The 113,356-nt window shown below is 65.1% G+C and carries 102 protein-coding genes and 5 pseudogenes (1 of these 107 running past the window's edge); 42 read left to right on the top strand and 65 right to left on the bottom strand.

Annotated features, from left to right (window positions below):
* Together ACLLJI_RS09870 and ACLLJI_RS09865 are read left to right on the top strand one after the other, a co-directional pair.
* Positions 1-99, top strand: partial view of an energy-coupling factor ABC transporter ATP-binding protein gene (locus ACLLJI_RS09870; protein WP_434620898.1) — the final stretch only. It extends 597 nt beyond the left edge of the window; the window shows 99 of its 696 coding nt (coding positions 598-696); its start codon lies off the left edge, out of view; the stop codon is at positions 97-99.
* A 34-nt stretch (positions 100-133) separates the two neighbouring features.
* Positions 134-781 carry an energy-coupling factor transporter transmembrane component T family protein gene (locus ACLLJI_RS09865; protein ID WP_283560562.1) on the top strand — a complete coding sequence of 216 codons (648 nt, stop codon included), beginning with the start codon at positions 134-136 and terminating at the stop codon, positions 779-781.
* Here the strand turns inward: ACLLJI_RS09865 and ACLLJI_RS09860 are convergent.
* Both ACLLJI_RS09860 and ACLLJI_RS09855 read right to left on the bottom strand, forming a co-directional pair.
* Positions 778-1,941 (bottom strand): thiolase family protein, encoded by a 1,164-nt coding sequence (locus tag ACLLJI_RS09860; protein ID WP_434620894.1) that lies wholly within the window; start codon positions 1,939-1,941, stop codon positions 778-780. The genes ACLLJI_RS09865 and ACLLJI_RS09860 overlap by 4 nt on opposite strands.
* Before the next feature lies 1 nt (position 1,942).
* On the bottom strand, positions 1,943-3,508 hold the full coding sequence (locus tag ACLLJI_RS09855; protein ID WP_434620891.1) for a class I adenylate-forming enzyme family protein: 1,566 nt from the start codon (positions 3,506-3,508) through the stop codon (positions 1,943-1,945).
* Positions 3,509-4,591: 1,083 nt separating this feature from the next.
* Here ACLLJI_RS09855 and ACLLJI_RS09850 point away from each other — a divergent pair.
* The 3 genes from ACLLJI_RS09850 (at position 4,592) to ACLLJI_RS09840 (ending at position 5,720) form a co-directional block, all read left to right on the top strand.
* Entirely contained in the window at positions 4,592-4,963 is a 372-nt protein-coding gene (locus ACLLJI_RS09850; RefSeq protein WP_434620888.1) for a hypothetical protein, read from the top strand.
* Between the two features lie 214 nt (positions 4,964-5,177).
* A complete protein-coding gene (locus ACLLJI_RS09845; protein WP_434620885.1) occupies positions 5,178-5,465 on the top strand; it encodes a hypothetical protein in 288 nt (95 codons plus the stop codon).
* A gap of 159 nt (positions 5,466-5,624) precedes the next feature.
* A complete protein-coding gene (locus ACLLJI_RS09840) occupies positions 5,625-5,720 on the top strand; it encodes a hypothetical protein (protein ID WP_434620882.1) in 96 nt (31 codons plus the stop codon).
* 571 nt (positions 5,721-6,291) lie between these two features.
* On the opposite strand, the gene ACLLJI_RS09835 is transcribed toward ACLLJI_RS09840, so the two are convergent.
* The 8 genes from ACLLJI_RS09835 to ACLLJI_RS09800 all read right to left on the bottom strand — a co-directional run bounded on the left by ACLLJI_RS09835 (position 6,292) and on the right by ACLLJI_RS09800 (position 13,455).
* On the bottom strand, positions 6,292-6,636 hold the full coding sequence (locus ACLLJI_RS09835; RefSeq protein ID WP_283561691.1) for a metal-sulfur cluster assembly factor: 345 nt from the start codon (positions 6,634-6,636) through the stop codon (positions 6,292-6,294).
* Positions 6,637-6,670: 34 nt separating this feature from the next.
* Positions 6,671-7,435, bottom strand: a complete 765-nt coding sequence (sufC, locus tag ACLLJI_RS09830; RefSeq protein ID WP_283561692.1) for a Fe-S cluster assembly ATPase SufC — start codon at positions 7,433-7,435, stop codon at positions 6,671-6,673.
* Between the two features lie 18 nt (positions 7,436-7,453).
* A complete protein-coding gene (locus ACLLJI_RS09825) occupies positions 7,454-7,831 on the bottom strand; it encodes a non-heme iron oxygenase ferredoxin subunit (RefSeq protein WP_283561693.1) in 378 nt (125 codons plus the stop codon).
* Positions 7,831-9,177 (bottom strand): Fe-S cluster assembly protein SufD, encoded by a 1,347-nt coding sequence (gene sufD, locus ACLLJI_RS09820; protein ID WP_434620877.1) that lies wholly within the window; start codon positions 9,175-9,177, stop codon positions 7,831-7,833. The genes ACLLJI_RS09825 and sufD overlap by 1 nt, the downstream gene beginning before the upstream one ends.
* On the bottom strand, positions 9,177-10,652 hold the full coding sequence (sufB, locus tag ACLLJI_RS09815; RefSeq protein ID WP_283561695.1) for a Fe-S cluster assembly protein SufB: 1,476 nt from the start codon (positions 10,650-10,652) through the stop codon (positions 9,177-9,179). The genes sufD and sufB overlap by 1 nt, the downstream gene beginning before the upstream one ends.
* On the bottom strand, positions 10,652-11,398 hold the full coding sequence (locus tag ACLLJI_RS09810) for a helix-turn-helix transcriptional regulator (RefSeq protein ID WP_434621391.1): 747 nt from the start codon (positions 11,396-11,398) through the stop codon (positions 10,652-10,654). Before ACLLJI_RS09810 ends, sufB begins: the two co-directional genes overlap by 1 nt.
* 408 nt (positions 11,399-11,806) lie before the next feature.
* Positions 11,807-12,706: a penicillin-binding transpeptidase domain-containing protein gene (locus tag ACLLJI_RS09805; RefSeq protein ID WP_434620874.1), complete on the bottom strand. Its 900-nt coding sequence runs from the start codon at positions 12,704-12,706 to the stop codon at positions 11,807-11,809.
* A gap of 101 nt (positions 12,707-12,807) precedes the next feature.
* Positions 12,808-13,455, bottom strand: coding sequence for an NTF2-like N-terminal transpeptidase domain-containing protein (locus tag ACLLJI_RS09800; RefSeq protein WP_434620871.1), 648 nt, complete (start codon positions 13,453-13,455; stop codon positions 12,808-12,810).
* A 105-nt stretch (positions 13,456-13,560) separates the two neighbouring features.
* Here ACLLJI_RS09800 and ACLLJI_RS09795 point away from each other — a divergent pair, with 105 nt between their 5' ends.
* Genes ACLLJI_RS09795 through ACLLJI_RS09785 form a run of 3 tightly spaced genes read left to right on the top strand, consistent with a single transcriptional unit; the run spans position 13,561 to position 16,248 of the window.
* Positions 13,561-14,517, top strand: a complete 957-nt coding sequence (locus ACLLJI_RS09795) for an ABC transporter ATP-binding protein (RefSeq protein WP_434620868.1) — start codon at positions 13,561-13,563, stop codon at positions 14,515-14,517.
* On the top strand, positions 14,514-15,287 hold the full coding sequence (locus ACLLJI_RS09790; RefSeq protein WP_283561700.1) for an ABC transporter permease: 774 nt from the start codon (positions 14,514-14,516) through the stop codon (positions 15,285-15,287). The genes ACLLJI_RS09795 and ACLLJI_RS09790 overlap by 4 nt, the downstream gene beginning before the upstream one ends.
* A 4-nt stretch (positions 15,288-15,291) precedes the next feature.
* Positions 15,292-16,248, top strand: a complete 957-nt coding sequence (locus ACLLJI_RS09785) for a COX15/CtaA family protein (protein ID WP_434620864.1) — start codon at positions 15,292-15,294, stop codon at positions 16,246-16,248.
* Positions 16,249-16,511: 263 nt separating this feature from the next.
* Here ACLLJI_RS09785 and ACLLJI_RS09780 read toward each other — a convergent pair whose 3' ends face one another.
* On the bottom strand, positions 16,512-17,459 hold the full coding sequence (locus tag ACLLJI_RS09780) for a heme o synthase (protein WP_434620861.1): 948 nt from the start codon (positions 17,457-17,459) through the stop codon (positions 16,512-16,514).
* 403 nt (positions 17,460-17,862) lie between these two features.
* Between ACLLJI_RS09780 and tkt the strand changes: the two genes are divergently transcribed.
* The 6 genes from tkt to pgl are packed head-to-tail and all read left to right on the top strand — an operon-like array spanning position 17,863 to position 26,171.
* Entirely contained in the window at positions 17,863-20,052 is a 2,190-nt protein-coding gene (gene tkt / locus ACLLJI_RS09775; protein WP_434621388.1) for a transketolase, read from the top strand.
* 33 nt (positions 20,053-20,085) lie between these two features.
* Positions 20,086-21,237 carry a transaldolase gene (tal, locus tag ACLLJI_RS09770; RefSeq protein WP_434620858.1) on the top strand — a complete coding sequence of 384 codons (1,152 nt, stop codon included), beginning with the start codon at positions 20,086-20,088 and terminating at the stop codon, positions 21,235-21,237.
* 4 nt (positions 21,238-21,241) lie between these two features.
* The gene (locus ACLLJI_RS09765; protein ID WP_434620855.1) at positions 21,242-22,876 is read left to right on the top strand and encodes a glucose-6-phosphate isomerase; all 1,635 of its coding nucleotides are present in this window, start codon (positions 21,242-21,244) and stop codon (positions 22,874-22,876) included.
* Positions 22,877-22,882: 6 nt separating this feature from the next.
* Complete coding sequence (zwf, locus tag ACLLJI_RS09760; protein ID WP_434620852.1) at positions 22,883-24,427, top strand: glucose-6-phosphate dehydrogenase; 1,545 nt, start codon at positions 22,883-22,885, stop codon at positions 24,425-24,427.
* On the top strand, positions 24,424-25,362 hold the full coding sequence (locus tag ACLLJI_RS09755) for a glucose-6-phosphate dehydrogenase assembly protein OpcA (protein ID WP_434620849.1): 939 nt from the start codon (positions 24,424-24,426) through the stop codon (positions 25,360-25,362). The genes zwf and ACLLJI_RS09755 overlap by 4 nt, the downstream gene beginning before the upstream one ends.
* Entirely contained in the window at positions 25,359-26,171 is an 813-nt protein-coding gene (gene pgl, locus ACLLJI_RS09750) for a 6-phosphogluconolactonase (protein WP_434620846.1), read from the top strand. The genes ACLLJI_RS09755 and pgl overlap by 4 nt, the downstream gene beginning before the upstream one ends.
* A 65-nt stretch (positions 26,172-26,236) precedes the next feature.
* Here the strand turns inward: pgl and ACLLJI_RS09745 are convergent, their stop codons facing one another.
* From ACLLJI_RS09745 to ACLLJI_RS09675, 15 genes are all read right to left on the bottom strand, one after another.
* A complete protein-coding gene (locus ACLLJI_RS09745) occupies positions 26,237-26,599 on the bottom strand; it encodes an RNA polymerase-binding protein RbpA (protein ID WP_434620843.1) in 363 nt (120 codons plus the stop codon).
* 130 nt (positions 26,600-26,729) lie between these two features.
* Entirely contained in the window at positions 26,730-26,975 is a 246-nt protein-coding gene (secG, locus tag ACLLJI_RS09740) for a preprotein translocase subunit SecG (protein ID WP_283561709.1), read from the bottom strand.
* A gap of 102 nt (positions 26,976-27,077) precedes the next feature.
* Complete coding sequence (tpiA, locus tag ACLLJI_RS09735) at positions 27,078-27,893, bottom strand: triose-phosphate isomerase (RefSeq protein WP_434620834.1); 816 nt, start codon at positions 27,891-27,893, stop codon at positions 27,078-27,080.
* A 196-nt stretch (positions 27,894-28,089) separates the two neighbouring features.
* Positions 28,090-29,346, bottom strand: a complete 1,257-nt coding sequence (locus ACLLJI_RS09730) for a phosphoglycerate kinase (RefSeq protein ID WP_283561711.1) — start codon at positions 29,344-29,346, stop codon at positions 28,090-28,092.
* A 9-nt stretch (positions 29,347-29,355) separates the two neighbouring features.
* Positions 29,356-30,366 (bottom strand): type I glyceraldehyde-3-phosphate dehydrogenase, encoded by a 1,011-nt coding sequence (gene gap / locus ACLLJI_RS09725; protein ID WP_283561712.1) that lies wholly within the window; start codon positions 30,364-30,366, stop codon positions 29,356-29,358.
* Between the two features lie 227 nt (positions 30,367-30,593).
* Positions 30,594-31,217 carry a superoxide dismutase gene (locus ACLLJI_RS09720; RefSeq protein WP_434620829.1) on the bottom strand — a complete coding sequence of 208 codons (624 nt, stop codon included), beginning with the start codon at positions 31,215-31,217 and terminating at the stop codon, positions 30,594-30,596.
* Positions 31,218-31,464: 247 nt separating this feature from the next.
* Positions 31,465-32,445 (bottom strand): DNA-binding protein WhiA, encoded by a 981-nt coding sequence (gene whiA, locus ACLLJI_RS09715; RefSeq protein WP_283561714.1) that lies wholly within the window; start codon positions 32,443-32,445, stop codon positions 31,465-31,467.
* Between the two features lie 62 nt (positions 32,446-32,507).
* On the bottom strand, positions 32,508-33,518 hold the full coding sequence (locus ACLLJI_RS09710; protein WP_283561715.1) for a gluconeogenesis factor YvcK family protein: 1,011 nt from the start codon (positions 33,516-33,518) through the stop codon (positions 32,508-32,510).
* Entirely contained in the window at positions 33,518-34,441 is a 924-nt protein-coding gene (gene rapZ / locus ACLLJI_RS09705) for an RNase adapter RapZ (protein ID WP_283561716.1), read from the bottom strand. The genes ACLLJI_RS09710 and rapZ overlap by 1 nt, the downstream gene beginning before the upstream one ends.
* 46 nt (positions 34,442-34,487) lie before the next feature.
* Positions 34,488-36,464: an excinuclease ABC subunit UvrC gene (gene uvrC, locus ACLLJI_RS09700; RefSeq protein ID WP_434620824.1), complete on the bottom strand. Its 1,977-nt coding sequence runs from the start codon at positions 36,462-36,464 to the stop codon at positions 34,488-34,490.
* A gap of 80 nt (positions 36,465-36,544) precedes the next feature.
* Positions 36,545-36,778, bottom strand: a complete 234-nt coding sequence (locus tag ACLLJI_RS09695) for an HAD hydrolase-like protein (protein WP_434620821.1) — start codon at positions 36,776-36,778, stop codon at positions 36,545-36,547.
* 303 nt (positions 36,779-37,081) lie between these two features.
* Entirely contained in the window at positions 37,082-40,027 is a 2,946-nt protein-coding gene (uvrA, locus tag ACLLJI_RS09690; protein WP_434620818.1) for an excinuclease ABC subunit UvrA, read from the bottom strand.
* Between the two features lie 100 nt (positions 40,028-40,127).
* Complete coding sequence (locus ACLLJI_RS09685; protein WP_283561719.1) at positions 40,128-40,520, bottom strand: GntR family transcriptional regulator; 393 nt, start codon at positions 40,518-40,520, stop codon at positions 40,128-40,130.
* Positions 40,517-42,436: an ABC transporter ATP-binding protein gene (locus tag ACLLJI_RS09680; RefSeq protein ID WP_434620814.1), complete on the bottom strand. Its 1,920-nt coding sequence runs from the start codon at positions 42,434-42,436 to the stop codon at positions 40,517-40,519. Before ACLLJI_RS09680 ends, ACLLJI_RS09685 begins: the two co-directional genes overlap by 4 nt.
* Positions 42,433-44,175 carry an ABC transporter ATP-binding protein gene (locus ACLLJI_RS09675; protein ID WP_434620811.1) on the bottom strand — a complete coding sequence of 581 codons (1,743 nt, stop codon included), beginning with the start codon at positions 44,173-44,175 and terminating at the stop codon, positions 42,433-42,435. The genes ACLLJI_RS09680 and ACLLJI_RS09675 overlap by 4 nt, the downstream gene beginning before the upstream one ends.
* 174 nt (positions 44,176-44,349) lie before the next feature.
* Between ACLLJI_RS09675 and ACLLJI_RS09670 the strand changes: the two genes are divergently transcribed.
* On the top strand, positions 44,350-45,036 hold the full coding sequence (locus ACLLJI_RS09670) for an MBL fold metallo-hydrolase (protein WP_434620808.1): 687 nt from the start codon (positions 44,350-44,352) through the stop codon (positions 45,034-45,036).
* A 67-nt stretch (positions 45,037-45,103) separates the two neighbouring features.
* Here ACLLJI_RS09670 and ACLLJI_RS09665 read toward each other — a convergent pair whose 3' ends face one another.
* From ACLLJI_RS09665 to ACLLJI_RS09645, 5 genes and pseudogenes are all read right to left on the bottom strand, one after another.
* A complete protein-coding gene (locus ACLLJI_RS09665) occupies positions 45,104-46,240 on the bottom strand; it encodes a glycoside hydrolase family 26 protein (protein WP_434620805.1) in 1,137 nt (378 codons plus the stop codon).
* Positions 46,241-46,433: 193 nt separating this feature from the next.
* Positions 46,434-46,652 (bottom strand): annotated as a pseudogene (locus ACLLJI_RS09660) (ISAzo13-like element transposase-related protein); the annotation flags it as partial.
* Between the two features lie 247 nt (positions 46,653-46,899).
* Positions 46,900-48,483: a DUF222 domain-containing protein gene (locus ACLLJI_RS09655; protein ID WP_434620802.1), complete on the bottom strand. Its 1,584-nt coding sequence runs from the start codon at positions 48,481-48,483 to the stop codon at positions 46,900-46,902.
* 125 nt (positions 48,484-48,608) lie between these two features.
* The gene (locus ACLLJI_RS09650) at positions 48,609-49,307 is read right to left on the bottom strand and encodes a PIG-L deacetylase family protein (RefSeq protein ID WP_434620799.1); all 699 of its coding nucleotides are present in this window, start codon (positions 49,305-49,307) and stop codon (positions 48,609-48,611) included.
* A 49-nt stretch (positions 49,308-49,356) separates the two neighbouring features.
* On the bottom strand, positions 49,357-50,202 hold the full coding sequence (locus ACLLJI_RS09645) for a trans-aconitate 2-methyltransferase (protein ID WP_434620796.1): 846 nt from the start codon (positions 50,200-50,202) through the stop codon (positions 49,357-49,359).
* 44 nt (positions 50,203-50,246) lie between these two features.
* Here ACLLJI_RS09645 and ACLLJI_RS09640 point away from each other — a divergent pair, with 44 nt between their 5' ends.
* Positions 50,247-52,778: a DEAD/DEAH box helicase gene (locus ACLLJI_RS09640; RefSeq protein ID WP_434620793.1), complete on the top strand. Its 2,532-nt coding sequence runs from the start codon at positions 50,247-50,249 to the stop codon at positions 52,776-52,778.
* A gap of 35 nt (positions 52,779-52,813) precedes the next feature.
* Here ACLLJI_RS09640 and ACLLJI_RS09635 read toward each other — a convergent pair whose 3' ends face one another.
* The 3 genes from ACLLJI_RS09635 to ACLLJI_RS09625 form a co-directional block, all read right to left on the bottom strand.
* Positions 52,814-54,271 (bottom strand): benzaldehyde dehydrogenase, encoded by a 1,458-nt coding sequence (locus ACLLJI_RS09635; protein ID WP_434620790.1) that lies wholly within the window; start codon positions 54,269-54,271, stop codon positions 52,814-52,816.
* A gap of 67 nt (positions 54,272-54,338) precedes the next feature.
* Positions 54,339-54,764 carry a thiamine pyrophosphate-dependent enzyme gene (locus ACLLJI_RS09630; protein ID WP_434620787.1) on the bottom strand — a complete coding sequence of 142 codons (426 nt, stop codon included), beginning with the start codon at positions 54,762-54,764 and terminating at the stop codon, positions 54,339-54,341.
* A gap of 40 nt (positions 54,765-54,804) precedes the next feature.
* On the bottom strand, positions 54,805-55,932 hold the full coding sequence (locus ACLLJI_RS09625) for a thiamine pyrophosphate-binding protein (RefSeq protein ID WP_434620784.1): 1,128 nt from the start codon (positions 55,930-55,932) through the stop codon (positions 54,805-54,807).
* A gap of 116 nt (positions 55,933-56,048) precedes the next feature.
* Here ACLLJI_RS09625 and ACLLJI_RS09620 point away from each other — a divergent pair, with 116 nt between their 5' ends.
* Genes ACLLJI_RS09620 through ACLLJI_RS09610 form a run of 3 tightly spaced genes read left to right on the top strand, consistent with a single transcriptional unit; the run spans position 56,049 to position 58,163 of the window.
* A complete protein-coding gene (locus tag ACLLJI_RS09620) occupies positions 56,049-56,282 on the top strand; it encodes a helix-turn-helix domain-containing protein (protein ID WP_434620781.1) in 234 nt (77 codons plus the stop codon).
* Positions 56,221-56,814: a GNAT family N-acetyltransferase gene (locus ACLLJI_RS09615; RefSeq protein WP_434620778.1), complete on the top strand. Its 594-nt coding sequence runs from the start codon at positions 56,221-56,223 to the stop codon at positions 56,812-56,814. Before ACLLJI_RS09620 ends, ACLLJI_RS09615 begins: the two co-directional genes overlap by 62 nt.
* Entirely contained in the window at positions 56,811-58,163 is a 1,353-nt protein-coding gene (locus ACLLJI_RS09610; protein ID WP_434620775.1) for an alpha/beta fold hydrolase, read from the top strand. Before ACLLJI_RS09615 ends, ACLLJI_RS09610 begins: the two co-directional genes overlap by 4 nt.
* On the opposite strand, the gene uvrB is transcribed toward ACLLJI_RS09610, so the two are convergent.
* A complete protein-coding gene (gene uvrB, locus ACLLJI_RS09605; protein ID WP_434620772.1) occupies positions 58,160-60,247 on the bottom strand; it encodes an excinuclease ABC subunit UvrB in 2,088 nt (695 codons plus the stop codon). The two genes, ACLLJI_RS09610 and uvrB, sit on opposite strands and share 4 nt — an antisense overlap.
* Positions 60,248-60,401: 154 nt before the next feature.
* On the opposite strand from uvrB, the gene ACLLJI_RS09600 reads away from it, so the two are divergent.
* A complete protein-coding gene (locus ACLLJI_RS09600; protein WP_283559226.1) occupies positions 60,402-60,917 on the top strand; it encodes a DUF4190 domain-containing protein in 516 nt (171 codons plus the stop codon).
* 83 nt (positions 60,918-61,000) lie between these two features.
* Here the strand turns inward: ACLLJI_RS09600 and coaE are convergent, their stop codons facing one another.
* Entirely contained in the window at positions 61,001-62,233 is a 1,233-nt protein-coding gene (coaE, locus tag ACLLJI_RS09595) for a dephospho-CoA kinase (protein WP_434620768.1), read from the bottom strand.
* Positions 62,234-62,255: 22 nt separating this feature from the next.
* Here coaE and ACLLJI_RS09590 point away from each other — a divergent pair, with 22 nt between their 5' ends.
* Positions 62,256-62,978, top strand: coding sequence for an IMPACT family protein (locus ACLLJI_RS09590; RefSeq protein WP_434620765.1), 723 nt, complete (start codon positions 62,256-62,258; stop codon positions 62,976-62,978).
* Between the two features lie 233 nt (positions 62,979-63,211).
* On the opposite strand, the gene rpsA is transcribed toward ACLLJI_RS09590, so the two are convergent.
* The 3 genes and pseudogenes from rpsA to ACLLJI_RS09575 all read right to left on the bottom strand — a co-directional run.
* The gene (gene rpsA, locus ACLLJI_RS09585) at positions 63,212-64,687 is read right to left on the bottom strand and encodes a 30S ribosomal protein S1 (protein WP_283559224.1); all 1,476 of its coding nucleotides are present in this window, start codon (positions 64,685-64,687) and stop codon (positions 63,212-63,214) included.
* Between the two features lie 282 nt (positions 64,688-64,969).
* Complete coding sequence (locus ACLLJI_RS09580; RefSeq protein ID WP_434620762.1) at positions 64,970-66,337, bottom strand: GNAT family N-acetyltransferase; 1,368 nt, start codon at positions 66,335-66,337, stop codon at positions 64,970-64,972.
* Positions 66,338-66,445: 108 nt separating this feature from the next.
* Positions 66,446-66,714: pseudogene (locus ACLLJI_RS09575) on the bottom strand (FBP domain-containing protein); the annotation flags it as partial.
* Between ACLLJI_RS09575 and ACLLJI_RS09570 the strand changes: the two are divergent.
* Positions 66,628-66,951: a hypothetical protein gene (locus ACLLJI_RS09570; RefSeq protein ID WP_434621807.1), complete on the top strand. Its 324-nt coding sequence runs from the start codon at positions 66,628-66,630 to the stop codon at positions 66,949-66,951. The pseudogene ACLLJI_RS09575 and the gene ACLLJI_RS09570 sit on opposite strands and share 87 nt — an antisense overlap.
* A 12-nt stretch (positions 66,952-66,963) precedes the next feature.
* Here ACLLJI_RS09570 and polA read toward each other — a convergent pair whose 3' ends face one another.
* Positions 66,964-69,594: a DNA polymerase I gene (gene polA, locus ACLLJI_RS09565; protein ID WP_434621385.1), complete on the bottom strand. Its 2,631-nt coding sequence runs from the start codon at positions 69,592-69,594 to the stop codon at positions 66,964-66,966.
* Between the two features lie 142 nt (positions 69,595-69,736).
* On the opposite strand from polA, the gene ACLLJI_RS09560 reads away from it, so the two are divergent.
* A complete protein-coding gene (locus tag ACLLJI_RS09560) occupies positions 69,737-70,222 on the top strand; it encodes a hotdog fold thioesterase (RefSeq protein WP_434620759.1) in 486 nt (161 codons plus the stop codon).
* Between the two features lie 42 nt (positions 70,223-70,264).
* On the opposite strand, the gene ACLLJI_RS09555 is transcribed toward ACLLJI_RS09560, so the two are convergent.
* The 4 genes and pseudogenes from ACLLJI_RS09555 to ACLLJI_RS09540 all read right to left on the bottom strand — a co-directional run.
* A complete protein-coding gene (locus ACLLJI_RS09555; RefSeq protein ID WP_283559220.1) occupies positions 70,265-70,486 on the bottom strand; it encodes a hypothetical protein in 222 nt (73 codons plus the stop codon).
* Positions 70,483-71,892, bottom strand: a complete 1,410-nt coding sequence (locus ACLLJI_RS09550; RefSeq protein ID WP_434621382.1) for an inorganic phosphate transporter — start codon at positions 71,890-71,892, stop codon at positions 70,483-70,485. Before ACLLJI_RS09550 ends, ACLLJI_RS09555 begins: the two co-directional genes overlap by 4 nt.
* Positions 71,893-72,104: 212 nt before the next feature.
* Positions 72,105-72,605, bottom strand: a complete 501-nt coding sequence (locus ACLLJI_RS09545; protein WP_283559219.1) for a hypothetical protein — start codon at positions 72,603-72,605, stop codon at positions 72,105-72,107.
* A gap of 111 nt (positions 72,606-72,716) precedes the next feature.
* Positions 72,717-73,239, bottom strand: a pseudogene (locus ACLLJI_RS09540) (cation diffusion facilitator family transporter); the annotation flags it as partial.
* A 132-nt stretch (positions 73,240-73,371) separates the two neighbouring features.
* Here ACLLJI_RS09540 and ACLLJI_RS09535 point away from each other — a divergent pair.
* Complete coding sequence (locus ACLLJI_RS09535; RefSeq protein ID WP_434620755.1) at positions 73,372-74,121, top strand: TMEM175 family protein; 750 nt, start codon at positions 73,372-73,374, stop codon at positions 74,119-74,121.
* A 605-nt stretch (positions 74,122-74,726) separates the two neighbouring features.
* On the opposite strand, the gene ACLLJI_RS09530 is transcribed toward ACLLJI_RS09535, so the two are convergent.
* The 3 genes from ACLLJI_RS09530 to ACLLJI_RS09520 form a co-directional block, all read right to left on the bottom strand.
* The gene (locus ACLLJI_RS09530) at positions 74,727-75,980 is read right to left on the bottom strand and encodes a pyridoxal phosphate-dependent aminotransferase (RefSeq protein ID WP_434620752.1); all 1,254 of its coding nucleotides are present in this window, start codon (positions 75,978-75,980) and stop codon (positions 74,727-74,729) included.
* Positions 75,981-76,123: 143 nt separating this feature from the next.
* Entirely contained in the window at positions 76,124-77,014 is an 891-nt protein-coding gene (locus tag ACLLJI_RS09525) for a hypothetical protein (protein ID WP_434620749.1), read from the bottom strand.
* Positions 77,004-78,332, bottom strand: a complete 1,329-nt coding sequence (locus ACLLJI_RS09520) for an MFS transporter (RefSeq protein WP_434620746.1) — start codon at positions 78,330-78,332, stop codon at positions 77,004-77,006. The genes ACLLJI_RS09525 and ACLLJI_RS09520 overlap by 11 nt, the downstream gene beginning before the upstream one ends.
* Before the next feature lie 277 nt (positions 78,333-78,609).
* Between ACLLJI_RS09520 and ACLLJI_RS09515 the strand changes: the two genes are divergently transcribed.
* Complete coding sequence (locus ACLLJI_RS09515; protein ID WP_434620743.1) at positions 78,610-79,176, top strand: hypothetical protein; 567 nt, start codon at positions 78,610-78,612, stop codon at positions 79,174-79,176.
* A gap of 211 nt (positions 79,177-79,387) precedes the next feature.
* Positions 79,388-80,164 carry an SDR family oxidoreductase gene (locus ACLLJI_RS09510; protein ID WP_434620740.1) on the top strand — a complete coding sequence of 259 codons (777 nt, stop codon included), beginning with the start codon at positions 79,388-79,390 and terminating at the stop codon, positions 80,162-80,164.
* Positions 80,165-80,231: 67 nt separating this feature from the next.
* Here ACLLJI_RS09510 and ACLLJI_RS09505 read toward each other — a convergent pair whose 3' ends face one another.
* Positions 80,232-80,450 (bottom strand): hypothetical protein, encoded by a 219-nt coding sequence (locus ACLLJI_RS09505; protein ID WP_434620737.1) that lies wholly within the window; start codon positions 80,448-80,450, stop codon positions 80,232-80,234.
* A gap of 246 nt (positions 80,451-80,696) precedes the next feature.
* Between ACLLJI_RS09505 and ACLLJI_RS09500 the strand changes: the two genes are divergently transcribed.
* Positions 80,697-81,950: a phospholipase D-like domain-containing protein gene (locus ACLLJI_RS09500; protein ID WP_434620734.1), complete on the top strand. Its 1,254-nt coding sequence runs from the start codon at positions 80,697-80,699 to the stop codon at positions 81,948-81,950.
* 82 nt (positions 81,951-82,032) lie between these two features.
* Here the strand turns inward: ACLLJI_RS09500 and ACLLJI_RS09495 are convergent, their stop codons facing one another.
* From ACLLJI_RS09495 to ACLLJI_RS09480, 4 genes and pseudogenes are all read right to left on the bottom strand, one after another.
* Positions 82,033-82,386, bottom strand: coding sequence for a hypothetical protein (locus ACLLJI_RS09495; RefSeq protein ID WP_283559209.1), 354 nt, complete (start codon positions 82,384-82,386; stop codon positions 82,033-82,035).
* A 486-nt stretch (positions 82,387-82,872) separates the two neighbouring features.
* Entirely contained in the window at positions 82,873-83,058 is a 186-nt protein-coding gene (locus tag ACLLJI_RS09490) for a hypothetical protein (protein ID WP_434620730.1), read from the bottom strand.
* 60 nt (positions 83,059-83,118) lie between these two features.
* Positions 83,119-84,872: pseudogene (locus ACLLJI_RS09485) on the bottom strand (pyruvate dehydrogenase).
* A 389-nt stretch (positions 84,873-85,261) separates the two neighbouring features.
* Complete coding sequence (locus tag ACLLJI_RS09480; protein ID WP_434620727.1) at positions 85,262-86,248, bottom strand: glycosyltransferase family 9 protein; 987 nt, start codon at positions 86,246-86,248, stop codon at positions 85,262-85,264.
* 217 nt (positions 86,249-86,465) lie between these two features.
* Here ACLLJI_RS09480 and ACLLJI_RS09475 point away from each other — a divergent pair, with 217 nt between their 5' ends.
* The 7 genes from ACLLJI_RS09475 to ACLLJI_RS09445 are packed head-to-tail and all read left to right on the top strand — an operon-like array spanning position 86,466 to position 93,390.
* Positions 86,466-87,158, top strand: coding sequence for a D-glycero-alpha-D-manno-heptose-1,7-bisphosphate 7-phosphatase (locus ACLLJI_RS09475; RefSeq protein ID WP_434620724.1), 693 nt, complete (start codon positions 86,466-86,468; stop codon positions 87,156-87,158).
* Positions 87,155-88,237, top strand: coding sequence for a glycosyltransferase family 9 protein (locus ACLLJI_RS09470; protein ID WP_434620721.1), 1,083 nt, complete (start codon positions 87,155-87,157; stop codon positions 88,235-88,237). Before ACLLJI_RS09475 ends, ACLLJI_RS09470 begins: the two co-directional genes overlap by 4 nt.
* Positions 88,234-89,244 carry a glycosyltransferase gene (locus ACLLJI_RS09465; protein ID WP_434620718.1) on the top strand — a complete coding sequence of 337 codons (1,011 nt, stop codon included), beginning with the start codon at positions 88,234-88,236 and terminating at the stop codon, positions 89,242-89,244. The genes ACLLJI_RS09470 and ACLLJI_RS09465 overlap by 4 nt, the downstream gene beginning before the upstream one ends.
* Positions 89,241-90,548 (top strand): glycosyltransferase, encoded by a 1,308-nt coding sequence (locus ACLLJI_RS09460; protein WP_434620715.1) that lies wholly within the window; start codon positions 89,241-89,243, stop codon positions 90,546-90,548. The genes ACLLJI_RS09465 and ACLLJI_RS09460 overlap by 4 nt, the downstream gene beginning before the upstream one ends.
* Positions 90,545-91,288: a D-sedoheptulose-7-phosphate isomerase gene (locus ACLLJI_RS09455; protein ID WP_434620712.1), complete on the top strand. Its 744-nt coding sequence runs from the start codon at positions 90,545-90,547 to the stop codon at positions 91,286-91,288. Before ACLLJI_RS09460 ends, ACLLJI_RS09455 begins: the two co-directional genes overlap by 4 nt.
* A complete protein-coding gene (locus ACLLJI_RS09450) occupies positions 91,285-92,655 on the top strand; it encodes a PfkB family carbohydrate kinase (protein ID WP_434620709.1) in 1,371 nt (456 codons plus the stop codon). Before ACLLJI_RS09455 ends, ACLLJI_RS09450 begins: the two co-directional genes overlap by 4 nt.
* A gap of 33 nt (positions 92,656-92,688) precedes the next feature.
* On the top strand, positions 92,689-93,390 hold the full coding sequence (locus ACLLJI_RS09445) for an SDR family oxidoreductase (protein WP_434620706.1): 702 nt from the start codon (positions 92,689-92,691) through the stop codon (positions 93,388-93,390).
* Here ACLLJI_RS09445 and ACLLJI_RS09440 read toward each other — a convergent pair.
* Positions 93,278-94,540, bottom strand: a complete 1,263-nt coding sequence (locus ACLLJI_RS09440; RefSeq protein ID WP_434620703.1) for a glycosyltransferase family 9 protein — start codon at positions 94,538-94,540, stop codon at positions 93,278-93,280. The two genes, ACLLJI_RS09445 and ACLLJI_RS09440, sit on opposite strands and share 113 nt — an antisense overlap.
* A gap of 180 nt (positions 94,541-94,720) precedes the next feature.
* On the opposite strand from ACLLJI_RS09440, the gene ACLLJI_RS09435 reads away from it, so the two are divergent.
* Together ACLLJI_RS09435 and rfaE2 are read left to right on the top strand one after the other, a co-directional pair.
* Complete coding sequence (locus tag ACLLJI_RS09435; protein ID WP_434620700.1) at positions 94,721-96,178, top strand: aldehyde dehydrogenase family protein; 1,458 nt, start codon at positions 94,721-94,723, stop codon at positions 96,176-96,178.
* Positions 96,175-97,698, top strand: coding sequence for a D-glycero-beta-D-manno-heptose 1-phosphate adenylyltransferase (rfaE2, locus tag ACLLJI_RS09430; RefSeq protein WP_434620697.1), 1,524 nt, complete (start codon positions 96,175-96,177; stop codon positions 97,696-97,698). Before ACLLJI_RS09435 ends, rfaE2 begins: the two co-directional genes overlap by 4 nt.
* Here the strand turns inward: rfaE2 and ACLLJI_RS09425 are convergent, their stop codons facing one another.
* The 4 genes from ACLLJI_RS09425 to ACLLJI_RS09410 all read right to left on the bottom strand — a co-directional run bounded on the left by ACLLJI_RS09425 (position 97,699) and on the right by ACLLJI_RS09410 (position 100,478).
* The gene (locus ACLLJI_RS09425; RefSeq protein WP_434620694.1) at positions 97,699-98,298 is read right to left on the bottom strand and encodes a class I SAM-dependent methyltransferase; all 600 of its coding nucleotides are present in this window, start codon (positions 98,296-98,298) and stop codon (positions 97,699-97,701) included.
* Positions 98,299-98,408: 110 nt separating this feature from the next.
* Entirely contained in the window at positions 98,409-98,621 is a 213-nt protein-coding gene (locus tag ACLLJI_RS09420; protein ID WP_434620691.1) for a hypothetical protein, read from the bottom strand.
* 78 nt (positions 98,622-98,699) lie between these two features.
* Complete coding sequence (locus ACLLJI_RS09415) at positions 98,700-98,924, bottom strand: hypothetical protein (protein ID WP_434620688.1); 225 nt, start codon at positions 98,922-98,924, stop codon at positions 98,700-98,702.
* 72 nt (positions 98,925-98,996) lie between these two features.
* Positions 98,997-100,478 (bottom strand): MFS transporter, encoded by a 1,482-nt coding sequence (locus ACLLJI_RS09410; protein WP_434620685.1) that lies wholly within the window; start codon positions 100,476-100,478, stop codon positions 98,997-98,999.
* Between the two features lie 199 nt (positions 100,479-100,677).
* Between ACLLJI_RS09410 and ACLLJI_RS09405 the strand changes: the two genes are divergently transcribed.
* Complete coding sequence (locus tag ACLLJI_RS09405) at positions 100,678-100,863, top strand: DUF1508 domain-containing protein (protein ID WP_434620682.1); 186 nt, start codon at positions 100,678-100,680, stop codon at positions 100,861-100,863.
* 63 nt (positions 100,864-100,926) lie between these two features.
* Positions 100,927-102,264 carry an NAD(P)/FAD-dependent oxidoreductase gene (locus tag ACLLJI_RS09400; RefSeq protein WP_434620679.1) on the top strand — a complete coding sequence of 446 codons (1,338 nt, stop codon included), beginning with the start codon at positions 100,927-100,929 and terminating at the stop codon, positions 102,262-102,264.
* Positions 102,265-102,289: 25 nt separating this feature from the next.
* Here the strand turns inward: ACLLJI_RS09400 and ACLLJI_RS09395 are convergent, their stop codons facing one another.
* The 3 genes from ACLLJI_RS09395 to ACLLJI_RS09385 all read right to left on the bottom strand — a co-directional run bounded on the left by ACLLJI_RS09395 (position 102,290) and on the right by ACLLJI_RS09385 (position 105,852).
* Entirely contained in the window at positions 102,290-104,734 is a 2,445-nt protein-coding gene (locus tag ACLLJI_RS09395) for a Tex family protein (protein WP_434620676.1), read from the bottom strand.
* 167 nt (positions 104,735-104,901) lie between these two features.
* On the bottom strand, positions 104,902-105,246 hold the full coding sequence (locus ACLLJI_RS09390; protein ID WP_434620673.1) for an NADPH-dependent FMN reductase: 345 nt from the start codon (positions 105,244-105,246) through the stop codon (positions 104,902-104,904).
* 51 nt (positions 105,247-105,297) lie between these two features.
* A complete protein-coding gene (locus ACLLJI_RS09385; protein ID WP_434620671.1) occupies positions 105,298-105,852 on the bottom strand; it encodes an NUDIX domain-containing protein in 555 nt (184 codons plus the stop codon).
* Between the two features lie 196 nt (positions 105,853-106,048).
* Here ACLLJI_RS09385 and ACLLJI_RS09380 point away from each other — a divergent pair, with 196 nt between their 5' ends.
* Positions 106,049-106,498 (top strand): DUF1003 domain-containing protein, encoded by a 450-nt coding sequence (locus ACLLJI_RS09380; protein ID WP_434620668.1) that lies wholly within the window; start codon positions 106,049-106,051, stop codon positions 106,496-106,498.
* Positions 106,499-106,577: 79 nt separating this feature from the next.
* Here the strand turns inward: ACLLJI_RS09380 and ACLLJI_RS09375 are convergent, their stop codons facing one another.
* The 4 genes from ACLLJI_RS09375 to ACLLJI_RS09360 form a co-directional block, all read right to left on the bottom strand.
* A complete protein-coding gene (locus tag ACLLJI_RS09375; protein ID WP_434620665.1) occupies positions 106,578-107,048 on the bottom strand; it encodes a GbsR/MarR family transcriptional regulator in 471 nt (156 codons plus the stop codon).
* 26 nt (positions 107,049-107,074) lie between these two features.
* On the bottom strand, positions 107,075-108,739 hold the full coding sequence (locus ACLLJI_RS09370; RefSeq protein ID WP_434620662.1) for an ABC transporter permease: 1,665 nt from the start codon (positions 108,737-108,739) through the stop codon (positions 107,075-107,077).
* Positions 108,736-109,671 (bottom strand): ABC transporter ATP-binding protein, encoded by a 936-nt coding sequence (locus tag ACLLJI_RS09365; protein ID WP_434620659.1) that lies wholly within the window; start codon positions 109,669-109,671, stop codon positions 108,736-108,738. The genes ACLLJI_RS09370 and ACLLJI_RS09365 overlap by 4 nt, the downstream gene beginning before the upstream one ends.
* 164 nt (positions 109,672-109,835) lie before the next feature.
* Positions 109,836-110,492 (bottom strand): endonuclease, encoded by a 657-nt coding sequence (locus tag ACLLJI_RS09360; protein WP_434620656.1) that lies wholly within the window; start codon positions 110,490-110,492, stop codon positions 109,836-109,838.
* Between the two features lie 685 nt (positions 110,493-111,177).
* Between ACLLJI_RS09360 and ACLLJI_RS09355 the strand changes: the two genes are divergently transcribed.
* The 3 genes and pseudogenes from ACLLJI_RS09355 to ACLLJI_RS09345 all read left to right on the top strand — a co-directional run.
* A complete protein-coding gene (locus ACLLJI_RS09355; RefSeq protein WP_434620653.1) occupies positions 111,178-111,708 on the top strand; it encodes a hypothetical protein in 531 nt (176 codons plus the stop codon).
* Positions 111,705-111,995 (top strand): hypothetical protein, encoded by a 291-nt coding sequence (locus tag ACLLJI_RS09350; RefSeq protein ID WP_434620650.1) that lies wholly within the window; start codon positions 111,705-111,707, stop codon positions 111,993-111,995. The genes ACLLJI_RS09355 and ACLLJI_RS09350 overlap by 4 nt, the downstream gene beginning before the upstream one ends.
* A gap of 327 nt (positions 111,996-112,322) precedes the next feature.
* Positions 112,323-112,502: pseudogene (locus tag ACLLJI_RS09345) on the top strand (LuxR C-terminal-related transcriptional regulator); the annotation flags it as partial.
* A gap of 125 nt (positions 112,503-112,627) precedes the next feature.
* Here the strand turns inward: ACLLJI_RS09345 and ACLLJI_RS09340 are convergent.
* Positions 112,628-113,200, bottom strand: a complete 573-nt coding sequence (locus tag ACLLJI_RS09340) for a TetR/AcrR family transcriptional regulator (protein WP_434621379.1) — start codon at positions 113,198-113,200, stop codon at positions 112,628-112,630.
* Positions 113,201-113,356: the final 156 nt, after the last annotated feature.

Here is a 113,356-nt window from a genome sequence, read left to right as displayed (position 1 = left end):
CAGGACTGCACCCGGGCATTGGTGGTCGACGACGGCGCAATTGTCTTTGACGGGCCCGCCGCCGACGCTGTGGCCCGGTACCGCAGGATGTACAACTGATGCCGATGGTGCCCCGCAGAAGGTCAGTGCACTGATGCGCGGTCATGCCCATCTGATCGCCGGCTACGTCCCCGGAACGTCATGGCTGCACCGGTCCCCGCTGTGGCTTAAGGCCGTCCTGCTCCTGATCGTCACCGTGCTCTGCTTTGCCACGGGGGATGTCTACGTCACGACGGCGGTCCTGGCCGCCGTCGTCGTGCTGCATTTTGTGGCCGGGCTGCCGCCGGGACGGCTCTGGCGGCCAGTGCGGTTGATGCTGGTCTTTTTGCTGCTGATCGGTGCCTACCAGTACTGGCAGTCGGGGCCGCTGACTGCCTGGCGCGTCGTTGCAGGTATCCTCGCCGCCGTGCTGGCCTCAAATGCGCTGACCGCAACGACAACGGTGGCCGCGCTGCTGGACGGATTGGTGAAGGCCGTACGGCCACTGCGCCGGTTCGGGGCCGATCCGGAACGATTCGCCCTGACGGTGTCCCTGATGCTGCGAAGTATTCCATTCATCATCGGCGCCTTCGATGACGTCCGTGACGCCGCCCGGGCGCGCGGGCTGGAGCGGAACCTGCGGGCCCGCACACTGCCGGTGCTGATCGGGACCGTCGCCTATGCCCGGGCGACGGGCGAGGCTCTGGCCGCGCGCGGTCTGGGCGACGCGGAAGACCGGCGCGTCGGCGGTGCAGGGGATTAGAGCGTTTCCCAGCGGAAGAGGGCTGAGATGCCCATTCCGCCTGCGATGCTGATCATGGCCAGGGCCAACTCGCCCTCCGGCCCGTGGCTCCCTGCCCGGCGCCGGGCCTGGGTGAAGAGCCTGGTCACGGACACCGCGCCCGATGCACCATAGGGATGACCCAGCGCCAGCGCCCCGCCCCCGGCGTTGATTCTGCCGGGGTCCAGTTCCAGCCGGTCCAGCACGGCGAGCACCTGCGAGGCGAACGCCTCATTGAACTCGATCAGCGGCACCGCATCGAGACTGCTGCCGCTCCGGCGCAACAGTTCCCGGGTGGAAGACTCCGCCCCGGCCCCCAGATAGGCCGGTTCGTTGCCGGTGACGGCACTATCCAGAAATACGAGCCCGGCCTGCGCCCCAAGCTCCCGTGCCCGGGCCCGGCTGGTCACGAGCACGGCGGCGGCACCGTCACTGAAAGGGCAGGAGTTTCCCGCAGTGACCGTCCCGCCGGGTACAAAGGCGGCCGGGAAGCGGGCCAGCATGGCCGCGGTCAGCGTCCGGCGCGGCCCCTGGTCCGCCGCGAGCTGGCTGAACGGCACCAGCTCGGCGGTAAACTCCCCTGCGTCCTGCGCCGCCAGTGCGAGCCGGTGGCTGCGCAGGGCATACTCGTCCTGGCGTTCCCGGCTGATCCCGTACCGGCCGGCCACGTTCTCGGCCGCCACGCCGACATCCGTGTCCCCCAGCCACGGTGGCGCGAACTGCGCCCGGTCGAAGAACTCCAGGGACCCGTCCGGCAGTCGGTGGGCACGTGCCGGCGCAGTGCTGATGCTCTCCACACCACCGGCCAGGTACGCCCGACCGGCCCCCGCGGCCACTAGCCTGGACGCCAGCACCACCGCCTCCAGCCCGGAGCCGCACTGCCGGTCCACGGTCAGACCGGGCACGTCCACGGGCAGGCCCGCGGTCAGGGCGGCGAGTCGGGCAACGTTGCCGCCGCCGCCGGTGGCGTTGCCGATGATGACGTCGGCCACACCGTTGCCCGGCAGCCGGCCGTCGGCCAACAGCGCCTGGAGCACCGGCGCCAACAAATCATGTGCCGGGACGTCCCGGTAGGCGCCACCCGCGCGTCCGATGGGTGTGCGGCGGGCGGCAATCACCACCGGCTGGTTATCTCCGCGCATATCAGTGCAGCCGCCGGACACGCGGGTCCCCCGCCACGATCCAGGCCGCGAGTATGCTGCGGCTGACTTTCCCGCCGGCGGTCAACGGCAGCTCGGTGAGGACAAAGTATCCGGAAGGCCGCTTGTACCCCACCAGTGCGGACTCCGCGGCGCGGCGCAAGGCGCCCGCGGTTCGAGCGTCAGCAGTTTTGGGGTCTGCTGGGGCGTCTGCACCGGCGCCACCGGGGCCCAGGACCGCCGCGACGATCCGGTGCCCCCGGTAACCGTCAGGCACCCCGGTGACGACGACGGTCGCGACCGCTGGCGACGACTGCAGCGCCAACTCGACCTCCTGCGGGTAGACATTGTGCCCGGACGTGACCATCATGTCTGAGCGCCGGCCAAGATAGTGCAAGGTTCCATCGGCGTCCAGAAAACCCTGGTCATGCACCGTGCACCATCGGCCGTCGCGGTGGAAGGCGCGGCCGTCGTCGCCCCACAGATATCCGCCGCTGACCAGCTCACTGTGCACATAGATATTTCCCGGCGAGCCCGCCAACTGCTCCTTGCCGGCGTCGTCCCGGATGCTCAGCCGGACGCCGGGAAAGGCGCGCCCGACTGCGGTAGGGGGCAGGCCGCCGTCGTCGGCGCTGTAGCTGTCGCCGGCGCTGTAGCTGTCCCTGGGGCTGTAGCTGGCCCGGCCACCGTCGCTGTAGCTGTCGCCGGCCCGGCCACCGCCGCGGGGGCTGTAGCTGTCCCGGCCGTTTTCGTTGTCCTCGTCCCGGGGCAGCAGCACCGCTGCGACGAAACCAAGCTCCGATGCGCCGAAATATTCATAGATAGCGGCCTTCGGTGCCCAGACCCGTGCGGCCGCCACGGTAACGGCGTCGAGCTTGGCCCCCGCGCTGATGATGCACGTAATACCTGACGCGGAGGTCCCCGCGGCGTTGGCGCGCTCCGCAATCATCCGCAGCATGGCGGGCACCACCACCAGGCGGGTGATGCTGTGCTCCCGGATGGCCTGGAATACCCCCGCTAGGTTGAAGGATGGCAGTGTGAAGAAGGGGGCGCCCGCATAGAGGCACTCCGAGAGGGCATAAAGATTCAGACTTGCCGAGAGCGGGCCCGGGGCGAGTGTCGCGTCCTGCCGGGTGAGCCGAAAGTACTCGGTGCTGCGCTCGAAGGACAGCTGCCAGGACCGGCGGCTGCGGATGAACCCCTTGGGCGTTCCGCTGGTTCCGGACGTGAGCCCGATCAGGAAGCCTGAGTCACCGGGCCCGTCGGCCAGATCATTGCCACCGGTGCTTCCGGCCGTTCCCATCAGCTGATGCACCGCCGAGCGCTGGGTTTCCGGCCAGCGGGGGTCCAGCACAGCGCAGCGTCGTTCCCCCGCGACCGCGGCCGCGAAACGTGCCACGAGGTCGAGGGAATTGGCGAGGCACAGCGCCGTCGTCCCCGCGGTGCCGGGCACCAGCGCCGCCGCTTGAGCGGCCAATTCGGCGTAGCTGAGGCGCTCAGTGCCCACGCCGACGGCGGTCAGGTCCGGTTGCTCCCGGGCCCAGCGTCGGAACTGATTGAGAAAAGGCATCGGGTTCAATCTTAGGTGATGGTGCGGTAGGCGTCCGTGTCAATGCCGGCGGTCGAGTGGCTGCGACCGGCTCCGCCCGGCCTCCAGACGATCAGCCGGCGAGCCCCACCGTCACGGGGTCTGAGGAGGATCGGTACGGAAATTCACGTTAGGGCGCATCGGTGCGGATTCCGGCGTTGGACGGTGAAATTTTTCGGATCTAGGGGTGGCTTACTGGTAGTGACCGCTATTCAAGTGGTCTGTATTCGTCCGATGTCTGGGTTCCGGTTGCGGAGCTATCTTCTGCCAGGGCTTCTATCTGCACGGCGATGCACTCATCACCGCCGGCGTGGCGGGCGGCAGCCAGTGTTGGCTCGTTGCCATCACCGGTACTCTCACCCCGGTCAGTTTGATTGCCGTTGGTGCCTGTCTCATTTCCAGGGTCGGCCGCGGATTTTGGTCTCGACATGGCCGATACTCGCCTGTCACATCGTCGCAGAGAACAGGATGGGTGGAATTGGCTCGTACTTTACCCATTACTTTCGCCGAAAAACTCGCATAGGTTTCGGTTATCTCATCGGTTCGGTTTGGGGGACGAAGATGTCTTTTTCTGTTGTGCGTGAACGCAATTCCATGCCTGCACGGGGCGATCACGTCCCCTCCAAGCGAGGCCCCCGGGGTCGATTCGTTGTCAGGAAGTCGTTGACCGGGGTGCTCACCCTGGGTCTCGTCCTCTCGGCGAGTGTGGGTTTTGCCTCCCCCTCATTCGCGGCGCTCCCAACCGGTGACCCCGCATCGATAGGGGTGTGGGATCCCGGCCCGGCGCAACGAGGCTGCCGATTGGTATCAGTGATCAGGTGTCCGGGTCGGTGGATGTCGGCACCGGGAATCTGATGCTCACGGTGAGGGCTCTTTCTCTGCCGGGAATCAGCGACGATACGGGTGTGGGGATGGTGTTCAATTCCCGCGCCGCCGACGTCCTCTCCTCCGGATCATTTTCGGCGTATGAGTATTCGGGGTGGAAACTCGCTCTTGGCGGTGCGGGCTGGTTGTCGACAACCCCGGCCCGGGGTTGTTCTACACTCCGGAGACGGCTACACGGCCTTGTTCACCCCGGTGGCCGGGTCATCGACGGCGTTCACGGCCCCGGCGGGGGTGAAGGCCGACCTGGTGAAAACGTCCGCCGGGTACAAGCTGACGTCGCGGACGACGGCGCAGGTCATCATCCTGGACGCGGACGGCAAACCGACCTCGGTGGCGGACCGGAACGGGAACACCACGACTATCGCCGACACCGGCACAACCCCGACCTCGGTGCAGTCGTCGAAGGGTGTGGATGGGGCGAGGGCGGCGTCACTGACCTACGTCCCGGAAACCGGGCTGCTGAACGGGGTCACTCAGACCAGTGCCGGAACAACCCGGACCACGACTGTTAGCGGCAACTCTAAACTGTCCGCAGACGGCAATTTGGATTGACCGTTCGCGGCAGTGGTTTTGACCATTGGCTGCAAGTAGTTTTGAACAGCCGCCGGCGGCTCGTGCCGGCTGTGTGTGCTGGGATTCCCTTGTCCATCCCTCGTGTCGCTACGGGGAGAGCCCCTTCCTTCCGGGTGAAATGACGATGCCAATCGTTTCGATTTCACCCTCAAGGGGAAGGAAGGGGCTTGTTGTGAAGTCTCCAGGAGAGTTCATGGAAATTTTAGCTGCTTATGATTTGACCCCGTCATTCTGGGATGCCGCCGTCGTCTGCGGGGTTTCCCATAACACGGTCCGCTCCTATGTGAAGGCCCGCGACGAGGGCCGGCAGGCCCCGATCGCCCGCCAGCGCGGCCGCATCACCGACCCGTTCCTGCCGCAGATGAAGTCCTGGGTGCAGCAGTCCCGCGGCAAGATCCGCGGCGACGTCGTGCATGAGAAAATCGTTGCCCTCGGATACGGCGGTTCGATCCGCACCCCCGCTACGTGCTCTCCGGGTTGAAGTCCGAATACCAGGCCCAGAACACCCGTGTTCACCGGCCTTGGACTGTAGAGCCGGGCCTGTGGCTCCAATGGGACTACGGAGACGGTCACGTCGTGGACGGCGTGAAGACCGAAGGTTATCCAGATCCGCGACGTCCCCGACGAAGTACATCGTTCTTTGGCCGCGGCCGCAGCGGAACAAGGTCTATCCCTGACGAAGTACGCGCTGCTTGAACTTGAACATGCGGCCACACGAGCTCGAGTTATCCGATAATGCCGCCATCATCCGCGAAACACAGGCAAAATTCCGGGGCGGGGCCAGCAGTGATGCCATACACGCAGCGTTGCGCGAGGGCCGCGGCGAGTGAATGTTGTCGACGCCAGCGCCGTTATCGAGCTGATGCCAACAATCTCGATCGGATCGGCTCGGAGACGATGAGCTCGCAGCGCCGCATCTTATTGACAGCGAGGCGACCAACGTTCTTCGACGCCTCCTGCTTTCCGGCACGCTGACCGAAAAGCAGGGTGCGCTGGCGGGTTTTGTCGGCCTGACTTTACGAAGGTTTCCCGCAAAATTTCTGCGGCCAAGGATGTGGGAACTGCGCCATCATTTGAGCGCCTACGATGCTACGTATGTGGCACTGACTGAGATGGTCGGTGCAACCGCAATTTTTGACAACTGATGCACGACTGGCCGACGCCGCCGGTTTGAGATGGGTGGTCCGGGTTCTGTGAGATGGGTGGTCCGGGTTCTGTGACCCGGTGAGGCTTGGGCAGCAAAAAACCGCCGCCTGCCGGAACGATTAACGTCCCGCAGGCGGCGGTTTCCTGGTCCCGAAAGCCGGTCAGATGTTGAAGCCCAGGGCCCGCATTTGGTCACGGCCGTCGTCGGTGATCTTTTCCGGACCCCACGGCGGCATCCAGACCCAGTTGATCCGCCATTCGTCGACCAGGTCGCTGACGGAGTTCTCCACCTGTTCTTCGATGACATCCTGCAGCGGGCACGCCGCCGTCGTCAACGTCATATCGAGCAGCAGCGCGCCGTCGTCGGCATACCGCAGGCCGTAAAGCAGCCCCAGGTCCACCACATTGACGCCGAGCTCGGGATCGATAACGTCCTTGAGAGCCTCTTCGATGTCCTCAAGGTTCGTCTGCGCCGGATTGGCGGGAGTGGTATCGGTCTCAGTCATGATTCCTTCTCGGTTCGGATCCTCAGGAGGGGTTTCAGGCCTGCGCGGCGGCTGGGAGGAAACGATCGTAACCCTCGGCCTCGAGACGGTCGGCCAGCTCCGGCCCACCCTGCTCGGCGATGCTGCCGTCGACAAACACATGGACGAAGTCCGGCTTGATGTACCGCAGGATTCGCGTGTAGTGCGTGATCAGGAGCGTGCCCATGGTGCCGTCCTCGTTGGCGCGCATAACGCCCTCGGAGACAACCTTAAGAGCATCCACGTCGAGTCCGGAGTCCGTCTCGTCCAGGATGGCGAACTTGGGCTTGAACAGCTCCAGCTGCAGAATTTCGTGCCGCTTCTTTTCTCCGCCCGAGAAGCCTTCGTTGACGTTGCGCGAGGCGAACTCGGGCTCGATCCGCAGCTGGGCCATGGCCGCCTTTACGTCCTTGGTCCAGGTGCGCAGCCTCGGTGCTTCGCCGTCGATGGCGGTCTTGGCGGTGCGCAGGAAGTTCGTCACCGTGACGCCGGGGATCTCGACCGGGTACTGCATGGCCAGGAAAAGACCGGCCCGAGCCCGTTTGTCCACGCTCATGGCCAGGACATCTTCGCCGTCGAGCGTGATGGAACCGCTGTCAACCTTGTAGCGCGGGTGTCCTGCAATGGTCGAAGCCAAGGTGGATTTACCGGAGCCGTTCGGGCCCATGATGGCGTGCGTTTCGCCCGAATTGATGGCCAGGCTGACACCCTTGAGGATCGGCTTGTTGCCCTGCTCGGTGTCAATGCTGACGTGCAGGTCCTTGATTTCCAGAGTAGACATACTCTATTTTCTCCTTGTTTAAGCTTCGAGTTCCGGGGCCGCAACCCCGTTAAGAATGTTTTTCACGTCCACGTACACATCCGGGCCGTCCACGGTCAGGTCGAAGACCGGTACCGGCTCGTAGGCCGGTAAGGTCAGCGGCTCACCGGTGCGCAGGTCGAACGAGCTTCCATGCGCCCAGCATTCGATTGTCCGGCCCTCGACGTCGCCCTCGCTGAGGGAAATTTCCCCGTGCGAGCAGGCATCGCCGATGGCGTAAAGGTTGCCTTCGGAGTCCTTCACCACGGCCACCGCGTAACCGTCAATTTCAACGCGCAGCGCCCTCTTGAGGCCCACCTCGTCGACCGTGCAGACGAACTGACCCGCGGGCCGCTCAGCTTCCGAAGGTGCGCTCATTAGAGTGCGCCGGCCTTGAGCTCACGCTCAACCGCATCGCGGAGGCGTTCCTCAAGGGCGGGCACCTTGATCTGCTGGATGATTTCGTTAAGGAAACCGCGGACCACCAGGCGGCGGGCCACATCCTCGGGGATGCCGCGCGCCTGCAGGTAGAACAGCTGCTCGTCGTCGAACCGTCCGGTGGCGCTGGCATGGCCCGCGCCCAGAATCAGCCCCGTCTCAATCTCCAGGTTTGGCACCGAATCGGCGCGCGCGCCCTGGGTGAGAATCAGATTGCGGTTCATCTCGTAGGTGTCAGTACCTTCGGCTTCCTTGCGGATCAGGACGTCACCGACCCACACGGAGTGCGCGTTCTTGCCCTGCAGTGCACCCTTGTACGTGACGCGGGACTTGCAGTTCGGAACGGCGTGGTCCACAAAGATCCGCTGCTCGAAGTGCTGTCCGGCGTCGGCAAAATACAGACCGTACATTTCTACATCGCCGCCCGGACCGCTGAAACGCGCCGAGGGGTTGATCCGGACCAGGTCTCCGCCAAGGTTTACCACCACATGCTTAAGTTTTGCGTCACGGCCGATTTTCATCTGCTGCGAGCTGGCATGCACGGCGCCGTCGGCCCAGTCCTGAATGCTGACCACGGTCAGCTGCGCGCCGTCCTCAACCAGGATTTCCACATTTTCCGAAACCACGGCTGAGCCGCGGTGATCGAGAACGACGACGGCGGCGGAGTTGGCTTGGGCGTGCACGAAGAGATGGCTGGCTGCCGGGGCCTCCCCCACCCCCGTGAGGGTGACGGTGGTGACGTGATCCTCGGCGGTGCCCGCGAAGTCCGCCGGAACGGTGATGACAGTGGCCTCGGTGAAAGCACCCCAGGCGGCCGCGGACACACGATCATCCGGGATACCCGCGGAACCTATGCGAGCGTCGCCGCGGGCCACAGCTTCGACCGTCACGGCGTCCGGCTTCTGGATGCTCAGCCCGGGCGCGGCACCGTCAAGTGCCACCTTATCGAGACCCCGCAGCCGCTTGAGCGGGGTGAACCGCCAGTCCTCTTCACGACCGGTAATGGCCGCGAAATCAGCCGCGTTGTAAGAGGTCAGCCGGCCGGCACGTGAACTGTCCGGGATGCCGGCGCCCGCGCCATGGCTGTGCGACTTGGCGGCCGCACCGCCCAGCGGGGAGTAAACCGGGTTGATTTCGGAGAGCTGCTCGCCCTCCTCGTTCATGCCGGCTATACGCCGCACGTTGCTGGCCGCCTGGGCTTCCGCTGAGGGAGCGCCTATGCGGGCCTTTTCGGCTGATTCGGCAGTTCCTGCCACTGTTTCCTTGGTGAGTTCAGCGTTGGTCATTAACCCACGGCTCCTTCCATTTGGAGTTCGATCAGGCGGTTGAGCTCTAGGGCGTATTCCATCGGGAGCTCGCGCGCAATCGGCTCAATGAAGCCGCGCACGATCATCGCCATGGCCTCGTCCTCCGGCATGCCGCGGGACATCAGGTAGAAGAGCTGTTCTTCGCTGACCCGCGAGACCGTGGCCTCGTGCCCCATCGAGACGTCGTCTTCGCGGACGTCAACGTAGGGGTACGTGTCGGAACGCGAAATGGTGTCCACCAGCAACGCGTCGCAACGAACGGTGTTGGCGGAGTGGGTCGCGCCCTCACGGATCTGGACCAGACCGCGGTAGGCCGACCGGCCGCCACCGCGCGCAACCGACTTGGAAATGATGGAGGACTTGGTATTCGGCGCGATGTGCACCATCTTTGACCCGGTGTCCTGGTGCTGGCCCTCGCCGGCAAACGCAACCGAAAGGGTTTCACCCTTGGCGTGCTCGCCCACCAGATATACCGCCGGGTACTTCATGGTCACCTTGGAGCCAATATTGCCGTCAACCCACTCCATGGTGGCGCCCTCATGTGCAATAGCGCGCTTTGTGACCAGGTTGTACACGTTGTTCGACCAGTTCTGGATGGTGGTGTAGCGGACCCGGGCGCCCTTCTTCACGACGATTTCAACCACGGCGGAGTGCAGCGAATCCGAGGTGTAGATCGGGGCGGTACAGCCCTCGATGTAGTGAACGTAGCTGTCCTCATCCGCGATGATCAGGGTGCGCTCAAACTGACCCATGTTTTCCGTGTTGATCCGGAAGTAGGCCTGCAGCGGGATCTCCACGTGGACACCCTTGGGCACGTAGACAAAGGAACCGCCGGACCAGGCGGCGGTGTTCAGCGAGGCGAACTTGTTATCGCCCACCGGAATGATGGTGCCGAAGTACTCCCGCATGATGTCCGGGTGTTCCTTCAACGCGGTATCGGTGTCGAGGAAGATCACGCCCTGTCGTTCCAGATCTTCACGGAGCTGATGGTAGACCACCTCGGATTCATACTGGGCTGCGACGCCGGAGACCAGCCGGCTGCGTTCGGCTTCCGGGATGCCGAGCTTTTCGTAGGTGTTCCGGATGTCTTCCGGGAGGTCCTCCCACGATTTGGCCTGCGACTCGGTGGAGCGGACAAAGTATTTGATGTTATCGAAGTCAATGCCCGAGAGGTCAGCCCCCCAGGTCGGCATGGGCTTGCGGTCAAAATACTTCAGACCCTTCAGGCGCAGGTCCAGCATCCACTCCGGCTCACCCTTTTTGGCCGAGATGTCCCGGACCACGTCCTCGTCAATGCCGCGTCGGGCGTTGTCGCTGACTTCGTTCTTGTCCGACCAGCCGAACGCATAGGTGCCAATGCCCTCAAGCTCCGGGTTCTTTTCCAGGATGTGCGAAATGGTGGTGTCCTCGACAGCACTCTTTCCGCCTACGTCCTGCGCTAATTGATCCGTCATCATGGCCTTTCTTGCTGATGGTTGGATACTTCCGTTACCGGGCCGGGAGTATCGCGTTCCTTGGTGGTCCGCACCACGATCCGGCCCGTTGGTATGTGGGTTGTACAGACATGGCCGCCGCCCGCCAGAGTGGATAGCCTGCGCACATCCACTCCCAGGAGCCGGGAAAATACTTCGGTTTCCGCCTCGCAGAACTGCGGGAATTCGGCGGCGAGTTCTTGTATCGGGCAGTGTCCCTGGCAAAGCTGCTGGGCGGACAGCGCCGAAGCGCCGTGAATGGTGGCCGACGACGCCACGAAACCGTCGCCGCTGAGCGCGCCGGCCAGGGCGCGCGAGCGTTCTGCGACGTCCTGTCCAGCTGCATCCACCACCGGCAGGTACCGCTGCTCCATGCCCGCGAAGCGCGCCGCGGCGAAGTCCTTAACAGCCGCTGCGCCGCCTACGGCGGAGAGCTGCGCCAGCGCCGTGCGGGCAATTTCCAGATAATCGTCTCCGAGTTCACTCTGGCCGCGTTTGGAAAGCACGTACCGGCGCGCCGGGCGGCCCGCCCCGGTCTTCGCATGGCTCGTCAGCTTCACTTCGATGACACCGTTTTTGGACAGCATGTCCAGATGACGCCGGACAGCCGCCGGGGTCAGCCCCAGCACGGTGCCAAGCTGGACCGCGCTCACCGGCCCGCGCTCCAGTACTGCTGCCAGTACGCGGTCGCGCGTACGCTCGTCACTTTCCGGCGCGCCAGTAACCATGCGCTCCGCCGTGCCGTTCGACGTCGGACTAGCCGGTGTGCCGCGGTCCTGTTCCGGTAGCGGCTGGCCGGGGCGTGTCCTGCCTGCGTGTGTCTTGTCTGCGCCGGCCGGCATTGCCGCTGCGCGGCCTGCCTGCACGGTCGGCCGCGGGGCGAACAGCTGGATGGACGACCCTTTCATAGGCATACCTCCGCTTCCTGCTGGGTTCCGATCACACAATACACAACATAACCATGACCTAATTTAGTCCCGTTGACCAGTAAGGTAAACCTACCCCTGCCCCCATCCGATGCCGGGTGCGAGGCGCACCGGTGGCCAGAGGCTAACTTATCCCTGCCCGGACCCAATGCCCGGCGCGGGGCGTGCTGACCGCGGGCTTGGCTGCTGCCGGCCGCTCCCGTCACACGGTCAGCCCGCTGCGCCCGTCAAAAATGCCTTCAATGTCGGCCCTCCTGAGACCGACCCGTAGTCGCCATCTTCGACGAAGACGGCGACGGCAAGATCTCCCTGCGCGGCGATGATCCAGGCGTGTGTCTTCAGTGGCAGCTCTGTGCCGTATTCCGCCGTGCCCGTCTTCGCCAGTACCGGTCCGCCCGGAACGTCTGCGAGGAATCCGGCATGGCCGCTGATGACCACGGCCCGCATCATGTCGGCTGCCTTCGAAGTGGGTCCCGCCAACGTCGGTGCGTGAGCAGTCGGTGCGGGAGCAGTCGGTGCCTGAGCAGCCGGTGACGGAGCAGCCTGTGCCTTGGGAGAGGCGGTCCCGGAGCCGCCGGGCGCGGGCAGCACCAGCCGGGGCGAGACCAGTCCGCCGTGCACCACCGAAGCGGCCACAGTGGCAATGGACGGCGGAGACACCAGCACCTTGCCCTGACCGATCATGAACGCGGCGTGCTCGGTTCCGACAGCCGACGCGGGCACCGTGCCGAAGAACGCCGGTGCTCCCAACTGCTGGTCGTCAACGCTGATGCCCAACGACGCAGCGGCCGACGCAAGATCGTCCTGCGGCACGGCTGCCTGCTGGGAAATGAACGCCGTGTTGTCATAGCCGTTGCTGCCGGGGCCGCTGGCCGCCGCGACGACGCCGCCGTTAGAGGGCCGGATCGCCACGATAGCGGCGGCGCCAGCCTGGTCCGCGAGAACCGACTCCGCAAGATTCTGCAGCTTCACGTTCAGCGTCGTCACGACCGGCGTGCCCGCCTTCGGCTCGGCGCTGAAAAGAGCCTGCGGCGCCGACGTCTGCTGTGGATCGGCGCCAGTAGCAGGCCCGGGCCCGGAGCCGCCGGCCGGGGCCGGAACGCGGCTCACCGTGATCCCCGGCGTGCAGCTGAGTTGGCCGTTATACTGCTGCTGCAGACCCGATAGCCCGGTGACATCTCCGGCCTACAGCTTTCCACCGGACTTGTCGATCAGCTCAGCTGTGGCATCGCCAACGGTGCCCAGCACAGCACGGGCAAACGTGCGGCTTGGGACGAGCTCCATGGTGTCTTGATGGCGGATGTTCGCGGAATCGCCTCTATCCGAGCGTCGGTCACGGTCCGTGCGGTGTCATCGCGCAGGACCAGCGCCTCGACAAATGCCGCGCTTCCCGCGATGGTCACCTGCTGCGCATAGGTCTCCGGGTCCGCGTCCAAAGGGACCGCCAAGGCCTTCGCTGAGTCCGAGTGCGCTGACACCTCGATATGGGATTTGTCGATGCCGACGCGGATGACCGGCCGCTCCGTGACCAACACGTCTCCCCCGTCCCCGAGAACGTCCGCCGGGTGGGCAGCGACACTGGCGACCTTGAGTGCATCGCGGTTCTGAAAGCCGGGCAGCAACAGGTCCGGTCGCCACGCAACCATCCAGCCGCCGTCGTTCTTGTTCAATTCCGCGCTGGTGCTGTAGTTCCAGTCTCCGCCCTCGAACTTCCACCGCACCTTCAGCGCCGCGGTGGCTTTGCCATCGGCGACCTGGACGTTGTCCACGCTGACCTCGGGCTTGACCGGCAGCGCCGCCCGGGTGGTGGCGCCCAGTTTTTCCGTCACCGCGGCGCCGTCCGCATTCCTAAAATGCACAGCGGTGACGTCCAGGGCGGACAGCTCAGTGGCTCGCCCCCGGATCCCCCGCGGACCGACGTGGGGGCGGACTACGCTGACTACTACGTCACGTAGAATGGCGCTGTGCCCGATTCCGCTGCCCCTGCCCTCGTCATTGACGGACTGATCCGCGACGTCGGACCCATCGCCGCACTGGACGGACGCATGAAACGGATCGTCAGCGGTGTCTACCTGACGGCACGTTTCGGCCAGGTGACGGCACTCCTCGGGGCCAACGGCGCCGGCAAGACCACCACCATTGAATGCGCGCAGGGCCTGCAACGGCGCGACGGCGGCACGATCACCTTGCTGGGCGAAGATCCGGACCGGCCCAGCGCCGCACTGCGCGCCCGCGTGGGCGTCATGCTGCAGGACGGCGGCCTGCCGCCGTCGGCCCGTCCGCTCGCCTTGTTGCACCATGTGGCCGGAATGTATGGGTCGCCGCGCTCCGTCGATGAGCTCGCGGACCGGCTTGGCATCACCTCGTTTGCGGACACCACCATTCGGCGGCTCTCGGGCGGCCAGAAACAACGGGTGGCTCTCGCCGCGAGCCTGGTTGGCAATCCGGAGGTGCTGTTCCTGGATGAGCCGAGTGCGGGGCTTGATCCGCAGGCGCGCCTGATGGTGTTTGAACTGATCCGTGAGCTGCGCGACGAGGGCCTGGCCATCATCCTGACCACCCATCTGCTTGACGACGCGCAGAAACTTGCCGATTACGTCTACATCGTCGACGACGGCGCCACCGTGGCGTCCGGAACCGTCCCGGAGCTGCTCAGCCAGGCCACCTCGGCGGAAGCTCAACGGACCATTACGTTTGAGGCACCGGCCGGACTGGATCCGGGCGCGGCGCTGCGCGCCGGACTGTCGGTACTGGAGACCCGTCCCGGTAGTTACGCGGTAAGCGGGCCGCTGGAACAGGGCGACCTGCTCGCCCTCGCCCAATGGTGGGCCCGGCTGGGCATTATGCCGACGTCCCTGCACCTCGCGTCGCGCTCGCTGGAAGACGTCTTTTTGGCCCTGTCCGGAACGGAGATGCGATGACGCCGGCCGCCGCTACCATACGGGGCGCCTCGGCTCCGGCGCCGCTGGTCCGCCGCGTCCTGCAGCAGGGGAGATATGAAACCCTGACCATGCTGCGCAACGGCGAGCAGCTGATCCTGGCCGTTGTGCTGCCGCTGATGGCGCTGGTGGCCCTGTCGGTCACGCCGCTGCTCGATGGTCTCGGTGCCAGCCGCATCAATATCGCCACGCCCGGTGTGCTCGCGCTGTGTGCGATGTCCACGGCCTTTACCGGTCAGGGCATCGCCACCGGGTTCGACCGCCGGTACGGTGTACTCCGCTTCCTGTCCACCACGCCGTTGGGCAAAGCCGGGCTGATCGCGGGCAAGATGTTGGCCGTGCTGGCCGTGCTGGTCATCCAAACAGCCATCGTTACAGTCGTCGCGCTCTTCCTTGGCTGGCAGCCGCCGCTGGCCGGCGTCCTCCTTGGCGCGCCGCTGCTGGTTCTTGGGGCCCTTTCCTTCACCGCGCTGGGCCTGCTGGTGGCGGGCACCGTCCGTCCCGAGGCCACGCTGGCCATTACCAATCTGCTCTGGATCCTGTTCGGTGCGCTGGGTGGGATTGTGCTCCCGTCGTCCCGGATTCCGGGGCCGTTCTCGGGCGTGGTGGACTTCCTGCCCTCCGGCGCCCTGGGCGGTGCCATGCGTGCTGCGCTGGTGGGCGGCCAGCTGAATATTTTGGCGGTTGTAATCTTATTGGGGTGGTCCGTTCTGGCCGCCGCAGCGGCAATTCGTTGGTTTAAGTGGAGTTGAAGTCGTGACTGTTTTCCAGGAAAAAACCGGACAGATCAAGCAGAGCGCCCGCGGCCTCGGCGGCCGGCTGCCGAACAGGGTTACCCCGGCGCTGCGCCGGCTGTCCGTCGCCTCGCTGATCGGCCAGTCCGTCCTCATCGTCAGCGGCGGTGCCGTTCGGCTGACGGCCTCGGGCCTCGGTTGCCCCACCTGGCCGCGGTGCACCGCCGGCTCGCTGGTCAATACGCCGGAAATTGGAATCCACGGCGTCATCGAGTTCGGCAACCGCACCCTGACGTTCGCGTTGGCATTGGTCGCGGCGCTGATGCTGGTCTTCCTCTGGAATCTGCGGAAGGAACGAAAGGACCTGTTCTGGCTCTCCTTCGGGCTGCTGGCCAGCATTCCGGTGCAGGCCGTGATCGGCGGTATTTCGGTGCTCACCCAGCTCAACCCCTGGGTAGTGGGACTGCATTTCCTGGTTTCCGCTGCCCTCGTGGCCTTTTCCATGCTGCTGGTGAACCGTACCTATGACCGTACCGGGGCGGCCGCGCCCGTGCACCGGCACCGTCCGTCCAAAACGATCAGGCAGTTAAGCGTCGTCGTCGCTGCCTGCACCGCACTGGCCGTGGTGCTGGGAGTCATGGTCACCGGCTCCGGTCCGCACGCAGGGGACGCCAATGCTCCGCGGAATGAGCTGAATCCGGACCTGATCACACGGTTCCATGTACTGCCGGTGTACGTCCTTGTGATCAGCAGCGTAATTCTGCTGATCCTGCTCTGGCGTCGTGGCTCCAACGACGCCTTGCGGGCAGGAGCTGTGCTGCTGATGGCCGCGGTGCTGTTCCAAGGCGCGATCGGTTATGCCCAGCACTTCACCGGTTTGCCGCCGATCCTGGTGGGTTTGCATATGCTCGGCGCGGCTGCGCTGCTGGCCGCTGCAACAAACTTCACCGATCTGGCCCTGTCACGCCGGCGGCGCTAAGCCGCGCCTGAAAGCGGCCCGGGACCGGCACCTCGTTGCGTCCCCGGGAACACCAGTTTCAGTCACCGGAAGCACTCGGTTTGGGTGGTCTGCCCTCCCCGATTACGGTCCAGCCCGCTCCCCTTTTTCGCTCCCAGGAGCACCTGGCGGAAAATGACGGGCATCCCCGAAAATGACGGCTGCGTCCCTTGTCATTTGTGGGGAACGGCGTCCGAAATCGAGCCCGCGGGTGGGGCCGGTGTCATTTCCGGGAAGGCCGTGCGCTAGCCAAACAGCGGCGAGCCGACGAAGGGATCGACGGCGAGGGCCAAGAAGAGCAGCGTCAGGTAAGTGATGGAGCCATGAAAGACCTTCATCGCGCCCTTGTTGGTGACGTCGTCGTGCCTCGCCTGGTTGTACAACTTGTGGGCTTCGGAGAGGAACCAGGCTCCCGCGGCCACGGCCACAGCGGAATAGACGATGCCCGCGCGGCCCAGCGGGATCATCAGCAGCGAGCAGACCACCATCGCCCAGGTGTAGAGGACCACCTGGACGGCCACAATTCTGGAACCGGCAATCGCGCCGAGCATAGGTACCTTGGCCGCGTTGTAGTCATCGCTGTAGCGCATCGACAGCGGCCAGTAATGCGGCGGCGTCCAGAGGAAAATCACCATGAACAAGATGACGGCCGGCCATTCAAGCGTGTTCGTGACGGCCGCCCAGGCGATGAATACGGGCATGCAGCCCGCGGCGCCGCCCCAGACAATGTTCTGCGAGGTGCGGCGCTTGAGGATCAGCGAATAGACCACGACATAGAGGAATATGGCCGCAGCGCCCAATATTCCGGTCAGCGGATTCGCTCCGAACCAGAGCATGACGATGGCGGTGACGGCCAGGACCCAGGAGAAGGTCAGCGCCTCGCGGGGTGAGACGGCCCCGGTCACGAGAGGCCTGTTTTCGGTCCGGTGCATCAGTTTGTCGATATCCCGGTCGATGTAGCAGTTGAAGGCGCCGGAGCTGCCTGCGGCCAGGGCGCCCCCCACCATGGTCCACACCATTAACCAAACGTTCGGGACTGCTCGGGCCGCAAAAAACATGGTCGGAAGGGTCGTGACCAGCAACAGTTCGATCACACGGGGTTTAGTCAGCGCCACATAGGCCTTGACCTTGCCACCGAACCCGAGCCTGCCGGTCAGGCTGGCGGAGGCGATCGGTGTATCAGTTGCACTCACGGAAGGTCACCATGCTCTATCTGCGATGTTTTATCGGCGTTCGGGTGTCAGGAAAATGCTCAAAGCATCCCTATTATCATAGCCGTGATCGCATCGGAAGCATGCAGCGCATGCCGATGCGGGCGAAGCCCCGAGACCTCGGCGCGGTGTCTGCGAGCCAGTCTTTTACAGCGTTATCCAGCGTCCCATTTGGTGTGCGCCGCAGCCTTTGGGGCTAAGCTGGAAAACAGTGAAACGAGATTTGATCCAACATTGATCCAACATTGACTCAGCTTTGATTCAACGGTGAGCGGCGGTTTCCGGCAGGCGATATGTAGGACGTCCTGTGCGGATAGAGATGCCGTGAGGTGTCAGTGCGCCCGAACCGTAATACCCGAATGAGAGGGCCCAGTAAGTGGCACACCTGGAAGAGCAAGAACTGTCATGGACCACATTGGACCAGCGCGCCGTTGACACGGTCCGGGTGCTGGCAGCCGACGCGGTGCAAAAGGTCGGCAACGGACACCCCGGGACGGCGATGAGCCTGGCCCCCGCCGCATACCTGTTGTTCCAGAAGCTGTTGCGGCATGACCCGTCGGATCCGCAGTGGACGGGCCGCGACCGGTTTGTCCTGTCCCCTGGTCACACCTCGCTGACGCTGTACATCGAGCTGTTCCTCTCCGGATACGGTCTGGAGCTGCAGGATCTCGAAGAGCTGCGGACCTGGGGCTCCAAGACGCCCGGGCATCCGGAGTACCGGCACACCAAGGGCGTGGAAATCACCACGGGTCCGTTGGGTCAGGGTCTGGCTTCCGCCGTCGGCATGGCGTTTTCACAGCGCCGGGACCGCGGTATGTACGATCCGGACGCGCCAGCCGGCACCAGCCCTTTCGACCACATGATCTGGGCGTTTGCCTCCGACGGCGACATGCAGGAAGGCGTGACGAGCGAAGCCAGCTCGCTGGCCGGCCATCAGGAACTCGGCAATATGGTGGTCCTCTACGACCAGAACCACATTTCCATCGAGGACGATACGGACATCGCCTTCTCCGAGGACGTATTGAAACGGTACGAGGCCTACGGCTGGCACATCCAGCGCGTCGACTGGACCAAGACTGGCGAATATGTCGAAGACGTCCAGGAGCTGTACTCCGCTCTGCTGGCAGCCAAGGCGGAGACCTCAAAGCCCTCCATTATCGCCTTGCGGACCATCATCGGCTGGCCAGCACCGAGCCTACAGAACACCGGCAAGGCCCACGGTTCAGCGCTAGGAGCGGACGAGGTAGCCGCCACCAAGAAGGTGCTCGGCTTCGACCCGGAGAAGTCGTTCGTGGTGGAGCCGGAGGTTCTGGCACATGCCCGCGAGGTCAAGGTACGCGGTAAGGAACTGCGGGCGGAATGGGAGAAAAACTTCGCTGCCTGGAAGGACGCCTGTCCGGGGCAGAACGAGACCCTCGAACGCGTTGCCGCACGGAAGCTGCCCGAAGGCTGGGACAAGAAGCTCCCCAACTTCGCGGCGGGAGAGGACATCGCAACCCGCAAGGCTTCCGGCAAGGTCCTGAACGCCATCGCCGCCGAACTCCCGGAACTGTGGGGTGGCTCCTGTGACCTGGCGGAATCGACGAATACGGCCTTCGAGGGCGGGGCGTCGTTCATTCCCGCGTCGAAGCAAACCAATCTCTGGAAGGGCAACCCGTATGGGAGGACGCTGCACTTCGGCATCCGCGAACATGCGGCCGCCGCCATAGTCAACGGCATTGTGATGCACAGCAGTTCGCGTGCCTTCTCCGCCACCTTCCTAATTTTCAGCGACTACCAGCGCCCGGCGGTCCGGCTCGGCGCGCTGATGGGCGTCCCCTCCATTTACGTCTGGACGCATGACTCCATCGGCCTCGGCGAGGACGGCCCCACCCACCAGCCCGTGGAGCAGCTCGCCGCCCTGCGCGCCATCCCCGGCCTCGACGTCGTCCGTCCGGGTGACGCCAATGAGGTGGCCATTGCCTGGCGGACCATTCTGGAGAACACCGACAATCCGGCCGGTATTGTTCTGACGCGCCAAAACATACCCACTTTCGCCCGCGGCGAGGGGGATGCGAGCGGTGACACCTTCGGTTCCACCGAGGGCGTGTCCAAGGGCGGCTACGTGCTGGCTGAGGCATCCGAGAGCGGCAGGAGCGTCGCGCCGCAGGTCATCCTGATCGGGACCGGCTCCGAGGTTCAGCTCGCCGTCCAGGCCAGGGAAACACTGCAGGCCGAGGGTGTCCCCACCCGAGTGGTCTCGATGCCTTGCCTGGAATGGTTCAACAAGCAGGATGCACAGTACCGCGAACTGGTTCTCCCGAGTGCGGTCAGGGCACGCGTCTCGGTGGAAGCCGGTATTGCGCAGGGCTGGCACCAGCTGGTCGGGGACAACGGACGCTCGATTTCGCTGGAGCATTTCGGCGCCTCCGCCGATTACAAGCGGCTCTTCCAGGAATTCGGCATCACCGCCGAGGCTGTTGTTGAGGCGGCCAAGGATTCCCTGCAGTCCGTCAAGTCCGGTACCGAGGCACTGAGCAAGACGACGGCGGCGCCGTCCGGCCGCGAGTCGTCCTCCACCGGTGATCAAAACTAATATTTTCCGTCGCGACCCAAGGAGATAGCAGTCATGACAACTCTCAATTCCGAAAAGCCCAGCCTCACCTCCCCCACGGCCCAGCTCTCGGCCGCCGGCGTCAGCATCTGGCTAGATGATCTGTCCCGGGAACGCCTGACCAGCGGCACCTTGCAGAAATTGATCGATGAGAAGGACGTCGTCGGCGTGACGACCAATCCGAGCATCTTCGAGGCCGCCATCTCGGCCGGCAACTCATACGCCGATCAGGTCAAGAGCCTGGCGGCCAACGGTGTCGATGTCGAAACGGCAATTTTCGAAATCACCACCCAGGACGTCGCCGATGCCTGCGACCTCTTCGCTCCGGTCAACGCCGCGACCGACGGCGTGGATGGCCGGGTCTCCATCGAGGTGGATCCCCGCAAGGCATGGGATACCGCGGAAACCATTGCGGAGGCAAAAAAGCTCCACGATAAAGTGAACAAGGCAAACGTCTTCATCAAGATCCCGGCCACGCTGGAAGGCCTGGAGGCCATCACGGCCACCATCGCGGCGGGGATCAGCGTCAACGTCACCCTGATTTTCTCGCTGGAGCGCTACCGCGCCGTCATCAATGCCTACCTGACCGGTCTGGAGCAGGCCAAGGAGAACGGCCACGACCTCTCCACCATCCACTCGGTCGCATCGTTCTTCGTCTCCCGCGTGGACACGGAAATCGACAAGCGTCTGAACGCTTTGGGCACCGACGAAGCCACGTCGCTCAAGGGTAAGGCGGGTCTGGCGAATGCCCGGCTGGCGTATCAGATTTACGAGGAGGTCTTCAGCTCCGAGCGCTGGCAGCTGCTGGCCGATTCCGGTGGGCGCCCGCAGCGTCCGCTCTGGGCTTCGACCGGTGTCAAGGATCCTTCCTACCCGGACACCCTGTATGTCACCGGACTGGTGGCACAGGGTGTCGTCAATACCATGCCGGAGAAGACCCTGGATGCGACTTTCGACCACGGCGTGGTCGAAGGCGATACGGTCACCGGCAGCTATGACGCATCCAACGCGCTGCTGAACGAGCTCGAGAAACTCGGCATTTCCTATAACGACGTTGTAGGGGTTCTGGAGACCGAAGGGCTGGACAAGTTTGTCGCCAGCTGGAAGGAACTCGTGGAGCATGTCAAGGAAACCTTGGAAGCGGCGGCGCCCGGAACGGGAGCCTGAGCGCATGTCGAAGCTTTCCTTTGATGCCGCCGGCGCTGCACGGCAGGCCGTCGGGCGGCACGTTCCCACTCTGGTTGCCGATCGGGTCGCCTCCCGGATTTTCGCCCAGGACACCACGCTGTGGGGCCCCGACGCCGAGTCCGAGGCCTCCGTCCGGCTGGGCTGGGTGGAAGCGGCACGGATTTCCGCTCCACTGGTGGAAGATATCCTCGCCCTGCGCGACGAGCTGAGGTCCGAAGGGGTACATCACATTGTGCTGGCGGGCATGGGCGGATCGTCGCTGGCCCCGGAAGTGATCACCAATACCGCCGGCGTTCACCTGACGGTGCTGGACAGCACGGATCCGGAGCAGGTCCGGGCTGCGCTGTCAAACCGGCTCACCGAAACAGCCATCGTAGTATCGTCCAAGTCCGGTTCCACACTCGAGACAGACTCGCAGCGGCGGGTGTTTGAGCTGGCGTTCACGGAGGCCGGCCTTGATGCCAAGTCCCGGATCATCATTGTCACCGACCCAGGATCCCCCCTCGATGCCTCTGCCCGCGCCACCGGATACCGCAAGGTCTTTAACGCCGATCCGAATGTCGGCGGACGGTACTCGGCGCTTACGGCCTTCGGCCTGGTGCCCTCTGGCCTGGCCGGCGTTGATATCCAGGCACTGCTCGACGACGCCGAGGAGGCCGGCGAGGTGTTGCGGGAGGACGACGACGGCAACATCGGACTTGCCCTTGGCGCGGTCCTGGGCGGCACCGATCCGCTGCGGAACAAGATCGTGATCGTGGATGAAGGCTCCGGGATCGTCGGGTTCGCCGATTGGGCCGAGCAGCTGATCGCCGAGTCCACCGGCAAGCTCGGGACCGGGGTGCTGCCCGTGGTGGCGCAGCCGGACTCCCCCGAAGTCCGGTCCGGGGCAGCCGATGTTCTGGTGGTCCGGCTGGTGGCCGCCGACGCGGACATTGAGATTTCGGGCAACCAGGTGGCCATCGCCGGCGGCCTGGGCACCCAGATGATGACCTGGGAATTCGCCGTCGTCGTCGCGGGACGCCTGCTGGGCATCGATCCCTTTGACCAGCCCGACGTCGAGGTAGCCAAAAAAGCCGCGCGTGGCCTGCTCGAGGGCACCCCGGAAACTGCGCCGGCGGACTTCGTCGATGGTGCAATAGAGGTCCGCGGCGCGCCGTGGCTGGGGGAAGCGCGAACCCTGGAGGAGGCTCTGGCGGCTCTGTTCGGTCAGCTGGGCCAGGACGGCTATCTAAGCGTTCAGGCGTACATTGACCGGGTCGGCCAGGCGCCGTTGGCGGATGTGCGGGACCAACTGTCCGCCGTCATTGGCCGCCCGGTCACCTTCGGCTGGGGGCCGCGGTTCCTGCATTCCACCGGTCAGTTCCACAAAGGTGGCCCCGCCATCGGTGTCTTCCTGCAGATCACGGCGGCGACCGATGCCGACCTGGCCATCCCGGACCAGCCGTTCACCTTCGGTGAACTGATCCAAGCCCAGGCGGCCGGTGACGCGCAGGTACTGGCGTCACACGGTCGGCCGGTGCTGCGGTTGCATTTCGTGGACCGGGCCGCCGGGGTCAAACAATTCACCGCCGCGGTGGCCGTCCTCGCCGGCCAGCGCCCCGACACTCAAGGCAACTAAGAAGACATGCCCGAATCCGCCCTGAACAAGCATCCGAATCCGCTCCGGGACCCCCGCGACCGCAGGTTGTCCCGGGTCGCGGGGCCTTCATCACTGGTGATCTTCGGGGTCACCGGCGATCTTGCCCGCAAAAAGCTGATGCCGGCCGTCTACGACCTGGCCAACCGCGGTCTGCTGCCGCCCAGTTTCGCGCTGGTGGGCTTTGCCCGCCGGCAGTGGGAGGACGAGGACTTCGCCGCCCAGGTTAAGACGTCCGTGATGGCACATTGCCGCACCCCGTTTGTTGAAAGTGTCTGGAACCAGCTGTCCGAAGGCATCCGTTTTGTCCAAGGCGAGTTCGACGACGACGCCGCTTTCGATCGGCTCAAAGACACGATCAAGGAGCTGGACGAGCAGCGCGGCACCCGCGGCAACCATGCTTTTTATCTCTCCATCCCCCCGAAGGCCTTCGAATTGGTCTGCCGCCAGCTCTCCGCGCATGGTCTGGCTCAGGGCGACGGCGATAAATGGCGGCGGGTGGTCATAGAGAAGCCCTTCGGACACGACCTAAAATCGGCCCGGGCACTGAACGAAATTGTCGAGTCGGTCTTTGACTCGGATTCGATCTTTCGTATTGATCATTATCTGGGCAAGGAAACGGTGCAGAACATTCTGGCGCTGCGCTTTGCCAATCAGTTCTTTGAACCACTTTGGAACGCCAACTACGTGGACCACGTCCAGATCACCATGGCCGAGGACATCGGCACCGGCGGCCGTGCGGGATATTACGATGGCGTGGGCGCGGCCCGCGACGTGATCCAGAATCACCTGCTGCAGCTGCTCGCCCTGACGGCCATGGAGGAGCCGATTTCCTTCAATGCGCAGGATCTGCGGGCCGAGAAGGAAAAGGTGCTGGCGGCCGTCAAGCTGCCGGCTGACCTTTCGCGGCATTCGGCGCGCGGGCAGTTTTCCGGCGGCTGGCAGGGCGGTGAAAAGGTCCTTGGCTACCTAGAGGAGGAGGGCATTCCTCCCCACTCCAGCACGGAAACCTTCGCCGCTCTCCGGCTGGATATCCATACCCGGCGGTGGAGCGGAGTGCCGTTCTACCTGCGGACCGGGAAGCGCCTGGGACGCCGGGTGACGGAGATCGCCGTCGTCTTTAAGCGCGCCCCCAATCTGCTGTTTACCGATCACTCCGAGGACGACTTCGGTCAGAATGCCGTCGTCATTCGCGTTCAGCCCGATGAGGGCGTGACCATCCGCTTCGGCTCCAAGGTCCCGGGCACACAGATGGAGGTGCGGGATGTGACCATGGACTTCGGCTACGGGCACGCGTTTACCGAATCGAGCCCGGAGGCGTACGAGCGGCTCATTCTCGATGTGCTCCTCGGCGAACCCCCGCTGTTCCCGCGGCATCAGGAAGTGGAGCTGTCCTGGAAGATCCTCGATCCGTTCGAGGAGTTCTGGGCCGCCGAGGGCGTCCAGCCGGAGGCGTATCAACCCGGAAGCTGGGGCCCGGCCTCCGCCGATGAGCTGCTGGCACGTGACGGAAGGAGCTGGAGAAGACCGTGATAGTAAATCTGCCGGACACCACCACGTCCAAGGTCTCCAAAGAGATCATGTCGATGCGTGAACAGGGCGGCGTTGTCACCTTGGGCCGGGTATTAACCCTCGTCGTGATCACCAAGAGCGGCTACGAGGAAGACGCCATTGAGGCCGCCAACCTGGCCAGCCGCGAGCATCCCTGCCGGATCATCGTTCTCGGGAAGGCGGACCAGAAGGCCGGAACCCGCCTCGATGCGCAAATCCGCGTCGGCGGCGATGCCGGCGCCTCCGAGGTCATCCTGCTGCGCGGCTCCGGTGAATTGGCAACGCAAAGCGAATCTCTGGTCTCGGCCCTGCTGCTGCCGGACGCGCCGATCGTGGCCTGGTGGCCGCATGGCATTCCGGATTCGGCTTCGGCCAGCTCCATCGGCCGGATTGCCCACCGGCGCATCACCGATTCGGCCAATGAACCAGATCCGCGGGCGGCACTGAGGCACATCGGCGCCACCTACACACCAGGCGACACCGATCTCGCCTGGACCCGGCTGACCAACTGGCGGATCCAGCTGGCCGCCGTTTTTGACCAGCTCGACAACGAACCCGTCACCGCGCTGACCGTGGAAGGCGCCTCCGACTCCGCCAGCACGCTGCTGCTGGCCGCGTGGCTGCATGCGGCGCTCGGGGCCCCGATCACGGTCGTTTCCGACCCGGCGGGCACCGGGATCCGCCGGGTTGTGATGGAACGGGCCGGCGGCAACGTCGAGCTCAAGCGGCCCGGAACGGTGGAAGCTATCCTCACCCAGCCCGGCCAGCCCGACCAGCGGATCTCGCTGCCGCGCCGGTCCTTGCAGGACTGCCTGGCCGAGGAGCTGCGCCGGCTGGATCCCGACGAGGTGTTTGGCGAGGTCATTACCGACGGGCTGGCGAAGCTGCTGGACCAGACCGAGGACGCCGTCGTATGACGTCCAATGTGCGGATCAATATCCACCCGACCTTCGAGGTGCTCGCGGCCACCACAGCCGCGCGCCTGATCACCCGGCTGCTTGACGTGCAGAGTGATCGCGGTGAGGCCACGGTTGTCCTGACGGGCGGCAGTGTGGGCATTGCGACCCTAAAGGCGGTGGCGGACTCGCCCGCCTATCCCGCCGTGGACTGGTCGAAGGTCAATTTCTGGTGGGGGGACGAAAGGTTTGTTCCTGCCGACTCCACCGAACGAAATGGTGTCCAGGCGCAACATGCGCTGCTGGGGCGAATTGGTGCCGATCCGGCCCGGGTCCACCAAATGGGCGCCTCGGATCATTTTCCGGATGTGAACGCGGCGGCAAACGACTACATCCGGGAGCTTGCCGCCGCCGCGCTGGCCGAACACCAGCTGTATCACGAACGTCCGGATGAAAATCCCGCGCCCGCGTTGCCGCGCTTCGACGTGCTGCTGCTGGGTATTGGACCCGACGCCCATATCGCGTCGCTCTTTCCGGAAATGGCGGGAATCCGGAGCACCGACGCGAACGTCGTAGGTGTCACCGGTTCGCCAAAGCCGCCACCCATGCGCGTGTCACTGACGTTGCCCGCCATCAGCTCCGCCGCGGAGGTCTGGCTCGTTGCCGCCGGCAGCGACAAGGCTGGCGCGGTGGGCCTGGCCCTGGCGGGCGCCAACCCGGTGCAGGTGCCGGCAGCAGGACCACGGGGACGGTCCAAGACGCTGTGGCTGATCGACCAGGATGCCGCGGCAAAGGTGCCCGAGCAGCTCACCGTCCGCCAGGACCGCTAGCGGGCTGCGCCTTCAGTCCGATCCCGGAAGGGCCGCGCCTCCCCTAGGCAGCTGAGTGCCAGATCCTAGCTGGACTGACGGTGCTTGGCCAGCGCCACGCTGAGCAGTTCCTCGCCTTCTTCGGCTGTCCGCCGTTCCTTAACGTAGTCAAGGTGACTCTTGTAGAGGTCCCCCGCCCCTGCTCCGTCGGCGAGACCCTGCGTGCTGGAGGCTTTCTTGCCGCAGCGGATGCAGTCCCAGTACACCGGGATTTGTGCCTGCGGCAGTTGCGCGAAGACGGCGATGGTCTCGTGCCCGCTGGCGCACCAATAGGAAATCCGGATGCGGGCCACAGGCTCCGCATCCGGATTGTCGTTTCTAATGGGTGAGCGGCCTCCGGCCGTCACGCCCACTCGGGTACCGCTGAAACCGCCGCTGATATGAAGCACCGCAAAACTCCCTGCACTGGGGAATGGCTACCTGTGCTGATTATACAGGCTGCGTATCTTCTCCGTCAGGTCGCTTCGGGGCGTCGAGCTCCGGCAGGGCCGGGCATGGCGACCTGCCAAACACCTGGTGTCAGCCGGTAAAGCGCATGACCAGGCCGAGTCCCACAATGACCATTCCCCAGATCAGGCCAAGGACGACCGTAAAACGGTTCAGGTTGCGTTCCGCCACTCCCGACGAGCCCAGACTCGAGCTCATGCCGCCGCCGAACATATCGGACAGGCCCCCACCCCTGCCCTTGTGCAGCAGGATCAGGAAAGTCAGCAGCAGGCTGGTGATACCCAGCAGAATCTGCAGCACAATTTGGAGAGTTTCCACGACGGCCTTTCAGGATGTCCAGGGAAAGAACAGTTTAAACAGCGGGATGTCCCGCCGGGGCGGAGGACGGGGTGCCTAGCTCGTGCGTTGGGCGGTCGTTCGTCAGTCGGTCAGCAGGTGCTTCTCGAACCTGACAATATTAGCAAACTCTGCCGCGTCCAGGCTTGCCCCGCCGACCAGCACGCCGTCGACGTCGCGTTCCTTCAGAATAGCTGCCGCGTTGTTGGCCTTGACCGACCCGCCGTAGAGCAGGCGCACCTTGGCCGCGGTGCCGCCGTCGAACAGTTCGGCCAGCTTCGCGCGGATCGCGGCACACATTTCCTGAGCATCCTCCGGGCCGGCCACTTCACCGGTCCCGATGGCCCAAACCGGCTCGTAGGCGATGACCAGTTCGGCCGTCTGCTCGCTGGACAGCCCCGCGACGCCGCCACGGATCTGGTTCAGCGTGTGTTCCACGTGCGTACCTGCCTGACGGATCTCCAGGCCCTCGCCGGCACACAGGATCGGCGTCAGCCCATGGCGGTAGGCCGCCTTGACCTTGCGGTTGAGCAGCTCATCGGATTCGCCGTGGACACTCCGTCGTTCGCTGTGCCCGACCAGAACGTAACCGCATTCCAATTTAGCCAGGAATGCCCCGGAGATGTCGCCGGTATAGGCCCCGGAATCCTCGGGGGAAAGATCCTGCGCGCCGTAGCCCAGCTTAAGCTGATCGCCTTTGACCAGGGTCTGCACCCCGCGCAGATCGGTGAAGGGCGGGAAAACGGCCACTTCAACACGGCTGTAGTCGTGGCGTGCATCGGAGAGCGTCCAGGCCAGCTTCTGTAACAAGGTGATGCCCTGGACGTGGTCCATGTTCATCTTCCAGTTGCCGGCAATCAGTGGCTTGCGGTCGAAGTTTCCGTTGGTCGAGGTGGTCATCGCTCTCTCCAAAATCTCAAAATGTCACGGTTTCTCAAAACGGTTTCATACATCCGGCTTCACACACACGCCCTGTTATACCGACGTCGTGTCCTACATACGTCCTGTCCGGGGGCATCCAGAACGCCCGCCGTACCGGCGGCGGCGCGTGCAGCTGCACGCGGCGCCGCCGGTACGGTGGAGATTTGTCAGGCCGTCAGTGGTCCAGCGCCGTGAGGCCGGGCAGTTCTTTGCCCTCGAGGAACTCGAGGCTGGCGCCTCCCCCGGTGGAGATATGTCCGAATTGGTCATCGGCAAAGCCGAGGGTGCGGACGGCCGCCGCGGAGTCACCGCCGCCGACGACGGTGAAGCCGCCTGCCGCCGTGGCCTCGGTCAGGGCCTGTGCCACCGCGCGTGTGCCTTCGGCGAAGGCCGGGAATTCGAAGACACCCATGGGACCGTTCCAGAACACCGTCCGGGCGCCGCGGATTCGCTCCGCAAAGGCTGCACCGCTTTCGGGCCCAATGTCCAGGCCGGGGCAATCTGCCCCCAGCGAGCCGCCCTCCATGCCGTCGGCGGGAACCACCTCGTGGTCCGCGTCGGCGGCGAACTTTGCCGCGACCACGATATCCGTGGGCAGCACGAAGGTGGTGCCGGCACCTGCGGCGCGTTTGAGATATTCCTGGACGGAGGGAATCTGGTCGGTCTCCAGCAGGCTGGACCCGACCTTGAACCCCCGCGCGGCGAGGAAGGTGAACACCATGCCGCCGCCGACGAGGATGGAATCGGCCTTGCCGATCAGATTGTCGATCACCGCAAGCTTGTCGGAAACTTTGGAGCCGCCCAGCACCACAACATAGGGCCGGGGCGTATCCGTGGTCAGCTTTTTCAGCACGTCAAGTTCGGTGTGCACAAGCTCGCCCTGGTAGGACGGCAGGAGCTTAGCGATGTCGTAGACGCTGGCGTGTTTGCGGTGCACGGCACCAAAGGCGTCGTCGACATACGCGCCGTTGTCGCCGGTAAGAGCGGCAAGCTCACCCGCAAATGCGGTGCGGGCGGAATCGTCCTTACTGGTCTCTCGCGCGTCGAAACGCACATTCTCCAATACCAGCACTTCGCCGTCGGCCATCCCGGCCGAAAGCGTGCGGGCCGAATCGCCCGCAGTGTCCGCCGCAAGCGTCACCTGCACCGACTCGGCGGTGGCCAGCTCCGCCAGCCGGTCCACGGCCGGCTTGAGCGAATACTTCATCTCGGGGATTCCCTTGGGCCTTCCCAGATGAGCACAGACCAGTACACGGGCACCGGCCTTGGCCAGCCGGGATATCACCGGGAGCGAGGCTTTAAGGCGCCCGTCATCGGTAACGGAACGATGGTCATCCGGTCCGTCCAACGGTACGTTCAGGTCACTTCTGACCAGAACGTACCGTCCGCGGACACCATCAGCGAGCAGTTCGTCGAGGGTGTGTAAAGTCATTCGTCTACCCTAGCCCAGCCTGGCTGCGACAAGCTCCGTCAGGTCAACGAGGCGGTTGGAGTAACCCCACTCATTGTCGTACCAACCGACCACCTTGACCTGGTTGCCGATGACCTTGGTTAGACCGGAGTCGAAGATGCAGGACGCCGGGTCCGTCACGATGTCCGACGACACAATCGGATCCTCGGTGTAGACCAGATAACCCGAGAGCTTGCCCTCGGCGGCGGCGGACTTATACGCCGCGTTGATTTCGGCGACGCTTGCCTCCCGGCTGAGCGTGACGGTCAGGTCTGTCGCCGAACCCGTGGGGACCGGGACGCGGATGGCGTAGCCGTCCAGCTTCCCCTTCAGCTCGGGCATGACCAAGCCGATCGCCTTCGCGGCGCCGGTGGACGTCGGGACCATGTTGATGGCGGCGGCGCGGGCGCGGCGGAGATCCTTGTGCGGGCCGTCCTGCAGGTTCTGATCCGCGGTGTAGGCATGCACGGTGGTCATCAGGCCGCGTTCGACGCCGAAGTTGTCCACCAGTACCTTTGCCAGCGGGCCGAGGCAGTTGGTGGTACAGGAAGCGTTGGAGATGATGTTGTGGGCAGCCGGGTCATACCCGTCATCGTTGACGCCCATCACGATCGTGATGTCCTCACCGGAGGCAGGAGCGGAGATCAGTACCTTCTTTGCGCCGGCATCGATGTGCTTTTGTGCATCGACGGCCTTGGTGAAGAAACCGGTGGATTCAACAACGATGTCCACACCGAGCTCGGCCCACGGCAGATTGGCGGGGTCACGCTCGGCCAGAACCTGGATGGTTTTCCCGTTAACGACCAGGTGCCCGTCCGCAACCTCGATGCTCGCCTTCAGGCGACCGGTTACGGAGTCGTACTTGAGCAGGTGGGCCAGCGCTTCCGGACTGGTCAGATCGTTGACGGCTACGATCTCCAGATCCGCACCCTGTTCCAGTGCCGCACGGAAGTAGTTACGGCCGATACGACCGAAGCCGTTGATACCAATACGAGTAGTCACTTCTATCTCCTTAGTGCACCCTCAAGCACACCTAGTCCGGCCGGATCTTGCTGATCCGGCCATCAACTAACAGTTCCCGCACGCCGTTGGGCAGAGATGGTTTCCAATTGCGGCGGGCGACCGACCGCACGACCGAAGGCTATCTGCCTTCCGTGACCTATCTTACGTTTAGGATCGCCCGCCCCGGCAATCATGGGGGCGGGCGTCCATATAATGAGCAGTCCGGACTAGAGGACGATCAGGCCGGTCGCGTTGGCTCGCGCGCCGTCGAAACGCCGCGCCACATCGACCCAATTGGCGATGTTCCAGAAGGCCTTGACGTAGTCGGCCTTGACGTTGACGTAGTCGAGGTAGAACGCGTGCTCCCACATATCCAGCATCAGCAGCGGCGTGGTACCAACCGCCACGTTGCCCTGCTGATCGTAAAGCTGCTCAATGAGCAAATTGCCGCCGATCGGCTCGTAGGACAAAAAGGCCCAGCCGGAACCCTGCAGACCCAGCGCAGCGGCGGTGAACTGCGCGCGAAAGGCGTCGAAGGAGCCGAAAGCATCGTCAATGGCCGCCGCCAGCTCGCCCACCGGCTTGTCGCCGCCGTCCGGGGACAGGTTGTTCCAGAAGACCGAGTGATTGACATGGCCGCCGGTATGGAAGGCAAGGTCCTTGGAGAGTTGGTTGATGTTGCCGAAATCGCCCTTCGCGCGGGCTTCGGCCAGCTGGGCCATGGCCTTGTTGGCTCCTGCAACGTACGCCGCGTGGTGCTTGCTGTGATGCAGCTCCATGATGCGGGCGGAGATATGTGGCTCCAGCGCTGCATAGTCGTAGGGCAGATCGGGAAGTGTGTACTCGGTCACGATTCCTCCGTAGCGGATTGTTTATCTCGTAATACTTTGTGTATCCGGATACCGCGCGGGGTTAATCGCCGCGCTGTATCCAAATTCTGTGCTGTTGAAATGCCGGCTGCATTGCCGTCCTGCCGCGCCCGGCGTCTTCCGACCTAACCCGGGGCAGGTCCGGGCATTTCCAACTCTTTCATACTTAGCCGATAATTCAAGGACCGCTCTCCGCGGGCACCGGGCTATCCCTCGGGATATCCTCGGGTCATTCGTCAAGCATCTCGAAAGTAACGTTCGCCTCGGTGCCCGGAATTCCTGTTTCGATGGCTTTCCTGTCCGCCATCGCCAGCAACCGGCGGATCCGTCCGGCGATGGCGTCCTTGGTCATCGGCGGATCCGCCAGCCGGCCCAGCTCATCCAGACTGGCCTGCTTATGGGCCACCCGCAGATCCCCGGCGTATCTAAGGTGGTCCGGGACGTCGTCGCCGAGAATTTCCAGGGCGCGGTCCACCCTGGCCCCGGCGGCAACGGCCGCCTGAGCGGAGCGGCGCAGATTGGCGTCGTCAAAATTAGCCAGCCGGTTCGCGGTGGCGCGGACTTCCTTGCGCATCCGCCGTTCCTCCCACACGAGCAGCGCCTCGTGCGCGCCCATCCGGACCAGGAGCGCGGCAATGGTGTCACCGTCCCGGATGACAACCCGGTCCACGCCGCGGACTTCGCGTGCCTTGGCCGCAATGCCGAGCCTCCGCGCGGCTCCGACCAGGGCAAGCGCCGCCTCGGGACCGGGGCAGGTGACTTCCATCGAGGATGACCGGCCAGGCTCGGTCAGCGAGCCGTGGGCCAGGAAAGCGCCGCGCCAAACCGCCTCCGCATCGGCGGCCGAACCGTTGACGACGACGGAGGGCAGGCCGCGCACCGGCCGGCCCCGGGCGTCCAGCAGGCCGGTCTGTCTTGCCAGCGCCTCGCCGTCGCGCACCACCCGGACAACGTACCGGTTACCGCGCCGCAGACCTCCGCCGGAGACGACGGTGATCTCGCTTTGCTGGCCGTAGATTTCCGCGATCGCCGCGCGCAGCCGCCGCGCGGTGGAGGCCAGATCCACTTCGGCCTCGATCACGATCCGGCCGGAAATGATATGCAGCCCGCCGGCGAACCGCAGCAGGGCCGAAACCTCGGCCTTGCGCACCGATGATTTCTTAATATCGAGCCGGGAAAGTTCGTCCTTCACTGCCGCTGTCAGCGCCATGGTGCTTTTCCTAACTACCCTGAGAACGGACTACCCCGACAAGAAACTACCCGGACAAGAAACTACCCTGAGAAGAGATCCTGATAAGCCGCAGCGAGGCGCAATGGATCATGCACCGCCCGACCACCGGACGCCCCCACTTTACCGAAGACAACCTCTGCACCCAGCATCGAGGCGGTCCGCTCGAAGTCGGCAAGATCGGAAACCGATGACGGATCGGCGAGCACCACGTCCACCCCGAACTCCGGCGCGTAGCGGTGGATCACCCGCAGGTGGTCCGCCGCGTTCATGCCGGTGGTCTCTTTGTCATTGACGTCGAGATTCATCGTGATGCACCGCTTCGCGGGCGTGTCACAGAGCGACTGGCGCAGTTCCGGCAGCAGCAGATGCGGCAGCACGGAGGTATACCAGGATCCAGGGCCCAGCACCACCCAATCAGCCAATTCAATAGCGGTCAGTGCCTCCACACAGGCGGGCGCGTCGGCGGGAAGCAGCCGGACGTTCTCCACCTCGCCGGCCAGGGCCAATGTTGCCTGACCGGTGATGGTCCTACTGCGCCGGGAACCGTCAGCGGCGATCTCCATTGCGTCGCCCTGGATCGTCAGCGGCACGCTGGCCATCGGCAGCACCTGGCCGCGGGCTCCGAGCAGCGCCCCGGCCCACTGCAGCCCGGCGACCGGGTCGCCGAGCAGCTCCCAGAGCGTGACGATCAGCAGATTCCCCATCGCGTGGCTGTCCAGCGACCCCTTCACGCCGGGCCGCGAGGTGAACCGGTGCTGCATCACGTCCCGCCAGGTCCGGCCCCAGTCGGTGTCGTCGCACAGCGCCGCCAGCGCCATCCGCAGGTCCCCCGGCGGCAGCACCCCCAGTTCGTCGCGCAGCCGGCCGGAGGAGCCACCGTCGTCGGCGACGGTCACCACCGCGGTCAGTTCGGTGGTCAGCAACCGCAGCGCGGACAATGACGCCGACAGGCCATGGCCTCCGCCGAGGGCGACAACGCGTGGTTCCGGGATGCCCGCCGACAGATTGCCCGACGGCGGAATCAGCGGAAGCGGGCCCGTCAGCACGGCCACTATTCGCGTCCCAGATCACGGTGGCGGGTGCTGACCGTAACCCGTGGCTGTTGGGCAAGACGCTTAGCCAGCTCCACGGCTACGGCCACCGAGCGGTGCTTGCCCCCGGTGCAGCCGACGGCAATGGTGGCGTAATGCTTGTTTTCCCGTCGGTAGCCGGCCAGTACCGGCTCCAGCGCGTGCACGAACCGGTCCACAAACTCATTGGCATGGTTTTCCACCAGCACGAAGTTGCTTACGTCCAGGTCCAGTCCGGTGTGCGGACGCAGCTGGGGTACCCAATGCGGATTGGGAATGAAACGGACGTCGGCCACATAGTTGGCGTCGACGGGCAGGCCATACTTGAAGCCAAAGCTCATAACGGTCAGCCGCAGCACCACCGGTCCGGTTTCGGAGAAAAGCTCGGTGACGGCCGAGCCCAACTCGTGCACGTTCAACGTGGAGGTGTCCAGGACCATTTCAGAGGCGGATTTCATCTCCGCGAGCAGCTCGCGTTCCGCCGCGATGCCGTCCAGCATCCGGCCGTCCTGCTGCAGCGGGTGCGGGCGCCGGCCCTGCTCGAAACGCCGGACCAAAGTCTCATCATTGGCGTCAAGGAACAGCACGCGGAAGGTGATGCCGCTGGCGGACAGGGCATTGAGTGAGTCGCGGATATCCGAAAAGAGGGCCTTGCTGCGCACGTCGACCACGACGGCGAGCTTAGGCAGGGCCTGCGGCATCCGGGACATCAGCTCGGCCAGCGTACCCAGCATCTGCGGCGGGAGGTTTTCCACTACGTACCAGCCGTGGTCCTCCAACGCGTTTGCCGCGGTGCTGCGTCCGGCGCCTGACATGCCGGTCACCACCAGCAGCTCCGATTCGACGGGTTTAATCGGGGTGAGAGCTGCGTCTGCGGGTAGCCGTGCCGAACTGTGCTCCGTCATCAAGCGGTCCTGTCCCTTGCAATGATTCGTGGTCCCTTTAGCCTACCTAGGATTCCAGAACTTCGCCGGTGCTCATATTGACGACCGGAGCCACGGTGGCGGCGCCCTCGGGCGGGTGCAGGGTGCCATAGACGGCGGCCGCCAGCACCGGGCCGATGCCCTTGAGCTGAGCCAGTTCATCCGTGGAGGCCAACTTGATTTTCCGCACCGAGCCGTACGATTCCAGCAGGAGCCCGCGCTTGGCCGCGCCCAGCCCCGGTACCGCATCCAGCGCCGACACAGTCATGGACTTTCCGCGCTTCTGCCGGTGGAAGGCGATGGCGAAGCGGTGCGCCTCGTCACGGATCCGCTGCAGCAGATACAGTCCCTGCGAGGTGCGGGGCAGAATTACCGGAAAATCGCTGTCCGGCAGCCAGACCTCCTCCAGCCTCTTTGCCAGCCCGACGACGTAAACGTCGTCGATGCCCAGGTCCACGAGTGCGCGGGTGGCGGCGGCCACCTGGGGCTGGCCGCCGTCGACCACCACCAGGTTCGGCGGGTAGGCAAATTTCGGCTGCACTCGCATCTGATCCGCAAGCGGGCCTGAAATTTCGCCCGACACCGTCGCCCCGCTGCGTGCGGTCTGTTCCTTCAGATAATGCCTGAACCGCCGGGTGACCACGTCGTACATGGACGCGGTGTCGTCAACCGCCGCGTCCCCGGTAATGGCGAACTTGCGGTACTCGGATTTTTTGGCAATACCGTCCTCGACGACCACCATAGAGGCCACCACATTCGTGCCCTGCACATGCGAGATGTCATAGCACTCGATCCGCAGCAGTGCCACCGGCAGGTCAAGGGCCTCCTGCAGCTCCTGCAGCGCCAGCGACCTGGCCGTCAGATCCCCGGCGCGGCGGGACTTGTGCAGCTTCATCGCCTGCTCGGCGTTCTGCCGTACCGTCTCCATCAACGCCGCCTTATCCCCGCGCTGCGGTACTCGGATCTCCACCTTGGAACCGCGCAGCCCGCTCAGCCAGACGGCCAGCTGATCGCCGTTGGATGGCTGCTCGGGCACCAAAATCTGGCGGGGAATGCCGTCCCGGTTGGAGTCGTCGTCGCCGTAGACCTGCTGGAGCAGGTGCTCGATCAGCTCGTCCGGCGTCGAGTCCTCCACCTTTTCAACGACCCAGCCCCGCTGACCACGGATCCGGCCACCGCGGACGTGGAAGACCTGCACGGCGGCCTCCAGCTCGTCCTGGTGCACGGCAAAGATGTCCGCATGGGTATCCTCGGGCAGCACGACGGCATTGCGCTCAAAGACCTTCCGCAGGGCCGCAATATCGTCCCGCAGCCGCGCCGCCTGCTCGTAGTCCAGCTCCGCCACGGCCGCGGCCATCTGACGTTCCAGTTTGGCAATAAACGGCTTGGCCTCCCCGCCCATGAAGGCGCAGAATTCGTCCGCCAAGGCTCGGTGCTCCTCGGGGGTCACCCGACCTACACAGGGTGCGGCGCACTTGTCGATGTAGCCCAGCAGGCAGGGTCGTCCGCTCCGCTGCGCCCGCTTGAGCACACCGGGGCTGCAGGTCCGCACGGGAAAGACCCGCAGCAGGGTATCAACCGTCTCCCTGATGGCCCCGGCGGTGTACGGGCCAAAATATCGGACGCCCTTGCGCCGCTCACCGCGCATGACCTGGACCCGCGGGAATTTTTCCCCCAAGGTCACGGCCAGGTACGGGTACGACTTGTCGTCCCGGAAGGCCAGGTTATAGCGCGGATTGAATTCCTTGATCCAGGTCCACTCCAGCTGCAGCGCCTCCAGCTCGCTGCCCACGGTGGTCCACTGGACGCTGGCAGCCGCGTGCACCATTGCATAAGTCTTGGGCAGCAGGGTTAGCGGATTGGCAAAATACGAGTTCAGCCGGGAGCGCAGGTTCTTGGCTTTGCCCACATAAATGACACGCCCGTGTTCGTCCCGGAAACGGTACACACCCGGGTCGGTGGGGATGTCGCCCGGTTGAGGCCGGTAACTTGCTGGATTTGCCACGATTCCATTCTAAAGTAGCCAACGAATGCGGCCGGGATCGGCCGACGGCGGCGGTGACGCACTGACGATCCGTGCCGGTCTCAAAGACCCCCGCGGGCCGCGTCAAACTGCACCAGCCGTGCGTTCAGTTCGACCAGCAGCGCGGGCGCGTCGGCGACGACGACGGCCGCACCCGCTGCGCTCAGCTCGCCGTCGAACGCAAAACCCCACAGCACACCCACGCAGGCCAGCGAGGTCGCAGCCGCGCCGAGCACGTCCTGATCGCGGTCCCCCACCATGACCGGACGTGCCGGAACGCCTGCGCCGGAGCCCACCGTGCCGAGTGCCTCAGCGCCGAGTGCCTCGACCGCCGCAGCGATGATACCGGCCTTGCCGCTGCGGTAGCCGGGTCCCCGGGCAGCAGGGTTTCATCGTCCGACGATCCAAAGATATGGGCAAAATAACCGTCCAGGCCGTGGGCCTGCAGCACTGTCCGGGATCGACGAGCGTTCCATCCAGATCAAACAGCACGGCGTCACAGAGCGGAGCGGGGGCGGTAGAAGTCACCGGCCCAGTTTGGCACTTTCCGTGTCGTCGTCTTAATCTGCATGCCGCAGCGGGAATGGATCATGAGCCCGTCAGTTTACGGCCAGCGCCTCGCGCAGGAATGTGGCGGTATAGCCGGTGGTCGAGGCGGCCACCTTTTCGGGTGTTCCGGTGGCCATCAGCAGCCCACCGCCGGACCCGCCGTCGGGCCCCAGATCCACAACCCAGTCGGCACTCTTGATCACATCCAGGTTGTGCTCGATGGTGATCACGGTGTTGCCCTTGTCCACCAGTCCCTGAAGGACCAGCAGCAACTTGCGGATATCCTCAAAATGCAGCCCGGTTGTTGGCTCATCGAGCACGTATACGCTGCGTCCGTTGGACCTCTTCTGCAGCTCCGCCGCCAGCTTCACCCGCTGGGCCTCCCCACCGGAGAGAGTCGTGGAAGCCTGGCCCAGCCGAACATAGCCGAGTCCGACGTCGACCAACGTTTTCAGATGGCGGGCAATCGGCGCGAAGGCGGCGAAAAAATCCGCTCCTTCTTCGATCGGCATGTTCAGCACATCCGCGATCGATTTGCCTTTGTAATGGACCTCCAGTGTTTCGCGGTTATAGCGCGCCCCATGGCAGACCTCGCACGGGACGTACACATCCGGAAGGAAGTTCATCTCGATCTTCAGCGTGCCGTCGCCGGAGCACGCTTCGCAGCGGCCGCCCTTGACGTTGAAGGAGAACCTGCCCGGCTGGTAGCCGCGGACCTTGGCCTCGGTGGTTTCGGCAAAGAGCTTTCGGATATTGTCGAAAACGCCGGTGTACGTGGCCGGGTTGGAGCGCGGTGTCCGTCCGATCGGGCTCTGGTCCACATGGACCACCTTGTCCAGATGTGCCAGCCCATCCACCCGCAGGTGCCGTCCGGCCACCTGTTTGGCGCCGTTGAGCTTATTGGCCAGCACCTTGTACAGAATCTCGTTGACCAAGGTGGACTTGCCGGAGCCGCTGACCCCGGTCACCGCGGTGAACAGGCCAAGCGGGAAGGCAACATCCACATTCTGGAGATTGTGCTCGCGGGCTCCGATCACCTTCAGCTCCCGCTTCCTGTCGTACTTCCGCCGCTTGGCCGGTATCCCGATGCACTTGCGGCCGGACAGGTAATCGGCGGTCAGTGATTTTGTGTTCGTGAGCAAATCTGCATACGAGCCCGAATGCACCACCTCGCCACCGTGCTCCCCCGCGCCCGGACCGATGTCCACGATCCAGTCCGCTTCCTGGATGGTGTCCTCATCGTGCTCCACCACGATCAGGGTGTTGCCCAAGTCGCGGAGCCTGGTCAGGGTCTCGATCAGCCGGCGGTTGTCCCGCTGATGCAGTCCGATGGAGGGTTCGTCCAGTACATAAAGCACACCCACCAGTCCGGAGCCGATTTGGGTGGCAAGACGGATGCGCTGCGCCTCCCCGCCGGAGAGCGTGGCCGAGGCACGCTCGAGGTTCAGGTACTCCAGTCCGACGTCGAGCAGGAAGGTCAGGCGCGCCTGGATCTCCTTGAGCACCTGGCTGGCAATCTGGGCCTCCCGGCCCGTCAGCACCAGATTGGACAGAAAATCAAAGCAGTCCCGCATCGGCAGCGCCGACACGGCGGCAATGGATTTGCCGTTGATCAGCACCGAGAGCGAGGCAGGGTTAAGTCGGGCGCCCCCGCAGGCGGGGCACGGGATCTGGCGCATGTACTCTTCGTAGCGGTCCCGGGCTGTATCCGACTCGGTTTCCACATGCTTGCGCTGAATGTACTGGACGGCGCCTTCAAAGCCGGTGCTGTACTTACGTTCCCGGCCGAATCTGTTTTTGTACTGCACCACGACCTTGTGGTCCTTGCCGTACAGCACGGACTGTCGGGCGTCGTCGGAAAGTTTCTGCCAAGGAACCGTCATGGAGAAGCCGATGTCCTTGGCCAGCCCGTCAAGCAGCCGGTTCCAGTACTCCGTCGTCGCCGTTCCCAGCGACCAGGGCGCAATGGCGCCTTCCGCCAGCGACAGCTGCGGATTCGGCACCACCAACTCCTCATCGACCTCGAGCTTAGTACCGATGCCGCTGCAGGCGGGGCAGGCTCCGAAAGGATTGTTGAAGGAGAAGGATCGCGGTTCCACCTCGTCGATGGCCAGCGGGTGCTCGTTCGGGCAGGCCAGGTTTTCCGAGAACGACCGGATCCGCTGTGGATCGTCGTCGTCGAGCTCCACCAACTCCGCCAACACCCGGCCCTCGGCCAGACCAAGAGCGGTTTCCACCGAGTCCGTGAGCCGCTGGGCGATCCCCTCCTTGACCACCAGCCGGTCCACCACCACCTCAATGGTGTGCTTGAACTGCTTCTTCAGTTTCGGCGGATCCGCCAGCTGGATCAGGCCGCCGTCGACCTTGGCCCGTGAATAGCCCTTGGCCGTGAGCTCCTTGAAAAGCTCCACGAACTCGCCCTTCCGTGCCCGGACCACCGGGGCCAGTACCTGGAAGCGTGTCCCCTCCGGCATCTCCAGCAACTGGTCGACGATCTGCTGCGGTGTCTGACGCGCCACCGGCTCCCCGCAGATCGGACAGTGCGGGGTACCGACCCGGGCCCAGAGCAGGCGCATGTAGTCGTAGATCTCGGTGATGGTCCCCACCGTGGAACGCGGGTTCTTGTTCGTGGATTTCTGATCGATCGACACGGCCGGCGACAGCCCCTCGATGAAGTCCACATCCGGCTTGTCCACCTGGCCCAGGAACTGCCGAGCGTAAGCGGAGAGCGATTCGACATAACGCCGCTGGCCCTCGGCGAAGATCGTGTCGAAGGCGAGCGAGGACTTCCCCGATCCCGAGAGCCCCGTAAAGACGATCATGGCATCGCGCGGCAGGTCGAGATCTACGTTGCGCAGGTTGTTTTCCCGCGCGCCTTTGACGATCAGGCGGGACCGGTCCTGCCTGTCCAGGGGCCGGGGGGGCACATTTTGCACATATATTTTTTCCACAGGCACGTTTTCTGCAGGCACTTTTTCTACTGACGCTTTTTCCATGACGGACGGTTCAACTGCGTTAGGCACGTGCTCCATAATAATCGAAAACGCGTTCGAATATGCGTTCCCGTCGCGACTTTCGCCAAAGGCTTACTAGCCGTTACCCCGTGCGGGACCCTTCGATGGCGGCCCGCACCAGATCCAGGGCCCGGTCCGTGGCAATGCCATGCCTGCTCACCACAGACGCATAGGCCGCGGCGGCCTCGGCCACCTGGGCCAGCAGCTCATCGCCCGCGGCGGCGATGACTGTTCCTGCCCGTCCCTGAGTGCGGACGATCCCTGCCTGCTCCAGCTCCCGGTATGCCCGCGCCACCGTATTCACCGCCAGCCCCAGCCGCCCGGCCAAGGCCCTTACCGAAGGAAGCCGGGCTCCCACAGCCAGCTCGCCCGACGCTGCGAGGTCCAGGATACGCACCCGGATCTGCTCGAACGGCGGCACCGAGGACGCGTCATCCGGGGACCAACGGGCCAGCACCGTCTCGCCGGAACTCACCGCGCCGCCGTCTCTTCCACCAGCGGATCACCAAATTGGGACATGTACAGATCGTAGTAGAAGCCGCCCGTCCCCAGCAGTTCCTCGTGGGTGCCCTGTTCCAGGATGCGGCCGTGGTCCATCACAAGGATCAGGTCGGCATCACGGATGGTGGACAGTCGGTGGGCGATAACAAAGCTGGTCCGGGACTCGCGCAGCCTGTTCATGGCGTGCCGGATCAGCACCTCCGTGCGGGTGTCCACGGAGCTGGTGGCCTCATCCAGAATCAGAATGCCGGGATCTGCCAACCAGGCACGGGCGATGGTCATGAGCTGGCGCTGGCCTTGACTCAGGCTGTCGCCGTCGTCGCTGAGCACCGTGTCATAACCGTCCGGGAGGGACCTGACAAAGTGGTCCACGAAGGTCGCCTCGGCCGCCTCTATCATCTGGTCTTCGGCCGCGTCGAGGCGGCCGTAGACCAGATTCTCCCGGATCGTCCCGCCGAAGAGCCAGGCGTCCTGCAGGACCATGCCGAAGCGCCGCCGCAGATCATCGCGGGTCATCATCGCGGTGTCAATGCCATCAATGCTGATCCGGCCCGAATCGATCTCGTAAAACCTCATCAGCAGGTTCACCAGGGTGGTCTTGCCCGCTCCGGTGGGCCCAACTATGGCAACGGTCTGCCCGGGCTCGGCCACCAGCGAGAGATCCTGAATCAGCGGCTCGTCCGGGTTATAGCTGAAGTTGACATTGTCGAAGACAACCCGTCCCCTGGTGGCGCCGAGCGTGGCGGCCGGCACCGGGTCCGGAGCCTGTTCCTTGGCGTCCAGCAGGTCAAAGACGCGTTCGGCGGAGGCCACACCGGACTGCAGCAGGTTGATCATGCCGCCGATTTGGGCCATTGGCTGGCTGAACTGGCGCGAATACTGGATGAACGCCTGCACGCTGCCGATCGTCAGGTTCCCGGACGCAATCTGCACCCCGCCGACCACGGCCACCGCAACGTAGTTGAGGTTTGAGATGAAGTTCATCGATGGCATGATGACACCGGAAATGAACTGCGCCTTCGAGCTGGACCGGAATAAACTGTCGTTGGAAACGGCGAATTTGCCGATCGCGGCCTGCTGCTGACCGAAGGCCTTGACCACCTCATGGCCGGTGAACATTTCCTCGATATGGCCGTTCAGCTCGCCGGTTGTCTTCCACTGCGCCATGAACTGGATCTTGGACCGCTTGGCGATCAGCACCGTCACCAGAATTGTCAGCGGCACCGTGGCCAGCGCGATCAGCGCCAGCAGTGGCGAGATGGAAAACATCATCGCGAGCACACCGACGACCGTGAGGACGGAGACCAGCAGCTGTGTCAGCGTCTGGTTCAGCGTCTGTGAGAAATTGTCGATGTCATTGGTGACCCTGCTGAGTACGTCGCCGCGGGATTCGTCCTGGAAGTGCGACATCGGCAGACGGTCCAGTTTCGTTTCAATGTCCTGGCGGAGCTTGTACATGGCGCGCTGAACGATGCCTGCGGTGATGTACCCCTGGCTCCAGTTAAAGAAGAACGCCACGGCGTAGATGGCCAGCACGCTCAGCAGCACCCAGCCCAGCGCCTGCTGATCGAGCCCTTGGCCGGGCACCACTGCCATTCCGCTGAGCATGTCCGCGACCTGGCCCTGGCCCTTGGCGCGGAGTCCGTCAATCGCCTGCGCCTTCGTCACCCCGGCCGGGAACATCCTGCCCAGCACGCCCTGAAAAATGAGGTCCGTGGCATGCCCGAGAATCTTAGGCGCCAGCACACTCATGCCGACCGAGACCGCGGCCAGGGAAACCACCCAGATCATCCGGGGCCTGTCGGCCGCCATCAGGGAAAATATCCGTCTGACGCTCGGGCCGAACGAGCGTGCCTTCTGCGGCGGTCCGCCAAATCCTCGCATGCTCATGCCGCATGCACCCCGTCGTCGTTCGTCAGCTGGGAAGTGACAATCTCCTGATACGTTCCGCAGCCGGCCATCAGCTCATCATGGGTTCCCTGGCCCACCAGCCGTCCCTCGTCCAGCACCAGAATATGGTCCGCGTGCATGATAGTGTTCACCCGCTGCGCCACCACCAGAACCGTGGCCTCCCTGGTGACAGGCTTCAGGGCCGACCGCAGCCGGGCATCGGTGGTGAAATCCAGTGCGGAGAAGCTATCGTCGAACAGGTAGATCGACGGCTCGCTGACCACCGCGCGCGCTATGCACAAGCGCTGCCGCTGGCCGCCGGAAAGATTGGTTCCGCCCTGCCCCACCGGGGCGTTCAACCCCTCCGGCATGTCCTTGACGAAGTCCGCGGCCTGGGCAATTTCCAGCGCCCGCCAGATCTGGTCATCCGTCGCGTCCGGTCTGCCGAAGCGCAGGTTGCTGGCCACCGTCCCGGCGAACAGGTAGGCCTTCTGCGGCACGAGGCCAATCGCGGAGCGCAGGGACGCCAACGTCACCCCCTGGCTGTCATAGCCGCCCACTGAAATCGACCCTCCCGACTTGTCCAGCAACCGCGGGATCAGGTTCAACAGCGTGGACTTTCCGCTGCCGGTCGAGCCGATGACCGCAGTCGTCGTTCCCGGCCGTGCCGTGAAACTCAAACCCGAAACCACCGGCGCCTGGGCACCCGGGTAGGTAAATTCCACATTACTGAATTCGAGGGCGCCGCCCAGCGCCCGCACCTGCAGCGCCCCCGGGCCGTCCACCACCGACGACCGCGTGACCAACACGGCCTCAATACGTTCGGCGCAGACCGCGGCGCGCGGGATCATCATCAACATGAACATCGCCATCATGACTGACATCAGGATCTGCATGATGTAGCTCAGGTATGCCGTCAGCGCCCCAATCTGCATAGCCCCGCTGTCGATCCGCTGGCCGCCGAACCACAGCACCCCGACCGAGGTCACGTTGACCACCACGAAAATGGTCGGAAACATCAGGGCCAGAAGCCGTCCGGTGCGAAGCTGCGTGAGCGTCAGTTCCCCGTTGGCCGCAGCGAATCGCTCCGCTTCAAAGTCCCGGCGGACAAACGCCCGGATCACTGAAATTCCCATGATCTGCTCGCGCAGCACCGAGTTGATGCGGTCCAGCTGCTTCTGCACCAGCCGGAACAACGGCACGAGTTTGCGCACAATCAGCCAGATGGCGACCACCAGCACCGGTAGGATCACCACCAGCAGGCCGGACAGGGGCACATCCTGCTTCAGCGCCAGCACAATCCCACCGACGCACATGATGGGTGCCGTCACCATCATGGTGAACGCCATCAGGGTCAGCATCTGGACCTGCTGCACGTCATTGGTCGTCCGGTTGATCAGCGACGGGGCCCCGAACGTGCTGACCTCCTGCGCGGAGAAGGATTCCACCTGCGTGAACAGGTCCCGGCGGACCTGGCGGCCCACCTTCATCGCCAGCTGCGCGCTCAGATACGTTGCTCCCACGGCGCAGATAATCTGGCCGGCGGTAATGGCCAGCATCCAGCCGCCCAATTGGAAGATGACGGCGCTATTCCCCTTGACCACGCCATCGTCGATGATATCCGCGTTAATGGTGGGCAGATAGAGCGTGCCAACGGTGGACATCAGCTGCAGCAGAATAATCAGCGTGAGCGGAACCTTATGCGGAGCCAAATTCCGTGCGATCAATCGAAAGAGCACGAGTCCTCCAACGGACCTGGTGTTTACGGTGAAGACGTTTTCAACAGCCCGAACGCGGTCAGGAGCGTTTTAGCTGCGATATTTAAGTTGCGTGAAGACACTGTAAAACTACTCCCGGTATTCCGTCTTGTCAGAGCGCTTATTCTATCGGCGAAACCTGCGTAAGCTGACTGCATGAGCGCCGAATCGTGGATCCTCCCCGCCGTGTCCATCCACAGGATTTCGGTGGGGGGCATGGACAACAATGTTTACGTGATCACCGGCCTGCAGAGCGGTGAGCAGGTCTTGATCGACGCGGCCGACGACGCCGATGCCATCCTTGCGCTGTTGGCGGAGGGTGCCCGCGACGCGGCGCCCGGGACAGCCAAAACGGCCCAAGCACCGGTACAAGCGGCGCAAGCGCCGGCGCTGCTGGTGACCACGCATTCGCACTGGGATCATGTCCGGGCGCTGGGACCCGTCATAGCCGCGACTGGTGCGAAAACCGCGGCTGGCCGGGATGATGCCGGCGATATCGAGGTGCCGACCGATGATCTGCTGGACCATGGGGATGTCCGGCAGTTTGACGGTTTTGAGCTCCAGGTCATCGGCCTGCGCGGCCATACGCCGGGGTCCGTCGCGCTGCTGTACCGGGATTCAAAGGGCCCTGCACACCTCTTCACCGGAGACTCACTGTTCCCCGGCGGAGTCGGCAATACGCAGAAGGATCCGAATCGCTTCGCCCGGCTGCTGGACGACGTGGCGACGCGGGTCTTCGCTGTCCTCCCAGACGATACGCTGGTTCACCCCGGCCACGGTGCTGGAACCACCCTCGGCGCGGAGCGACCGCACCTGGACGAATGGCGGGCCCGCGGCTGGTAATCGTTTCGCCTCTGGGCCCGGTCGGCCGGGACCTCAACGCCGGCGGGTGTGAGACGGCGCACGCGGCTTAGCTGCGCTTCCGGAGCGCGTCCTTCATGGCCTGCAGATCCGCGGGGGTGGAATCGAACCGCCAATCGACTGTTCGGTTCGCTGGTCCTTCAAATTTGACGTAATTGAACCACAGGAACCCATAGATCCGTCCGGCCTTTGCATTGTGCCAGGAATCGAGGTAGGAGACCATGTCCTGTATCCATTCGGCCTTGCTGTTGGATCCGACACTCTCCACGGAGGCGGTCTCGGCGACAAGAATTTGCTTGTCGGGCGCAACCCGGGCGAGCTCGTCCAAGCCGTCGCCAAAGAGCTGATCCGCCGGTGTCCACGGCCTGGCACTGTCCCGGTTGCCGAAGTTGTAGGCGTCCAGCGCTGTCTGCCCGACGTATCGACTCCCCGGGTAGAGGCTGGCCATATCCTGCGTCCTGGCCGAAGGCGCATTCGGCGACCAGATCCACGTCACGTTGCGCAGTCCCTTGGAGCGGAAGAGGTCGATGATGTGCCGCCACGCCCGGACATATTCTCCGGATTGGTTTCCGTTCGCCTGCTCGGACCACGGAAACCAGTAGCCGTTCATCTCATGGGCCAGGCGGATGGACAATTCCGGATCGCCGGCGGCCACCAGCTGATCCGCCACCGAGGAGATGTAGGCGTCGTGGCTCCCGTCGATGATGGTGGCGAGCCGGAAACCGGGTTGATTGGCTCCCTTGCCCGCCAGCCACGGCTCCCAGGTCACGATGGGTACTGCGCCGTGGTCGATGGTCGCCCGGATATTGGACATATCGAAATTCCGGCTGAAGTCAACGTAGGTCTGGATCATGGCGGGATACTCACCCACGCTTCGGGCCACCGCGTCGGCATCGCCGGCGCCGTTGTGCGTGGTGATACCGAATTTGAGCTCCTTATTACTAATGGGTGGTGTTCTGGCATAGCTACCCGCGGCGGCCGCCACAGAATCCTGCCCGGCGACGCCGTCCTGCGTCAATACCGTCAAGCCCAGGCAGACCGACGCCACCGCCATCACGACGGCGGCACTGACCCCTCCGGCGCGCAGGCTCGGAATCCGCGGGCCCTTGCGAGGCTCCCGCCTTCGGAGCGGTGCGGATCCGGAACCGGCCACTCTAAGTCCGGAGGCGGGGTCAATCACTTTCATCTGTGCAACTTCCCGCAGTGAAAACGTCTTTGATAGGCATACCGCCGATAGGCATACCGCCGACGGGCATATAGTCCGCGCCGAACTCTTGCTCTGAGCCAGGAGCCGACGCGGCTCGACCTATACTGGCACTTTTCCTTAGCTATGGGTACAGGTAGCAGGCCCACACCTGCGTCCCGCCGATGTCCAACGACTTGCTGGTGCCCGGAAGCCGGTGTCGGACAGCGATGTCGCGGCGGGTTTCGGTGGCCAGGGCGGCGAGTTCGGTCTTCCACGCCATGAGCCGGTAACCGTTGGACCGCAGCTGTCGGTGGCAGATCAACAGCTTGGCCGCGCCCGGGTAGGTGTGGGTGACGACCCGGGTCAACCAGCGGCGGATCGTGGCCATGGCGAACGCGGCGGTGTCGTGGTTTCACCAAAGACTCGCTGTTCCTCGGCGGTGCAGGAAAAACGCAAAAGGATCCCGCCCGCTTAGCCAACTGCTCGATGATGTGCAAGCCCGGATCTTCGACGGTCTCCCGGACGACACCTTGGTGCACCCGGGCCACGCCCCGGGAACGACGCTCGAAATGAGCGGCCGCATTTGCAGGAGTGGCGGGTCCGCGGCTGGTAACCATTGGTGCTCGATCGGACGGCCGGGGCAGCCCGAATGCGGCCGTTTATCCGGTGTCTTTGGGGTGGGTGGTGTAGGTCTGGCCGGAGGGTGCTTTCCAGGTGAGGGTGCCGTTGCCGGTTTGGGTGACTTTCCAGCCCATTTTGTGTTTAAGCCGGTGGTGCCGTTTACAGAGACATGCGAGGTTCTCTATCTCGGATGGTCCTTGTGGCCAGGGGAGGGTGTGGTCGGTGTCGGTGAAGCGGGCTTGGCGGGTGCAGCCGGGGAAGCGGCAGGTCCCGTCCCTGATTTGCAACCATTTACGGGTTTTCTGCGGGATTTTGTAGGGGTTTCGGTCTTGTTTGGCGGGAATTTTGGTGACGGGGTCGGTGAGCATCCGGTACCAGACCGGTTGGTCCTTGGCGAGGTCGAGGGCCGTTTCGATTGGCATGGGCCCGTAGCCATCGAGTTCGGCTGCCTCGTCGGTGATGCCGAGCAGGGAGAACAGCGGGATCATGATCATGATCTGCGCCTTAATCTTCGGCGCTTTACCGTGACCCTGCCCCGGCCCACAGGCCCCTGCCCCGCGGGTGCCGCCCCCACCTGTGCGGCCCTCACCTGTGCGGCCCCCACCTGTGCCGTCCTCGCTGCTGCCGTCGTTGGTGCCGTGGGGGCAGTGGGTGCCGAGGAGGTATCCGGCGGTGAGGTCCGCGCGCAGTTGGGTCAGGGTGCGGGGTTCGGCCGGTCCCTGGGCTTTCGTCGCCGCTTCGGTGATGGTGTTGTACGCGGCGAGGGCCGTTTCGGCCGGCAGGTACGCTTCGAGGTAGGCCACGCCGTCCTGCGCCGGTCGGAAGTTCAGGGATCTGTCCTGCGCGGCCTTGGTTTTGCGGGTGATGAACGCCTCGGGGTGCAGGGTCTCGCGCAGCCGCCGGGCCCGGGAGGACAGCTGCGGGTTGTTCTGCTCCGCGGCGCGTTTCAGTACGGCGCTTTCGTATCGGGGCAGGCAAATGGCGGGGATGCCCTCGCTCTGGTGGAGGATGGTGCGCACGCGTTGGTAGTCCAGGTCCCCGACGGTGAAGGCGTTCAGGGTTGCAGGGAAGTTCTCGACGAGGGTGCAGGATTCGTTGAGGAGGAATCCGGCGGTCCGTTCGGCCAGGTGCAGGGCGCAGCCTATTTCGCTGACCGCGGTGGCGTGGGCCAGGGACTGGCCGCCGATGGTGCTGCGGACCGGTTCTGGCATTTCATCCAGGACGGTCTGCTGGATCCGGGCAGCCAGCCGGGCCTTAAGCGCGCCGGCGTACGCTTCGAGCCGGCCGGCGTCGGCGAGGGCGGTCACCGCGCCGGCGGTATCCAGGTCATCGGGGATGACGGTCGTGAGGTCCCGGGCGAGATACGCCATCGGGTGCGCATTGACCAGACGCGGGAACAACGTATCCACCGTCAACGCAGCAGCCGCTTCAGAGACGGCAACGGCACCCGCAGCGGCAGCGGCAGCCGTGTCAGATCCCGCAGCGGCAGCCGTATCAGATCCCGCAGCGGCAGCCGTATCAGATCCCGCAGCGGGAGCCGTATCCGAGACAGCGTCAAGGCCCGGCGTTCCGGTGGTTTGAATCCCCAGGTTCCGCCTGCTCGGGTTCTGCTGCTCTTCCATGAACTAAGTCAATCAGCAGGGTCTGACATTATAACGAACACCAGCCAGCCGTCCGTCGTCACACTTTCAAAACAGCTGTAAGGTTCAAAACAGCAGTCAGGCCGTTTGCCTGCGTGGTCGCACTTTTAGCCGAAGAGCTCGAAGCGGACCTGCCCGGAGCTGGTGACCATGTCTACTTGGGCGGTGGCTTGTTCCAGGACGGGTACGTCGCTGAGAGCCTCCAAATACCGCCTGTGCTCGGTCAACGAGGCGACGGCGGCGCCGACACTCGCCGAATCCACCCGCTGGCTATGTGATGGTTCTGTGGAAGCCACGGCCACCCACTGCACTCGATGTGCCGGCAGACCTTCGGCCAGCAGCTCCGGGAAGATCCACTCGTTGCCCGCATCCGCGGCAGCATCCAGTACGGACCGGCCCAGAACCCGGTGATCCGAGCTGTTCCAAGCCCCTGGACGCCACGTATCGCGATGGTTCAATGTAATGACCAGCGCGGGTTTTTGCCTGCGAATTTCCCGGGCGATGAGCCGGCGCAGCTGCGGCCCTTCCTCGAGTCTGCCATCGGGGAGATCCAGGAACCGCAAGTTATGAACGCCCACATGGGAGCAGGCCAGCCGCTGCTCCTCGGCACGCAGCGGCCCGGCCTCCGCCGGGTTCATCCCCGCGATTCCCGCCTCACCGCGAGTTGCCAACAGGTAACCCACATCTTTGCCGGCCGCAGTCCATTGCGCGACTGCGGCCGCCACGCCGTATTCCGGGTCGTCCGGGTGCGCCATCACCACCAGGGCGCGTTGCCAATCCTGGGGAAACGGCTCAAGCTCGCTCATGACTGTCCTCTCTGTTGGTCCGGCTTTGTTCTACCCGACCGGCTTTGTTCTACCCGACCGGCATTTTCTGGCCTTCCGGCATTTTCTGGCCTTCCGGCATTTTCTGACCTACTGCGAAGATTCGGCGAAACGGGAAAACCGTCCCGTGCGCCGTAGCCGGATAAGCCTCAGCAAGCAGCGCGGCATATGTTTCCTCAAACTCCGCTGCATCCACCGCGCTCAGCGAGCCGAGCACCGGCCGCAGCGCGGTGCCCCGGACCCACTCGAGCACCGGACGTTTCCCGGTCAACAGCTGGTGGTACGTCGTTTCCCAGATATCCGCGGCGGACCCGCCGTCCAGCAACAGCTGCAGATAGTCGCCCGGCTCGCCCACGGCGTCGTCGTGCCGCAGCACGCCCGCCAACAGCGAGCGCCAGCGCTCCGAGTCCGCGACCTCGCGCATCAAAGCGTGCGACGGCGAGCGGAAATTCCCCGGCACTTGGACGGCAAGCCACGCGCCCGGCCTTAAGGCCCGTAGCCAGAAAGCGATCAGCGTTTCGTGACCGGGCACCCATTGCAGGGCTGCGTTGGAGACCACGACGTCGGTGTCCGGCTCCGGCATCCAGCCGGCAATATCCGCCAGCGCAAAGGAAAGGTTGCCCGGGGCGGTCGGCGCGTCCAAAGCGGTTTGCGCCGCTTTGATCATCTGCGGCGAGGAGTCCAGACCCAGCACCTGTGCACCGGGCCAGCGCCGGGCCAGCGCGGCCGTCAGATTCCCGGGCCCGCAGCCCAGATCCACCACGCGGCGCGGCTGCTGCGCCCCGATCCGGGCGGTCAGGTCATAAAACGCCCGGTCCCGATAGTCGCCGAACCGGACGTACTGCCGTGGATCCCAATGCGCGTTGTCCCAGGCCATGGGGATGATCGTGCCACAGTTTTAGCCATTAAGCTGGAGACACCATGAATCTTGCGCAGCAGCTTCCTCCCCGCACCTCCAGTACACCCGATCCGGACGCCGTCTTTATGGCCTTCCTCGACTGGGTGGAGGGACGCGGCCTCAGCCTGTACCCGGCGCAGGAGGAAGCGGTGATGGAGCTGGTGTCCGGCAACAACGTCATCCTTTCCACTCCCACCGGCTCGGGGAAGTCGCTGGTGGCAGTGGGCGCTCATTTCCAAGCACTCTCCGCTGGGCAGCGCAGCTACTACACGGCACCGATCAAGGCACTCGTGTCGGAAAAGTTCTTTGCCCTCTGCGACATATTCGGGGCCCAGAACGTCGGCATGATCACCGGTGATTCCTCGGTCAACCAGGACGCTCCGATCATCTGCTGCACCGCGGAAATCCTGGCCAACATTGCACTACGTGAAGGCGAGCACGCCGAGTTGGGCGTGGTCATCATGGACGAGTTCCATTTTTACGCGGACCCGCAACGCGGCTGGGCCTGGCAGGTGCCGCTGCTGGAGCTCCCGCAAGCCCAGTTCCTGCTGATGTCCGCCACCCTTGGGGAGGTGGCAAACTTTGAGCGCGAGCTCACGGAATTGACCGGCAGAACGACGACGACGGTGTCGTCCGCGGAGCGTCCGATCCCGCTGCACTACTACTACGTGCAGACCGGCATCCACGAAACCCTCGAGGAACTGCTGAGCACCAAACAAGTCCCGGTCTATGTGGTGCACTTCAGCCAGGCCGAAGCGATCGACCGCGCACAGAACCTGATGAGCATCAACATCTGCACCCGCGAAGAAAAGGACCGGATCGGCGAGCTCATTGCCGGCTTCCGTTTCGCGGCAGGCTTCGGTAAAACGCTCAACCGCCTGGTCCGGCACGGCATCGGCGTGCACCACGCAGGCATGCTGCCCAAGTACCGGCGTCTGGTGGAGCAACTGGCGCAGGCCGGGCTGCTGAAGGTCATCTGCGGCACGGACACCTTGGGCGTCGGCATTAATGTGCCGATCCGGACCGTGCTGCTGACCGCTTTGAGCAAGTACGACGGCGTCCGCACCAGGATTCTGCAGGTCCGGGAATTTCACCAGATCGCCGGCCGCGCGGGGCGCGCAGGCTACGACACGGCGGGGACCGTCGTCGTCCAGGCGCCCGAACATGTGGTGGAAAACGTCAAAGCGATGGCCAAGGCGCACGCCAAGTTCGGTGACGACGCGAAGAAGCTCCGCCAGGTGGTGAGAAAGAAGCCGCAGGACGGATTTGTCAGCTGGGGCGAGCCAACCTTCAACCGGCTGGTTGAATCCGTCCCGGAGCCGCTGACCTCCAGCTTCACCATCACGCACGCCATGCTGCTGAACCTGCTCGAGCGTCCCGGCGATCCATTCCAGGCGGCACGCCGACTGCTCACCAGCAACCGCGAACCCCGCGCCGCTCAGCTTAAGCTGATGCGTAAGGCCCTGGGCATCTACCGCGAGCTGCTGGGTGCCGGCATTCTGGAGCGGATCCCGCCCGGGGAACAAACCGGGGACGGCTGCACGGTCCGTTTGACCGTGCATCTGCAGCTCAACTTTGCACTGAACCAGCCGCTGTCCCCCTTCGCGCTTGCCGCGTTGGAGCTGCTGGATCCGGAATCCCCCGGCTACGCGCTGGATGCGGTTTCCGTCATCGAATCCACGCTGGAAAAGCCCCGCCAGATTCTCTCCGCCCAGCTGCGGCACGCCCGGACCGAAGCGATCACAGCGATGAAGGCGGAGGGGATGGAATACGACCAGCGGATGGCCCTGCTCGATGAGGTCACTTACCCTATGCCGCTGGGCGAGCTGTTGCAGCAGTCCTTCGAGGTCTACCGCAAGGGCGCCCCCTGGGTCGGCGACTTCGAGCTGGCGCCCAAGTCAATCGTCCGGGACATGTATGAGCGCGCGATGAACTTCGGTGAGTTTGTGCAGTTCTACTCGTTGGCGCGTTCCGAGGGCATCGTGCTGCGCTACCTGGCGGATGCCTACAAGGCGTTGCGCCAGACCGTCCCGCGGGACGCCCTGCGTGAGGATCTTGAGGACATCATCGCCTGGCTGGGCGAGCTGGTCCGGCAGGTCGACTCCAGCCTGCTGGACGAATGGGAAGAGCTCACTTCCGGGGCCGCGCCGCAGCCCCATGACGCTCCGCCGCCTCCGCCGCCGAGCCTGACCCGCAACGAACGTGCCTTCCGGGTGATGGTGCGCAATGAGATGTTCCGCCGCGTGGAACTGGCCGCAGCCGACAATTTTGAAGCCCTGGGGGTGCTCGACGACGACGCCGGCTGGAACGCCGACCGCTGGGCCGACGCGCTGGATGAGTATTGGGACGAACATGAATACCTCAACGACGGACCCGCCGCGCGTGGACCCGCGCTGCTGGTCATCACAGTCGGCGACGATGTCTGGAAGGTCCGGCAAATCATCGATGACCCCGCCGGCAACCACGACTGGAGCATCGAGGCGGAGGTGGACCTGGCCGCTTCGGACGAGGCCGGAACGGCCGTCGTTAAGGTAGTGAATTTCAGGCGCCTCTGAACTTCGGCGGTTCGACACTGGATCTGCTCCGTCTCCTAGAACGGGTACGGCGCGATCCCGGGCCGCATGGTCAGCCACTGGACCTCGGTGAAGGCCTCGATGTTGGCCGTCGCCCCACCGAAGCGGGACCCGGTGCCGGAGGCGCCAACCCCGCCGAAGGGCGCGTTTGCCTCGTCCGCGACGGTCTGCTCGTTGATATGGATCTTGCCCGAGCTGATCCGGTCCGCGAGCTTCATTGCCGCACCGACGTCACCGAGGATGCCGACGGCGAGCCCGTAGTCGTTGGCGTTGACCATCTCCACCACCTCGTCCAGTGTGGAGAACCGTGTGACGGGGGCAACCGGGCCGAAGATCTCCTGGGCGAAGGCGGGATTATCCAGGGCCAGGTCGGCCAGCACGGTGGGCCGGTAGAACAGCCCCTCATGCGTTCCCCCGGCAGGCAGCCGGCCGCCGGCCTGCACGGCTTCTTCGACGAGTGCGTGGATGTGGTTGAGTTGTTTTTCGTCGATGATAGGTCCCAGCGCCACCTGGCCGCCGGCCGGATCCCCCACCAGCAGGTGCTCCGCCTTCTGGGCAAGGGCAGCCACGTAGTCCTCGTACAGCGAGTCGTGGACGAAGTGCCGGCCCGTGGTCATGCAGATCTGGCCCTGATGCATGAAGGAACCGAAGGCTCCGGCGGACGCGGCCTTGGCCACGTCTGTCCCGGGCAACACCACGAGTGCGTTGTTGCCGCCCAGTTCCAGGTGTGCCCGCTTGAGCAGCCGCGCAGCCGATTCGCCGACCTTTCGCCCGGCCGCCGTCGAGCCGGTAAAGGAGACGACCCGGACCTCGGGAGCCTCGACGACCGCGGCACCCGTCTCCGCGCCACCGGGCAGCAGGGACAGCACGCCGGCAGGCAGCCCGGCCTCCTCGAACACGCGCATCAGCGTGACGCCGCCGCTGACGGCGGTGCGCGGGTCCGGCTTCAGCAGCACACTGTTTCCCAGTGCGAGGGCGGGGGCCACGGAGCGGATGGAAAGGATCAACGGGAAGTTGAATGGGGCGATGACGGAAACGACGCCGGAAGGCCGCCGCCGGGCGAAGGACCAGCGGTCCTCGTTGGAGGTCAGCACTTCCCCCGCCGGGTGCGAGGGCAGCGCCGCGGCCTCGTAGCATTCATTGGCGGCGGTGTGGGTTTCCAGGCCGGCCTTGGATTCGATGCCGCCGCTTTCCCGGATGATCCAGCCCTGAATCTCCCCTGCGTGGTCCTCCCAGAGTTGGCCGGCGCGGCGCAGCACTGCGGCGCGCTCCTCCGGGCGCATGGCTGCCCACTCCGGCTGGGCCTGGGCGGCCCGGGTCGCGGCGCGCCGGACGTCAGCTGCGCTGGCGACGCCGACGTGGCCGAGTACGGCGCCGGTGGCCGGTTCCAGCACATCCTGCGTTCCGCCGGTTGCTTCCCTCCAGCCGTCGACGTAGATCTTCGAGTCCCAGCGGGAGCTATCAAGAAAAGTCATGGTGGTTCCTCCTATGCGTGCGGATGTGGGTGCTGCCCGGGCGGCCCGCTTTACGGCGTCCGGATGATCAGAACGGAGAGACTGTGCTGATGCTAACTTCCAGCAGGGTCGGTCCGGTACAGGCCAGAGCCTTGGCGAAATGCCGACGGAGGTCTTCCAGGGAATCGGCGGGGTGGGCTTCCACTCCGTAGCCCTTGGCGATGGAGACGAAATCTATGCCGGGGACGTCCAGACCCGGGGCGTCCAAGGCATCGAGTTTGGCTGCGAAGCCGCGCAGTGCGCCGTAGGTGCCGTTGTTCAGGATCACGAACACCACCGGCACCTGGTACTGCGCCGCCGTCCACAGCGCGGTAATACCGTAGTTGGCGCTGCCGTCACCGATCACGGCCACGACCCGGCGCTCCGGCTCCGCCAGTTGAATTCCGACGGCGGCCGGCATGCCGAATCCGAGGCCGCCCGAGGCCGGAAAGTAGTAGCTGCCGGGATGGCGCATTTGGATCCGGTCCCAGAACGCGCCGACGGTGGACGTGGCCTCATTGACGTAAACGGCGTCCTCGGGCGACTCCGCGTTGAGAACGTCGAAGACGGCCTCCGGAGACAGCGGACCCGCCGCACGGTCCGTCCCATGCCGGGCGGGTCCAGGGCATGGCATAATGGCGGCGCCGCGGTCCGGAACGGCCACCGCGAGGCGGCGCAGGACGGGACCGATCGAGGCGACCAGCGGCCCGCCCCATCGGGGCGCGGGCCGCTTCCCCTGGATCACAGGTGATCTGCAGCAGCTCAGCGCCGTCGGGCAGGTAGTTGCCCGGCTCATACTGGTGGTACCGGAACACCGGCGCGCCGATGACCAGGATCAGGTCGTGCCCGGCCAGCAGCGTGGTGGTGCCTTCCACCGAGGCCGGCAAAACACCGCGGAACGCGTCGTGCGTGGTCGGGAACGGGCAGCGGGGGGCTGAGGGTGCCACCCACACGGGTGCGCCGAGCCGCTCGGCCAACGTGACGGCGTCGGTGTTGCCGCGGGCGGAGTCGACGTCGGGCCCGAGCACCAGCACGGGGCTCACGGAACCGTCCAGCCGGGCCAGCACGTCCGCCAACTGCCCGGCGGAGAGCTCCCCGGCATGCTCGACAGCGCGGGACGTCACGTGTGCTTCCTCCGGACCGGTTTCCTGCGCCCAGTCGTCATAGGGAACCGAGACGTACACCGGTCCGGAGGGTTCCAAGACTGCGGTGTGGATAGCTTGGCCGAGGGTACGCACCACGTCCCGCGGCGAGGCGGGTTCCGCGCTCCACTTCACCAGCGGCCGAGGCAGGGACACCGCGTCGACATTGGACAGCATGACCTCCTGGCCGATCGTGGCACGGACCTGCTGGCCCGCGGTGATGACCAGCGGCGTATGCGCATACCAGGCATTGGTGAGTGCCCCCATCGCGTTGCCGGAGCCGGCGGCTGCATGCAGGTTTACGAAGGCCGGCCGACGGGTGGCCTGGGCGTAGCCGTCCGCCATTGCGGCCACCACACCCTCATGCAGCCCCAGAATATAGCGGAAGTCCTCCGGCATCCCGGCCAGGAACGGCAGCTCATTGGAGCCGGGGTTGCCGAAGATGGTGGTCAGCCCGTGGCGCCGCAGGAGCTGGTACGTGGCGTTCTTAACGTCTGTCATGCCGATGGTCCTGTTCTCGAAACGGTCCTTCATCCCCACGGTAGATCTACTTCGGACCGTGGGCCAATCAATAAATTGGCGGCCGCTGATAGACGGCATCTATTAGGCTTTCGTCCATGGGCATCGATCAGAATCTGGTCCGGACATTCCTGAGCATCTACGAGCACCGTTCTGTCACCCGGGCTGCCGAAGACCTGTCCTCGACCCAGCCCACCGTCAACCACGCCTTGGGCCGGCCGCGCCCAGTCTCGACTCTGTTAACCAGGAAACTTTCGCTAGGCTCGGATCATGTCTTTGATCCGTGCCGCCGTGCCCGCCGACGTTCCCGCCATTCTGTCCCTGATCCATGAGCTGGCAATCTACGAAAAGGAGCCCCAAGCGGTCAGGAACACCGAGGAGATGCTCATGCGGACGCTCTTTGGGGACAACCCGCGGATCTTCGCGCACGTGGCGGAGGACGACGGCGCAAACGCCGACAGCGCATTCGGCGACGGCGCCCGGGGCGTGGGTGAGGTGCAGGGCTTTGCGCTGTGGTTCCTGAACTACTCCACCTGGGAGGGCGTGCACGGGATCTACCTTGAGGACCTGTACGTGCGGCCGGATTCGCGCGGGTCCGGCCACGGTAAAGCCCTGCTGCGCACGCTGGCCGGGATCGCCGTCGACCGCGGCTACGCGCGGGTGGAATGGAGCGTGTTGGACTGGAACGAACCCTCAATCCGCTTCTATAAGAGCCTGGGAGCCACACCGATGGACGGCTGGTCCGTGTTCCGGCTCAGCGGCAATGCCTTGGCGGGCTTCGGAAGCGCGTCGGCCGTGCCCGCATCCCTGGACTGCCTGTCCGTGGGCGGCCTGTCCGTGGACAGCCGCGCGGATTTCCTATGATTGCGGCGGATCAGGGACACCGCCGCGGCAGCACGCATAAAGCGCGCGGCATGCGGCTGACCGACCACCGGTTCACGGTTCCGCTGTCGCACGCCGAACCCGACGGACCGGAGCTTGAGATCTATGCCCGGGAGATTACGGCATCCCAGCACAGCCCCGAAGACGTCGCTCACCTGCCATGGCTGCTTTACCTGCAGGGCGGCCCAGGCGGGCGCGGCAACCGGCCGACTTCGCTGGGCGGCTGGCTCAAGGAAGCCACCGCATCCTTCCGCGTCCTGATGCTGGACCAGCGCGGCACCGGTCTTTCTGCGCCCGCAACCCGTCAGACGCTGCCCGATGTTGGCGATGCCGCGGCGCAGGCGGAATATCTTACCCATTTCCGGGCCGATTCGATTGTCGCCGATGCGGAACTGATCCGGCATCAGCTGGTGGGCGGTCCCTGGAGCATCTATGGCCAGAGCTTCGGTGGATTCTGCGCCCTGACGTATCTCTCGTTTGCTCCCGCGGGTCTGCGTGAAGTGCTGATCACTGGGGGCCTCGCGCCACTGACCGGCTCAGCAGACCGGGTCTACAACGCGACCTATTCCCGCGTGGCCGCGCGGAACGACGAATACTATGCCCGCTACCCGCAGGACCGGGTGATGACCACCCGGATCATGCGCCATCTGGAAACCGTGGAAGAGGTCCTGCCCACCGGCGAACGGCTCACGCCGGAACGCTTCCAGATGGTTGGAAATTTTCTGGGCGGAAACGCCCGGATCGAGGCCCTGCACTATTTACTGGAGGATGCTTTCATCCCCACGGCCGGCGGCCACCGGCTGTCGGATCTTTTCCTAGCAGAGGTGGCTGCCCAGGTCGGACGAGCCACAAACCCGCTCTACGCGGTACTGCACGAATCGATTTACGCTCAGGGCCATGCCACTGACTGGTCCGCCTGGCGGGTGCTGGCGGACCACCCGGAGTTCCAGCCCGCCGCCCCCGAACCGCTGCTGACCGGGGAAATGGTGTATCCGTGGTACTTCAGCCAGGACCCCGCATTGGTCCCGCTGGCACCCGTGGCGGAACTGCTGGCCGCGAGGACGCAGTGGCCCGCGCTCTACGATGCCGAGCAGCTGGCCCGCAACACGGTGCCGGTTGCCGCGGCGGTATACAGTGACGATATTTACGTGGACCGCGATCTGTCGATGGAGACCGCCGCGGCCGTGCGCGGACTGGAGGTCTGGGAAACCAGCGACTACCACCATGACGGCATCGCCGAGGATGGCGAGGAAATCTTCGCGCGTCTGCTGCGTATGTGCCGGGGACAGGAGATTACGGTCCCCCGTGAGTCCGGACCTCTCCTGTCCTAGGCATGGCCGGCGGACTGCATCTGGCGCAGTTCCTTCTTCAGGTCCCCTACTTCATCGCGGAGCCTGGCCGCCAGCTCGAAGTGCAGATCCCCCGCCGCTGAATGCATCTGCTCTGTCAGCTGGGCAATCAGATCAAGCAGATCCTCGGCCGGCACAGCCGCCAGCCCGTCATGACGGACGGGGACAGGAGCCTTGCCCCGGGCTTTACCTCGGCCCTTGCCGGCGGCCTCCAGCAGCTCTCTGGTATCTGCGTCCTCACGATTGAGGGTGTCGGTGATGTCGGCGATCCGTTTCCGCAGCGGAGTCGGATCAATGCCATGCGCGGCGTTGTACTCCACCTGGATAATGCGCCGTCTGTTCGTCTCATCGATGGCCTTAGCCATCGAGTCCGTTATCCGATCCGCGTACATGTGCACCTGCCCGGAGACGTTTCTGGCCGCCCGGCCAATGGTCTGGATCAGCGACGTGGCCGAGCGCAGAAAGCCTTCCTTATCCGCATCCAGAATGCTCACCAGCGACACCTCGGGCAGGTCCAGGCCCTCGCGGAGCAGGTTAATCCCCACGAGGACGTCAAAAATCCCCATCCGGAGTTCCCTCAGCAGCTCCACCCGGCGCAGCGTGTCCACGTCCGAGTGCAGGTACTGCACCTTGACGCCGTGGCCGAGCAGATAGTCCGTGAGATCCTCGGACATCCTCTTGGTCAGCGTCGTGACAAGAACCCGTTCATTGCGCTCCACCCGGGTCCGGATCTCGGCCAGCAGGTCATCAATCTGCCCCTTGCTGGGCTTGACGATGATTTCCGGGTCAATCAGGCCGGTGGGGCGGATGATCTGCTGCACCGTACCGTCCGCCTTGCCAAGCTCATATTTCCCCGGCGTGGCGGAGAGATACACCGTCTGACCAACCCGTTCCAGGAACTCGTCCCACTTCAGCGGCCTGTTATCCATCGCCGACGGCAGGCGGAACCCATGGTCCACCAGGGTGCGCTTACGCGACATGTCACCTTCGTACATGGCGCCGATCTGTGGGACGGTGACATGGGATTCATCAATGACCAGCAGGAAATCGTCCGGGAAGTAGTCGAGCAGGCAATGCGGTGCCGTGCCCGGGCCTCGCCCGTCAATATGCCGGGAATAGTTTTCGATGCCGTTGCAGAAGCCCATCTGCTGCATCATTTCCAGGTCGTAGGTAGTGCGCATCCGCAGCCGCTGGGCCTCGAGCAGCTTGTTCTGCCCCTCCAGGTCCTTGAGCCGGACGGCGAGCTCGTCCTCGATCTGCTTGACGGCACGATTCATCCGCTCCGGGCCGGCGACGTAGTGCGAGGCCGGGAAGACGTACATTTCGGTTTCTTCCCGGATGACGTCCCCCGTGAGCGGGTGCAGCGTATAGATCTTTTCAATCTCGTCTCCGAAGAACTCGATCCGGATGGCCTGTTCCTCGTACATCGGGATGATCTCCACCGTATCCCCACGCACCCGGAAGGTGCCGCGGTGGAAGTCCATGTCATTGCGGGCATATTGCATACTGACAAACTTCCGCAGCAGATCGTCACGGTTCATTTCCTCGCCCCGGCGAAGCGTCACCATCCCGGCCACGTACTCCTCCGGCGTGCCCAGTCCATAGATGCAGGACACCGTGGCCACCACAATCACGTCCCGGCGCGTCAGCAGGGTGTTGGTTGCCGAATGCCGCAGCCGCTCCACTTCCTCATTGACCGAGGAATCCTTCTCAATAAACGTATCCGTCTGCGGTACGTAGGCTTCGGGCTGGTAGTAGTCGTAATACGAAACGAAGTATTCGACGGCGTTGTTCGGCAGCAGCTCACGGAACTCGTTGGCCAACTGAGCCGCCAGCGTCTTGTTCTGGACCATCACCAGCGTCGGACGCTGGACCTGCTCGATCAGCCACGCCGTCGTCGCCGATTTGCCTGTTCCCGTCGCGCCCAGCAGTACGATGTCCTTCTCGCCGTTCGTGATCCTTTCGGTCAGCTCCTGAATAGCCGCCGGTTGGTCGCCCGCCGGCTGATAATCGCTAATGACCTCAAAGGGTGCCACAATACGGTTGATTTCCTGCGCAAGACTCATACCCTAACGCTACCGCGTGCCACCGACACGGGTAAGGCGTGCGGTTGCCGCATCGGTGGAACTTCGTTGTCCCAAGCCCGGCGCCGCGCTGGTTGCGTGGAAGAATGGCTGGGGAACCACCCGTATCTGCTCGGCACCTAAGACAGAGGACATTATGACTGACAGCAATCCGCAGCAGCCTGCCCCCTACGGCCGGGAGCCCGCGAAGTCCGATCAGCCAACTCCGGCCTACGGCCAGTTTGCTCCGCCCCCCTATCAGCAAGCGGCCCCGCCCCCCTATCAGCAAGCGGCCCCGCCTGCCTACGGCGCCCAGCCGCCAGCTCCCTACGGCCAGCAGCCGCAACAGAGCTACCAGGGTGCCACCGTGCAGGATCCGGGCAAAACGCTCGGCATCATCGGCCTGGTCCTGGCCTTCCTGATCAGCATCGCCGGCCTCGTCGTCAGCATCATTGCGCTTAAGAAGTCCAAGGCCGCGGGTTTCAAGAATACCCCGGCCAAGGTAGGAATCTTTGTCAGTATCATTGTCTCGGTGCTGTGGATCGCCGGAATCATCATCGTCGCGATTGCGCTAGTGAATCTGACCAACGAACTTCAGGATGCCTGCGGCAACGGGCAGCCCACCTTCGTGTTCAACGGTGTGCAGCAGGCCTGCCCCGCTGTGAAGCAATAGGCCCTGGAACTGATCCAGGACCAAAAGGAGCCGCCGCTGCATCCGCAGCGACGGCTCTTTTCAATTTCGGACACGTACCCTTGCTACGGCAGCGGGAAGTGATCCAAGGGCGGAGTCCATTCCGTAGCGGCTGTCCAGCGTGATACTGCCGGGAAGGCAACGTCCCTGAACCACGGTTCCTTCGCTACGGCATAGCCGCCGGTTCCCATGTCAGCACTGTGCTGTGCTCCTGCACCTCGTTTGATGCTCAGATACTCGGCACAGGCCGCGGGCTCTGCCCGCAGCCAATCACGAAAGGCCAGCGCGAAACGTGCGCCGGCGGATCCCTCTACTCTGACATGGACATTCGCCGTGCGCCCCGGGTCTGCAGAAGCATGCAACCGCTTTTGCCACTGCGCCAGATCAAGGTACGGGGCATGCGGCGTATCGTGCCAGTCCCCGGGCAGCCGCGGAAAGCCGGCGGCAGCCAAAGCCGGCGCCAATCGGTCAGCCTCTGCCAGCGAACGGACCCGGACCTGCAGATCCAGGACATCCTTCGCGGGAAGGCCGGGCACCGCGGTGGAACCAATGTGGTCCACGGCCAGCACCCCCCCCTGGGCGGCCGCCGCGATCCGTGCCGAGAGTCTGGCCGCTTGGGCCTGCCATTGCGGATTCGGCGGTACCAATACTGCCGGTCCGTCCCGTCCCGCCATCCTGCCGTGCCTCAGGTTGTCCACGAAGGGCAGCAGCCGTTGCTCCCATAACCGATCCATCTGGCGAAGCGCCCCTTCCACGGTCCCGCTGTTATCGATGACGGCGTCGGCCGCGGCCAGCCGGTCCTCGCGCAGGGCCTGCGCAGCAATCCGCGCCGCAGCATCCGCTTCGCTGAGCCCGCGGTGCGCCACGATGCGCGCAATCTGCAGTTTCACCGGCGCATCCACCACCAGCACCAGGTGGAATGAGCTGCCCTGACCCGTCTCCACCAGCAAGGGAATGTCCTGCACCACGACCGCATCGTCGTCGTCCGCAGCGGCGGCCTGCATCAATTCCGCGGCACGGGAGCGGACCAGCGGATGGATGATCGCGTTTAAGGCATCGCGCTCTGAGGAATCGGCAAAAATCAGCGCTCCCAGCGCTGCCCGGTCGAGCGCACCATCGGGCCCGAGAACCCCCGGACCAAACCGCTGCACCACCGCCGCCAGACCCTTACTGCCCGGCGCCACCACCGCTCGGGCCAGCTCATCCGCATCGATCAAAACGGCACCAAGACTTTGCAGATACCGTGCCGACAGTGACTTTCCGCTGGCAATCCCGCCAGTCAGGCCTATTTTGAGCATACCTACACACTAAGCTGATCCGGTGAGCCTTCCCGCCAGTGCGCAGCCCTTCGACGCTACGGGCGCAATGGCGGAATACACTGTTCCCGCCGCCGGCAGGGAGTTCCGGCATGAACTGGAAATCAAGCGCTCCCGCTTCATCACTGTGCTACGCCGCGTCGAGACCGAAGAGGCGGCCGCAGACATGCTGGGCTCCGTGCGCAAGGAATTCCGCGACGCCCGCCACCATTGTTCGGCGCTGATTTTGGGTCCGGACCGGAACATCCAGCGCGCTCACGACGACGGCGAGCCGTCCGGGACTGCCGGCGCGCCGATGCTTGAGGTGCTGCGCAGGCATGAAGCGGGCAGGACGGGCGCAAGCGGCGCCGCCGCTGACCTCAGTGACGTGTGTGCCGTCGTCGTCAGGTATTTTGGCGGGGTTTTGCTCGGCGCCGGCGGCCTGGTCCGAGCGTACTCGTCGTCCGTTTCCTTGGCGCTGGACGCCGCCGTCCTGGTGCGCCGGCAACGGCTTCGTCTGTTCACCGTGACCGTCATCCACGCCGAAGCGGGCCGGCTGGAGCATGGGCTCCGCGCCGCTGGAATGACGCTTCGCGGGAGTAATTACGGTCCCACGGGTGTCCAGCTGGAAGCGGCTCTGAAAGACACACCCGAGGCCATCGCCGCCGCCCGGCAACTCCTCGCGGCATTGTCCGCCGGGACGGCGGTGCCGACATTCGGCACAACAGCTTGGTTAGACGTCAGCTGAATCTCCGGCCGGTATCGGTCCCCCGCTGGCGGAAGTCCCCAGGTTTCAATGCCGTGTCGGCACCGTCGTAGTGATCCCGGCGCTGCCGCTGAGCTTTCCCGCGAATTCCGGGGCAGGTAGGCCTCATCCGGGCATGCAAAGAGGACCCCCGCCCGCGGGCGGAGGTCCTCTCAATGCAAGTGCCGGGTCCATCCCTGCCAACCGGGTCGGCAGGTAGGGTTCGGCGGCGTGCGCTAGTTTCCGGTGAGCTTTTCGCGCAGAGCGGCGAGTGCCTCATCGGAAGCCAGCGTGCCGGCTCCCGTCTCAGCAACTGCCGGCTCGGAGGAGTAGCTGGTGGTACCGGAATCGCTGTCACCGGACACCGAGGCGGCCGCATCCTCTGCGGCGTGCTCGACGACCTGCTTCTTGTGCGCTTCCCAGCGGGCCTGGGCATCAGCGTACTGCTGCTCCCACACGGCGCGCTGCGTCTCGTAGCCCTCAAGCCACTCGTTGGACTCCGGGTCGAAGCCCTCCGGGTACTTGTAGTTGCCCTCTTCGTCGTACTCGGCAGCCATGCCGTACAGTGCCGGGTCAAACTCGGTGCTGTCGGCGTCGACGCCGTCGTTGGCCTGCTTGAGCGAGAGCGAGATACGGCGGCGCTCGAGGTCGATGTCGATGACCTTGACGAACAGCTCGTCGCCCACGGAGACAACCTGCTCGGCCAGCTCCACGTGGCGCACGGCCAGCTCGGAGATGTGCACCAGGCCCTCGATGCCGTCTTCAACGCGGACAAACGCGCCGAACGGAACCAGTTTGGTGACCTTACCGGGGACAACCTGACCCAACGCGTGCGTCCGGGCGAAGGTCTGCCACGGGTCTTCCTGCGTGGCCTTGAGCGAGAGCGAAACCCGCTCGCGGTCCAGATCCACCTCGAGCACCTCGACGGTGACTTCCTGGCCGACTTCGACAACCTCGGACGGGTGATCGATGTGCTTCCAGGACAGCTCGGAAACGTGCACCAGACCGTCTACGCCGCCCAGGTCCACGAAGGCACCGAAGTTGACGATGGAGGAAACGACGCCGGGACGGACCTGACCCTTTTCCAGCTTGTTGAGGAACGTGGAACGAACCTCGGACTGGGTCTGCTCGAGCCAGGCACGGCGGGACAGGACCACGTTGTTGCGGTTCTTGTCCAGCTCGATGATTTTGGCTTCGATCTTCTGCCCGATGTACGGAGCCAGGTCGCGGACGCGGCGCATCTCGACCAGGGAGGCGGGCAGGAAGCCGCGCAGGCCGATGTCGAGGATAAGTCCACCCTTGACAACTTCGATGACGGTACCCGTAACGACGCCGTCTTCTTCCTTGACCTTCTCGATATCGCCCCAGGCGCGCTCGTACTGCGCTCGCTTCTTGGAGAGGATCAGGCGGCCTTCTTTGTCTTCCTTGGTCAGCACCAGCGCCTCGACGAGATCGCCAACGGAGACTACGTCTCCGGGATCAACATCGTGCTTGATGGACAGTTCGCGGGAAGGGATGACACCTTCGGTCTTGTAACCGATGTCGAGCAGAACTTCGTCGCGGTCAACCTTGACGACGGTACCTTCAACAAGATCTCCGTCGTTGAAGTACTTGATGGTGGCGTCAACAGCTGCGAGGAAGTCCTCAGCCGAGCCGATGTCGTTAATGGCGACAACGGGGGTACTGGTCTTCTCGGGGGTCGTGATGGTCATGTAGTAGGGGCTCCGATGTGGATAGTGAGTTGAGCCAGGAGGACCGGGCCGATAGGCACGGATGAACCTGAATTATGAATCATGCTATGGATGTGCCGCAACGAATTTACCGTGCAGCGATAAAACTAAAAGCGTGCCGCAACGCTCAGTTGTCTTTGCCGGCCGGGGCCCGCTCGAACAGCTGACGCGCGCACTGCACACCCGTTTAGTCTAGTCACTTCGGCTAACGATCGCAAAAGCGCAACGAAGCACTTCGAAGCACCCGAGCAGAGGCCCCTGGGCCTAAAAATCCGTCAGACAGTGCGGGGCCAGCGGAGCACCGAGCACTGCGTCGCCGGCGGCCGCCGCCCCGGCCCGAAGCTCGCGAACCGTCCCGGCAGCCACCAGTGTCCCGACGCTCACACCGGCAAGATAGAGCTGTCCCAGTTCCGCCGCCCCAAGACGCAGGTCAGCCGGGTCCGAATCGGGCAGCTGTGTCACGACCGCTGATCCGCCGCCGGCCTCCAGCCGGTACACGCCGTCCGCCAGATGGAGCGGATCCTCGATGGCCAACGTCACGGTGCCGTCTCCCCAGTAATGGCGGCCGCCAAGGGCCGCAACCGGATCTAGGATCCGCAGCCAGAGGTGATCCTCCACCGCCTTGACCAGGTAACGGCGCTTGTCCGCCAGCGCCCACTGCAGCGGGTCCGCCACTGGTGCACCCTTGCGACTGATCCGCTGCACCAGGTCAATCGAGCCCAGAAACCGCCACAACGCCAAATGAGCCGGGCTGCTCGTTGCCAGCAGGTCCACCACCTGCAGCGTGGATGGCGTCTCCCTATCCATAACCTTGTAAGAGACGTACCCGCCGCAGCTTCCGTCCGGGGCATAGTACAAGGCCGCCCGCACGCTCTTGTCGCGTTCCGGCATGCCATAGTTCCAATAGCCGGACACCCGATAGCGGTAGGCGTCCTGTCGACCAAGTGAGCCGAAGGTGCCTGCGTGGACCTGCGCAAAAATCGCCGGTTCCAGCTCCTTCAGCACCAGCGGTTCCGCAAGCTCAACGATCCCGGCCGCCTCTGTGCTCCCGCCGGTTCCGTCAGGCTTTCCCGCAGGGAGGGTCGACGTCGGCTGGTTGCCTTTGAGCGCGAAGCCGGCACCGCTGTCCACCTCAATCGCAGCGGCGTGCGTGGCGGCGCCAAAGCCGAAGCGTCCATAGATGGTGGCCTCGGAGGCCGTCAAGGCAGCGATCGCCAGCCCGTCGGTCTTGGCGCGGCGCAGATCATCGGTGATGATGGTCCGCAACAGGCCACGCCGGCGGTGCGTGGGCCGGACGGTCACCGCACTGATCAGGTGGGCCGGCAGCAACTTCCCGGCCCCCACATTGAGGGTCTTGCGGTAACTGGCGTAGGTGGCCACCGGGTAGCCCGCGTCCCACGCCCGGTCCGGAGCCGACGCGGCATAGGCACCCGTGAGGATCCGCCCGTCCTTCTCCTCGGAGGCCAACGTCTTTTGAATATCCGCATCGGTGGGGGAATCGCCATGGAAGCCGAGGTCAACGGCCTCCTTCCATTTGCGGGCGGCAGGGTCGATGCCGGTCCCGGCGTATCGGGCCGGAAAGCTCCGGATTTCATAGGGAAATCGTTCGGTTGGTTCGACGATGACAGTCACAGTCAACAAGCCTAAAGCAGCACCGCCTCGCCCCGCCAGAGCGGGAGAGGATCCTTGCGCGCCTGCCGGCCAAGGCGGACCAGGCCTCCAGGATGGAGCAGATACCCCCTAGCCGCGGACTCGGGCGATGAATCTGTCCGTCCGCCCGCGCAGGCCCCTGATCTGACGGTCAACGACGGTGGCCGGGTCCGGCTCGATTTCGCTGGCCCGGGGCTCCTTCCGGACGTTGGCTGGGCAAAGGAAGTCCGCGCAGATGAGCGTCCCCATGGTGTTTTTTCGTTACGGCCGGATTGGCCGCCCCGTTTGGCCACCCAAAGAAAAACGTCCGCTTCGGAGAACACGTCGCAGCACAGGTCGCAGAGCACCTTGCGGTTTTTGAGCGGCTGGCGTTGACGAAGCCGGTCCGGATCTCTGTGCAAAGCCATTTTGCGCCGTTTGACACCATTGACTGTTCAGCCCGTCCGCTCGGCTTGTTTCGTGCACTGACCGACGACGGCCTCGCCACGCTCTCTACTGGCTCAAAGCTGCCGATGCCGTTCCTGCAGGGCACCCGGGCCCTTTCGCAACCCGCGCAGAAAGGCGAACGCCGCGTCGGGCTGGACAAGGAAGCCTAATCGCCGCAACGTCTAGTGCCCGGCCTCGTGCCAGCTGGCGCCTACTCCGATCTGGACATCAAGCGGCACTGACAGCTCCGCCGCCTGCCCCATCTGCGCCACCACCAACTCCTCAACGGCATCTCGTTCGCCTGGGGCGATCTCGAGCACCAGCTCGTCATGGACCTGCAGCAGCATCCGGGAGGAAAGCTGCCGCGCATGGAGCGCATCCTCCACACCCAGCATGGCCTTTTTGATGATGTCCGCCGCCGACCCTTGAATCGGGGCGTTGAGCGCGGCCCGTTCAGCCATTTCGCGGAGCTGACGGTGGTCGCTGGAGAGATCCGGCAGGTACCGTCGGCGCCCTTCGATGGTTGCCGTGAATCCGTCGACACGGGCCTGCTCCACCACGCCGCGCAGGTAGTCCCGCACGGCGCCGAACCGGTCAAAGTAGTCCTTCATCAGGGTCCGGGCCTCATCCACGGGGATGCCCAGCTGTTTGGACAGGCCGAAGGAGCTCAGCCCGTAGACCAGGCCATAGGACATCGCCTTAACCTTGGAGCGCATGGCACTGGTGACGTCTTCCACGGCGACGTGGAAGACATGCGAGCCGACAAACCGGTGCAGATCCTCGCCATCCCGGAAGGCCTGGATCAGACCGGGGTCCCCGGAGAGGTGGGCCATGATCCGCATTTCGATCTGTGAATAGTCCGCGGTGAGCAGCGTCTCGTAGCCGTGTCCCACCACAAACACCTCGCGGATGCGGCGCCCTTCTTCGCTCCTGATTGGAATGTTCTGCAGGTTGGGGTTGGTCGATGAGAGGCGCCCGGTGGCGGCCACGTTCTGCGCGTACGTGGTGTGGATCCGTCCGTCCTCCGCCGTGGCTTTGCTCAGCCCCTCCACTGTCTGGCGGAGCTTGGTGGCATCCCGGTAAGCCTGCAGCTGCAGCAGGAACGGGTGCCCGGTCTTTTGCGCCAGATCCGCCAGGGCATCCGCGTCCGTGGAAAAACCGGTCTTGATCTTCTTGGTCTTCGGCATGCCGAGCTCATCAAAGAGCACTGTCTGCAGCTGTTTCGGGGAGCCCAGGTTGACCTCGTGGCCGATCGCATCAAAGGCAGCCGTCTGGGCGGCGCTGATCGTGGCGCTGAAATCCGCCAACAGTCCGTCCAGCTGGGGGGACGACACGGCGATGCCGGTCATTTCCATCCCCGCCAGCACCCTTGCCAGCGGCAGTTCCAGCTCGCCCAGCAGCTTGTTGGCCCCGCGCTCCAGCAACAGGCCGACAAAATGCTCACTCAGCTGCAGCGTGACGTAAGCCTTCATCACAGCATCCGGCGCCGTCGTATCTTCCAGGCCCAGCTCCAACTGGCCGTTGGCAGCCGTCCCCGGAGCGGCCACCGTCACCTTTAAATGCACCTGGCTCAGATCCGCGAGGTCATAGGTGCGCCGGTCCGGCTGGATGAGGTAGGCGGAGATGGCGGTATCATCGACGATGCCGGCCAGTTCCAGCCCACGCTGGCGCAGGGCCTTATAGGCGGACTTGAAGTCGTGGATGGTCTTGCGCGCATCCTGACTGCGCAGCCAATCTCCGAGCACGCTTTCCGCTGCCACATCGAGCGCTGCCAACTCCACGTAGGCCGCCGAACCGTTCGTGGACAACGCCAAGCCGACGGCGTCCTGCCCGGCCGGCGTCGCCTCGGAAACCAGCGCCAGCCCTACCATGGCCTGATTCGTGCGGACAAACCAATCCGCCAGTTCGGCGGCGCTGCTGAGCACGGCGTGCCGAGGTGCCGTATGGCCGTCCGTGTCGGCGGCCTCATCGTCGTCTCCGAACAGGTCGAAAAGGCGTTTCCGCAGTGTGTTGAACTGCAGCGCATCAAACAGTTCTTCAATCTCCCCGCGGTCCGGATGCTGGAGCACCATGGCATCCAGACGCACCGGAAGCGCAAGATCGCGCAGCAAATGATTCAGCCGTCGATTGCGTTTGACGCTCTCTTCATGTTCGCGCAGGGCATCGCCGGCTTTTCCGCCAATCGAGCCAATGTTCGCCAAGATGCCGTCGAGGCCGCCATAGAGGTTGATCCACTTGGCGGCCGTCTTCGGGCCGACTCCGGGAACACCTGGCAGATTATCCGCCGTCTCCCCCACCAAGGCCGCCAGGTCAGAATACTTTTCCGGGCCGACAAAATACTTCGCTTCTACGGCGGCGGCATCCATCGGCGGAATGTCCGAAATACCCTTCTTCGGATAAAGCACGGACACCCTGTCCGTGATGAGCTGGAAGGCATCCCGGTCTCCGGAAACCACCAGCACATCCCACTGCGCCGCCTCGCCCTGGGCGGCCAGCGTCGCGATGATGTCATCCGCCTCGTAGCCGTCCAGGGAAATGGTGGGAATCCGCATGGCGTCCATCACCTTGACGATCAGGTCCACCTGGCCGTGGAATTCCTGCGGTGTTTTAGAGCGGCCGGCCTTGTATTCGGTGTACTCCACCGAGCGGAACGTCGGCGTATCCAGATCGAAGGCCACCACGACATGGGTGGGTTTGTGCTGACGGATCATGGTCAGCAGCATCGACGTAAACCCGTAGACCGCGTTTGTGTGCTGTCCGGTGTCGGTGGAGAAGTTCTCCGCGGGGAGGGCGTAAAACGCCCGGAAGGCCATCGAATGGCCGTCGATCACCAGCAGACGGCCCGGCTCCGAACCGGCAGGAATGACCACCCGCGCCGCTGTGGACAATGCCGGCTCTGCTGCTGTTTTGGGGACCGTTTTGGTAGTTTCGCTCACAGGTGCCAGCCTAGTCAACATGAACGACAAATTCACACCGAACCAGTACACCGCCCGGCTGCTGGAGGCGGGCGTGCCCGAAGTGATGCATGACTGGCTCAGCAGCAACGGCGTGGGCGCCCTGGTGGAAAAAATGGGGATCAAATTCCTGGAACTGGGAGCCCGGCGCTCGGTTGCCACCATGCCGGTTGAAGGGAATACCCAGGTTGCAGGCATCCTGCACGGCGGTGCCCATGTGGTGCTGGCGGAAACCCTGGGCTCCTTCTCCGCCGGAATACATGCCGGCGTCAACGGCCAGGCCCTGGGCATTGAGATCGGTGCCACCCACCATCGCAGCGCCACGTCCGGACTGGTCACCGGCACCTGCACGGCCATCCATCTGGGGCGCACTCTGGCCACTCACGAAATCGTCATGACCGATGAGTCCGGCCGGCGGCTCTCCACAGCCCGTATCACCAATATGATCCGGCAAAAGGGGTCCGACGTTCCGGTATCTGCGGGATAGCCGCGGGCTCTGGTGGTCCGCTGATGCGCAGGCATGAACCGTCTAGTGCAGCGCCGGCACGATCAGGTATATCCCGAACAGGACGGCCGCCAGACTGACGGCGAAGCAGAGGTAGGCGGCGGCCCGAGCCACCTTGGTGCTCGGCACATGGTCGTCAACACTGACGGCGTAAAGGCGCACACCGGAGGCATAGACCCCCACCACAAAGACGGCGGAAACCAGCGTGGTCACCGCCACGGTCAGAAAAGCTCCCCAATTAATCACTGTGTACCTTTCTGCTTGGCGGCCGAGGATGAATCTGACTGCGGCGCGTTCGGAGCTTTCGGCGGCAAGCGTTGCGGCGCAATGTTCCCCGTCGCGTGCGCACCGTCCGCGGCTCTTGCGGCACGCTCGGCCGCTTCTTGTGCAACAACTTTGGCCGCTGCCTTCTCCACAGCCTTGGCTGCGGCCTTTTCAGCGGCACGCTCGGCGGCCCGCGCCTTGGCCGTGAGCCGGTCGCGTTCTTTTTTGCTCGGGATGCTGACGGTTTCACCGATGGCGTCGACGTCGCTGATGGCGTTGCTGTGATCCACATGTCCGCGCTGCGAGCGGATGAAGATGAAGATGATGGAGCCCAGCCCGACGACGGCGTCAATCACCACGCCGGTCGTGCCCAGACTGGCAATAAACGCGGCAAGACCGCCGACGATGGCCGCCGCGGGAAGGGTGAACAGCCAGCCCAGGCCGATCTTGCCGATCGCGCCCCAACGCACAGTTGAACCCACCCGGCCCAGCCCGGAGCCAATGACCGAGCCGGACGCCACGTGGGTTGTCGAGAGCGCGAAGCCGAGGTGCGAGGAGGCGAGAATCGCCGCGGCCGTGCTGGTCTCCGCAGCAAAGCCCTGGGCCGGTTTGACGTCCGTCAGGCCGCTGCCGAGGGTGCGGATGATGCGCCAGCCGCCGGTGTAGGTGCCGAACGCGATGGCGAGGGCGCAGGCGCCGACCACCCACAGTTCGGGACCGGAGCCGACCTTCTGCATATTCGCGGAAATCAGTACCAGCGTGATGACACCCATGGTCTTCTGCGCATCGTTGGTGCCGTGCGCGAGAGCGACGAGCGACGAGGAGAAGACCTGGGCGTACCTGAATCCGCCGCGCTTTTGCACCAGCTTGTCGCCCGAGTCCGGATCGGTCCGTCGCGTGATCCGGTAGGCCAGCTTCGTACACAGGTAGGCGGCACCGCCGGCGATCAGCGGAGCCATCACGGCGGGAAGGATGATTTTGGAGAGGAGCACTCCCAGATCCACGGCCTGGAAGCCGATGCCCACTACGGCCGCACCGATCAGACCACCGAATAGGGCGTGCGAGGAGCTCGACGGCAGCCCGAGCAGCCAGGTCACCAGATTCCACAGCACCGCGCCCATGAGGCCGGCAAAAATCAGCACCGGAGTGATCTGAATGCCTTCGGCGCCTTCCCGGATCAAGCCCCCGGAAATCGTCTTGGCCACCTCCGTGGAGAGGAATGCGCCCACCAGATTGAGCACCGCGGCAAGGGCGACGGCGGTCTTGGGTTTGATGGCTCCGGTGGCGATGGGCGTGGCCATGGCGTTGGCGGTGTCGTGAAAACCGTTCGTAAAGTCAAAGAACAGAGCCAGCGCTATGACAAGCACGACCATAAAGGTGAGATCCACCCGTGATCCAATCTGAGAGGTCAACTGCGGACTGCCAAAAAGGTTTGGCTATTTTTTGCCCGCGGCATGACGGGACGACGCTGCGGTGTTCAAGCGGATTCTGCTACCAAACAGTACTGATCCTATGTCCAGAGCCGGTCGACACCAAAGGGACGCTCTACAAGGGCCCGCACCAGGGCGCGCATTCCGTCCCGCGTGCGGGACGGAAGCTCCTACCCATCCAGGTCTTCCGGGTCCGGTTCTTCGGCACCGAAGCGGCCCAACGGCGATCCGCCGAAGTTGGCCTCGTCGTCGCTGCCGTCGGCCTCATCCCCGGTGGGTGTCTCGCCGAAGTCCACGTCAGCCGAGGCCTCGCCTATGGTGGGTTCGTCCGGCGGAATCTGCTCCTCGCCCGTTTCGTAGCGGGCCTCGTCCGTCTGATCCTCCAGATACTGTTCGGAACGGTACCCTTCTGCCGCCGCGGCATCCTCCGCAATGAGCGGATCGTCGGACCAGTTGTCCGGGTTGTTCTCCGCCGCGCCCGGATATTCGTCCGGGCCGCTGCCGCTGAGCTGATCAAGGCCGTCGGCGCCGGGCGAGGCAGGGTCCTGGGCCGCCGCGGGGTCAAGTGCTCCGGGATCATCCGCATCCAGGGTATCGCTGAAAATGTTGAGTCCGACCTCCGGAGTGCGTCCATCCGTAGTGTGGTCGGTGGGAATGCTTTCTTCGCTCATGATGAAACCTTTCCGTTAGCCGATGGGGGTGCTTCCCAGCAACCCTACCGAGCCGGGGCCGGGCTGGCTACAGCGAGGCCTCCTCCGGCGTGGCCACCAGATACAGCCGGTTGGGCCGACAAATTCGATATGGATATAGGTTATGCGCTCGATCTCCTGATGCTCCAGCAGCATCCGCAACGCCGACTGCTCCACTTCCGGTGTCACCGCCTGTCCCACCAGGAAACGACGGTTCCGGTCAATCAGTACGACGGCGACAACGCCAAACAGCAGGCCCACCATAATGGAACCCAGCGCGTCGGGAACCGGTGATCCGGTCACCTGATGGAGGAGAATTCCGGCAAAAGCAATGACCAGCCCCACCAGCGCGGCCGAATCTTCAGCAAACACCGCCTCCGGCGGTGAAGAGCCCGAAGGCGGCGAACATGGACCAGACGTACGCCTCACGCCCGTAGCCGAGCGGATGGGCAGCATCACGCTTTCTCTTGGACCTTTTGTCCGCGATCATGAGGAAAATCTGATTACCCGTGTCCGCCCACGAATGCGCGGCCTCGACCGTCATGGACTCCGAACCGGTGAGCCCGGCGGCCACCGACTTCGCGGCGGCGACCAGCAGATTCGCGCCGAAGGCCATCAGAATGGTCCCGGCCCCGGAGCCCTTGGGCTTACCCTTGGTGTCCGGTGCCGCGGTTTCTGCCACACGCGAGTTTCCCGTGGCCCTAGACTACTCACCGCCCGCTACGATGATCCTGGCAGAGCGGAAACCATGAACAAGATCAGACTTGAAACCTTCAGCGATGGCGTGCTGGCCATCGTGATCACCATCATGGTCCTTGAACTGCGCGTTCCGGAGGAACCGAGCTGGCCGGGGCTGCTGCGGGTGCTCCCGGGCTTTCTCAGCTACCTGCTGAGCTTCGTGTATGTCGGAATTTACTGGAACAACCACCATCACATGTTCTCGCTCGCGGAGAAGGTAAACGGCACGGTCCTGTGGGCCAACCTCCATCTGCTCTTCTGGCTCTCGCTGTTCCCCTTCACCACGCGCTGGATGGACGAATCGGGTTTTCCGGAGGTGCCCGTCCTGGTCTACGGCGTGAACCTGCTGTTGGCCGCCGTCGGCTACTTCATTCTCCAGAAGGCGCTCATCGCGCAGCAGGGAACCGACGGACCGCTGGCCCGGGCGCTGGGCCGTGATTGGAAGGGCAAAGCCTCTCCCCTGATCTACCTCGCCGGGCTGGGACTGTCGCTGCTTCAGCCGCTGCTGGGTCTGGCCGCCTATACGGTGGTCGCGCTGCTCTGGCTCGTGCCCGACCGCCGGCTGGAACGCGCCGCCGGCGCCAGGGCTAAATCAGTCCAGCTGTCCGCGGACGGCGGGCGCCACTTCCCTGCCATAAAGCCCTATGCTGCTCATGAGGGCCGCATGCGGGAGGGTTCCGTGGCTGAATTTCAGGTCAAAGCGCGACAGCCCGAGCCCAGTGCCAACCTTGACGATCTTGGTGGCCACGGTTTTCGGTGAGCCAACAAAGAGCGCTCCGTCCGGGCCGGCGGTGGCTTCAAAATCCGCACGCGCGATGGGCGGCCAACCGCGGTCCCGCCCAATTCTGGCCTGCATGGCGGCACAGTGCGGCCAGAGCTCTTCCCTGGCCTGCTGAGCGGTGGCGGCGACATGCCCGGGGGGATGGGCGTCGATGGGCTGCACCGGATTGCCGAATTCCTTCAGGGCGCGGTGGTACAGGTCGGTGAAGGGGGCGAACTGCAGCGGTTCCCCGCCGATGATGGCCAGCATCAGCGGCAGTCCGTCGCCGGCGGCGCGGACCACGGACTGCGGGCTTCCACCAGCGGCGATCCAGGTGGGCAGGGATCCGGAGTCGGTCGGCGGGTATGCCACATGGTTCGCCAGCGCGGCGCGGGTGTTGCCGGACCGGATCCTCAAACGTGACGTCGCCAAAGGTGCCCAGCCCCAGTTCAAACTTTATTTGTCCCGATTACGTCATGTTCCGTTCCTGCCATATTTCGCAAAAGCCTGTATATGCGTATGCATTTACTTGGCCAGACTTCCCGCCCGGCGGATCTATTCCTGGCCGAAGTTGCAGCGGGGACGTTGCTGCAGCGGGGACGGTGCTACAGCGGCACGGACAAGGATTCGACGTCGGCAATGGCCTTGCGCCGGTAGGTGGACAGGAAGGCGGAGATCCGGCGGACGGCTTCTTCGATGTCACCGACGGCAGGCAGAATCACGAAACGGAAGTGATCCGTTGTCGGCCAATTAAAGGCGGTGCCGTGCGAGACGAGAATTTTCTGGTCCTGGAGCAGATCCAGCACAAACTGCTCGTCGCTCTCGATCGGATAAACGTCCGGGTCCAGCCGTGGGAACAGGTACATGGCACCGGCGGCGGGGACGCAGCTCACGCCGGGAATGGCGTTGAGGAGTTCGGTGGCCCGGTCTCTCTGCTGCCGGAGCCGGCCTCCGGGAGCCACCAGATCGTCAATAGTCTGGTAACCGCCCAAGGAGGTCTGGATCGCATGCTGTGCCGGGACGTTGGCGCACAGTCGCAGCGAGGCGAGCAGTTCCAGGGATTCCCGGTACTCCGCCATAGCCGTCCGCGGCCCCGTCAAGGCAACCCAGCCGGAGCGGTAGCCGGGCATCCGGTAGGCCTTGGACAGGCCGCTGAACGTCAGTGTGCACACGTCATCGGCCACCGAAGCGGTGTGGATGTGCACAGCATCCTCGTAGCGGATTTTTTCGTAGATTTCGTCCGAAAAGAGGACCAGATCGTGTCTGCGTGCCAGCGCCGCAAACTGCTCCAGGATGTGGCGAGGGTAGACGGCCCCGGTCGGATTATTGGGGTTGATGATCACAATTCCCCTCGTCCGCGCGGTGATTTTGGCCTCTACGTCGGCCATGTCCGGCCACCATTGGTCGGCCTCGCTGCACAGATAGTGCACGGCACGGCCGCCGGTGAGCGTCACCGCTGCCGTCCAGAGCGGGTAGTCCGGCGCCGGGATGAGGATTTCGTCCCCGTTTTCCAGAAACGCCTGCAGGGTCATGGAAATCAGTTCACTGACGCCGTTGCCGATAAAGATGTCCTCCACGCCGATCGTCATTAGACCCTGGGTCTGGTAATACTGTGAAATGGCGGTCCGGGCCGAGAAGATGCCCTTCGAGTCGCTGTAGCCCTGCGACCCCCGCAGATGATGGATCATGTCCACCACGATCGATTCCGGCGCTTCCAGGCCGAAGGGCGCGGTGTCCCCCAGGTTCATCCGCAGAATCCGGTGCCCCTCGGCCTCCATCTTCTTGGCGGCGTGCAGGATGGGCCCGCGGAGTTCGTAGCGGACGTCCTGAAGTTTGCTGGAGTGCTGCATTTGGCGCATGGTCAATCTTTTCACATCCGCACCGTCCGGGCGGAGACGGGCCTAACGCAAACGGCCACCCGCGCATGCACCGACCGCGGCCGGCCGGTTCGTCAACGGTCTGTGGGCCGCATGCCGGCCCGGTTCGTCTACGGCCCGGTTCGTCAGCGGCCCGTGAGCCGCGCGCCGGCCCGGTCCGCGGCGCTGCGGGCCGAGGCTGCCGTGCGGGCCGCCGCTTCCTCCTCCCGGGACAGCCCGGCTGCCTCGCGGTCAGCCGCGGCAAGGTCCCTAGCAGCTTCGGCGACAAGGTTCTGCAGTTCCGTAAGGCGTGCCGCCAGCGCGCTGCGTTCAAGGGCCAATCCAGCGGCTCTGTCCCTGATCCCGGCGAGCGCGGCCTCAGCTTCGTCGGCTGACTTGACGGCCAGCGCCGCCTTCCGTTGTGCCGCCGCCCTGGTCTTGTCCGCCGGCAGAGGCACCGTCGGTCCTGCGGCCGCGTCCGGCTGCCCGGCGTGGGAAACCGGAACCGCGACCGCGCCGGAGAGGTCCGCCGCTCCCCAGCCGTCGGCGGAAAGGGCGCGCGTCAGCATGCCGGTCCGTACGGCAGCGGTGGCCCACGCATCGGACGTGGCGGCCCGCAGTGTCTCTTCGACGTCCTCAAGCACGGCTGCGCTGGCTCGTTGGCCCAGCTCCGAAGCCAAACCCCGACCAGTTGTCAGCAGTGCGGCCAGCAGCACGCGCCGTTCCTTGCTGAGCCTGCGCATGGTTCCCTGGTCAAGATCGGCCTGTGCCTGGCGAAGCTCCACGCCCACTTCCAGCAACCCATCGATCTCCGCGCGGCGGTGGATCACCAGCATGTTCAGCAGCCACGCCGCCGTCGACGGTTTCGGCAGCGCACGGATCTTCCCCGCCAGCTCAGCATTCCCGTTGGCGCGCGCGTCCCCGGCCCACGCATTGCGCTGGACGGTGAACTCGGACGGCGGCAGGCCGTACAGCCGGCCGGCGCCGACGGCCAATGCGCCGCCGTCGTCCGTTTTGGTATGACCACTACCCGTCATGGCGTCGGACCCCACCGATCCGTCGGCCGGTCCACCCGATCACGACGACGACCAGGGCCATGGAACTCAGGCCCAGTCCGGAGTACCCCCAAGCGGTCAGGACAGGGCCGGCCACCGCGCCGCCAAGCGCCCCGGCCAGGTTCATCGCCAGATCGGACACGCCTTGCAGGGCCGGCCGCTCGGCGACCCCGACCGCCTCCGCGACCAGAGCCGATCCCGCGACCACAGAGGCCGACCAGCCCAAGCCGAGCAGGACCAGGCTCGTCGTGACGGCCGCCTGCGAGGAAGCGCCATGCCAAGCCAGCAACAGTGACGCCAGCAGCAGCGCCTGGCCGACCAGGATCGTACGGAGCCGCCCGGCGCGGTCCGCCAGCCAGCCGAAAAAGGGCGACAACGCATACATTCCCGCCACATGCAGACTAATGGTCAATCCGACGACCGTCAGCGTCGCCCCGTGGTCCCGCAAATGCACCGGCGTCATGGACATCAGGGCGACCATGGTGGCATGGCTGAGGGCAACGGACGTGACCGCGTAGCGCGCCAGCGGGTTGCTGCGCAGAATCTCCCAACCGCCGGAGCGCAGGCGTGCAGCCCCTGCACGGCTCTCCCCCTTCTGCTGATCCACGGCCTGGGCCGCCAGCGCGCTGAGCAGTGGGTCCGGTCTGAGCCCGAGCCGGTAGACGACGGCGGCCGCCAGCTGGGCCAACAGCGAGAAGATGAACGCTCCGGTCAGCAAAGGGAGCCCCAATGCGGCACCTACTGCCTCACCGGGTTCAAAGAGATTGGGGCCAAGCACTGCCCCCACGGCAGTGGACCAGACCACCAGGGACAGATCCTTGGCCCGGGATCTGTCCGTGGCAAGATCGGTGGCGGCAAATCGTGCCTGCAGGTTAGTGGCCGAACCGGCTCCCAGCAGCAGCAAGGCAACCAGCAGCAACGGGAAGGACCGCCCGGCAGCCGCAGCGACGGCCAAGACCGCCCCGCCCGCCGCCAGCAGGGAACCGGCAGCCAACGAAACGCGGCGCCCACTCGCCTGCGCCAGCCGGACGAGCGGCACAGCCAGCAGCGCTGCGCCCAGGGTGCTCATCGTGGCCGCCATGCCGGACCACGCACTGGAGCCAGAGAGCTCCGCAGCCAGCAGGGCGCCCAGGGAAAGGGTCGCGCCCATCCCCACGCCACCAAGAATCTGCCCGGCCACCAGCACGCCAACCACCTTGCGCCGCAGCACGTCCGGTCCGCGGGGTGGGTTTCCTACCGTCGGCGACACGACAGGGGGCCGGGCGCTCCCCCCGAAGCCGGTAGGCTGCCGCTTGGCCATCAGTTCATCCTGTCGTCGAGTCATTGGAGCATTGTTTCTCCGGCATTGGGTCCCTGGGGTGTTGGGGCCCTGGGGCGTTGAGTCCCTGGGCCGGTGTTTCGTCGGAGCCCGAATCCTGGTCTCCGGATTCCCACCGCCGGACGCCGTTCCCAGCAGGTTCATATCTTATTCCGGTACAACGGTATACAGCAGTTGATACTCCCCCGCGGACTGTCCCGGGTCCGGAGTCAAATTTCGGGTAGAACATAATTCGGGTAGAACATAAAAGGACCGATTAGTGCCGCTGAACCCGATCTTAGGTCCCACCGTTGCCGTCGTCTTCACCCTGGCGGCCGTGCTTTGTCTGGGCGGAATCGCCCGTATCCGTTCCTGGCCGGCGCGGGTCAACGTGCTGTTGACGGCCGTCATGAATTCAGCGCTGGCGGTGGCCGCGGTTACGCCCATCCCGGGCCGAGCTGTGCCGCCTTTGGTGGTGCTGCAGCTGGTCGCGGCACTGTGGTTCCTGTTCCAATGCCTTCCCTGGCGGCCGGTCCGGATCTCTGACATAGGTCGTCCGGTCTGCTTCTATCGGGCAGTCCTGCTGACGTTGACGGCCTCGATTCTGGCGTCCGCCGCCTCAGTCAGCGCGCTTGGGCAGGCGGGCGCGCCCGTCCATCTGCTGGGCTCCATCCTGCTCTCGGCCTTTGGCGCCGTGCTCCTGATCATCACCGCTGTTTTCTGGCTGCTGGCCACCTTCGCCACGCCCCGCCAAGATACCGCCGCCGAACCGGTGCGCCGGCTCCAGGGTCTTCAGGAAGCGTTCACGGCGGCGGGTCTGGCCGTCTTTCTGTTCGCACTGTTCTGACCACCGGTTCCCAGCGCTGGAATCCCGTCTTCGAGGGGCGCGCATGAGCGCACCCTGCTAATATGTCCGGTACCACGTTGCGTGACGGGTTTGTCATAGTCCCGTGACATGGCCATGGGTGGCAGATGTCAGGAACGGGTGCTGCTCATCCTCCGGACGGTCCGGTACCTGTACAGTGCCGGACCGCCCAACACCTGCCGACAGGGAAACCATGAGCCGCGTTGAAGCCCACCGCTTGCAGGGATTGACGGCGATCGTCACCGGCGCCAGCCGCGGAATCGGTCTCGCCGTGGCCCACCGTCTCGTAGACGAAGGGGCGCGGGTGTGCATCACGGCCCGCGCAGCGGAGCCACTGCGTGCAGCCGCCGCGGAATTCCCGCCTCGATCGGTGCTGGCCATTACTGGTAGGGCCGATGATCCGGAGCACCGGCGCGAGGTGCTCGACGCCGTAGCGGCCGGCTTCGGGCAACTGGACATCCTGGTCAATAACGCCGGCATAAATCCGGTCTACGGTCCGTTGATGGAGCTGGACCTGGAAGCGGCCAGGAAGATCGCCGAGGTGAATGTTTTCGGAACCCTTGCCTGGGTTCAGGACGCCTACCATCATGCTGGGCTGCGCTTCGCGGACCGGGGCGGCTCCGTCATCAACATGTCCTCCGTCTCCGGTCAAACGCCCGCAGCCGGATTGGGGTTCTACGGCATCAGCAAGGCCGCAGTAGAACACCTGACCCGTTCCCTGGCGGCCGAAATGGGACCAAAGATCCGCGTGAATGCGGTGGCGCCTGCCGTGGTCAAGACGCAATTTGCCCGCGCACTGTATGAGGGTAAAGAAGCCGAGGTTGCCGCCCGCTACCCGCTCGCCCGGCTGGGCACTCCCGCGGACGTGGCCGCCGCCGTCGCCTTTCTGGCCAGCTCCGATGCAGCCTGGATCACCGGCCAGATCCTGAACCTCGACGGCGGACTGCTCGCCGCCGGCGGCACGGCCTGAACGGCGTCGGATGCGTTCGTGTGCTTCCGCCGGCAACGGCACCCCGCCGTGCGCCGCCGTCGGGCCGCTAGACGGAAGCCCGCATTGCCAGCGCGGCCGTCACCAGCCCAAGAAAGCCGCATACCACTGCCACAATCCACAGGCCCAGCAGAATTCCGCTCCGCTGCCGCACGCCGGGGGAACTACCCGCCGAGACCACGTCGGCCCGGAACAGAGCCAGACAGGCGCTGCCGATGGCGACGATCCAGAATATCCACTCAACAATGCCGAACGCGTACTGGCTCATTGCAATGCTCCTCTGCCGTCCGCCGGCCGCGACGGAAATCCTCCTGGGCCAGCCGGCATCCTGTGTGCTTGTTAACGCTAGCATCGGGCCGCGGCGAAGGGTAGGACAACTGGTGCCGGTTCAGCCGCCCTTTTACGCGGCGGGAACAGTGCTGCAAGCCAGCCGTTCCGCGCCCGGATTGCCTTTGTCCGCTTACTGCTTGTCTGCTTGTCTGCTTGCCGTTGGTCTGCTTGCTAAGGTTCCATCATGAGATTGCATCGGCTCCGGCACGCGGCTGACGTCGCTAAACACACCGTCCAGCGCAGTATTTTGGGCTTTTTCGCCCTCCAAGGCGCGGTCATTGCCGCCCTCGTGATTATGGATACGATTAGGAAGCGCGGCAGGAGCAAACGCGTAGGGTTTCCCCGTCCCGGCATTTTCGAAAGCGAGGTAGCCGGTTCCACGACCACCGTCTACACGTTTGGTGAAGACCTGTACAAGGACATGCTGGATCAGATCCGCAATGCCAAACACCGGATCATGATGGAAACGTACATCTGGAAGGCCGACAAGGTCGGTAAGGAATTCAAGGCTGCCCTCGCGGAGGCCGCCGAGCGTGGTGTCAAGGTTTACGTCATTTACGATGCCTTCGCCAACCTGGTGGTGCCGCGGTCCTTCTTCCGCTTCCACCCGGATATCCATGTCATCCGGTTTCCGGTGCTGCGGCCTTCCATCATCTTCACCAATGTGCGCGGCACCGGTTTGGACCACCGCAAAATGCTGATCGTCGACGACGAGGTGGGCTATGTGGGCGGCTACAACATCGGCTCGCTCTACGCCACGCAATGGCGGGACACGCATCTGAAGATTGCAGGACCGTCGGTGTGGGAACTGCGCCAGGCGTTTGCCACCGTCTGGAACCACTACCGCAAGAGGCTTCCGGAGCTGAAGGAAAGCAACCCCGACTTCTGGGAACCTCGGGTCCGCGCCGTCAATAACATCCCCTCCAGCCTGGTGTTCCCCATCCGGGGCGTTTATTTGGATGCCATCGACCGGGCAAGCCACCATATCTACATCACGATGGCCTACTTCATCCCGGACCGGCAGATTCTCGATGCCTTGCTGGGAGCGAGCAGACGCGGGGTGGATGTGCGGGTCATCCTTCCGGAGGATTCCAACCACGTGCTCTCTGACTGGCTCTCGCGCGGCTTCTATACCGCGCTGCTGCGCGACGGCGTGACGATCCTGCTGTACCAGAACGCCATGGTGCATGCGAAGACTGCCACCATCGACGGCCAGTGGTCCACGGTCGGCACCGCCAACATCGACCGCTTGAGCCTGACCGGAAACTACGAAATCAATATGGAGATCTACAACGACGATCTGGCCCGCGACCTGGAGACCATTTTTGAAATCGACAGCGTCAACAGCCGGGTTCTGACGCTGGAGGAATGGGCGGGCCGCAGGGTTGCGGCTAGGTTCAGCGAATCCATCCTCGCACCGTTACGCCCGCTGCTGTAGGTCAACCGCTCAGGACGCGCGGCCCCACTACGCCCCCATCGGGGCTGGTGGTGCCGCTGCTGCCGTACATTGGGGAGGGCCATCATTCCTGCGTCGGTAATTCGTGGCGGCTGAGGCTCAGGTACACCTTTCCCTCCTCAACCCGGTCGATCTCATCGGCAGGGGCGTAGGAGTTTCGGGCCAGGAAACCTCGACCGTCGATTTTGACGTAGCCGCTGCTGAACAGCCGGCGCGCCGTGTCCTCCGGCACCCTCGGCTCGGTACCGAGCACCGAATTGAGTCCCATGAAGAGGATATTCTGGTCGGCTGCCGAATACACCTCCTCGAAGGCGGCCGCCTTTGGGTTCGGAGGCTTCGCATGCTCCACCTTGCCGATCACCTTACCGCTCGCGTCGACCACCGGCATTCCCTTGGCCACAAGGTCCAATAAGCTCATCGCGCCATCCTCCTCGAATCGACCATTGATCCTGCCGCCAGCGTAGCCTGAGGCAGCCGGGAATTCGAGTCCCCCCGCGCCCAGGCTCCACACCGCAGGCCCCGGTCCGCCCGAATGAGCCGGGCCGCCCGAATGAGCCGGTCCGGTTGCAGACCTCCTCTGGGCTGCCAAAGCAACCCGCCCGGGCGGAATTCAGCCGCAGGGCCCCGGCCGTTATCCGGGCCGCCGGGGGTCCTCCCCGTCCCGCAGCCACCGGAGCGTGTCCCGCCAGAGGGTTCAGCGCGGGTTCCGCCGGGGGCCGCGGCGGCGAAATCCCTGCGGCTGCGCGCCCAATCCAGGGCCACGCCGGAGGGAAGGAATTCCAGCCAGCCCCGGCGCTTGCCGGAAAATATCCGCTGCGCAGGGTTGCAAGGGGCATCAGCAGGTGCCGGCGCCAATGAAACTCCAGCCGGTGCCCCGCCGGTAATCCCGCCAGTAATCCCGCCATTAGGCATGCTGGGCTCCTACGGTCAGCAGGCGGTCCACCCGCCGCCCGTTGCGGGCCAACCCCTCACCCAAGCCGCCAAAACTGTGCCCCACGACGCTCAGCGGTTTTCCTCCGCCGCGGCGGCACTCTTCGATCAACACGGCAACAATGTCCTTGAGCCCCGAGTCATACCAGCGTGGATGCAAGCCGTCGGCGCAGTCAATCTGGAGCGGAACCTTGCCATCCGGGGTCCGGTTCCGGTTCTGCTAGCGCCGCGGGACGTTGCGCAGATTGCTTCGGGCCATGCTCACGGCCTCGCCGGCGCCTCGATTAAGCACCACCTTGGACATCGCCGTGGCGAAACCGAAGACCTGGTTACCGGTGATTTTGGGCGGAATCGACAGCGCATTGGGATCGGTGATCAGCTCCACTAATGCTGGTCCCGGGTGTGCAAAGGCCGCCTGATAGGCGCCCTCAATGTCGGCAGGGTCGGTGACCCTGACGGCGTGAAAACCCATGGCCGTGGCGACCGCGGCATAGTTGGTGTCGGGTACGTCGACACCGTGGTAGGGCAGCCCATCGACGAGCATCTCCAGCTTGACCATGCCCAGCGTGGAGTTGTTGAACAGAACGATGTTCAGCGGCAGCCGGTGGGCTGCGGCGGTGACCATTTCGCCGAGCAGCATCGACAGTCCACCGTCGCCGGACACGGAGACGACCTGGCGACCCGGATACGCCAGCTGTGCACCAATGGCCTGCGGCAGGGCATTGGCCATCGAGCCATGCAGGTAAGACCCGATCAGCCGGCGGGTGCCCAGCGGGTTGATGTAACGCGCGGTCCAGAAGTTGCACATCCCCGTGTCGGCCGTAAAAATGGCGTCCCTGCTGGCCACCTGGTCCAACAGCGACGTGGCATACTCGGGGTGGATCGGCACCAGCTTATCTGCCCTGCGGGTGTAAGCGCCCACGGCCTTGTTCATCAGCCGGTCGTGCTTCTTGAGCATCTGGTCCAGAAAGCGCGTGTTCTTCTTGCGTTTCAGTTTCACCAGCGGAATGAGCGCCGCGACGGTGAGCAGCACGTCCCCGTGAATGGCGAAATCAACGTCGGTGCGCCGGCCCAGTTTTTCCGCCGCCCGGTCCACCTGCGCCGTGCGTGTCCGCGGCAGGAACTGATCGTAGGGAAAATCGGTTCCGAGCAGGATCAGCAGGTCCGCATCGTTGATGCCTTCGGCCGCCGCCCCGTAGCCGAGCAGCCCGGTCATGCCAATGTCATAGGGGTTGTCGTACTGGATGAAGTCCTTGCCGCGCAGCGAGTGGCCGATGGGCGCGCCGATCGCTTCGGCCAGTTGAATCACCTCGTCGTGGCCCCCCTGCACCCCTGCGCCGGCAAAGATGGCTACCTTGTCCACTGCGTTGATGGCGTCCGCCAGCAGCTGGACGCTGTGCGGGTCGGGCGACAAGCGCCCCGGTGTGTAGGCCGTTTGCTGCGGGCTTTCCGCGACGGCCTCAAGGCCTGCGATATCGCCGGGAAGAGTGACGGCGGCGACTCCGCGAAGCCCGACGGCGTGCTGGATGGCGCAGTGCATGACCCGGGGGCCTGGGCTGCGGTGCTGATGAGTTCCGAATACACCGAGCATTCGGAAAAGAGGCGATCCGGGTGGGTCTCTTGGAAAAAGTCGCTGCCGATCTGCTGGCTCGGAATATGGGAGGCGATCGCCAGGACGGGGGCGCCGGTGCGGTTGGCGTCGTACAGCCCGTTGATCAGGTGCAGGTTGCCGGGTCCGCAGGAGCCGGCGCAGACCGCGAGTTTTCCGGTCAGCTGGGCCTCGGCCGAGGCGGCAAAGGCTGCGGCCTCCTCGTTCCGGACATGAATCCAGTCGATGCCGCCCTGCACCGTTCCCCCCGTTTTGCGCACGGCATCAACGATCGGATTCAGGCTGTCGCCGACGATGCCGTAAATTCTTTGAACACCCGCAGCCCGGAGCTGTTCAATGAGCTGGGTTGCAAGGTCCTTGGACATGTCTGGTGCTCCTGAACGTAATGCCCGCGGACGCCGGCAGGCCGGTTAGCTGCCACCGTCAATATAGTTCACCGGCATGGACGCCGTCCGCACCGGGCCATCGACAGGTTCCTCGAATCCCGGTCCGGCACCGACAGCCCCAAGGGCGATGGACCAAGCAGCCGATCTGAACTGGGAGAACCCGCAGGTCCGTAGCGCCATCTACGAGTTGATGAACTGATGACTGGACCGGGGGGACGGCTTCCGGGTGGACGTGACGCCGAGGTGCTGGCCGCCGTCGCGCCCCCAACCGGGGGCACTGTCAGGTGTCCGAATAGTCCGTGCTGCGGAGGCGGCAGCGTAACCCGTGCCGCGGAGGGGGGCAGCATTTTCCGACGGCCACCCACCCGCTACAGGCTGCCCAGCTCCCGGGCCGCGGCGAGGACATCTTGGACGGAAACTGCCAATAGGGCCGGATCCGGGCTGGCTGAAAAGACATCTCCGCGGCGGAGCTCTTCCTTCGTGAGCGCAATGTGCGGGCCCGGCGGCGGCCCCCATTCGGAGACCGGTGCGGGGCCGAAAATGACAATCGAACACCGCCCATAGGCCGATGCCAGGTGCGCTGCGCCGGTGTCCGCCGACACCACAATCGCCGCTCCCGCGATAACGGCGGCAAATTCACCGAGCCCGAGCATGCCGGCTCCGACCCGCTCGTCCGGCAGACCCGCGAGAGCTGCAACCCGCAGGGCCCGCGGGCGCTCCCCTTCGCTGCCGGTGAACGCCACGTGCTGACCCGCCGATTCCAGCCGGCGGGCCACCGCGGCAAACCGGTCCTCCGGCCACAGCCTGCTCCCGTATGCTGCGCCCACATGGATCACCGCGGCGCCGGGCAGCGGGTTCCGCGCAGTTGGCGGCTGCAGGCGGTAATCCAGCGGGTCGGCGGGAATTCCGTGCCAGCGAAGCAGCGCCGCCCAGCGCTCACGCTCGTGCAGCCCAGAGCGCCACGGGGGTCCTTCCCAACCGGGCCCGAGGTGCCCGATACGGCGGGCCGGAGCCAGCTCGTCGAGACGGCGCAGGCTTTCCGGACCGCTGCCGTGCAGATTGACGGCGACGTCGACGCGTCCCGGGGACAGCGTCAGCGGCTCATCGAGCCCCTGCGTTTCCAACAGCGTATCCACGCCCCCGACCAGCGCCAGTGCAGGGGCAAGCCAAGCCCGCGCCGCATAAATCAGCCGGTGTCCGGGATAGGCGCGCCGGAGGGCATGCAGTGCGGGGACGGCCACCAGCAGGTCGCCTAGCTTGAGAGCCCGCAGGGCCAGTACTTCGGGTCTGCCATCGCTGGGGAGGCTGTCCACGCGGCTCCTTCTGAGGAAATCATTTGGGCGGCCTACGGCCATACCGCCACACCTTACTGCCCCCTCCCCCCCCCGACAGCGCATACCGGTCCACATCTTCCGGCGCCTTTGGCCCGCTTCGCCGGCCCGCTTTGCCGGCCTGCTTCATCCCTGGAACGACTGCCCAAAGCGCTGCCCTGCCGTGTGTGGTTCCTAAGACGCGCAGAAGAACTTCTACGGGCCCTGTTTAGCTCCGCATTCATTGGGGAACAGTGCCTTTATGACGAGTACCGGCGAGGACGAAAAGGCCCGGACGGCGATCACGCCATCTTTGGCCGTCCTTTTTGATGCCGTCCTCTTTGATCGTGACGGAACGCTGGTGGTGGACGAGCCTTATAACTCGGATCCGGAGCTGGTCGTACCAATACCGGGAGCCGTAAACGCCGTAGCCACCGTGCGCCGGGCCGGCGTTCGGACCGGTGTCCTCAGCAATCAGTCGGGAATCGCCCGCGGGCTCCTGACCGGCAGCCAGGTGGAAGCCGTCAACCGCCGGGTAGACGCTCTGTTCGGCGCCTTTGACGTGTGGGAAATCTGTCCGCACGCCCCGCACAGCGACTGTCGGTGCCGCAAGCCCAAGCCCGGCATGATCTTCGCGGCGTGCCGCGAACTGGGGATATCACCGTCCCGGACGGCCTTTGTTGGCGATATTGGCTCCGATGTCGACGCCGCCCGGGCTGCCGGGGCCGTCGGTGTCCTGGTGCCGACGGCGGTGACTCTGGCCCACGAGGTGGCACAGAGTCCGTTGGTCGCGGAAACCCTTGACGCCGCACTCCAACTTCTGCTCGATATCTGCGCGACCCCCACCCTAGGACAGGCTGAGGTGCCGCTTCGGCAACAGGGACTTGCCATTGCGCAGAGCCAATGGCAACACGACCCAAAGGGCGCCCTCCGGCCCGCGCGGAGTCCCCGATGACCCGGCGCGTTCTGGTCGCCAGGCTCGACAGCGCCGGGGACGTATTGTTGGCGGGACCGGCGGTGCGGGCCATCGCCGGCGGAGGTGGCACCGGCGGCGGCGCCCGTCCGGCCGACGTGATTTTGCTCACCGGCCCGCAGGGCGAAGCCGCAGGGGCATTGTTGCCCGGAGTTACCGCCCAGTTCACCTGGGAGTGCCCCTGGATCGTCCATCCCGCCCCGGCCGCGAGTGCCGCGCTGATGCAGCAGCTGATCGACTTTGTCCGCGCCGCAGCCGTGGACGAGGCGGTCATTCTGACCTCCTTCCATCAGTCACCCCTGCCACTGGCTCTGGCGCTTCGTCTGGCCGGGGTCCCGCTGATCACCGGAGCTTCCACGGACTATGCGGGCTCCTTGTTGGATGTCCGGCTCCGTCCCGGCGAGGACTTTCCGGAGGACCAGCCCGAGGCGGAACGGGCCCTTGCCATTGCCCGTGCCGCCGGGTACCTGCTCCGGCCCGGGGACGACGGGAGGCTGCGGGTGAAGGATGTCCCCGATGTCACCGCATTGGTCGGGACCGAGCCCTATATTGCCGTCCATCCCGGCGCCGCTGTACCCTCGCGCCGGTGGCCCGCGCTGCACCACGCGGCAGCGGTCGAGTTGCTCAGCGGCGCCGGGTACCGCGTCGTTGTGACCGGCTCCGCTGGCGAAACCCCTCTCACGGCCACCGTGGCCGGTGTGGCGGGGCTGGATCTGGGCGGGGAAACCGATCTGGCCACCCTCGCCGGAGTCGTGGCGGGGGCATCGGTGCTCATTACCGGCAACACCGGCCCGGCGCATCTGGCCGCGGCCACCGGCACTCCCGTGGTCTCGCTGTTCTCGCCGGTGGTTCAGGCCGTGCGCTGGGCTCCCTACGGTGTTCCCTTGGAACTGTTGGGGGATCAAAACGCGCTCTGCCGGCTCAGCAGGGCGCGGGAGTGCCCGGTGCCGGGCCATCCGTGCCTTACGTCCGTCTCACCCGAAGAGGTGGCGGAAGCCGTTGACCGGCTGCTCAGCGGCGTTTCCTCGCTGCAGACCCGAAGGGAAGTGAAGAAGCGGTGAAAGTTCTGTTGTGGCACGTCCACGGGGGCTGGACGGACGCATTCGTCCAGGGTGGGCACGAATACCTGCTGCCGGTCACCGCGGAAGGGGGATCCTGGGGCCTGGGCCGGGGCGGCCGGGACTGGCCGGCCAATGCCCGTGAGGTGGACGCGGCCGACCTGCGGGAGGCTGAGGTCGACGTCGTCGTCTTGCAGCGTCCGGAAGAATTCGACGCCTGTGAACAGCTCCTGGGCAGACGCCCTGGCCGCGATATCCCTGCGGTCTACCTGGAGCACAACACGCCGAAAGGGGATGTGCCGACGTCGCTGCACCCGCTGGCCGGCCAATCCGACATCCCGGTGGTGCATGTGACTCACTTTAACCAACTGTTCTGGGACACCGGCGCCGCCCGGACAGTTGTCATTGAGCACGGGATTGTCGATCCCGGGTATTTGTACACCGGAGAGATCCCCCATCTTGGCGTGGTGATCAACGAACCGGTGCGTCGGTGGCGGGTCACCGGAACGGATCTGCTGCCGCGCTTTTCACAGCGGGCTCCGCTGGAGGTCTTCGGCATGGGAGGGCAGAATCTGCCGCAGGCCTTGGGACTTGCGCCCGACTCACTGACCGTCCGCGGGGATCTTCCTTCGGCGGTGCTGCACCAGCAGCTGAGCCGCTGCCGGGTCTATCTTCACCCGATGCGCTGGACCTCGCTGGGCCTTGCCCTTCTGGAGGCCATGCATTTGGGCATGCCGGTGATTGCGCTCGCCAGCACCGAGGCGAGCCGGGCCGTCCCGCCCGAGGCCGGCGCCATTTCCACCAGCATCGAGGATCTGTGCGCGGCGGCGTCCGAGCTGATCAACGACCCGGAGGAAGCCCGCAGACGCGGTAGGGCCGCCCGCGAGGCGGTGCTCGCCAGGTTTGGTCTGGCACCCTTCCTCCGCGCCTGGGATGAAGTGCTGGGAAATGCGCACCGCCGCCGCGATACGGGCCGGAGCACACCTATGACGGCAAGGAGCCAGCTGTGAAGATTTCGATGGTTTCCGAACATGCCAGCCCGCTGGCTGCCTTGGGCGGCGTCGACGCCGGTGGTCAGAATGTCCACGTTGCAGCCCTCTCGGTGGCCTTGGCCGGCCGGGGCCACGATGTCACCGTCTACACGCGCCGGGACAGCAGCGACCTTCCGGAGCGGGTCCGGGTGCAGCCCGGGCTCGAGGTGGTGCATGTCAGCGCCGGACCCGCGGAACACATTCCCAAGGATGAGCTGCTGCCCTATATGAGCGTGCTGGCAGACGGATTGGCCGCCGACTGGGGCGACCATCCGCCGGATGTCGTGCACGCCCACTTCTGGATGTCCGGTGTCGCCGCACTTGATGCGGCGCGGCGCTTCGACGGCGGCGGCTACCCGGTGCCGGTGGTCCAGACGTTCCACGCCCTGGGCACCGTGAAGCGGCGCCATCAGGGCCCGCAGGACACCAGCCCCGCGGAACGAGCGTGGCTGGAGCCATCCGTCGGACGGGCCGTCGACCGGGTCATCGCGACATGTTCAGACGAGCTCTTCGAGCTCAAGACGATGGGCGTTTCCGGTTCCAAGGTCTCCATTGCACCCTGCGGGGTGGATCTGGACCTTTTCTGCGCCACCGGTCCCGCGGAGGCCCGCGGACGCCGGCACCGGATCATCAGTGTGGGACGGCTGGTGCCCCGTAAGGGCGTGGATCTGGTGATCCGTGCCCTGCCGCTGCTGCGCACGGCGGGGATCGACGACATCGAACTCATCGTGGTGGGCGGGGCCGGCGATTCGCATGCGCTCGATGCCGATCCCGAGGCCCGCCGTCTGTTGGCCTTGGCCCGGGAGCTGGGAGTAGAGGACCGCGTGACGCTGCGCGGTCAGGTGCCGCGGGACAGCATGCCGGCCGTGCTGCGCAGCGCCGACGCGATCATCTGTGCGCCCTGGTACGAGCCCTTTGGCATCGTCCCGCTGGAGGCCATGGCCTGCGGCATTCCGGTGGTCGCCGCAGCGGTTGGCGGTCTGATCGACACCGTCGTCGACCGTTCCACCGGGCTCCAGGTTCCCCCCATGAATCCGGCGGCGATCGCCGACGCCGTTGGTGAGCTGTTGAGGGACGCTACCCTGCGGGCGCGGCTGGGACGGGCCGGGCAAGCGAGGGTCCGCTCCCGGTACTCGTGGGAGCGGGTTGCCGCCGAAACCGAAAAATTCTATCAAAACACGCTCAGTTCGTTGCTGTCCCGCGCTGACCTGCCCATGGGGTACCGGCACAGGGAAGGCCTGTACCGGGGAGACCTGCACAGGATGGAAGGTACAGCATTATGACCACTGAACCCATCACGGCGCCTACCGATCCCAACTCGGCCCAACCGGCTCCCCCTTCCGACCCGGCGCCCCGGCTGCTTCACGATTCCGATACGGCGAAGGCCCCCGGGGCGGCCGGTCCCGCGTTGCTGTCCGTGCTCCAGCACCTGGACAACGTGGCACCAGCGCTTGAGTCGCTGCGGCGTGAGGCAAACCATTTGAGCCGCTGGGGGACGGATCTGGCCCGCCGGCTCATGAGCGGCCAGCGTCTTCTCACGGCCGGCAACGGCGGTTCCGCGGCCGAGGCCCAACACCTCACCGCGGAACTGGTCGGCCGGTTCGACGGCGAACGGGAACCCTTTTCAGCGATCGCGCTGCACGCGGAAACGTCCGCTCTGACGGCGATCGGCAACGACTACGGCTATGAGGAGATCTTCGCCCGCCAGGTACGTGCCCATGGCAGGGTAGGCGACGTGCTGCTGCTGATTTCCACCAGCGGCCGTAGCCCAAATTTACTCAAGGCGGTGGAAGCGGCCCGTGCGGCCGGCGTATCCACCTGGGCACTGACCGGGCGCGGACCCAATCCCCTGACCCGCAGCTGCGATGACTCGATTGCCGTCAATGCCCTCCCGGCGAATGCCCAGGAGGGGCACCTGATCGCCTTACACGCTCTCTGCCGGGCCTTCGACTCCGAAGTAACACGCGCCCGGGCCCAACGACCGGTACGCGCGGCCGCCGCCTTGCCCGGGAGGAACAAATGAATATCGTCGTCGTGGGAGATGTCCTGCTGGATGTGGACATGGATGGCACCGCGGACCGGCTGTGCCCGGATGCTCCCGTTCCGGTGGTGGACGTTTCCCGGGTGACCCGACGGGCCGGCGGCGCGGGATTGGTTGCCGCCATGCTCGCCCGGGACGGCCACCGGGTCCGTCTTGTCACGGTGCTCTCCGATGACCGTGCCGCGGCGGATCTGCGCGGGCCGCTCGCCTGTCTCGACGTCGTCTCCGGCGCCTCGGGAGCCGCCACACCGGTGAAGTCCCGGATCCGCGCCCAGGGCCAGCCGATTGTCCGTTTCGACGAGGGCTGCGGTCCGGCTTCGGTCCCCGACGTCACGGCTGCGATGCTGGCTGCCGTCAACGAGGCGGACATCTTGCTGGTGTCCGACTACGGCCGCGGCCTGACGTTCAACGGCCGTCTGCGCGAGGCACTTCAGCAACGCGCCGGTGAGATTCCGCTGGTGTGGGATCCACACCCGTCCGGGGCGGACCCCGTCCCCGGCTCGACGGTCGTCACACCAAACCTTTCGGAGGCCACACGGGCCGCTGCGGCCGGGGCTCCGGCGGATGCCCTTCCGGGCGCAGCCTTGGCCGGTTCGGTTTTACTGCAGCGCTGGGAAACCGGGGCCGTACTGGTCACCCTCGGTGCCGGCGGGGCGATGCTGCTGACCGGTGACGGCGGAGTCCCGCACCTCGTCCCCGCACCCAAGGTGCAGGTCGCCGATCCCTGCGGCGCCGGTGACCGCCTCGCCGCCAGCCTGGCAGTGCAGCTGGGAAGCGGGCGGGATTTGGCGGGTGCAGCACATACCGCTGTCCACGAGGCAGCGGCCTTCCTGGCCGCGGGCGGCGTGCTGACACTCCGTCAGGGCGGCCAACCGGTGCAGATGCGCTCCGACAGCATCGATGCCCTCCGCGTGGCGCAGCTGACGAGGGAAAAAAGCGGCACCGTTGTGGCCACCGGAGGCTGTTTTGATCTGCTGCATGCCGGTCATTCGCGGACGCTGGCCGCTGCCCGGGCCCTGGGCGATTGCCTGATTGTCTGCCTGAACTCCGATGCCTCGACCCGCAGGCTCAAGGGAGACCAACGGCCCATCATCGGCCAGCATGACAGGGCGGAACTGCTGTTGTCCCTGGAATGCGTCGATGCCGTGCTCGTCTTTGAGGAGGACACCCCGGAACCGGCCCTGGAACGTCTGCGCCCGGACCTGTGGGTCAAGGGCGCCGACTACGACGCCGACGAACTTCCAGAAGCCGGGCTGATCCGTTCCTGGGGCGGCCGAACCGTCACCGTCCCGTACTACCCGGCACATTCCACCAGCAAACTGGCAGCCGCCCTCTCGGAAGCTGGCTGACAACTGCACGTCAAACGAGAAGTGAGGACAATCATGAACTCAAATACCTTCAACCCGGGCCGCGTATTGGTGACCGGCGGAGCGTCGGGCCTCGGCGCCGCCGTCGTGAGCGCCGTTCTGGAAGCCGGCGGCACGCCGGTGGTGCTGGACCGCGATATCAGGAACGTGGCCGCCGCCAAGGCCTTCGAGGTGGACGTCTCGGACCGGGAAGCGGTGACGGCCGCCGTTGAAGAGGCGGCCGAGACGCTCGGCGGGCTCGACGCCGTCGTCACCGCAGCCGGGACGGACCGCTGCGGCAGGCTCGACGACGTTCCGGCGGACGAGTGGGAAAAGGTGATCAGCGTCAACCTGCTGGGCACCGTCTCCGTGGTCCGCGCCGCGCTGCCGTACCTGACGTCCTCGCACGGCCGCGTGATCACCATCGCCTCAACGCTGGCCAGGCGCGGCGTCTCGGACGCGACCGCCTACTGCGCTTCGAAGTTCGGCGTACTTGGATTCAGCCAGGCACTCGCGGCGGAAACAGGGGGCCGGATCGGCGTCACTACAATAATTCCGGGCGGCATGAAGACGCACTTCTTTGACGACCGGGATGAGCAGTACAAGCCGCAGGACGATTCGCGGCTCAATGACCCGGCACGGGTGGCACAGGCCATTCTGTTTGCGCTGTCCCAACCGATCGGCTGCGAAGTGCGCGAGATGCTGATCTGTCACGAAGAAGAAGGCTCGTGGCCGTGAGGTCCCGCACGTCCCCGTAGACCGCTTCGGGTCGGATCGGTGAGACAAGGGACTCGTCATGTGCACAGCGCTCCGCCGTCCACCCAACCTGGGTGACGTCCACACCGCATACCCGGCAGTTGGTCACCCAGGAAAGGTGGAGGCGGTGCAGCGTGCGGCCAAGCGCGCCCGCGTTAATTGCATTGCCGACCCAGTAAATCCCCACCGTTGGCGTACCCACCGCCTGCGCAAGGTGACGCGGGCCGCTGTCGTTACCCAGCATGACGTCGCTGGCCACCAGCAGCGCCGTCAGCTCCCCAAGGCTCAGCCGTCCGGCCAGGGAACGCACAGCGCCGCCGTCCCCCGCCGCCAACCCGACGACGTCGTCCGCGAGCGCCTTATCCGCCTCGTCCCCGACGACGAACACCCGGCTGCCGGCAGCCGCGGCGGCCGCGGCTACTCGGGCGAACGATTTCACCGGCCAGCGGCGGCGCGCATCTGTCGCGCCCGGATGAATCGTCAGCAGCGGGGACCGGGACTGCGCGCTTCCTTGGAGCAGATCCCAGATGGTGCGCCGGGCCTCTTCCCGGGGGTGCAGCCTGGTCTCCAGGTCCACCGGCGCGGCTCCGGCAAGACCGGCGACCTCGAGGGACCTCGACTGCTCATGCTGATAGTAAATGTACGGAATCGTGCGTTCCAGCCGGACGGCATCCGGGGTTCGCATGCCGACGGTGTGCCGGGCCCCCAGCCCGAGGAGAAAGGGGTTCGAATACCGTCCGCCACCGTGCAGCTGGATGGCAAGATCGAAGTTCTCCGCACGCATCCGCGCGAAGAACCCAGCCTGCGCCAGCGGATCTTCCGGCCCCGGCCGCACTCCCTCGGCGTATGGCAGCACCTCCACCCGGTGCACCGGGCTGTGCGTCTCCCCGAGCAGTGCCGCATGCACCGGCGTGCCGAGCAGCACGAGCTGGGCCTCGGGATAACACGCCGACAGCGCCTGCAGCGCCGGCAGCGCAAACATCAGATCTCCCAGGCCCCCACCCCGCAACACGGCGATCCGGCGGACGTCGGGAAAGCGCTGCAGCAGCGGCCCCACCCCGGTGCCCCGCACCGCTCCTCCGCCAAAATCCGCAATCGGCTCGTGGTCCACGCGCTCTCCCTTCGTCAGCATTCCCGGTTCACCATAGGCCGAAGGCGCGCAGGCGCGCCACCGGGAAATCTCTTCGGCACCTGCTGTCTGAACTATCTCCGGCTCGGGTAAGGAATCCCGAAGAGGCAATTAACGGCAAAACCCGTGCCGAACCGAGCGAACCGAGCGAACCGAGCGAACCGAGCGAACCGTGAGGATGCCATGACATCGTTGACCGAGCCCGCCACCTCCCCCGCCGCGGCCGTCCTCAGGGTGTACGATCCGCGCTCCGGCTCGCCAGTGGGCACGCTCGGTGCAGCTACCCGCGAAGAGGTGGCGCTGGCCCTCTCCGTGTCAAGGGCGGCCCAGCCGGACTGGACCCGGATGGACCCTCAGCGGCGCGGCGTACTGTTGCGCTCGGCCGCCAATGCCCTCGCGGAAGGCGCCGACGCGCTGGCGGAAATGAACGGCCGCGAAACGGGCCGCCCCGTTGACGAAGCACTGGCCGGTATCCGGGCCGGAGTAGCAACACTGGAGCAGCACGCGGAACTGGGGCCGGTACACCGCGGACACAGCTTGCGCGGCAGCGTCCTGGCCGCCGACTACACCGTCGCCGAGGCGCGCGGCGTGGCGGTGCTGCTGACACCGTGGAATGATCCGGTGGCCGTCGCCGCGGGTCTCATCGGTGCGGCTTTGGTGACCGGCAATACCGTGATCCACAAGCCCAGCGAGCGGTGCCCACACCTGGGTCTGCTGTTGGGCGAGCTGCTCTCCCGCGTCTTTCCGCCCGGCGTCCTCCTTACCCTGACGGGAGGCCCCGAGGTGGGTGCCATGCTGACCACCACCGATGCCGACGTCTTTGCCCACGTGGGATCGAGCGCCTCCGGGCTGCGGATAGCGCGGGCGGCGGTGCTGACGGGGGCCCACGTTGTCCGCGAGAACGGCGGCAACGACCCGCTGGTGGTGGATGCCGGCGTTGATCCCGCCTGGGCTGCGGAGCAGGCCGCCATCGGGGCCTTCAGCAACAGCGGTCAGATCTGCACGTCTGTGGAACGGATCTATGTTCATCAGGACATTGCCGATCCCTTCTGCTCCGCGCTGGCCGAGCAGGCGCGACGGCGCAACGCGGAGCATCCGCTGGCCCCGCTGGTGGACACCCGGTTGCGCGACGTCGTCCACGCCCAGGTCGCCCACGCCATCGCGCTCGGTGCCCGGGCCACTGCCGGCGGCGCCGTTCCCGCGGGGCCGGGGGCGTACTATCCGGCCACCGTGCTGCTGGGGTGCACGGAACGGATGGAGATCATGACCGACGAAACGTTTGGTCCCGTGGCCCCGGTGCAGGTCGTGGCGGACTTCGCTGAAGGCCTCCGGCTTGCTTCCGCCGGACGCTACGGGCTGGCCGCCACGATACTGACCGGCAGCATCGAGCACGCCCACCGCGCGGTGGCCGCGCTGCCGGTGGGGACGGTGAAGATCAACGCCGTCTTCGGCGGCGCACCCGGGGGATCCGCCCAGCCCCGCGGAGCAAGCGGTGACGGATTCGGATATGGACCCGAACTGCTCGACGAATTCACCCGAGTGAAGGTGGTCCATGTCAGCATCCCGCCGGCCGCGGACACACCACCAGAGTCCCCACAGACCGACCCGGTCCAGACCGACACGGTCCAGGAGCCGCAATGAGTCCGATGATGGATCAGCGCGGGCTCACCGAATGGCTGCCCCGCAGGCTCGCGGAACTGTCTCCGAGAGTCACGGTGATCGGCGACGTCATTCTGGATGGCTGGTGGACCGGCGTCATCGAACGACTGTGTCGGGAGGCCCCGGCACCCGTGGTGGAAATACAGCATCGGGAGTATGCCCCGGGCGGAGCCGCGAATACGGCCATGAACCTTGCGGCACTCGGTGCCCAAGTACGGCTGGTAGGGCTGGTGGGCGACGATAATGCCGGCGCCGCACTCAGGCAGCTTCTCCAGCATGCCGGGGTGGACGTATCGGGGCTGGTGGCCCATACGGGTCAATCGACGACGACGAAGTGCCGCGTTCTCAGCGCCGGACAGGTCATGCTGCGGATGGATGAACCGGCGGGGAATCCCGATCCGGACGCACTGCGCCTGCTGGCGCAGCGGCTGCCGGGATGCTTGGCAACGGCTGACGCCGCCGTGATCTGCGACTACGGCCTCGGCGCTTTGACCGGGGCGGTGGCCACGGCTTTGCTCACCGAGCTGGCAAGGGGCGACGATCCCGCTGATCTCGCCGATCGGGCTGATCCTGTCGGCCGTGCGCGCCCGCTGGTGCTGGTGGATGCCCACGATCCACGCCCATGGGCCGCTCTGGAACCGGACCTCGTGACTCCCAACGCCGCGGAGGCGGCCCGGGTCATTGATCGGCCGCTTCCCGCCGGTGCCGCGCGCGCGGACCTCTTCGTCGATCACCAGCGGCAGCTGCTGACCGCAACGCGGAGCGGGGCCGCCATCGTGACCCTGGACCGTGACGGCACGGTGCTGCTCAGCCGGGACGGCACCGTTCACCGGACCTGGGCGAGACCGGCCACGGAAAAACAGGCCTCCGGGGCCGGCGATACGTTCGTCGCGGCGTTGACCATCGCCCGGGCGGCGGAACTGCCGCTGAGCACCTGCGCGGACCTCGCGCAGGCGGCGGCCGACGTCGTCGTGCTACGGCAGGGAACCTCCGTCTGCAGCACTGTGGATTTGACCCGGCACCTAGCCGGCTTCGCCGACACTGCGCTGGACGCCGACGAACTCCTGGCTAAGATCGCCTCCGAACGTGCCGACGGGCGGCGGATCGTGCTGACAAACGGCTGTTTCGACGTGCTGCACCGCGGCCATACCCGCTATCTCAATCAGGCCAAGCAACTGGGTGACATTCTGGTGGTCGCCCTCAACAGCGACGACAGCGTGCGCCGGCTCAAGGGGCCGGACCGGCCGATCAACACCGTCGGGGACCGGGCAGCCGTCATCGCCGCGCTGAGTTGCGTGGACTATGTCACCGTCTTTGATTCCGCGACGCCGATCCCGCTGATCACGGGGCTGCGGCCGGACGTCTACGCCAAGGGCGGTGACTATACACCGGACATGCTGGAGGAGACCGGAGCGGTAGAGGAATACGGCGGCCAGGTGCGCATCTTGGACTACGTCCCCGAGCATTCGACGACGGCGGTGGTCCGGCGGATCCGCGGCTAGCTAAGCGAAGACCGCCACCAGAAAGTCCGATGCCGGTCTCCACGGCCTAAGATCCCAGGTCGCGAACCGGGACTGGCACTGAAGTCCCGCATCCGTTGCGTCGGCGAAAAACCGGTCAAAGCCGTAGCCGCGGCCCGCGCCGAAGCCTGTCACCAGGCGGCCCTGCGGAGCCAGATGCCGCTTGAGGTTTTCCAGCACCAACCCGGCACTGCCCGGTGCGAGGAACGTCATCACGTTTCCGGCGCTGACGATAAGGTCGAACGGCTCCGTGATGCCCAGGGCCGGCAAGTCCAGTTCCGCCAAATCTCCGGTCAGCCAGGTTGGGTCCGGGTGGTCCGCTTGCGCTGCCTCGATCAGTTCGGCATCCGCATCGACACCCACCACGGTATGTCCACGCCAGCCCAGCTCGCCCCCCACCCTGCCGGTACCACATCCTGCGTCCAGGATCCGGCTTCCGCGCGGCACCATCGCGTCGATCAGCCTGGCCTCACCATCCAGGTCGGCGCCGTCGGCCCGCATCTTCTCGAACCGCTGGATATACCAGGCCGAGTGTCCCGGATTCGCGCGCTTTTGCGCCTGCCACAATGATTCTTCCCGCATCCCGACAGCCTATGCCCTGCCGACCGAGCGCCGACACCACTCTTGTGCTCCCGCCGGGCCGTCAAGGCCGGACTCGGGGCGAGTCCCGACTCCGCTCAGGCTGCGCTGATCTACCACCGTGATCCGACTTCGGCGTTGGCAGAGATCCAGCGCAGCAGGGCGCCCAGCACCTCGCGGTCCGCCCTGTCAATGCCCTCCAACAGCTGCCGGTCGCGCTCCAGGCAGCGGGGGAATTGCGAGTCCACGAGAGCATGGCCCTGGTCGGTGAGCCGGAGCAGCACCACCCGCCCGTCGCGCCCCCAGCGAAGCAGTTCGACGAGCACGGCCGCAGTGAGCCGGTCGGCGTGCTTGGTGGTCGACGTGCTTAGTGGTCGACGCGCCGCTGAGCATTGTCGCCGCAGCTACCGCAGCCGGTTACGCACCACCCTGTCCCGCTCTCCCGAGGCCATGGCCGGGATGGCACTGGGAGCGGCGGTAGGCTGCGCCGTTGCGCTGGCGCCGTTCCTTCTCGTACCGCTGGGACTGGCCCGGCACGAGGCCGCCTCAGCGCTGGCCGCCGGGTTCGCCGTCAGCCGCGTGCTGGACACGCTGACCGGCGTCGTGCTCGGCGTGGTCGTCGCCGCCATACCATCAGCCTGTCCGACAGACACCGTCTGCCGACTCTCTTCTGCCACGGGACGACCTGCCGCGGCGGCAGCTTATCTATCGGGTCCGCGGTCGGTACCGCCCGCGGATGCGCGGTCCCGGCAGTTCGCCGCAGCTTCGTCCGGAATCCGGTCGGGCGAAATGCTTCGGTTGCTGATTCCCACCGCGGAGATGACGGCGCCGACGGCGAAAAGCAGCACGGTGACGACCAGTACCCGGTGGAAGCCGCCGACGTCGAGCGCTCCGTTCACGATGACGCCGGCGAAGGCGACCGCGATCAGCCCCGCCACGCGCGAGACCGCGTTATTGATCGCGGAGCCGATTCCGCTCTGTTCCGGCCGCACGGATCCCAGGATGGCAGCCGTCAGCGGGGCGACCGTGATGGAGAGCCCGAGCCCGAAGAGCATCAGGCCTGGCAGCACCTGTGTCCAGAAATTGAACGGCAGGTGCGCGGACAGCATCAGCAGGTATCCGGTTCCAGTCACCAGCGGCCCGGCGGCCATAAAGAACCGCGGACCGTGTTTCCCGGCCAGTCCACCGAACACGCCCGCCAGCAGCAGCGACAGCACGGCCACGGGAATCGTCGCCAGGCCGGCCTCGGAGGCGGAAAGCCCCGCAACCTCCTGCAGAAAGAGCACCACCACCAGCTGGCCCAGGGAGAGACCGGCATAGATGAAAGCCGTAGCCAGGTTCCCGATGCCGAAGTTCCGGATTCGGAACAGCCGCAGCGGCATCATCGGATTTGGAGTCCGATGTTCCCACCACAGGAACGTTCCGAAGCCCAGGAGTCCGGCACCGAATGGGACCGACACCGCCGGGCTGTGCCACCCCAGCCGTTGCTGTTCGATGAGTGCAAATACCGGACCACCAAGGCCCGCCGCGGCAAGCACGGCGCCCGCAAGGTCCACCCGCACCCGCCGCGCCGCGGGTGCGGAAATTTTCAGCCGCAGCAGGAGCAGCAGCGTGGCGGCAATGGGAACGATATTGATGCCAAAGATCAGCCGCCAGCTCACGGAGTCCACCAGCAGGCCGCCCAGCAGCGGGCCGGCCACGAACGCCGTTCCCGTCCACCCTGTCCACGTGCCGATCGCCTTGGCCCGCGCAGGCCCGGTGAATGTTGCGGTGATCAGGGCGAGGGAGCTCGGCACGAGCATGGCCGCTCCGGCGCCCTGGACGGCACGGGCCGCGATGAGCAGCGCACCCGCGGGGGCCAGCGCGCAGCCAAGAGAGGCAGCGCCGAACACCAGCAGACCCACCCGGAGGATCCGCACGCGCCCGAACGCATCCGAGATGGCACCGGCAACCAGGATCAATGCGCCCAAGGTCAGCAGGTAAGCGTCGATCACCCACTGCTGCAGGGCAATGCCACCGCCCAAATCGGCCGTGATCGCCGGCAGCGCGACGTTGACGATGGCGCCATCGAGGAACGCCACGAAGGAGGCGAGGATCGCCACCAGCAGCACGGTCCGCTGCGCCGTCGTCCGCTGCGCGTGCCGCCCCGCGCTGTCGTTGGCCCCACCGGCCTGCCCGCTCATCCCGTGTCCCCTTTCGGTATTACAGTCCCTCATTATGCAGCAGCATTGTGCAGCGGCGCCTGCGGCTGTACGTACCCACCGCGAATACCCGTCCCAAAAACCAGTACGTTGCGGTCCGCCGAAGATTCGCTCGCCCTAATCCATAAGGAACCTTACAATGAGGCAAGGATGATCGATGGCTGTCAATTGAAGGCGGAAGATGTCCGGATATTTTGAGCTGGTTATGGCACCCGAGGGCCGTTACCGTGTGCGGTTGACGGACGGCAGGGGTGAATTGTTGGCCGTATCCGTGACCTTCGAGACCAAGGCCGCCGCCGTGGCGGGAATCGCCGCCGCCCGCGAGATCGCGGCCGGGCTTCCGGCGCCGGCCGTTACCGGCGGTTGACGTGCGGCCCGAGGGGGAGAATGCTGACTTCAGGTACAGGTAACCCAGCATCAGGGAGCGCATATGTCCTCGGCCAGCACAGCACATGTCCTCATTCTCGGAGGCGGGTACGTCGGCCTCTACACCGCCTGGGGCCTCCGCAAGGAACTGTCCCCTTCGGCGGTCAAAATCACCGTGGTTGAGCCAAACTCGTACATGACCTATCAGCCGTTGCTTCCGGAAGTCGCCGGCGGTGAACTCGATGCCGGCAGCGTCGCAGTGGATCTGGCTCGGGCGCTCAAAAACGTCGACCTGTTCAGAGGACGGCTGACCTCCCTGGACGTGAACAAGAAGTCCGCGGTCCTCGAATCCATCACCGGTGCGACGGTCAGCATGGATTATGACCACGTCGTGCTGGCGCTGGGTGCGGTCACGAGGACCTTTCCGACACCGGGACTTGGGGAAAACGCCGTCGGCTTTAAAACCCTTGAAGAGGCCATCTACGTGCGCGATCAGGTGCTGGAAAACGTCGCGCTTGCGGCCGCCGCCACCGACCCGGCGGATCGCTCCAGGGCCCTGACATTCGTCTTCGTCGGCGCCGGCTACACCGGAGTGGAAGCCCTTTCCGAGCTCAACGATCTTTCTAAACTCGCCGTTGATGAATATCCCGCGCTCAGCAGATCAGAGCTCAGGTGGGTGCTCATTGAGGCACTGGAACGGGTGGCGCCGGAGGTCGGCGTCAGGCTTTCCGGGTGGACCCTATCCGAGCTGCGCCGGCGGGGCATCGACGTGCGGCTGAAGACGACGATGAAGTCGTGCGTGGAGTCCGAGGTCGTGCTGAGCGACGGCGACTCATTCTTCGCCAATACGATCGTATGGACCGCCGGGGTCAAACCCAATCCAACGCTCGATGCAACAAATGTGCCGCGCGGCCCAAAGGGGCACGTAAATGCCAATGCCCGTCTTCAGGTCATTGACGACGACGGCGCACCGGTTGCCGGCGCGTGGGCGGCCGGGGATAACGCCCAGGTCCCGGACCTCACCGTGGAAAAGCAACCGGCGTACTATCCCCCGAACGCCCAGAATGCGGTCCGGCAGGCCAAGTTGCTGGCCAAAAACATCGCCGCGGAACTCCACGGCCGCCCGATCGCGGAATACCGCCACAAGTCGATGGGGGCCGTTGCCAGCTACGGCGTCGGGCGGGGCGCGGCGATCATCATGGGAATTGAGCTGAAGAACCGCCCAGCGTGGTTCGTGGACCGGCTGTACCACGGACTGGCCACGCCAACCTACAACCGGAAGTGGCATATTTTTGCCACCTGGCTGATGCATGCCTTCACCAAGCGCAACGTGACACCGATGAGCGCACGGGAGCACCCGAGGGAAGCATTCCGCCGCAGCATTGAGCCGACGAGGCCCTAGCGTCCGATCCCCTCCGGCGGCAGGGCTATTTCGTCAGACCGGCCCTGCGGAGCGCCTCGGCCATCGCCGTGTTTGCCGATGCCGGCCGGGTGCGTTCCGACGCTGCCGGGGCCGGAGCCGCGGTAGGCATGCTGCCCCGCTCGCCCGGGCCGGGGGTCCGTCGTGCAGCGGCGGTCCGTCGTGCAGCGGCGGTACCTGCCGCAGAGGTAACCGCCGCAGGTTGCCTTCCTCGTCCGGATTCCGCCGCTGCGGGCTCGTCCGTCAGCCGCAGCGTCAGCGCGATCCGCTTCCGGTCCGGATCAACCTCCAGCACCTTGACCCGGACCACCTGACCGGACTTCACCACCTCGTGCGGGTCGCGGACAGAGGTGGCGGACATCGCCGAGACATGCACCAGGCCGTCCTGATGTACGCCAATATCAACAAAAGCACCAAACGCGGCCACGTTGCTGACGGTTCCCTCCAGGACCATGCCGGCCCGCAGGTCGGTGATCTTTTCGATCCCCTCGGAGAACGAGGCCGTGGCGAACTTGGGGCGCGGGTCCCGGCCCGGCTTCACCAGCTCGGTGATGATGTCCCGCACCGTCGGCAGCCCGAAAACTTCGTCCGTGAAGTCCTCCGGCACCAAGGTGGCGACCGCGCCTGCTCCGGCAACGACCTCGTGCGCCGTAGCGCCGGCAGCGGCGAGGATCTTCCGCGCCACCCCGTAGGCCTCGGGATGCACGCTGGTGCCGTCCAACGGCTCCGCTCCCCCACTGACGCGCAGAAATCCTGCGCACTGTTCAAACGCCTTCGCACCCAGCCGGGGCACTTTTTTGAGCTCGGATCGCTTGGCGAACGGCCCGTGTTCATTGCGGTGTGCCACGATGTTCGCGCTCAGCAGCGTCCCCACGCCGGCCACCCGCGCCAACAGGGCGGGCGAGGCGGTGTTCACGTCCACGCCCACCGCGTTCACGCAGTCCTCCACCACCGCATCCAGTGCCCGGTCCAGCTTCACAGGCGTCAGATCGTGCTGGTATTGACCCACGCCGATGGACTTCGGTTCAATCTTGACGAGCTCGGCCAGCGGATCCTGCAGCCGGCGGGCAATGGAAACGGCACCGCGCAGCGACACATCCATGTCCGGCAGCTCCGCGGAGGCAAGCGCGGAGGCGGAATATACCGAGGCTCCCGCTTCGGAAACAACCAGCTTGGCGACCATCCGGGCGGGATTCTGCCGCACAAGTTCGGTGATCAGCTCGGCGGTCAGTTTGTCCGTTTCCCGGGACGCGGTCCCATTGCCGATGGCAATAAGTTCGACGGCGTGGGACCGGGCCAGGCGCGCCAGGACCGCCAGCGCGTCGTCCCATCTCCGGGCCGGGGCATGCGGATAGACGGTGTCCGTGGCCACGACCTTGCCGGTGCCGTCCACAACGGCGACCTTCACCCCCGTGCGCAGCCCCGGATCGAGTCCCAGGGTGTTCCGGTTGCCCGCCGGGGCCGCCAGCAGCACGTCGCGAAGGTTTGCCGCGAACACCCGGACAGCTTCCTCCTCCGCTGCAAGGAACAGCCGGGTCCGCAGATCGCCGGCAAGCCGGATGAGCAGCCGTGACCGCCACGCAAGCTGTACGGTCTGGGCCAGCCACGCATCGGCCGGGCGCCCGCGGTCGCTGATCCGCAAAGAGCGTGCGACGGCGCTCTCGTAACGGGCCCGGACGGCGGCAAGGGCTTCAGGATCGCGCGGATCCGCCTCCGCCACGTCCAGCTGGAGGACGCCTGCCTTTTCACCCCGCAGCAGGGCCAGCACCCGGTGCGAGGGCAACGCGCGCAAAGGCTGCGCAAAATCGAAATAGTCCTTGAACTTTGCGCCCTCAAGCTCCTGACCGGGCTTGACCTGCGCCCGCAGCCTGCCCTGCTTCCAGAGCCGCTCGCGCAGCTCGTTCAGGAGCGTGGCATCCTGGCCGGCCCGCTCGGTCAGGATGGCCCTGGCGCCGGCCAGGGCCATCGCCGAATCGTTGATGCCGTGCTCCGGATTTAGGTATCGCGCCCCTTCCCGTTCCGGACCCAGCTGCGGGTTCCGCAAGAGCGCGTCGGCCAGCGGTTCCAGTCCAGCCGCACGGGCGATCTGCGCCTTAGTCCGGCGCTTGGACTTGAACGGAAGGTACAGATCCTCCAGTGCGGACTTCGTTCCGGCGGCGGCGACGGCGGCCCGAAGCTCCGCGGTCAGCTTGCCCTGGGCGTCGATGGACTCCAGTACCGCCCGGCGGCGGTCTTCGAGCTCCCGGAGGTAGCGCAGCCGTTCTTCCAGGTCGCGCAGCTGCGCGTCGTCCAGCGTGCCCGTAGCCTCCTTACGGTAGCGGGCCACGAACGGCACCGTTGCACCGCCGTCGAGCAGGTTAACCGCAGCCTTGACCTGCCACGGGTTCACCTCGAGCTCCGCAGCGATCCGGGCATGGATACTGCTGTTCAGGCTTTCCGTCGTCTGTGTCACCCGATCCATTTTGCCCTACAGCGGCGCGCATCCGCATCCCGCGCAATGCCGGGGACGCCGCCGCACCGCGGCCCCGCCAATCCGGACCATCCGGACCCCACGGCGCCCGGCGTCACTTACGGTGCGCGTTTTCCGCGTCGACCACCTTGCCGATGAAAATCTCGAACTCACTGAGCCAGGTGGCCCAGAAACTGCGCCGTCGATTCGACGGTGACCTCGCCGTCGTCGGCCATCAGTCCGTCCTTGAACTGGATGGAGGCCTCCGGATTGGCGAGTTCCGGTGAATTGATAAAAGACAGGATGCTGGGCAGATGCTGCTGCGCAATGGCAGTACCGATCGCCCCCGGCGACATGCCGATCACGGCAAAGGGCCTGCGGGCGAAGGAATTCTGTCCCCAGGGACGGGATCCCCGGTCGATGGCGTTTTTCAACGAACCGGGAATGGAGCGGTTGTACTCCGGCGTGACAAACGTCAGCGCGTCAACGCCGACGACGGCGTCCTTGAGCGCCAAGCCCTCCGGCGGCTAGTCGGCGTCAATCGTGGTCCGGAGGTAACTCTCAATTTAGTTCTCCGGCCGGTGCCCGTATAGGGGCGAAGCGGCGTTGGGTTGGGTTTCAGGCATCTGCAGGGACGACCGCAGCGCCGGCCACGCGGCCGCCAGCCCCGGGTGCAGCGCAAGTCCGGCGACGGCGGCCACGGGGACCCACAGCAGCTCGATGCTCTCCGGATCCGAAATTTCGGGCTCAAAGGTCTCCAGGACGCGGGCGACGACGGTGGTGTAGGCCCAGTAGCCGACATCAAAGACCGAGGTGAAAAGCACGTTCAGGCGCGCCGCTGGAACCGCCGCTTCTTCGTGCGCCTCGCGCAAGGCTCCAGCCACCGGATCCTCTCCCTCGTGCAGGGCTCCCCCCGGCAGCCCCCACGTCCCGCCGCGGTCGCTCCACATGGCGCGGAGCTGCAGCAGGACGCCGCGGTCCACATCGTGGGCGAGCAATCCGGCCGCACCAAATCTCCCCCAGAATCTGCCGTGCTCGCCGTCCACCCACGCGTCACCGGGATCGCGGGGACCAGCCAGACGGGGATGTCCACCGGCTGCTGGCGATGTCGGATCAATCATGGTTCCAGACTCTCACACGCTCACGCGTGGTTTCCCCTGCTTCGCCTCGTCCCGACATTCCGGGTAGTGACCGGAGAGCAGAGACGCGCGGTATCCTTACCCAACCGCAGTGACATTCAACAAGCCGTGTCCCCCTAACACAGGAGCCACACCACAACCCGTCCGGGTGTTCCGCCGAAGGCGAAAAAGTGGATCCATGGACATCACGAACTGGCATACCCAACACCAGCAGCCTTTGACCGCGGGTCAGCGGGCCGCCGATGCACTTCGCAATGGCATGGGCAGCTGGCCTTTCATCGCGGCCTTCATCATCGCAATGGTTCTCTGGGCGGCTGTTAATTCCAGCGTGCTGGTCAACAATTCCTGGGACCCCTACCCCTACATACTGCTGAACCTTTTTTTGTCGATGCTGGCAGGTCTGCAAGGGGCAATACTTCTCATTTCCGCCAAACGACAGGACGCCATCAGCTCGGCCATGGCCAAACATGACTATGACACGAACGTAGCCGCAAAGGTCGAAATTGACCGCCTTATCCAGCTCGGCGGACAGCATAGGGAAATGATGACCGAGCTGCGCACCATGCTGCTGCAGATGACCGGTCCGCAGCACACCGGATCGGGCGGTCACGTCAACCCAACGGATTAGCGCTCGGCGCCGGAACTCCGCAGCTTGCGGGATGGACGCCTTGATGTGCCCGGGGCCGCGTCAATGTGCGTATCCGGACTTACACCTGCCGGCGGAGCACTTCCCATTCGGCCATCAGATGGGGCAACCGTATGTCCAGGAACCGGTAAAACTGCGCCATGTCCCGCACCCGCGACGTCGTCGTCGAGGACGGATCGTCCAGGGCGTCGATCGCCCTGTCGGCGAGCCCGGCAAGCGCACCGTACACCCGGCTCTCGCTGGTGGCCGCGGCGTACCAGGGGTCCTCGGGAAGTTCGTAGCGGTCCCGGCGGCTGCCCGACTGCGCCACCCGCCTGATGATGCCAATGGTCTGCAGATACCGGACGGCACCGGAGATGCCGGCCGCGCTTACCTCCAGCCGCTGCGCGAGTTCCGAGGCAGTGAGGGCGCCGTCGTCGGACACCATGAGGGACATCAGCACGCGGGCGGGCATCTTCGGGAACCCCGCCGACGCCAGAACGGCCGCTGATTGCTCGACGGCGGCCCGCAGCGCTTGTTCATCTCTTGCCATCTTGTTGTGTCCATTTCTCCGGGTTTTCAAGGATCCAGGATCCACTTCCCGGGCTTCACCTCCCAGGTTGCCACGCCCCCAAGTTCGCGCTGGCGCATAACCGCCACGGCAACGGCCGCGGCGGCAAGGGCGATGACGAGCATCCACGCTCCGTCGCTCCAGTCCGTGCTCCCGCCAACGGGTACCGGCGTATGGGTGAACGGCGAGAGGTTCCGCGCCCACTCCGGCACGCCGAGCAGGGCCCCGAAGAAACCGAGGAAAACGCCGATCCCGACCAATGTCCAGCCCAGGCTGATCGTCAGGCCGGGCAATAGGACGAAGAGCAGTGCGAGCACGCCCAGATACACCAGCGCGGCCGGCAACTGGGCGACGGCGGCGGCGAACGAATCGCCGACCCGCGCCGGGTCGCCCCCGACGGCGAGCGCGCTCAGGCTGGAAACGACGGCCCCGGAGAAAAGCACCAGCACGATCGCCGCGGTGCCCAGCAGCAGATAATCTCCGAACCAGCGCGTGCGGTCGACCGGCGCGGTCAGAATGAGTTCGGCCGTCCCGGCGGTCTCCTCCTGGCGCATCCGGATAACCGTCTGCGTCGAGCAGACTGCGGCGAGGACACCCACCAGGGAAAACATGACCGATATGAGCAACTGGTCCACTGATCCGCCGCCGCCTTGGTCCATATCCCGCAGCACCTTGGTCACCGTCGGATCGGCGCTGGCCGCCTGTTCCGCAAGCTTGGACAGCGTGCCGGCAAGCAGTCCGGTGGCGGCCCCGCCGATGCACCAGCCGACGATGGTGGGTAGCTGCAGCCGCCATGCGAGTGTGAGCGGGCCGGAGAGGTCGCCCCTCGCGTTCACCCTGCCCGCCCTGCCGGCCAGGAGGCTCGCCCCGCTGTCACGGTGCGCCTGCAGCAGGAATAGGGCCACCAGGCAGACGGCCGCGAGCGCAGCGCTGAGCAGCAGTGGAGTGAGATTGTTGGACGCGTATGCCCCCGTCTGCTGACCCCAGCCGATGGGCGAGAGCCAGCTTGTCCAAGCCGGCGTCAGATGGATCCCGTCCGCGCCCGGTCGGCCGAGTGCGTCGCCTAAGCCGCGAACGACGTACGCCAGGCCGACGGCGGCGGCTGCGACCCCGTTGGCGCCGCGGGAGGTGCGCATGAACCGGGCGGCCAGCAGCCCGACCCCAAGGAAGCAAACACCTGTCGCCGCAACCGCAGCACCAGTCACGACCGAGCCGTACGCATCGAGCCTGCCGGCGGTGAAGGCGAGGGCAACGACGCCGCCGAGCACCACATTCGCCAGGAAACCGTGGATGAGCGTGGCGACGGTTGGCGTAGTCCTGGCAGCAGGGGTCGCGGCAATCATTTCCGCCCGACCGGATTCTTCCTCGGCGCGGGAATGCCGGACCGCAAGAAAGGTGCTCATGAACCCGGCCAGCAGCGCAAGGAAGGTAAAGATCTCGAAGAATACGAAGGCATCCAGCCTCCCTCCCTGCGGGGTCCCCCGCAGCATCAGAATCGAGGGATTGGCGATGGCGAGCCGGAGTATGTTCTCCCGGCCGGCATAATCTCCGTACGTCTGCGCGACGGCGGAGGCGGAGACGACGGCTAGGAGCCCGATGCCGGCAATCCAGATGGTCAACTGCCAGCGGTCCCGGCGTGCGCGTTGGCGCAGCAGCACTGACAGCGTGCTCATCGTGCGGTCGCCTTCACGCCGTCTGCGGCCAGCTCTTCACCATAGTGGCGCAGGAAAAGCTCCTCGAGCGAGGGCGGATTCACCGTCAGCCCCTGTACGTCGAGGGTGGCGAGCACCGGCAGCACGGCATTGATCTTGTCGCTGCCGACGGAAAACCTGACCCGGCCGGCCGCCACCGTGAGGTCGTGGCTGGCCGGGATGTGCGCCAGCTGTTCCTGACTGATCCCCTCGACAGCGAACGAAATTTCGGTGCGTGTCAGATGGCGCAGTTCCGCCAGACTGCCGGACTCGACCGTCCTGCCGGCGCGGATGATGGTTACCCTGCTGCACAGCTGCTCCACTTCGGAGAGAATGTGACTGGAAAGGAGGACTGTGGAACCTGCGGCCGCGGCGTGCGCAATCTCCTGATTGAAGACCGCTTCCATAATGGGGTCCAGCCCACTGGATGGTTCGTCCAAAATGTACAGCTCAGCAGGCGTGGCGAAAGCGGCGATCAACGCGACCTTCTGCCTGTTCCCCTTCGAATAGGTGCGGCCCTTCTTCGTCGGGTCGAACTGAAACACTTCAGTCAGCCGCGACTTCCTGGCCGCGTAGACGGCCTTGTCAGCGGTTCCGCCGCGCAACCGGCTGATCAGGTCGATGGCCTCGCCGCCGGACAGGTTCGGCCACAGATTGACGTCCCCGGGCACATAGGCGATGCGCCGGTGAAGCTCCACGGCGTCGTTCCACGGGTCCTGTCCGAAGACTGCGGCGGACCCGGAGCTGGACCGCGCCAAGCCGAGCAAGACCCGGATGGTGGTCGATTTGCCGGAGCCGTTCGGCCCGAGAAAACCGTGGACTTCGCCCGCGGAAACTTTCAGATCGAGCCCGTCCAGCGCCTGCACGCGGCCAAAACGCTTGACCAGATTGCGTGTCTTGATGACCGTGTCCATACGTCCCAAGCTACGCTCGTTTCACAAACTTGTGAATCTTCCTAAGACACTGCTCCTGCCCGGACTGGTCGGGCGGCAGCCGGAACGTTCGGGACCGCCGGTCCTGCCTTGACTGGCCGGCAACGGCGGGGCCCGTGGCCGCGCGGCCATCCGGCGGTTATTCATCAGCGACGCTGCGCAGCCGCTGCCTGCACGTCTGCCACGACGCCGTCGTCCAGTGCGGCCCGGACACAGGCCGCAGCCAGCCGCGGCAGCTCATCGACACCGACAAGGCCGGCCAGACCCGCGGCAGCGGCCGGCAGCCCAAGCCGGGTTGCGCCGTCGACCACCTTTTGATCCAGAAAAGGGGCGACGTCCGTCCAGACGGCTTGGACTTCACGGCAAAAAATCGCCGCTCCCACGGGCCCAATGCCGGGAAACTCCTGCAGACCCTTGATCAGCCCAGGCGTGCCCTCTGCGGCACTATGGAGCCGCCGCAGATCGCCATGGTATTTCGCCGTCAAAAGCTCAGCTCCGTCCCCCAACATGGTCGCCGTTCGCTCGTCATAGCGGCGGTAGTGACCCCGCCCCAGAGCGTCGACACACTGCTGCCAACTGGCCGCGCTCATCGCCTGTGGCGTCCGGAATCCGGCGGCGAACAGCTCATGCGCCGCGGCGACCGCAACGGAAGCACTAATTCTGGCCGACAACAGAGTGGACAACACCAGCAACTGGTACAACGGCGCCGGCGCATCCTTGACGGTAATCCCCGCTTCCTGGGCATAGGTGCGCCCATAGCGTTTCAGCAGCACGGCGACCGTCCTGTCCTGGGCCTTCGTCATGGAAAATCCTCTCGGTTGCGGATTCTCGTGACTCTACGCCCCGATGGCGGATGGTTGGAGAACGCCTGGCTAAAGCTGGCCAAGATCGGCGCCTGACGGTTTGATGGTTGTGCTGTTAGCCGACCAGGCCGCTCCGCCGACGGATCAGAATGAGTAGCGGGTTCATCGCCGGGTCTCTGGTCGCCGCCGTGCTTCGAACCACAGCAGCCAGCCCAGCACCGCGAAGAGCAAGCACCAGATACCGATGGCGACCCTGCCCGTCCAATTGGGACCGAACAACGCAGGCATCAGCACAATGAACACGTAAAGGCCAAGCACCAGAGGCAAACAGGGGCGCATATCCGCGCCGCGTCCCACTGTGAATGATGCCGATTCCACCCGACCCCAGGCCGCCATGGAACGGATAGCTGAACTTGTGTATCGGCACACCGGGTGGAAAGACAAGGAGCATTAGCGCCGACATCGCCCGGCGATTCCGCCCCAGCAACCTATCGCTCCGAACAAACCGTAGCGGTGATCTCGAGGCCGTACGAGCGCTTCAGATGCTGCCACCATGATCGTTCCTTGTCTTTGGTCTCGGTTGCTTCCTATTGCTCCCGGGTAAGGCGATGAGGCATCCGTGTAAATACCCGGTTTCACCACCTAAGTTCCATTGCACCGATGCCAGCCAAACGATGAGTGCTGGATGGCACAGCCGGACAACGCGTCTGAGACCTTCGCGGTGACGCTTCGCCTAGCCCGCGAGGCGACTGCCCGGCGCTCACACGCTGAAGCCGTCGACCTATGGAACGACGCGATCAGCCTGCTGGATAACTCTGCGGAGGTCAGCCAAACCGCGCTGCTCCTCGAACTCGCCCGCAGCAGATATCGAGCCGGAGACACGACTGGGGCGTGGCGCACGTGCTGCGCTGTGGCTGACGTAGCAAGATCGACTGCTGACGCGGCCGCGATGGCCGACGCCGCCGCGGTCATGCGCGGCGTCGCCGACTTCGCCCTCGCGGCCCAGATTCACGACCTCTGCATTGTAGCCACGCTGCTCCTTGGCGGGAGCGACCCGGTGCGCTTGCCTCGGGTGCGCGCCCAACTGGCGGCGACCGGCAGCGCCTGGGTGAACACACGCTACTTTGAGCTCGACGATGGCCTGGTTTCTGATGCAGAGAGAGGCGATCCGGATGCCGCATTCCTCACCCTGGACGCCCTGCAGGGCGTCTCGTGAATCTCAGCGCCGAACTCGCCGTCTGCACCGCGGTGGTGGCACGGATGCGACAACCTCTGTGGCAGTGGCGGCTAACGATCGTGCATTCATCGTTGCTGCACCTCGAGGGACGTTTTGACGAGGCCCGGGCACGCTCCGATGAGGCCCTTCAGTTCGCTGCCGCGTCCGGAGACGCATCGGCCGCCTGGATGCACCTCGTCATAAGTTCGGCCATTGCCCTACACACCGGGGTGGGACTCGATCGCGCGGAAGCCTCGGTACGAACCGTACTCGAAGATGCGGCCTAATTCGCACGATGGTGGCTCGCGCTGATTCTGGCCGCGCAGGATAGGCGAGATGCCGTGGAAAACTATTGAAGGCCATTCGGCCTCTCCTGCCGGACTTTCCACGCCGTTCCCTGGAGTGGTTAATCGGCACCATCGGGCATGCGACGGTCTGCGTTTACCTGGGCGACGAGGAGGCATCCGCCGAGCTTTATGACGGCCTTCTTCCTTTCGAACGGATGCAGTCAAACGCCAATGACCAGACTCCGTCGTCGGGATCTGTGGCGTTGTACCTCGGACGGCTCGCCGCACTGAGAACAGACACGGACGCCGCGGCATCCACTCACCGCACGCGAAGCCGAGGTGGCAGCGCTGGTTGCGGAGGGGCTAGGCAATCGGGCGATCGCCGAGCGCCTGTTCCTTTCCGAGCGCACTGTCGAGAATCATGCGGCCAACACTTTGCACAAGCTGGGCTTCGGATCGCGGTCGGCGATTGCCCTCTGGTATCTAACCGATGGTGAGGCCGGTTAGCTCATGCAGCGCGTGCCGGAGTGCGTGCCGCCGCCTGGCCACGCGGCCCGCTGGGAACGTATTCCTGCGGAAGATCCGCAACTCGCGGTAATCACGACCCCTGTAAGGTCAAGCCCTGCGGATCGCTAGTCGCCCCGGGGGAGAAGTTCGGCGGAGATCTGCCGGGCGGCGGCGAGGATTTCGTCTTCGCTCGCATTCAGGTCTCCGGCAGCCATCCCCACCATGTTGATCACGACCAGCGACAACCGGGCCCGCAGTTGGTCCGCCACGCTGGCATTCGGCGGGGTAAGAATCTCGAACAATCGTTTCAGCTGAGCCGACATCCCCGATTTGTCAGGGGAAATCTCCCGCATGGCCACGTGATTGGCACTGATGAAACGAAACATCCGCAATCCCTGGTCCTGCATGATGTCGGCCCATCTGGACAGCACTTCCCGCCGCAGTACGGGACCTGGTTCCTGCTCCTCGGCCCACTGAATCAGTTCTGAGGTCTGGGCGAGCATCGTCTCAATCAGGGCGCGGACAATGTCTTCCTTGCTGGCGAAGTGGTAGTACAAGGCAGCCTTGGTGATATTGAGCTGCTCGGCGATCTCTCGCATTGACGTTGCCTCATAGCCGTGTTCGGCAAATAGCCGGAGCGCCACCGTTTGTATTTGTGCTCGGGTGCCCCCCGCTTTACGTGTTTCCGCCCCGCCCATCATGTCCCTCGCACTTTCCTTGGTCTGGCCCATCCGCTTGCTAACTGACCGGCCGGTAAGTACTATACTAACCGAGCGGTAAGGCAAATATAATTCTAGTCCCGAGGACTACGGAAACCGAACCGGAATGTCCCTCTCCGCCGCACGTTGCGGAGG

Origin of the sequence: Arthrobacter sp. A5, from assembly GCF_051131705.1 — a bacterium.
Lineage (GTDB): Bacteria > Actinomycetota > Actinomycetes > Actinomycetales > Micrococcaceae > Arthrobacter_M.
This window is presented reverse-complemented; position numbering and strand designations above follow the sequence as displayed.

Excerpts from the sequence above, each read along its gene's own strand:
- ACLLJI_RS09680 (WP_434620814.1), bottom strand. The coding sequence starts at position 42,436 with ATGAGCATGCGAGGATTTGGCGGACCGCCGCAGAAGGCACGCTCGTTC.
- ACLLJI_RS09730 (WP_283561711.1), bottom strand. The coding sequence starts at position 29,346 with ATGACTTTACACACCCTCGACGAACTGCTCGCTGATGGTGTCCGCGGA.
- ACLLJI_RS09615 (WP_434620778.1), top strand. The coding sequence starts at position 56,221 with ATGTCTTTGATCCGTGCCGCCGTGCCCGCCGACGTTCCCGCCATTCTG.
- ACLLJI_RS09625 (WP_434620784.1), bottom strand. The coding sequence starts at position 55,932 with ATGACAGACGTTAAGAACGCCACGTACCAGCTCCTGCGGCGCCACGGG.
- coaE (WP_434620768.1), bottom strand. The coding sequence starts at position 62,233 with ATGCTCAAAATAGGCCTGACTGGCGGGATTGCCAGCGGAAAGTCACTG.
- ACLLJI_RS09630 (WP_434620787.1), bottom strand. The coding sequence starts at position 54,764 with ATGCGCCATCCCGGCAGCTACTACTTTCCGGCCTCGGGCGGCCTCGGA.
- ACLLJI_RS09410 (WP_434620685.1), bottom strand. The coding sequence starts at position 100,478 with ATGAGCGGGCAGGCCGGTGGGGCCAACGACAGCGCGGGGCGGCACGCG.
- ACLLJI_RS09495 (WP_283559209.1), bottom strand. The coding sequence starts at position 82,386 with ATGAGCTTATTGGACCTTGTGGCCAAGGGAATGCCGGTGGTCGACGCG.
- ACLLJI_RS09655 (WP_434620802.1), bottom strand. The coding sequence starts at position 48,483 with ATGGAAGAGCAGCAGAACCCGAGCAGGCGGAACCTGGGGATTCAAACC.
- ACLLJI_RS09620 (WP_434620781.1), top strand. The coding sequence starts at position 56,049 with ATGGGCATCGATCAGAATCTGGTCCGGACATTCCTGAGCATCTACGAG.
- zwf (WP_434620852.1), top strand. The coding sequence starts at position 22,883 with ATGCCCGAATCCGCCCTGAACAAGCATCCGAATCCGCTCCGGGACCCC.
- ACLLJI_RS09480 (WP_434620727.1), bottom strand. The coding sequence starts at position 86,248 with ATGGCCGTAGGCCGCCCAAATGATTTCCTCAGAAGGAGCCGCGTGGAC.
- ACLLJI_RS09560 (WP_434620759.1), top strand. The coding sequence starts at position 69,737 with ATGAACGACAAATTCACACCGAACCAGTACACCGCCCGGCTGCTGGAG.
- polA (WP_434621385.1), bottom strand. The coding sequence starts at position 69,594 with ATGGCCTTCCGGGCGTTTTACGCCCTCCCCGCGGAGAACTTCTCCACC.
- ACLLJI_RS09635 (WP_434620790.1), bottom strand. The coding sequence starts at position 54,271 with ATGACTTTTCTTGATAGCTCCCGCTGGGACTCGAAGATCTACGTCGAC.
- ACLLJI_RS09860 (WP_434620894.1), bottom strand. The coding sequence starts at position 1,941 with ATGCGCGGAGATAACCAGCCGGTGGTGATTGCCGCCCGCCGCACACCC.
- ACLLJI_RS09530 (WP_434620752.1), bottom strand. The coding sequence starts at position 75,980 with ATGCGCCAAATGCAGCACTCCAGCAAACTTCAGGACGTCCGCTACGAA.
- ACLLJI_RS09455 (WP_434620712.1), top strand. The coding sequence starts at position 90,545 with ATGACCACTGAACCCATCACGGCGCCTACCGATCCCAACTCGGCCCAA.
- uvrA (WP_434620818.1), bottom strand. The coding sequence starts at position 40,027 with ATGGAAAAAGCGTCAGTAGAAAAAGTGCCTGCAGAAAACGTGCCTGTG.
- ACLLJI_RS09790 (WP_283561700.1), top strand. The coding sequence starts at position 14,514 with ATGACGCCGGCCGCCGCTACCATACGGGGCGCCTCGGCTCCGGCGCCG.
- ACLLJI_RS09355 (WP_434620653.1), top strand. The coding sequence starts at position 111,178 with ATGGCACAGCCGGACAACGCGTCTGAGACCTTCGCGGTGACGCTTCGC.
- ACLLJI_RS09475 (WP_434620724.1), top strand. The coding sequence starts at position 86,466 with ATGACGAGTACCGGCGAGGACGAAAAGGCCCGGACGGCGATCACGCCA.
- ACLLJI_RS09505 (WP_434620737.1), bottom strand. The coding sequence starts at position 80,450 with ATGAGCCAGTACGCGTTCGGCATTGTTGAGTGGATATTCTGGATCGTC.
- ACLLJI_RS09865 (WP_283560562.1), top strand. The coding sequence starts at position 134 with ATGCGCGGTCATGCCCATCTGATCGCCGGCTACGTCCCCGGAACGTCA.
- ACLLJI_RS09470 (WP_434620721.1), top strand. The coding sequence starts at position 87,155 with ATGACCCGGCGCGTTCTGGTCGCCAGGCTCGACAGCGCCGGGGACGTA.
- ACLLJI_RS09500 (WP_434620734.1), top strand. The coding sequence starts at position 80,697 with ATGAGATTGCATCGGCTCCGGCACGCGGCTGACGTCGCTAAACACACC.
- tal (WP_434620858.1), top strand. The coding sequence starts at position 20,086 with ATGACAACTCTCAATTCCGAAAAGCCCAGCCTCACCTCCCCCACGGCC.
- ACLLJI_RS09545 (WP_283559219.1), bottom strand. The coding sequence starts at position 72,605 with ATGAGCGAAGAAAGCATTCCCACCGACCACACTACGGATGGACGCACT.
- ACLLJI_RS09365 (WP_434620659.1), bottom strand. The coding sequence starts at position 109,671 with ATGGACACGGTCATCAAGACACGCAATCTGGTCAAGCGTTTTGGCCGC.
- ACLLJI_RS09400 (WP_434620679.1), top strand. The coding sequence starts at position 100,927 with ATGTCCTCGGCCAGCACAGCACATGTCCTCATTCTCGGAGGCGGGTAC.
- ACLLJI_RS09600 (WP_283559226.1), top strand. The coding sequence starts at position 60,402 with ATGACTGACAGCAATCCGCAGCAGCCTGCCCCCTACGGCCGGGAGCCC.
- ACLLJI_RS09525 (WP_434620749.1), bottom strand. The coding sequence starts at position 77,014 with ATGACGGGTAGTGGTCATACCAAAACGGACGACGGCGGCGCATTGGCC.
- pgl (WP_434620846.1), top strand. The coding sequence starts at position 25,359 with ATGACGTCCAATGTGCGGATCAATATCCACCCGACCTTCGAGGTGCTC.
- ACLLJI_RS09370 (WP_434620662.1), bottom strand. The coding sequence starts at position 108,739 with ATGAGCACGCTGTCAGTGCTGCTGCGCCAACGCGCACGCCGGGACCGC.
- ACLLJI_RS09640 (WP_434620793.1), top strand. The coding sequence starts at position 50,247 with ATGAATCTTGCGCAGCAGCTTCCTCCCCGCACCTCCAGTACACCCGAT.
- ACLLJI_RS09435 (WP_434620700.1), top strand. The coding sequence starts at position 94,721 with ATGACATCGTTGACCGAGCCCGCCACCTCCCCCGCCGCGGCCGTCCTC.
- ACLLJI_RS09520 (WP_434620746.1), bottom strand. The coding sequence starts at position 78,332 with ATGGCCAAGCGGCAGCCTACCGGCTTCGGGGGGAGCGCCCGGCCCCCT.
- rapZ (WP_283561716.1), bottom strand. The coding sequence starts at position 34,441 with ATGACGGAGCACAGTTCGGCACGGCTACCCGCAGACGCAGCTCTCACC.
- ACLLJI_RS09670 (WP_434620808.1), top strand. The coding sequence starts at position 44,350 with ATGAGCGCCGAATCGTGGATCCTCCCCGCCGTGTCCATCCACAGGATT.
- ACLLJI_RS09340 (WP_434621379.1), bottom strand. The coding sequence starts at position 113,200 with ATGGGCGGGGCGGAAACACGTAAAGCGGGGGGCACCCGAGCACAAATA.
- ACLLJI_RS09440 (WP_434620703.1), bottom strand. The coding sequence starts at position 94,540 with ATGCTGACGAAGGGAGAGCGCGTGGACCACGAGCCGATTGCGGATTTT.
- rpsA (WP_283559224.1), bottom strand. The coding sequence starts at position 64,687 with ATGACCATCACGACCCCCGAGAAGACCAGTACCCCCGTTGTCGCCATT.
- ACLLJI_RS09610 (WP_434620775.1), top strand. The coding sequence starts at position 56,811 with ATGATTGCGGCGGATCAGGGACACCGCCGCGGCAGCACGCATAAAGCG.
- ACLLJI_RS09405 (WP_434620682.1), top strand. The coding sequence starts at position 100,678 with ATGTCCGGATATTTTGAGCTGGTTATGGCACCCGAGGGCCGTTACCGT.
- ACLLJI_RS09645 (WP_434620796.1), bottom strand. The coding sequence starts at position 50,202 with ATGGCCTGGGACAACGCGCATTGGGATCCACGGCAGTACGTCCGGTTC.
- ACLLJI_RS09835 (WP_283561691.1), bottom strand. The coding sequence starts at position 6,636 with ATGACTGAGACCGATACCACTCCCGCCAATCCGGCGCAGACGAACCTT.
- sufB (WP_283561695.1), bottom strand. The coding sequence starts at position 10,652 with ATGACGGATCAATTAGCGCAGGACGTAGGCGGAAAGAGTGCTGTCGAG.
- ACLLJI_RS09855 (WP_434620891.1), bottom strand. The coding sequence starts at position 3,508 with ATGCCTTTTCTCAATCAGTTCCGACGCTGGGCCCGGGAGCAACCGGAC.
- sufC (WP_283561692.1), bottom strand. The coding sequence starts at position 7,435 with ATGTCTACTCTGGAAATCAAGGACCTGCACGTCAGCATTGACACCGAG.
- whiA (WP_283561714.1), bottom strand. The coding sequence starts at position 32,445 with ATGGCGCTGACAGCGGCAGTGAAGGACGAACTTTCCCGGCTCGATATT.
- ACLLJI_RS09385 (WP_434620671.1), bottom strand. The coding sequence starts at position 105,852 with ATGATTGATCCGACATCGCCAGCAGCCGGTGGACATCCCCGTCTGGCT.
- ACLLJI_RS09415 (WP_434620688.1), bottom strand. The coding sequence starts at position 98,924 with ATGGCGGCGACGACCACGCCGAGCACGACGCCGGTCAGCGTGTCCAGC.
- sufD (WP_434620877.1), bottom strand. The coding sequence starts at position 9,177 with ATGACCAACGCTGAACTCACCAAGGAAACAGTGGCAGGAACTGCCGAA.
- ACLLJI_RS09425 (WP_434620694.1), bottom strand. The coding sequence starts at position 98,298 with ATGCGGGAAGAATCATTGTGGCAGGCGCAAAAGCGCGCGAATCCGGGA.
- ACLLJI_RS09535 (WP_434620755.1), top strand. The coding sequence starts at position 73,372 with ATGAACAAGATCAGACTTGAAACCTTCAGCGATGGCGTGCTGGCCATC.
- ACLLJI_RS09825 (WP_283561693.1), bottom strand. The coding sequence starts at position 7,831 with ATGAGCGCACCTTCGGAAGCTGAGCGGCCCGCGGGTCAGTTCGTCTGC.
- ACLLJI_RS09765 (WP_434620855.1), top strand. The coding sequence starts at position 21,242 with ATGTCGAAGCTTTCCTTTGATGCCGCCGGCGCTGCACGGCAGGCCGTC.
- ACLLJI_RS09810 (WP_434621391.1), bottom strand. The coding sequence starts at position 11,398 with ATGGTTACTGGCGCGCCGGAAAGTGACGAGCGTACGCGCGACCGCGTA.
- ACLLJI_RS09665 (WP_434620805.1), bottom strand. The coding sequence starts at position 46,240 with ATGAAAGTGATTGACCCCGCCTCCGGACTTAGAGTGGCCGGTTCCGGA.
- ACLLJI_RS09375 (WP_434620665.1), bottom strand. The coding sequence starts at position 107,048 with ATGGCAAGAGATGAACAAGCGCTGCGGGCCGCCGTCGAGCAATCAGCG.
- ACLLJI_RS09380 (WP_434620668.1), top strand. The coding sequence starts at position 106,049 with ATGGACATCACGAACTGGCATACCCAACACCAGCAGCCTTTGACCGCG.
- tpiA (WP_434620834.1), bottom strand. The coding sequence starts at position 27,893 with ATGACCACCTCGACCAACGGAAACTTCGACCGCAAGCCACTGATTGCC.
- ACLLJI_RS09845 (WP_434620885.1), top strand. The coding sequence starts at position 5,178 with ATGGAAATTTTAGCTGCTTATGATTTGACCCCGTCATTCTGGGATGCC.
- ACLLJI_RS09445 (WP_434620706.1), top strand. The coding sequence starts at position 92,689 with ATGAACTCAAATACCTTCAACCCGGGCCGCGTATTGGTGACCGGCGGA.
- uvrB (WP_434620772.1), bottom strand. The coding sequence starts at position 60,247 with ATGAGTCTTGCGCAGGAAATCAACCGTATTGTGGCACCCTTTGAGGTC.
- rfaE2 (WP_434620697.1), top strand. The coding sequence starts at position 96,175 with ATGAGTCCGATGATGGATCAGCGCGGGCTCACCGAATGGCTGCCCCGC.
- ACLLJI_RS09510 (WP_434620740.1), top strand. The coding sequence starts at position 79,388 with ATGAGCCGCGTTGAAGCCCACCGCTTGCAGGGATTGACGGCGATCGTC.
- ACLLJI_RS09450 (WP_434620709.1), top strand. The coding sequence starts at position 91,285 with ATGAATATCGTCGTCGTGGGAGATGTCCTGCTGGATGTGGACATGGAT.
- ACLLJI_RS09650 (WP_434620799.1), bottom strand. The coding sequence starts at position 49,307 with ATGAGCGAGCTTGAGCCGTTTCCCCAGGATTGGCAACGCGCCCTGGTG.
- ACLLJI_RS09360 (WP_434620656.1), bottom strand. The coding sequence starts at position 110,492 with ATGACGAAGGCCCAGGACAGGACGGTCGCCGTGCTGCTGAAACGCTAT.